Below are 115343 nucleotides of genomic sequence, written 5' to 3' on the forward strand. Positions count from 1 at the left end.
AAGGCATGCACAGCAATGGAGTGCGCTTTTTGGATTGTGCTCCATGTCTATTGGGAGCGAATCTTAAAGGCGGGTATTGAGTTGTCTTTCCAAACTTTCTACGGCGTCATATTGGTAAGCTGGGCCTTCAGCTAAAGGTTCGAAGCTTAATGCTTTTAGTAAAGCTATGTTGGCAATTGGATTCTCTCCAATGCTTTGCGAAAATTGCATTGGGCGCGTTACTGCATGAGGTTGGTGTTGGCTCAACTTATCAGCCGTATCAATCAATGACGGCCCTGGCTGGCTGAATAGGCTCATTAATAAGGCAAAATTGGCATTGCCAGAAACCGGTTGTCCCGCTCGACTACTTTGGGTTACCTGTGTTTCAACAATGTCTCTTATATTCATTTATTTACCTATTAAATTCGCTACGATACGCTATCGGCACGGAGTGATTTTTCTTAAGAAAACAAAGAATTAATTAGAATAACGAAGCGTTTTTCTTTGGCTGATGGTTAATTGGGGTTTTTTATGCTGTTGAGATGGCAAATTTTCTTCAACGTATAGCTCAAATTGTGTAAGCATCGTACTATAATGCATTGCAGATCAATAATGTTTTAGGATCTGCTGCTTTCTATTCAGAGAAGTGGGCCGCTTACTGTTGGTGCGGTGGGGCATAATGCATGCATGATATTAACGAACTGATCGACAATGTTAGACGCAATGAAGAAATTGCACGCAAGTTCTTTGAGATAGAGCGCTGTATTCTTTCGATTGGTCGTTGTGACCAGTTTGTTTCTACCTTAACAAAAGAAGTGCAAAAGCAATTTAATGTGCCCTATGTATGGGTGAACTTAATCAATGAAGCGCCCTTGTCCCATCTCATAGAAAGCCTAGAGAAAATGCCTGATTTACGTGATCGGGTATTGTTTACTAGACGTCGATCTATGATTGATATTATTAAAGCCAGTAATAAAACGGTATTAGTAAATACAAATCTGAGTCGTTGTTGGGAGATCATTCCGACTGTTTATCGTGATATTATTTCTTCTGTGGCAATTTCTCCGCTGACGATTGACGGTGAGTTAGTTGGTCTGTTTTGTCAGGCCGACTCGGACAGCACTCGTTATGATGCGATGACCAAAGACACTTTTTTACTTGACCAGCTTGCCATCAAAATTTCAATCTGTCTCAGTAACGTGACAGCAAGAGAGAAGCTTGAGTATTTAGCTACTCGGGATCCGTTAACCGGCCTATTAAATCGTCGGCAGCTTGAGTTGATGTTGGAGCGTGAGTTTGCTCGGTCTAAGTTACAAGAGCGTGATCTGACGGTTGTATTTATCGATTGCGATGCTTTTAAGTCGATCAATGATACCTTGGGACATAATTGTGGCGATGAGGTGTTAGAATACATTGCCAAGCGGTTGTTAAAATATGTTCATAAGCAAGGGTTGGCGTTTCGTTTTGCTGGCGATGAATTTGTGTTTGTGATGCTTGGTAAAAGTTATGAGCAATCCATTATGGTTGCTGAATCCATTCAGGAATACCTTCAATCTAATCCATTAAGGTATAAATCGAATCTTGTGCCGATTACGATCAGTTATGGTGGCGCCAGTGTAATGTCTGATAGGCCAAATAACTACAAGCACCTGCTAAAAATAGCGGATGAGCGTCTTTATGATTATAAAAATAACCGTAAAAGATTAGTGCCGACTAAGGTATTTAAATTTTTAAACAGACTCAGGTAGAATTGTAATTTTATTACATTCTGGCGACTGTTTTTTCAGGGTTGCGGTATTTTTCCCCTCAATTTTGTTGTAAAATTTCAAAAAAATTAAATAGGGTTCGTCTATGTCCCATGCTTTAATCGCCGATCTTGGTGGAACGAATGCACGTTTTGCTTTGGTTCCTATCCATCAGTATGAGCCTCTTGAAATTAGAGTGCTCCCTTGTAAGAATTATGCCAATTTTTTCGACGCTGCGGCCGATTATATAGAGCATTGTAGTGTTGATATGGAAAATATTGACGCTGTCGTTCTTGCCATTGCAGGTCCTGTCAATCAAGCGGTTATACGCTTTTCTAACAATCCTTGGCATTTTACTCGTGCCGAAGTGCAATCTTATTTTGGTGACGATAAACCCGTTGCCTTGCTCAATGACTTTGATGCTGTGGGTTACAGCTTAGAGGTTTTACCTAAAAGCGATATGGTGGTGTTGGGTGAAAACGCCACAGTGGATCCAAAAGCACCATGCTGGGTAGTAGGAGCGGGAACTGGGTTAGGTATTTCTTGTGTTGTACCTCAAGACAACGGCCCTAATATGGTGTTGCCTGGGGAGGGTGGACATGTGGATTTGTCTGCTTGTAATGACCTCGAAGACGATATTTTGAAATTCTTACGCACTCGTCATAAACGCGTGTCGGCGGAGCGTGTGCTATCGGGAATGGGTCTTGAAAATATATACGAGGCTATGGCGCAGCGACAAGGGATTGAAAAACGTTTAACAGCACCTGAAATTGGTGATGCCTTAAAGGAAGGTAACGACCCTATAGCCAAAGCTGCACTAGAACAGTTCTTTGTGTTTCTTGGGCGAGTGATTGGTGATCTTGTCCTATCGGTTGAGTCCCGTGGTGGTGTTTATATTGCAGGGGGGATTGTGCCACGTTATGTTAATGAAATCCTGAAAAGTGGTTTTCGTGACGCAATGCAAGATAAGGGGCGCATGAAAGAATTTGTCTCACCTATTCCGACGTTTGTCGTAATGTCTGAATACCCAGGGCTGATGGGATGTGCTTGTTATGCGTCTCATCTTGTGTCGAAAGCCTAAATAGTTGGAGAAAGAATATGAAGGCCAGTTTAAAAGCCTGTGATGTTGTAATTTTCGGTGGCGGTGGTGATCTTGCAATGCGTAAGTTATTGCCTGCTTTGTACCATTTGGATATGGATGGTTTGCTTGCTCCAACGACACGTATTATTGGTGCTTCGAGACGAGAAGTAAGTACAGCGGAATACCAGACAAAAATTCGAGCCGCGCTTGATGAGTTTGTGCCTTCCAGTGTTGGTGATGAAAAAACATGGCCGCGTTTTAAAGAGCGTTTGAGTTATGTGTCAGTCGATGCACAAGAAGCGTCGGATTTTTCACGATTAAATGATCACCAAGTGGGTGGTGATAATCGTGATGTTGTTTTTTACCTTGCAACGTCACCAGATTTATTTGGTTCGATTTGTTCTTCGTTAGCGGCCCACGGTTTGAATGCAGAGCGTATGCGTGTTGTTCTAGAAAAGCCGCTTGGTCGAGATTTGGCATCTTCTCGTGCAATTAACGATGAAGTAATGAAGAACTTCAATGAGCAGCAGGCCTTCCGTATCGATCACTATCTTGGCAAAGAGACAGTGCAAAACTTATTAGCGATACGTTTTGGTAACACTCTGTTTGAACCTTTATGGGATAGTGCGCATATTGATAATGTGCAGATTACCGTTTCTGAAACGGTGGGTGTAGAAGGGCGTTGGGGTTATTACGATAATGCCTGTGGCTATGCGTGATATGGTGCAAAATCACCTGATCCAGCTATTGTGCTTGGTTGCGATGGAGCCACCAGGTCGAATGGACGCTGACTCCGTGCGCGATGAAAAAATCAAGGTATTGAAAGCATTGCGTCCTATTGCTGGAGCAAATGCTTATACCAAGACCGTTCGTGGTCAATATGCGAAGGGTATGATCAAAGGCAAAGAGGTAAAAGGGTATTTCGATGAAGAAGGCAGTAATCCTGACTCTCGAACAGAAACCTTTGTTGCTTTGCGTGCGGATATTGATAACTGGCGTTGGGCTGGCGTGCCTTTTTATCTTAGAACGGGTAAACGCTTAGGTCAGCGTTATTCTGAAATTGTTATTCAATACAAAGCGGTGCCACATAGTATCTTTAGTGACGAAAGCAACCGTCAATTGCAACGTAACCAGTTGATCATTCGTCTTCAGCCAGAAGAGAAAATCTCTTTAACTGTAATGAATAAGGTTCCAGGCGTGAGTGAGGGCATGCTTCTTCAGCCTGTTGATTTGAACTTGAGTTTGACTGAAGCTTTTAATGATAAGCGTAGTCCGGAAGCTTACGAGCGATTATTGCTTGATGTTATGCGCAACGATGCGACTTTGTTTATGCGCTACGATGAAGTAGAGGCGGCTTGGAAATGGGTGGACGGTATTATGTCTGCATGGAACCAAACCAGTGAGCGTCCAAAAGAATACGCTTCCGGCTCTTGGGGGCCTGCAGCCTCGATGGCATTGCCGATCAAAGACGGCCGTAATTGGCATGATTATTAAGTCTTAATAAAAGGAAAATAAAATGACTACTTCATATACCGCTGAACAGGTAATGACAGCCACTTCTGTTGTTCCTGTCATCGTTGTTGATAGTGTTGAGCAAGCGGTTGCATTGGGTAAGGCCCTTGTTGCCGGTGGCGTGCCTGTTTTAGAAGTAACCTTGCGTACGCCTGCTGCCCTAGAGGCTATTACGGCACTTCGTAAGGAAGTACCAGAGGCGATTGTTGGAGCAGGGACAGTTTGTTCACGTGCACAATATATTCAAGCCATTGAAGCTGGCTCTCAGTTTATTATTAGCCCAGGGATGACGCCAGATCTATTGGCGGTGGGTAAAGAGTACGATGTACCTTACTTACCAGCCGTAGCGACTATCTCTGATATTTTGCTTGGTATGGAATACGGCTATGACCGTTTTAAATTCTTCCCTGCTGAAGTGAATGGTGGGGTGAAAGCGCTGAAAGCATTTGGTGGTCCATTGCCACAGATTAAGTTTTGCCCGACGGGTGGTATTGGTGCGGATAACTTCCGTGAATATCTAGCTTTACCAAATGTGCTATGTGTGGGTGGTTCTTGGATTGTACCAACTGATTTAGTGCGTGCCGGTAAGTGGGATGAGATTACCGAGTTGGCGAAATCCGTTGCTTAGGTTCTGAGTGATTTAATGCGCTGGTAGCAATATGAAAAGGGGAAGAGCATTTGCTCTTCCCCTTTTTTCGACCTAAAAACTCATAAATTCTCTTCAGCAAATTCGGCAAGTCGGCTTCTTTCTATACCATTGACGTGCATGATGCTGGCGTATTTAAAGGATTTTGTTTTCTCCACTAGGTAAGTTAATCCTGAGGTTAGTGGGGTGATGTACTTGTTATCAATTTGTGCCAAATTGCCTAGCACGATAATTTTTGAGTTGCTGCCGACTCGCGTCACGATGGATTTGAGTTGGAATTGTGTTAGTCCTTGTGCTTCGTCGATGATGATCAAAGCATTATTAAACGATCGGCCACGCATAAAGTTCAAAGATTTAAATTGAATGTTGGCTTTTTGTTTTACGTAGTCAATGCTGCTAAAAGAATGTTCGTCAGCACCATGCAAAATTTCTAAGTTATCGTCAAAGGCTGCCAACCATGGTGCCATTTTTTCTTCTTCTGTGCCTGGTAAGAAACCTATGTCTTCTGCCATGGGGGGCGTGGATCTAGCAACGATAATCTTATTAAAGCGTTTTTCCTCCATGGTGACTTGTAGTCCATAAGCTAGGGCTAATAGTGTTTTACCTGAGCCAGCAGGTCCTGTCATTACCATAAGATCTGAGTTGTCATGGCGCAATAAGTAAAATGCCATGGCTTGCTCTAGATTGCGGGGTAGAATGCCCCAGAAGTTTTGATTCATCAGATGCTGTTTATTGATATCGAGTAGGTAGACGTGTTCTTGGTCAAGGTTGACCACAAAGCCAATGAAGTCTTCATCGTCAATGACAAACATATTGAAATAGATATTGGGTAGATGGCTTTTATTAATCACATGGACCGTGTGGCGGCCATGAGCTTCTGTTTTAACGCTTTCAATGGTGGACCAAAAACTGCCTGAAAACTGAATATAGCCCTTACTCATTAGATCTAGATCGTCAAGAACCTTATCTTTACGATAGTCTTCGACTCGTTCTAGTCCTGAGCCTTTTGCCTTGATGCGCATGTTGATGTCTTTTGTCACAAGGCAAACAGAGGAGCGAGGGTGTGTTGCTTGTAAGCTTAAGCCAACATTGATGATGCGATTATCATTGGCGTGATCATGGTTGCCATTTAAAAATGGGATATTATCGGTTAGGGTGATTTGTTGGTCTGGATAGATGGCCAAAGAGCCTTCGACGCGTTTAGATTGCTCCTGATCTGTTTCATTATTGATAATGCGAATGGGGACGCCAGCTTGTAGGTCTCGAGGGGAGGCATCACCCACTATTTTGTCGATGGTGTTGATAGCTACTCGAGCTTCTCTACTAACGTCTTTGTCTCTCCTATCTTTGATAACATCTAATTCTTCTAGGACGGTCATAGGAATGACGACTTTGTGTTCGGCAAAAGCATAAATTGCCAATGGATCGTGCAATAGCACATTCGTGTCGAGAACGTAGATTTTTTCCATAGAATATTACTCCTGCAATGAACATGAAGCTTGCTTTTGAATAGGGAAGAAACGAACGAAACGCCTAGTGCTTAGATAATAATTGAAGAATTGAGTGTTTGGTTTAGTGAAAAGTAACAGGGTGAACCGTAATTTGGTAAGTGTTGTTTGATTGGCAGTTTGATTCACCAAAGAAGGCTGGAGCATTGTATTGAAATGATGGCGATTATGGTTTTGTGGCAAGTTGAACCTCACTGTCTTTATCCATACTCTAATTAGAGTGTATGACAGTTTTGTTGCTTATGCTTGTTCTAATAGGCTTTTTTAGCAATTTTTAGTTATAAAAAAACCGCTGTTTATGGCAGCGGTTTTTTTGTGCTCGATTTATCAATCGTCTAAGAAGCTTCTTAGGTGCTCTGAGCGACTAGGGTGGCGTAGTTTACGTAGTGCTTTGGCTTCGATTTGACGGATACGTTCACGCGTCACGTCAAATTGCTTACCGACCTCTTCAAGAGTATGGTCTGTATTCATGTCGATACCAAAACGCATGCGCAACACTTTGGCCTCACGTGCTGTTAAACCAGCAAGTACCATAGTGGTTGACTCGCGCAAACCTTCTATTGTTGCTATATCAATAGGGGATTCTGCACCATCGTCCTCAATGAAATCACCTAAGTGAGAGTCTTCATCATCACCGATCGGTGTTTCCATCGAAATCGGTTCTTTAGCGATCTTCAGTACTTTGCGAATTTTGTCTTCTGGCATATCCATGCGAGCTGCCAACTCTTCAGGTGTTGCTTCACGTCCCATTTCTTGTAGCATCTGACGAGAGATACGATTTAATTTATTAATCGTTTCGATCATGTGTACAGGAATACGGATAGTGCGAGCTTGGTCAGCAATCGAGCGAGTGATTGCTTGACGAATCCACCAAGTTGCATAAGTTGAGAACTTATAGCCACGGCGGTATTCGAATTTATCCACTGCTTTCATTAAGCCGATGTTGCCTTCTTGAATAAGATCCAAGAATTGTAAACCACGGTTAGTGTATTTTTTCGCAATAGAAATAACCAGACGCAAGTTGGCCTCAACCATTTCTTTTTTCGCACGGCGAGCACGAGTTTCACCGATTGAAATACGACGGTTAATTTCTTTTAGTTCTGCAATTGTTAAACCTGTTTCTTTAGAAACAGCGCGTAGTTTACGCTGACTGCGCATAAACTCAGCTTCGTTCTCTTCCAGTGCAGCAGCGTAATCGGCACCAGAAGCAATTTGTTCTTTCAGCCAATCAGGATTGGTTTCATTGCTTGGAAAACGCTTTAAAAATTCGGTTCTTGGCATGCCAGATTTGCGCACACACACTTGCATGATAAGGCGTTCTTGGTCACGGATTTTTTCCATGCGTGAACGTACGCGATCAATCAGCTCATCAAACATTTTTGGAACAAGCTTAATAGGAGCAAAACTAATGCTTAGCTCTTCTTGCTTATTTTTTACGTCAGGATCTTGTCTGTCGCGTGTTTCCAATAGCACTTTTAATTCATTGTAAATACGTGTGATATCATTAAAACGTAACGCTGTTTCTTCAGGATCAGGACCGTTATCCGTTTCTTCTTCGCTTGTCTCTGAATCATCATCGTCTTCGTCACTGTCGACAGTATCTTCATCGATTAATGGTTCATCGTTAATAGAGTCTTCGAAAATAGGTTCTTCGCCATCGCCATCGATAAAGCCACTAAAAATATCACTTAGACGGCCTTCTTCTTCCTGTACTTTCGCATAGGCGTCAAGCAGTACATCTACAGCGCCAGGGAAGTAAGAGATAGCAGCCATCACTTCGCGAGTACCTTCTTCGATACGTTTTGCGATGGCAATCTCACCGGCACGAGTCAATAGTTCGACCGTACCCATTTCGCGCATATACATACGGACTGGGTCAGTGGTTCTAGTAATATCACCTTCTACTGCGGCCAAAGCGGCAGCGGCTTCTTCCGCGGCGGCTTCATCGGTCGCATCACCTTCTTCCATGAGAAGGCTATCTTTATCGGGTGCAACTTCGGAAACCGTAATGCCCATGTCGTTGATCATGGCAATGATTTCTTCTACTTGCTCCGGGTCTGAAAGGTCATCAGGGAGGTGGTCATTAACTTCGGCAAAAGTTAAGTAACCTTGTTCTTTACCCTTGGTGATCAGCTCTTTGAGACGTGACTGTTGAGTGTCTGGCATTCGACAACCTATCGTTAGAAATTCATTTGGGAGTTTAGCAAGCCGCGGATTATAACAAAATCAATCGCTTTTATCCACCGAATCCTTTCTTTTGTGAGTGAAAATTAAGCAACATTTATGACTTTTTTTGTCTAATCAAATCCATTAAATTTCGTAATTCCTGCTTACTGCTACTGTCCTTTATGGATTCGTTTCCTTTGCTTTTCAACCGTGCAATGCTGCTATTTAATCCAAGATTTTTCTCTAATGTCACAACCATATCGAGTACTTCTTGCTGTGCATTGGTTATTTTTAGCTTTGTTATCGCATCTTTGTGGTTTAATAATGCGTAAATGGATGATATTGCGAATTTATCTGTTAAATCTCCCAATAGGTGTCCTGTGTTTTTGTGAGGATGTTTTGTGAAATATCTCCATATTTTGCAGAAAACTTGTAGCTCATCATTGGCTTGATTTATCACGGGGTCAGGCAAGTCGATCTCTTTTGCTATGTGAGGATGCAGTAGGAGGCATAGAGAGGCCTGTTTTATCCGACTTAGGCTAGGTGCAGCTGGGGGAAGTGCTGGCTCGTCATTGTAAAACTTCCCTTTAGAAAAAGGTTTTTTCCCAAAAGGTTTTTTAAATGAACCTTGTGTTGTTGGTTGGTTTTTTGGTGTTGTGTAATCGGGCTGATGAAAATCATCATAGTGGTTGTGCGACGGTTCGTAATCGTAGTGGCTTAAGTCTGGTGTGTCGCCATTATAATGGTGTGTTTGTTGTGTATGGTCTGGGTGGGGCTGAGATTGCTCTTCCGTTGGGGTGAACTGGCGTCGAGATTTAAAAACGGTATTGCCCAGTGTTTCGCTGTCGATACCAGATTGATCGCTCAATTGGCGAATTAATACTGAGCGAAAGGTGAGGCTCTTTAGGGATTTGCTTAATCATTTCCATGGCGTTGCGAGCGAATTGTGCTTCGCCTTCTTCATCGCCTAAGGTTACCTGGTTTCTGGCGTGATCAAACAGTACATGTGATAACGAAGACGCATCTTCTAGGCGACGATTAAAGGCGTCTTTGCCTTCTTTTCTGATCAGTGAGTCTGGGTCTTCACCCTCAGGTAAAAATAAAAAGCGTACTTGTTTTTCATCTTGCATAACCGGTAAGGAGGCTTCTAAGCCTCGAATGGCAGCCGCGCGGCCAGCTTTGTCGCCATCAAAGCAAAGTACTATCTTGCTAACCAGTTTAAAGAGTTTGCGTATGTGCTGACTATTGACGGATGTTCCTAGCGTAGCAACGGCGTTGGTAATGCCGTGTTGCGCCAACACTATGACATCCATGTAGCCTTCAACCACAAGAATTTGGTCGAGTACGGGGGTGTTCTGCTTCGCCTCAAATAGTCCGTAGAGCCTCTTGGCTTTTTTGAAAAACAGGGGTCTCTGGCGAGTTGAGATATTTGGGTTTTTCATCGCCAAATGCTCGTCCGCCAAAGGCAATCACACGGCCTCGTGAATCGCGAATGGGAAAAATGATCCGGTCGCGAAAGCGATCATAGTAGTGGCCCGGTTGGTCTTTTTTCTCAATCAGCATGCCGCCTAATAAAAGCTGTTCTTGGCTCTCTGCGCGGGTACCTACTTTCTTAAGAAGATTGTCCCATCCGGCAGGTGCGTAGCCCAAGCCAAATACTTTAGCGATTTGACCAGATAGTCCACGCTCTTTCGACAAGTAGTCTGTGGCTTTTTTCTTGTCAGGGTGTTGAGTGAGTTGTTGCTGATAAAACTGCGAGCTTTCGGATAGGCGTTTAAGTAATTCTGCGTTTTGTTCGTATCTGTCTGGTGCACCTTGTTCTCTTGGCACTTCCATGCCCGCGTCTTTTGCCAGTACTTCAATGGCATCGACAAAGTCTAAATGGTCATGTTCCATGACAAAGGAAATAGCATTACCACCTGCGCCGCAACCAAAACAATAATAGAACTGTTTGTTTGGATTGAGACTAAAGGAAGGGCTTTTTTCGTTATGAAATGGGCACAGTGCACTGTAATTTTGTCCGGTTTTTTTTAGGCTAATGCGAGACGCAACCACATCGGTCAGGTCGGTTCGAGCCAAAAGCTCGTCAATAAACTGATCAGGGATACGTCCCGCCATTATGTTAGCCTAATTGTGCTTTAACTTGTTTGCTGATTTGTGCCATATCGGCACGACCTTGAACTTGTGGTTTTACAATGGCCATAACTGCGCCCATTTGTTGCATGGAAGTTGCGCCCGTTTCTGCAATGGCTGCTTTTACAATCTCACCGACTTCATCGTCGGTCAATGGTGTTGGTAAAAACTCGCTAATGATGGCCATTTCTTCTTGTTCAATCGCAGCAAGGTCTTCGCGACCGCCGTCGATAAACTGTTGGTTTGAGTCTTTGCGTTGCTTGTTCATTTTGTCAAGAACGGCTAATACACGAGCATCATCTAGTTCAATGCGTTCATCTACTTCGATCTTTTTGCATTCGGATAGGATGGTGCGAATGACAGTGACACGTTGCTTTTCTTTGGCGCGCATCGCCTCTTTTAATGTGTCTGAAATGTGTTTTTTTAGGTCTGACATGGGATCCTCTTACTTTCGGTAGATTGCTGTCGAGTAGGCTGATAGGCAAAAAAAACGGCTAGTTGGTTAACTAGCCGTTTTTTATAAGCCTAAAAGTTAGAAACGTCTAGGCAAACATTTGTTTATAGCAAATTGCCAAACGGCAGATTGGCCTAGTACAAACGTTGGAATTTCTTTTGCTCACGAGAAACTTTCTTCGCGTGGCGTTTTACAGCGGCAGCTGCAGCGCGTTTACGAAGCGTTGTTGGTTTTTCGTAGCATTCACGACGACGAACTTCAGCCAAAACGCCTGCTTTTTCACAAGAGCGTTTGAAGCGACGTAGAGCGATGTCAAATGGTTCGTTATCTTTTACTTTTACTGCTGGCATGTTATTACCTTTAATAATATTTTTTTAAAGTTTAAGTATTCACAAAAACGGCGTGAATCATACCCGTATTTAATGGGCTTTCAAAGCGCGCTTTTGTTGAACAGAGTGTGGTCATAAATAGACCGATTTTTCTAGGCTTAGTAAAAGCCTAACCCTGAACAGACTATGATCGCGTCTGTAATGGTATTCATTCTTTTAGAGGGTGCTTGGTTCGCCATTTGCTTACATTTGAAGCTATGTGCCAAGCTAGAAAAATCACCTGCCTTTTATTTTAAACATTTAAAACGCGCGCATTATAATGCTTTTGCCTAGCTGTGTCTAATTTTCATTTGAGGGATCTGTAAAGGAAGTTGCTCTTTGCTCTGCAATGGAACGGGTAGATAAGGTACAATGTGCTTAATTTATTGATGAGATTGCTCTAATGAAAGTATTGGGATTAGAAACCTCTTGCGATGAGACGGGAATCGCCATTTACGATACCGAAAATGGGTTGTTGGCTCACAAGATTTATTCTCAAATCGCACAGCATGCAGAGTATGGCGGTGTGGTACCTGAGTTGGCTTCCCGTGATCATGTCCGTAAAACATTGCCGCTTATCGATGAGGTATTACACGCTGCGGGAATAAAAAAATCGGAACTGGATGCGATTGCTTATACCAGTGGTCCTGGCTTGGTTGGTGCTTTGATGGCTGGCGCGACGATTGGTCATTCTTTGGCGTATGCGCTAGGGATTCCAGCTTTGGGAGTGCATCATATGGAAGGGCACCTTTTAGCACCAATGCTAGAAGAGTCGCAACCTGAGATGCCTTTTATTGCTTTGCTCGTTTCGGGTGGCCACACTCAGTTGGTGCGTGTTGATGCGATCGGTGAATACCGTCTGTTAGGTCAATCTCTTGATGATGCGGCAGGAGAGGCTTTTGATAAAGCCGCTAAGATGATTGGCCTACCTTATCCAGGAGGGCCATACATTGCGGCGTTAGCGAAACGTGGTAATGCGGAATCTGGGTTGATATTCCCGCGCCCGATGACAGATCGTCCTGGTTTGGATTTCAGTTTCAGTGGTTTGAAAACGGCGTTTTTAACGGCGGTGCATGATGCATTAGATCATGATCGCTGTGATGAGCAGTTCAAAGCGGATGCTGCTTTGGCGTTTGAAACCGCTGTAGTCGATACCTTGGTCATAAAGTGTCGTCGAGCGCTGGAAGCAGAAGGTTTGAAACGATTGATTATCGCCGGTGGCGTGAGCGCGAATCAGAGATTACGTGAGCAGCTTGAAAGCCAACTGAAAAAAATCAAAGCCAGTGTGTTTTATGCCAGGCCAGAATTTTGTACCGATAATGGTGCCATGATCGCTTATGCTGGTGCTCAGCGTTTGGTCAATGGTCAATCTTCTGCGCTTAGTTTGTCGATACGCGCCCGTTGGCCTTTATCAGAATTGTCGCCTCTAAAGGAGTCTTAATGTGACCGACCTAGTGTTTATTGAGGGTTTAAAAACGCAAGCTGTGATCGGTGTGTACGATTGGGAAAAAAAGATCCAGCAAGATTTGGTGTTTGACTTGGAAATGGAGCACGACAATCGTGTTCCGGCAGAGACGGATGATCTTGCGAAGACACTGGATTACGAGGCAATCTCCAATTATATTTTAGCGTTTTGTGCCGAACGTCAATTTGAGTTAATTGAAACCTTGGCCGAGCACTTGGTTTCTGAATTGATCGGACAGTTTAAATTAAACGCTATCACGCTAACATTACGAAAGCCTGGAGCGGTGTCAGCAGCTCAAGCCGTAGGTGTGAAAATTCACAGAAAGTCTACGGTCACTTATTGAGACGTTATGTGTTAATTGATTAAAGGGGATAGGGTTTTGTCGAGAGCCTCTGTACGGGCTTTTTTCAACGCTTGACCCAGCTCTGCGCCATTTAAGCCTTGTTTGATGAATGGGGCGGCATTGATGGTCGCTATGGTATTTCGCAATGATTGCCAGTCATGAATGTCGCTGTTCGTCAAATGGCTCAGAACCTCAATCAGTAAAACATAAGGTTGGGGTTTTTTTATGGCATTAACGCAAACTAACCAGTTTTCCCATGCGATGGAATCCATAGGTATGCGTTGATTTTCTATGAATGAGCGTGTTTGCTCTGCCAGTATTTTGAATTGATTTGGGCTGCGGATGCGCTCATGTAATTGGGTGAGATTTGCAAGTGGCGTGTTTTTGCATAACATTGCCCAGCGCTGGGCGGGTGTTATGTCCTTTTGGCTTAGGCCCTCGGTAAGGTTCAGGTCTTCCTCCCATACTAACTCAGGAAAAAGCTTATCTAGAGCGTTTACTTCCTTTAATACCGAGAAAAAAATATTGGCATGGTGGGTATTAAGGGCTTTTTCTAGTTCTTTCCATACCCGTTCTGCACTTAAACTAGCCAGCTCTCCCGAGGCGCTAATGGTTTGCATTAACAAGATAGTTTCGGGGGCAATAGTAAAGCCAAAGTGATGGAAACGTGCGGCAAAGCGAGCAACTCGCAATACTCGAAGCGGGTCTTCAACAAAAGCATCTGAAACGTGACGTAATACGCGATCTTGTAAATCCTGTTGCCCGTGAAAGGGATCAATTAAGGCGCCATCCTTATCTTGTGCTATGGCATTGATGGTAAGATCTCTGCGCTCTAAATCTTCTTCGAGGCTGATATCAGGAGAAAAATCACAAATAAAACCTGTATAGCCTTGCCCTTGTTTTCTTTCTTTGCGAGCAAGGGCGTATTCCTCTTTACTTTTTGGGTGCAAGAAAACAGGGAATTGTTTGCCTACTTGTTGATAGCCTTGTTGCTCAAGTTGCTCTGGGGTGGCGCCCGTGACAACCCAGTCATGATCTATAACTGGCAGTGCTAAAAGTGCGTCTCTAACAGCACCGCCAACGAGATAGACTTGATACTTGGCTGTCATGGTTAGTTAGCTACCTGTTTCGCATTGTTCTGGGAACATGGCGCTCCATTGACTAAAACCACCATTTAGTGAATAGACTTCCTTGAAGCCTTGTGATGCTAGGTATTCTGCAGCGCCTTTACTACTATTGCCGTGGTAGCAGCAGACAATGACAGGTTGATCTTTTGCGGCACGATCAATAAAGTCTTGAACATTATCATTGGTTAAACTGATTGCGTTTGTTATGTGACTGTTATGGAAACTGGTCAGATCGCGAATATCAACAATAGTGGCATTGTTTTCCATAATTGGCAGTGCATCTGAAATATCAATACAATGAAAAGTCATGAATTCTTCCGATTAAGTGTGCAAGGTGTACTAAAGCGCTGTTTATCTTCTAAGCGCAACGCTGTCAGACTTCCGCCCCAGACGCAGCCTGTGTCTAATGCATGGATGCGTTCTAATTGGGTTTTTCCTTCTAAAGCGGCCCAATGACCAAAAACAATATGGCAGTCCTCGGGGACTTTTGAGGGATAATTAAACCAAGGAGCGAAGCCTTTCTCAGCCGTGTTAATGCCTTCTTTAGATTTAAGATCAAGCTTACTGTTTTCATCGCAAAAACGCATGCGAGTTAAGTAGTTGGTGATCGCACGAAGACGATCTAAGCCCGTCAGTTCATCACTCCAAGTGTCTGGAGTATTACCATACATGGTCGCAAAAAAATCATCAACACTGTCTGATTTGAGTTTTTTTTCGACTTCCTTGGCGAGAGATTGAGTTTTTGCTAGATCCCAGCAAGGCGGGATTCCCGCGTGTGTCATAACGGTATTGAGTTGTTCGTCGTAATGAAATAAGGGTTGTTGGCGAAGCCAGTTCATTAAGTCATCACGATCACTAGCCGTCAGAATTTCAGCTAATGTATCACCTCGTTTTAACTTACCATAGCCATGGGAAACCGCTAGCAAATGCAGGTCATGATTACCTAGAACAATGGTGGCGTTGCTGCCCAGTGATTTTATGAAGCGAAGCGTTTCTAGAGATTCTTCACCGCGATTGATCAGATCACCAGCAAACCAGAGCTTGTCTAGTTGTGGCTGGTAGTTAATTTGTTCCAAAAGCTGCACTAGCGGTGTAAGACAGCCTTGTAAATCACCAATAACATAGGTTGCCATAAGTCGCCTCAGTGAACCTGATTGGGTACGGACAGGGTGAAAGGATGAATAGGGGCTTCAAACTCTGTGCCATCATCAGCCAGAAATTGATAACTACCTTGCATGCTACCAACGACCGTGTCCATCACCGTGCCGCTGGTGTAATGAAAAGACTCTCCTGGCGCTAAGTGCGGATATTCTCCAATGACACCGCTGCCTTTCACTTCTTGTACCTGTTCATTGCCATTGGTAATAATCCAGTGGCGGGTCTGAAGCTTGGCTGGCTCTGTTCCGCAGTTTTTGATTGAAATGTGATAGGCAAATACGTAACGGGATTCATTAGGTGTGGATTGGCTTGCGAGATATTCTGTGCGAACAGAAACCGCGACGTCATATTTCTGCATTTACCCTTCCTTTTTGAGGATGTAGTTGGTGATTCGAACGAAGTCTTCTACGTCAAGCCTTTCAGGACGCAAGGTGGGGTCAATATTGAGTGCCGAAAAATCATCGGTGTCTAATACCCCTTTGTAATTGTTGCGTAGGGTTTTGCGGCGTTGTTGAAAGCCTATTCTGACCATGTCTTCTAGCATTTTTATGTCATTAACTGGGTAAGGTAATGATTTGTGTGGCGTCATTCTCACAATCGCAGAATCGACTTTTGGTGCTGGGTCAAATGATTCAGGCCCAACAATAAAGAGTGATTCGACGGAGCAGTAATACTGCGCCATTACGCTTAGGCGTCCATAAAGGCTATCACCAGGGCGCGCGGCTAAACGATCAACCACTTCTTTTTGTAGCATGAAGTGCATGTCTTCAATGGCGTTGGCTTGGCTTAATAAGTGAAAAATAAGCGGCGTTGAAATGTTGTAAGGCAAGTTGCCTACAACACGAATGGCTTGTTCTGGCGTGCTCAGTGAGGCAAAGTCAAATTTCATGGCATCCGCTTCATGAACGGTAAGCTCGGGAAAGCGGAATAAGTTTACCTTCAAAATAGGGATTAGATCACGGTCAAGTTCAACCACATCCATGCGCTCAGTGACACTGATTATGCCTTCCGTTAAGGCGCCTTTGCCCGGCCCAATCTCGACGATGCGCTGACCTTTTTTGGGGCCAATGCATGCCACAATGCGTCGAATTACGCCGTGATCATGAAGGAAGTTTTGGCCGAATCTTTTTCTGGCTTTATGGGGTTGCTGTTTGCTCATTTAGAAAACTTTTTCGCGTTATTTGCCATGTTAATAGCATGTTGAATGGCCACTTTAAGGCTGCCGTTGTTTGCTTTGCCTGTGCCAGCCAAATCAATGGCTGTGCCGTGGTCGACAGATGTTCGAATAATAGGTAAGCCTAATGTGATATTGACGGCATTACCAAAACCTGAATATTTTAACACAGGTAAGCCTTGATCGTGATACATAGCCAAGGCGCAGTCGGCATCATTTAGGTATTTTGGGGTAAACAGGGTGTCTGCTGGAAGAGGACTCACAAGATCTAAGCCTTCTTGGCGCAGTTTATCGAGTGTTGGGATAATTACGTCAATTTCTTCTCTGCCAAGGTGGCCATCTTCACCCGCGTGGGGGTTTAAGCCACAGACTAAGATCTTTGGTTTTGTAATCCCGAATTTCTCTTGCAGGTCTTGATTCAGTGCGTTGATGACAAGACTGATACTTTGCTCTGTAATGGCAGCAGACACATCTTTTAGTGGTAGGTGAGTGGTGACGAGTGCCACTTTCATTGCTTCTGTTGCTAGCATCATCACCACATGTGGTGACTTACACTGAGCCTGAAAGAATTCGGTATGCCCAGAAAAATGCACACCCGTTTCGCATAAGATGCCTTTGTGAACCGGAGGGGTGACAATGGCATCAAATTCTTTTCGTAGACAACCTTCCCCAGCTTGCTTGAGTGTTTCTAAAACATAGGGGGCGTTTTCAATATCAAGCACGCCTGCAATCGTCTGTTTCGCTTGCTGAATTGGCAAGACGCTAATCATGCCTTGTTGATGTGCACTTACTTCATGTGAGTGACTGAGTGTTCGAGTGTCGACAGTTAGACCCAGTGTTGACGCTCTATCTTTCAGCAATTGTGGATCAGCAAGAATAATTAAACGAGCAGGAAATGCCTGCTCGTTTAAGGCGCTTAGAATAATGTCAGGGCCGATTCCTGCCGGTTCACCAGAGGTGATGGCAATAATAGGGAGTGACTCTACCGGATTATTCGCCATGTTTTTCTCTTATTTTTTGATGTCAATAAAGGCATCTGCGCGTAGCTCGTCAAGCCAGTTACTAAGCACGACATCTTGTTTTTGAGCGGTTAAGGCGCGCTCAGCATTACTACGTTTTACTTTGTCGCTGATATCTGCTTCACGACGACCTTCGACTTGCAAAATATGCCAGCCGAATTGTGTGCGGAAAGGTTTGCTGATGTCACCGATGCTAGTTTGATTCATCATATTCTCAAATTCAGGGACCATGGTGCCCGGTGTTACCCAGCCTAAATCACCACCTTGCAAGGTAGAGCCTTGATCTTCGCTGTGTTCTTTCGCAAGTTGCGTGAAATCTGCACCATTTTCTAGCTTATTATAAAGGTCATCGGCTAATGCTTTGGTTTGCTCTATATTGCGAATTTCATTAGCACGGACCAAAATGTGACGTACTTTAGTTTGTTGTTGCAGGGTAACATCAGGGGAACGTTTTTCGATCAGCCAAAGCAAATGAAAGCCCGCATTACTTTGTAATGGTCCAATAAGAGGGCCATTATCGGCCTCTAAGGCACGAACAAATAACGGCGGTAGTTGATTTAGCGGACGCCAACCTAAATCCCCTCCTTCAATAGCAAATTGCCCGTCAGAGTTTTCAACTGCTTGCTGAATGAAATCTTCTTCGGTATTGATTTTTTGTCTAATAGACTGAATTTTGGCTTCTGCTTCTTCTGGGTTACTCGCTCTGATAAGTAAGTGACGCAGACGAACTTGTTCTTTTTCTTTGGTAATGCTGGTATCTGAGCTTAAATAATCGTTAATTTCTTGCTCAGAAATCACAATACGCTTTTTTAAAATTTCTCGTTTGACATTATTGATTAGAATTTCTTGCTCAATTTGCTCGCGATAGCGTGAGTAGTTAATACCCTTGCTAGCGAGTACATCTTTTAAGCCTTGCAAATCTAAGTTCATATTTTGAGCGACTCCAAGTATGGCGTTATCCACATCTGTGCTAGAGACACGCATGCCGATTTTGCGCGCGTAGTTTACCTGCAGAGCTTCGTCAATCATCTGGTTTTGAATTTGACGGTGAATGTTATCTGTCATCACTCCGCCAGGCACTCGGTCTTTGACAATTTGAAAGCGATTTTGAATATCACTTTCTAAAATAGGTTTTGAGTCTACAATGGCTGAAATGCCATCAATCTTCGTCGGTTCAGCATGTAATGTTTGCAACGGTAGCAATGTCACGAACATAAAAGAGAAAAAAGAAAACAACTTCATGATTAATATCCAACTTTTCCTTGGTTCCAATAACTGTCAGCAATGTTAGTTTCGCTATTAGCACGACCCGCACTGCTTAAGCCACGTAAAATAAATTGTAAAAAGACGCCACGATCGTATTGATTGTCATCATTGAGCCAGTGTTGATAGCTCATCGAAACCTTTATACAGCAGTTTTCATAACCTAGTCCTGCGATTTCTTTAGTGCCATCCTCTCTTAAGAAATCATAAGTGTATTGTGTGAACATTGACCAATTTTGGTTGATTGGAAAAATTGTCCCTACGCTTGCTTGTTTGGCATCATCATCTGGATCAGTATTGTTAATTGTATACAAATAACTAAGATTGATTTTGACATCATCAACTGGTGTTAGTGATGCAACGATTTGTGCTAAGTTTACCTTGCTGTTGTCTAGGTTGTAATTCAAATTCCCTGTTAAACTAAAACGATCAGTATTGTAGTTAGTCGAAGTGAGTAAATCGCTGCGCTTTGAGTCATCAATTGCATTGTTTTCATCCGTGTTGCCAGTAATACCAACATAACGATCTTTCAAATAAAAGATCTGACCGGCTTTAAATGCCCATCTTTCATTATTGTTTGCATCATATAGACGACTTTCTAGACCAAATGTTACTTGCTCTGTATCGCCGATTCTATCATTGCCATTGAAGCGATTGTGGCTGAAGGCTTGAGAATAGGTCATCGTTGGTACGCTTGCATCAAAGTCAGGAATAAAATCTTGATCTTTATAAGGCGAGTTTAAATAACTTAATTGTGGTTCCAGTGTTTGTCTCCACGGGCTATTGTCTAGAATTAAGCGGCGTTCAAACACTACAGAAGAGTCTATGTATCCAGTAATGTGACTAATGGACTCTTCGCTGTCAGATGTTGTTGTGTAATTGTGGATGTCATAGTCACGGTACTGTATTAAAAGTCCTGGCGTTAAACTTCCCCATCCATTGCTGATGTTCGCTTTTGTGTCTTGATTCAAAACGATTCGTTTGCCATCAAAATTATTTTCGTCTGGATCGTAAAAATCCGTGTATTGGGCATCAATTCTATAATCTAAATTACTTGTCGATAATCGATAGGAGCTATCAACCCTGGGTAACCATTCGAAAGGTTTATCAACCGTATTATCTGGTGTTTGGTAAGTTAAGTAAGTCACCTTATTTAAGAGGTTGCCATTATTAGCGCTCACATAAACACTTCGTTGGTAATGATCTTTTTCACCAATGGATGTGCTGTTTGCCTCTGGGTATTTGTTTTCTGTTGGATTGTCTTCTAGCAAGAAGCCTGTACTAAAATAGGTGTTTATTTTTTGTGCGGTTGTGAGTTTGAGTAGGGTTTGCTCACCTTCGTCATTATCAAAAAAAGTGGACTGCTCATACATTGTCTCACCATAAGGGCTTAGGTGACGTAACTCTAGATCGAGTCCTTCGCCTTTTTTTTGAATAACCTGTGGTGTGATAGTGGCATCATAGTTCGGTGCAATGTTCCAGTAAAAAGGCGCTGATAGGCTTAGACCATCTGATCCTGAGAACCCAAAGCTAGGAAACAAAAAGCCTGTTTGACGAGTGTTATCAATTGGAAAACGCAACCAAGGGAAATAAAAAATAGGCAGTCCAGCCACACGAATTTGTACATGTTCTGCAGTACCAAAGCCACTTTTCGTATCAATCTTAATGGAGCTTCCATAAAGCTGCCAGCTCTCTTCAGTGGGTTCACAGGTAGTAAAAAAGCCTTCTTTTATAAAAATGACGCCATCTTGACTCCGTGAGAGTAGCTTAGCTTCGCCACGCGTTTTGGACTGATGGCTAAGGAACTTGGCGTCGCTAAATTCTGTTGGAGAGCTGTTATTATTTGTTATGTAGGCGCGTGAACTGCGGATCAGCTGATCGTTACTACGTAGAGTAACATTTCCATTAGCTTGATAATATTCATTTGGTATGCCTTCAATTTTGTCAGCAGACAAAGTGGTTTCTGGCTGGCGTATTTCGGCCTCACCTTGAAGATGAATCACGCCGTTTTCGTCACGGACTATTAGATCTGCGGTGAGGTCGGTTCCTTGAATATCGTTTGCTTGCCAGCTATTGATATAGGATCCTTGACAGTATCGACTGAGTTGAGATTGCTGTTCTTTCGTTAAGGATTCTCTTGGTATCCAATCCCATTGGTCCACTTGTCCGTATGCCATTGGCAATACGAAAAGACTTTGAAAAAATAAGGCGTATGTTCGTAAATGCTTAACCATGCAGGGTATACTTGCTACCAAAAGTTATTGTCCGAAATCGGATACTGCCCATAAGCGGGTCCATGTTGAGAGACAAATGATAATCTAAGCAGGCCCATAGGGGCTACCGATTCTGGAGAAATATCTTTATGTGGAAGATTGTTTGTGCAATTTTGGGTTATATTTTAGCCGGTTTTATCGGGGCTTTACTGGGATTTTGTGTGGGGGGCGTGATAGACAAAGCCCAGACTGGCGGTGCTTTCAGTCGAATTCGTAGTCGAGCCGATGTACGGCTGCAGCAGGAAACTTTTTTTCGCACATTATTTCTTTTAATGGGGCGATTGGCTAAGTCTGATGGTCAAGTAACAGAAGCAGAAATCCAGTTGGCTCAATCTGTTATGCAGCGTTTAAGGTTGTCGCCAGCGGCTCAGGATCAGGCTAAGCGATTGTTTAATGAGGGAAAGTCTGAAAATTTCGACCTCGCTTCAGTACTAAATACCTTCAAGCAGGTGGTTGGCCCTGGTGATTTAACTCGCACACTTTTAGAGGTGTTGCTGGTGTCGGCTTACGCTGATGGCCATTTTAGTTTGGAGGAGAAAGCCTTTGTTTCTCAAGTTTGTTCGTACCTTGGGGTGTCGGTTGCAGAATTTGAAGCGTTGCATATTCAAGTAAAACAGCAAGCTCACTTCAGTCAAGGTTTTCAGTCATCCTCAAATAGCATGGGATCGAAAGATTTATTAAAAGCGGCCTATGAGGCGCTGGGTGTGACGCCTGAGATGACGGATGCCGAGATTAAAAAGGCGTATCGTCGTTTAATGAGCCAGCACCATCCCGACAAATTGAGTTCAAAAGGCCTGCCAGATGAAATGATTGAGCTGGCGAAAGAGCGTACTCAAGAAATTCAAGCGGCATATGAAATGGTTAAGAAAGCGCGCAAATAACACTTTATGAATTATTTTTTTAGTGATCAATTGTTAATAGGGCTTTCGTAAAAGAGCCCTTTTTTTACGCTGGGTAATGTTTTTTGTTGATTTATTTGATCGGTGTTTTGTTTTAAAAAGCCTCGAACTCGCTGTATAAGCAGTTGTTTGCTGTCTTTTCCGGTGACTCTATCTGGTAAAGCATCAAGTTGAATAAAGTCCCCCCGTTTTTCTGCTCTTTGGTTGGCGGCTTGTTTGCGCCACATCGCAAATTGATCACTTCTTGTTGAGCTAACATAATAGTCCAAAATAGGCTGGGGGACTTGGCGAATTTTTTGAGCCATTTCGTAGCTAGATGAGCCTGCTGGTGATTCAATGTCAATGAGAATTAAAGCGTTACCCGCGCCTTGGTTCGCGGCTAAAAAACTCAGTGCGTAACTTGCGCCAGTTCCATAGCCAAGAAAACTAAATTGTTCGATGTTTTGCGTCTTTGCGTAAGCGATAGCGGCGTCTATTCTGCCAAAAACCACAGCTTGGTTAGGCAGCTCAGCGGATGTTGGTTGTGTGTTGTCGGCGATTGATGCATCGTTTGGTGTTGATGTATTGATTTTTATTGGGTCTGCGCGCTTGATAATGTCTGGAACGTCAATGGATAAGGTGCACCAGCTGTATTCAGGTAGGGCATTACGCAATGGCGCTATCGCATCAGGCCAATCGGGATGTTCGTTGTCTGAGTGTAGTAGGAGAATGCAGCCTTGCGTGTCGCTGGTCATTGATCTTCTGTAAAGGGTAAGAAAAGGCTCACTGTTCGCCTCTAATGTTAATATTTGGTGATTTAGTTGCCTCAACATTAAAGACGTTTTTAGCGCATTAAGGCGTGATGCTTGTGGCTGAGGGATAGCATATTCAGCGTTGTTTTGTGTTGAAGTGTTTGGCGCAGGAGTGCTTTCATTTGTCGTGCTTTCTGTTGGCGTGGCAGTTTTTTCTTGTGTGCCATTGGTCGCGGCTTGTGGCTCTTCTGCTAAAACAGGGAGGTTTTTGCTCAAGAAAAGAAGTGTAATGATGGCGTGGCTTAGCGCGTTAAATTTCTTCATTGTTTTCAATACTTCTTTTAAGTGTCTTGGTAAAATGCAGTGTAAATTTTCATTATGAGACCTTTATTGTGTCACTGCTGGAGTCAGATATGAATGATTTTATCATTGCCCCTTCTATCCTTTCTGCCGATTTTGCTCGATTGGGCGAAGAAGTTGACAATGTGTTAGAGGCCGGAGCCGATATCATACACTTTGACGTGATGGACAATCATTACGTTCCCAATTTAACGATTGGCCCTATGGTCTGTAAAGCGTTGCGTAAACATGGTGTGACCGCGGATATTGATGTTCATTTGATGGTGAAACCAGTGGATCGTATGATTGGTGATTTTATTGAAGCTGGGGCTTCCTTTATTACTTTTCATCCAGAAGCCAGCGAGCACATAGATCGATCCTTACAGATGATTCGAGACGGTGGTTGCAAAGCGGGTTTAGTGTTTAACCCTGCTACCCCCTTACATTATTTAAAACATGTCATGGACAAGATCGACATGGTCTTATTGATGTCTGTCAATCCAGGTTTTGGTGGACAGTCTTTTATCCCTGGAACGCTAGACAAGCTTCGTGAAGCACGAGCATTGATAGACGCTAGCGGTTATGACATTCGCCTTGAGGTGGATGGTGGTGTTAGTGAAAAGAACATTGCTGAGATTGCTCGTGCTGGTGCGGATACTTTTGTGGCAGGGTCGGCTATTTTTGGTAAGTCTGACTATAAGTCAGTCATTGATAGCATGCGCAAAGAATTAGCGAGCGTTCGTCAATGAAAACACCTAAGTATTTTTCCGATTGGTTTGAAGGGTGGCCTGAACTGGTGTGTCTGGATTTGGATGGCACCCTAGTTGATAGTGTGCCGGATATCGCCGACGCTGTTGATGCGTTTTTAGCGGAATTGGGTGCCCCTTTAGCGGGCGAGGGTCGCGTACGGGGCTGGGTGGGCTTTGGCTCGGCCAAGTTGATTGAGCAGGCCTTGGATTGGGCTGGTATAGACAAAGCTAAGCACGAAGAAGCGTATCGAGTTTTCTTATTGCATTATCATGCACACCTGACGGATAAAACGACCCTTTATCCTAATGTAAAAGCTTTGTTGAAAGCGCTGAAACATCATAATGTGCCCGTTGCGTTAATTACCAATAAGCCAAGTGTGTTTGTTAAACCTATGTTGGATCATTTTGAGTTAACGGAGCAATTTGGTTGGCTGTTAGGTGGCGACACATTAGAAGAGAAAAAACCCTCCGCTTTGCCTTTGTTGCATTGCAGTGAGTCGATTGAAGCCTTGCCAGAAAATTGCTTGATGATAGGCGATTCCATTACCGATTTTAAAGCTGCGAGCAACGCCGGGTTTAAGTGTGCTTTGGTAACTTATGGTTATCATCAAGGTGAAGATTTGGCTGCGTTAGGTGCGGATGCGATTATTGATGATTTGGCGGAGTTACTGGTCTAGACTCGCTGTGAAACAAAGTACGCATTAAAAAATGCCAAGTTATTTAACTTGGCATTTTTTGTGGCAATCATTTTTCAACTTCGGTTGATAAAGGTTCTGGTGATCCTGATTGTTCAGGCAATAGTGTCATTTTACTGTCTTTTGCCATATGGAGAGTGTGTGTGGGGAACGCAACTTCCGCACCGTGTGCTTCTATGATCTGCATCGCTTGAAATAAAACATCTTGTTTGACGTTGTGGTAGGTTCTCCAATCTACCGTTTTAGTATAGGCGTAAATAAAGAAGTCTAAAGATGAAGGGCCAAACTGATTAAAATTCACCATATAAGTTTGGTTTGTATCTAGATCTTCGTGATTGGCGACCATATTTTTTATGTCAGCCAAAATAGTGGGTAAAAGATGAAAATCGCTATAACGCACGCCAATTGTTTCATTAATACGGCGATGGGTCATACGTGAAGGGTTTTCGACCGAAATAGTTGAAAATGTGGCATTTGGTACATACAGCGGGCGTTTATCAAAGGTACGGATGCGCGTCTGTCGCCAGCCTATGTGTTCGACTGTGCCTTCAATATTCTGATCTGGTGAGCGAATCCAGTCGCCGATAGCAAAAGGACGATCTAAATACACCATTAATCCACCAAAGAAGTTGGCTAGTAAGTCTTTTGCCGCAAAACCCACCGCTATACCACCAATGCCACCAAACGCTAATACACCAGAAATGCTATAGCCTAAGGTTTGCAAGATGACGAGGGCCGAGGTAATAACCACGGAAGCGCGTAATAATTTACTGATAGCGCTGGCGGTGGTGTAGTCAACCTTAGTGGCCACTTTATCTGAGTTAGTAAGGGTTCTTTCACTCTCAGAAACACAGCGTAGAATAAACCAAGTAAGAATAACAATAACGCCAATTTCTCGGATTGACTTAATCAGCGAAGACAACCCAGGATCCATCTCTGAACCAGATATCTCAGCGGCAACGCTTAGGCCTACTAACCATATGAATACTCCGACGGGTTTTTGTGCAGCGTGAATCAGTACGTTATCCCAGGGGGTTTTTGTACGTTCTAGTTGTTTGTCTATACGCGTCAAAATATGATTCGCAACAAAGTTGGCGATGAGTGTGCCAAATACCACAAAAAAGACTCGGACCACCCAGTGCATTTGGGTATCTCCAAGGCCTAAATAAATTTGCATTGTTTCCCAGTTCATTTTTTTCTTAGTCTCTTTGTCGTATGAGTTGTTTAGTGGATTAGAGTAACAGCAAAGTACCCAGCCCTAAGAAGGCGACGAAACCTGCAATATCCGTTACCGTAGTTAAAATAACGGAACCAGATAACGCAGGGTCAATACGTAGTTTGTCTAGCAAAACAGGTATTAGTACACCAGAAAGTGCTGCCATAAGAATATTGACAATAATAGCGAGGCCGATAACGGCACCGAGCATCGGACTTTCGAACCACCAAAGAGTGACCACTCCGATGACAATAGCCCATAATATACCGTTCAGTCCGCCAACTTTTAACTCTTTTGACAGCAATGACTTCAAGTTGCTACGGGTGATTTGTCCAAGTGCTAAGCCTCGTACAATAAGGGTCAGTGTCTGGCTACCGGCGATGCCACCCATTGAGGCAACAACAGGCATCAATACCGCTAGTGCAACTACTTGCTGTAATGTGGCTTCAAACAAACCAATAAAAGCGGAAGCCAAAAAAGCGGTCAGGAGATTAATGCCCAGCCAGATGCCGCGAGTTGCCGCACTGCGTTTGACTGGTGCGAATAGATCAGATTCTTCGTTAAGACCGGCTGTCGACATTTGTTGAGCTTCGTTTTCTAGACGCCATGTTTCCATGGCCAGCCCAGCATGAAAACGGCCTAATAAAATGTGATTGTCGTCCACAACAGGAAGTGCTGACAAGGAGGAGCGCTCTAGTTGTTCTGCGGCTTTGGTTAGCTCTGTATCAGCATGAATAAAGGAGCATTCCTCATCAATAAGTCCGGAGATAGGCTCATGCCCTTGCGCCTTAAATAGCTGGTCAAATTTGACGCACCCTACCCAGCGACCAGTTCGATTCACGAGATACACCATGTCTGTGTAGGCAGGGGTATTCTTTTTCAGTAGTCTTAGTGCTTCTGATACTCGAATGGATTGAGAGGCAATGAGCAGTTCGTGGTCTATCCAGCGGCCAACTACATCGTCATCGTAGACAATACCTTGTTGGTAATATTCTCGTTGCTTATTGTCCATTTGCTTAAGGGCAATATCAACGAGGCGATCAGGAAGGGAGTCTGTTATTTCAAGTAGGTCTTCCGCGTCTACATCGGTGAATAAGGTTTCAATTTCGGTATCGTCTAAGCCTTTTAGGAGTAATTGACGAGATTCTCCGCGCATTTCAACGAGAATATCAAGGCGGTTTGCCTGCTTAATATTTGCCCATGCTTGTTTACGTTGTGCCAGAGGAATAGACTCAAGCGCTAAAGCAACGTCATCGGGGGTTAGTTCGGAAATGGCCTTATTAATTGACTCGGGAGAATGCTCGTCATGAATGAGGGTTTCGATGAGATCGGTGACTTGGCTGTGCACTGGACATCCTTAAAACACAAAATAATTGTGGTAAAGATAACATGCTTTCAGCTTTGTCGCATAACCGTATGCATATGAAGCAAAGCTTTATAAATCAGCGATGGCGTATCGCATCCTTCCTATGGGAGACACGGTGTTCATGACAGTGTAGAATTTGGCGCATTTTACATTACGATATTTTATTATTGCTTTTAGGCGCGTCTCTTCTTTATGTTATTGATGATCGACAATTACGACTCTTTTACTTATAACCTAGTGCAATACTTTCGTGAGTTGGGTGCAGATGTGCAGGTGTTTCGTAATGATGAAATTAGTCTTGAAGATATTGAGCGTCTTGCTCCGTCTCATCTGGTGATTTCACCCGGTCCCTGTACGCCTAACGAAGCGGGTATATCTTTAGCGGCGATTGCGAGGTTCGCAGGCAAGATTCCCATATTGGGTATTTGCTTAGGTCATCAAAGTATTGGTCAAGTCTTTGGTGGCGAAGTGATTCGTGCTAAAAATGTTATGCATGGTAAAACTTCATATATTTATCATCAAAATACGTCGCTATTTAAGGGGTTGCCGAATCCTCAAACAGCCACACGTTATCATTCGTTGGTAATATCTGCAGACTCTTTGCCAGATTGTCTGGAAGTGACGGCGTGGAGTCAAACGGCAGCGGGTGAAAGAGAAGAGATTATGGGTATTCGACACAAAACGCTTGCCGTAGAAGGGGTGCAATTTCATCCTGAGTCGATTTTGACCGAAGCAGGCCATGCTTTATTGGCCAATTTCTTAACACGATAATTTTAATACGATAGGAGAGGCTGGTGGATATTCAAAAGGCGATTGCCGCTGTTGTTGAGCGCCAAGATCTAAATGGTGCTGAGATGCGCATAGTAATGAATGACATCATGACGGGAAAAGCCACGCCAGCACAGATAGGTGGTTTTCTTATAGGCCTAAGAATGAAAGGTGAGTCGGTCGAAGAAATTACGGCGGCAGCACAAGTCATGCGAGAGCTGTCCAGTAAAGTGGAGTTAAATCTTGATGGTGTTGTGGATACCTGTGGTACGGGGGACGGCGGTAATTTATTCAACGTATCGACGGCGTCTGCTTTTGTAGTTGCCGCTGCTGGCGGTAAAGTGGCAAAACACGGAGGTCGATCCGTGTCTTCTAAATCAGGTAGTGCGGACGTGTTGGAACAGGCTGGTATTTACCTTGGCCTAGATGCGGTGCAAGTATGCCGATGTGTTGAAGAAATTGGCTTAGGCTTTATGTTTGCGCCGAATCATCATTCAGCGATGAAGTATGCCGTTGGCCCTCGTAAAGAAATGGCCACTCGTACTATTTTTAATTTACTGGCACCTTTAACCAATCCAGCGAATGCTAAACGTCAAGTGATGGGCGTATTTCATCAAAAATGGGTGCGACCTATCGCGGAAGTATTAAAAGCGTTAGGCAGTGAACATGTGATGGTGGTTCATTCAGAAGATGGCCTAGATGAAATTAGTATTGCGGCGCCCACCTATGTTGCTGAGTTGAAAAATGGGGTGATTTTAGAATACAAAATTTCCCCTGAAGATTTTGGTATTCCTCTGCAGTCTATTGATACCATTCAAGCGGCCGATGCCACAGAAAGCCTTGTTTTGGTGAAGACGGCGTTAGATGGTAAAGGAAAAATTAATCCTGCTCGAGATATTGTTGCTTTAAATGCTCGGGGCAGCGATCTACGTCTCAGGTATTGCAGATACTTTAGCTGAAGGAGTAAACATTGCCGAAGATGTGATTGGTGGTGGTACAGCGAAGGTCAAAATGTCTGAATTGGCTAGTTTTACTCGTTGTTTTATGGTTCTCAATTCACTGTAAATAGAGAGGAGCAGTAATCCATGCAAATAGAAACTCCGACCATTTTAAAGAAAATAGTCGCTCGTAAATACGAAGAAATTCAGGAGCGTAAATCCCACACACCATACGGAAACTTAGAAGTGGCAGCGTCAGTGGCGAATGTCCATAATGCGCCTCGTGGTTTTGCTCATGCCTTAAAGCACCAAATTGCCATTGGTAAGGCCGCTGTTATTGCTGAAGTGAAACAAGCGTCTCCGAGCAAGGGGATCTTACGTAACCCCTTTATTCCTGCCGATATTGCAAAGTCCTATGCAAAAGGCGGTGCAGCTTGTTTGTCAGTTTTAACAGACAGTGATTTTTTTAAAGGCCACGAAGAGTTTTTAGTACAAGCTCGGGCCGCTTGTAAATTGCCTGTTATTCGCAAGGACTTTATTGTTGATGAATATCAAGTTCTTGAAGCTAGGGCGATTGGTGCTGACTGTATTTTACTGATTGCTGCTTGTTTAAGTGGTCAAAAGTTACGTGAATTGGATCAAATGGCGCGTGATTTGGGTATGGATGTTTTGGTTGAGGTGCATAATCGTTCCGAGTTAGATTTGGCGTTAGAGCATACTCAGACGGAATTGCTTGGTATTAATAATCGGGACCTTCATACCTTTGAACTGAGTTTAGATCATACATTTGAGTTAATGCGTGATGTCCCCTCTGATCGACTTATCGTCACTGAGAGTGGTATTCACACTCGTGATGACGTTGCCTTGATGCGTCAAAAAGGGATTCATGCGTTTTTGGTTGGTGAAGCGTTTATGCGTGCTGATGATCCGGGTAAAAAATTAGCTGAGCTGTTTCAATCATAGTGTCGACAGTTTTAGTCATGGCTGAATAATATAAGGTTAAAATATGAAAGCGAATGTGAGTTGGCAAGAAGATGTGCATTTTACTGCCGAAACAGGCTCTGGCTTTAAGGTGGAAATTGACGGTAATCAAGTGGCTGGGCCAAGACCTATGGAGCTGTTGTTGGCAGGGCTTGGTGGTTGCACTTCCTATGATGTGGTGAGTATTTTAAAGAAGTCTCGCCAGGATGTTGTTTCCTGCGTTGCGCAGATTGATGCTGATCGTGCTGATACTGTGCCGGCCGTGTTTACTGAAATTCGAGTGCATTTTGTTGTGACTGGCCGTAATTTGAAAGAAAGCGTAGTTGCCCGTGCGGTTAAACTATCCGCAGAAGAGTATTGTTCTGCTTCTCTTATGCTTGAGAGAGGTGGGGTGAAAATCGTTCATAGTTTTGAAGTGATCGACGTAGAATAAGCCATTATGCCAGACATAAAAAAAGCGCTTATAAGCGCTTTTTTTATGTCTGGCTTTTCTTGGTATATAGAAAAGTGGTGTCCTCACCAGGACTCGAACCTGGAATAGCTGCTTAGGAGGCGGCCGGTATATCCCGTTTACCTATGAGGACGTATTTTTAAGAAGGTTTTATACCTTATTTTTGCCTGAAACACAAATTCGAACCCAGTATAGTATTGATTCGTATGACTTTTTAAGCTCTGCCTAGTGTGTGTTTACTGCTGATAGGGCGAGTTGATCCTCTGGCTGTATAGACTTTGTTCTTACTATTGTGGCCTTGGAGGAGTTCGAAGAGATGTTTATTGCGTTTTTGCAGCGTATTTAAAATACGAGCGTTAGTATTGTTTTTGGTTTTGCATTGTCTTAATAGAGTGTCGCACTCTTGCATGAGAAGGCGAACATTATCCATAGAGCTATCTTGTAAGCTAAGCCACTTTTTAAACGCTTCTTCGGTAGGATTTTTTCGGTCAACAATATCGAATTTAATAAGGACGTTAACTCTTTTTTCATTGAGCTGATTCATTTCATCAAGCAGTGTCTGCTTTTGCTCTGATAAGCTAAGAATGGTTTGGCTGTTTACTTCACCATAAGCGAGGCGTTCATCATCAAGAAGCAAAGAGAGCTTTTCTAATATCTCTTTGCTTCTGACAAATATAGGGGCAATGGGAATCATAAGACAGACCGTTTAAAGACCGTATTAAATATACAGTCTAGAATAGCGAGTCCATAGAAGCCATATTATTCGCTAGCTTCTGCGTATCGATTTTGTATTCACCAGCCGCTATTGCTTTTTTAATCTGTTCTACTTTTGCCATGTCGACGTCTGGTAAATTGTTAATTTTAGATTGTTGATTTTGCAAAGTTTGTGCCGTACCGCTTAGTCTAACGGTATCTTCTGCTAACGTACCACCTTGCACTGTGCTTTGTTTTCCTGTCGCACTACCAGTCGAATCGTCTTTTTGCGATCGCTCACTTTTGTTGATTGTGCTCTGGTTTGATAGACCTGTAAAATGTATTGCCATTGGGTTTTCCGCCCTTTTATGATTTGCCTGTCTATATTGTCGGCTGGGTCTACAGAAACTTTAATGAAAAGCCCAGAAAAAAGCATTTAGTAAGTCGCCGATCATTCTGTACTCAATAGTTTACAAGAACCTCACTGTCAGTTACAACTTTGGCGTATATAATTCGTTCAGAGCTGGTGTTTTTGACACGTATTTGTTGTCCCTTTACGCCATTTTCCAATGCAACGCCATTCATTCTAACTATAATGGTACCACTGCTTGCTGTAATTAGGACAATATCGCCTTTTTTTACCAGTGTTGGTTGGTTGATAAGAGTGTCGGTTATGAAGGTGTTGATACGAAGGTTGCGTGAAGCGATGAGGCCATAGGGTGGGTTCTTTTTGGTAAAAACCTGTCCTCTAAGGGTTGATATATCAACGTCACCGATATCTGTGTTGGATTGGTCAATAACCTGTCCACGGTTAATCGGTGTTGTGGTCTTTATCGCGGGAATTAGAATTTCTTGTGTAACGGGTATGTAGGATTTCCACGTAGGTGAATCACAGCTGATTTCATAGTTCGTGCGTTTGACGGCTTCAGGTCTTTGGTTGCTAATTTGAATTGCGTCATCTTCGCATTCGGATAGATAATTGAGAGCCGCGAGATTATTTAAGGTAATGTTGATCGTCGCTTCAGGGTATATTTGTGATAGCCGAGGAATTTCTACTCGATCTATGAAGTGGTTAATTTGTTCTTCTGTGGATAAGGCGAATACTAGGCCTGTTTGGAAACAAATGAAGGCTACGCTTAGCCTTATTATTCGCATGATTCACTCTCTTTGTTTATGATTAGGTTATAAATAAGATAGTTAGTAAAATAGTAAAAATCACTTTATCATTGGATGATGCATTTTAACAATTTTGAGGTGATACCTCATTATAATGTTTACACATTTTGGAGGCGTTTATGGCTGGAGTTCTGGATACTGTTAACCAACGTACACAGCTTGTAGGAGAAAACCGACTTGAATTGCTGTTGTTTCGCTTAAATGGTAAGCAAATTTATGGCATTAACGTCTTTAAAGTCAAAGAAGTGCTTCAATGCCCTAAGTTAACGACCATGCCTCATAGTTCACCGGTAGTGAGAGGCGTTGCCCATATTCGTGGTGGCACTATACCTATTTTGGATTTAGGGTTAGCGACTGGGGCGGTTCCCAATGGAAAACATTAGTCAGTGTTTTGTGATTATCACCGAGTACAACCGTCGTATTCAAGGTTTTCTAGTGCGTGGTGTAGAGCGTATTGTCAACATGAACTGGAGCGATATTCAGCCGCCACCAAAAGGTTTGTCAAATGACAATTATTTAACCGCCGTTTGTCAGGTTGATAAAGAGATGGTTGAGATTATTGATGTTGAGCAAATCCTTTCCGAAGTGGCGCCTACTCGCCAAGATATCTCTGAAGGTATTGTCAATGCAGGTGTCACAGAAAATGCGCAGAAACATCATATACTCATAGTTGATGATTCTTCTGTGGCACGTAAGCAGATTAAGCGTTGTATGGAGCAAGTCGGTTTTGCAACAACGGTTCTTTGTGATGGGCGAGAAGCGCTTACTTATCTTCAAAACATGGTGGCGGAAGGTAAGGATGTGACGAAAGAGTTTTCTATGGTGATTTCTGATATAGAAATGCCAGAGATGGATGGATACACGTTAACGACTTCAATTCGTAATGATAGCCGTCTACAAGACTTATTTATTCTTCTTCATACATCATTAAGTGGTGTTTTTAACGAATCAATGGTTAAGAAAGTTGGGGCAGATGGTTTCTTGGCGAAATTTCAGCCAGATGAGCTGGCTCGATTAGCAATAGAAACAGTGCAGGTTCAGTCTGAATAATGGTTGGGCTGGACGCTTTGTCTAGCCTTAAATGGAACCTGTAAAATATGGAGTTTTAATGCTCAGTAGTACAAATGCAATTACACCTAATGGCTATATTAGGTTCAGGGACTATCTGCAGAAAGCTTGTGGCATTTCGCTGAGTGATAACAAGCAATATCTGGTTGCCAGTCGTCTGGGAAAAGTGCTGGAGAGAGAAGGCTTTTCTAAGATTGAGCAACTTGTTGATGCCTTGGAAAAATATGGGAGCTCTAAACTAAAAGAAGAAGTCATTAATGCGATGACAACGAACGAAACGCTTTGGTTTAGAGATATTCACCCGTTTACAATTTTAAAAGATAGGGTGTTGCCTGAAATGACATCAGGCCCTCTTAGAATTTGGTCGGCAGCCTCATCAACAGGTCAAGAGCCTTATTCTATCAGTATGGTGATAGACGAATTTAAATCGGCTCGTCCTGGTGTGTTAAAAGCAGGTGAAAAAATAGTAGCGACCGATATTTGTACGAATATCCTTCAGCACGCTAAGCAGGGTGAATACGATAGCTTGGCTATTGCACGTGGTCTTGGGCCGGACTTACAAAGACGCTATTTTGATAAGATAAATGACCTAACATGGAAGATCAAACCGCATTTAAGCGCTCGGGTTGAGTTTAAGTATTTGAATCTTATTGAATCCTTCTCTACTTTGGGTAAGTTTGACGTGATTTTTTGTCGAAATGTGCTGATCTATTTTACTGTTGATCTTAAGTTGGATATTTTGAAGAGAATGCACGCTTGCTTGAAGCCTGGAGGGTATTTGTTTCTTGGTGGTTCAGAAGCACTCAGTGGTCTGTCAGACTATTTTGAAATAGTGCAGTGTCACCCAGTGGATAGTCTACAAGGCCAAATCTTTATAGTATTTCCGTTTACATTTATTTCTATTCTGTATTTAAGAGCCCCATCCGAGTAATCGATGGGCTTTTTTGTTTCTGTATTATGTCTTTTAGTGATTGCCGCTTTTTGCCGTTTGTTTATTTTTATTTTTTAAGTATATGAATTTAAAGGGTTTTTGTTTTTGGCATTATAATTGCTTTATATCGATCAAGTTAATAAATTATTTTTGAGGGTCGAATGGCTATATCTTTTGCAAGTGCATTTGCCGGGCATGATAAAACGCTTGAGTTTCGCAGCGCAAGAGCGGCGGTTCTGGCAAATAACATCGCCAATGCTGATACGCCAAATTATAAAGCCAGAGATATTTCATTCGATTCACTATTTAATGCAGAGAGTAATAAGTTGAAACTGGCTGGTACAAATTCTCGTCACATATCAGGCGAGAGTACTGCTGGAGAGTCGGATGAGTTGCTTTTTCGCAATGCGAGTCAGCCGTCATTAGACGGTAACACAGTTGATATGCAAAGAGAGCAAGCAGAGTATGCGCAAAACTCATTGCAATTCGATACGAGTTTTATGTTCTTGGATAGAAAAATTAGCGGTATGAAAAAAGCGCTTACTGGGAATTAATAGCCATGTCATTGAGTAATATTTTTACTATTTCTGGGTCTGCGATGAGCGCCCAAACGGTTCGTTTGAATACGATTGCAAGTAATATGGCAAACGTAGACAGTGCCGCCAGTTCAGCGGATCAAACATATCGTGCTCGCAAGCCCGTATTTTCAGAAATGATGAATGACAGTATGCGCGAAAACGGCTGGGGCAATGTTAATACCGATAACAGTGGTGCAGGTGTCGGAGTGAAGGTGGACGGCATAGTGGAGTCAAACGCGCCGTTGCAGCCAAGGTATGAACCAGATCACCCGATGGCGAATGAAGAGGGCTATGTTTTTTACCCTAACGTAAATCCGATGGAAGAAATGGCGGATATGATGTCAGCTTCCAGATCCTTTCAGACAAACGTAGAAATTATGAACTCAGCGAAAAGTATGATGCAAAAAATGCTCACGCTTGGTCAGTCATAGGAGCTGATAGATGGCAAATATATCTGATAGCAAAGGTCTTGGTGGGTTAATTTCCCAATATGGCACAGACGCTGCTAAATCCAAGGCTGGCATTGAAAAGCCAGATGTATCAAAAACAGAAGAGGCGGGAGCATTAGCCGATCAAAATGTGTTTTTGAAGCTATACATTGAGCAGCTCAAAGGTCAAGACCCGACGTCTCCGCAAGATGCGAATGACATGGTGGCGCAAATGTCTCAGTTTAGTTCTTTGGAGAGGTTGACGAGTATTTCGGATCAATTAGAAAGCATGGCCACTTCGCTCACCTCCAATCAGGCGCTTAGTGCGTCTACACTGGTGGGTAAGTCTATTCTTATGGACGGAAGTAAAGTGAAAGTAACCGACGGTCTTGAAACGGTTCAGTTAAGAACAGTAATACCAGAGAACTCCAAAGCCGCAACACTGAAAATATACGATGCTGATAATCGTTTAGTTCGCACTGCTGCGCTGGATTCAGGGGAATTTAAATGGGACAAGTTAGGTGATGACGGAAATCCCTTGCCGCCTGGTGAATATCGTTTTGCCGCATCTTCAACGGATGAGAAGGGCGAAGTATCGTCAATGACGACTCAGCTTCCAGCGCGCATCCAGGGTGTCACCATTAATGGCGAGAACGGTACGGTTTTAAACGTGGAAAACCACGGCAAGATCAAACTTACGAATGAATTAGAAATATTAGGGTAATTGGAGAGCATCATGGGATTCAATACTGCACTGTCTGGCATTAAAGCTTCTGCTGATTATTTAAGTGTGACAGGTAATAACATTGCCAACGCCGATACGACAGGCTTTAAAAAGTCACGTATTGAATTTGACGACCTATATAACACGAGTGTTCTTGGTGCTGGGAGTGGTAATACTATTGGCTCCGGTGTCAGTGTGAGTAAGGTTTCTCAAGAGTTTTCCGCTGGCAACATATCTTATACGGATAACAACCTTGACCTTGCCGTTGATGGTAGTGGTTTCTTTATTTTAGATTCCGGTATTGCTCAATCCTACACCCGTGCTGGTAACTTTAAGCTTGATGAAGATGGCTTTTTGGTCACTAATAACGGCAGTAATGTTTTGGGGTTTAATGCGGTTGATGGTGTTGTTGGTGGTAATTTGGAAGACTTAAAGGTACCAACGGATAGGATCCCACCAGAGCCAACCACAGCAATGGAGTTAAAGGTAAATTTAAACTCAGAAAATGATGATGTTCCGGCATTTATTCGAGCTGATTTTGACCCATTGAATCCAGATACCTATAACTTTACGCAAACTCAGGGTATTGCCGATGGGAACGGACAAAGTCATATAGTGACTTACTATTATTCAAAAAGTGAGTTGCCGAACACCTATAAAGTTCATGCGACAGTGGATGGTAATTTGACAGATGAAACAGGTGCAGCGTTCCTAGGTGAAACGTTTGCTACTTTTAACTCTGCAGAAGGCGGTACGGATTATAACGGTGATGGTGTAGAAGAGCAGCCATTTGAGCTTCTATATCTTGGTGCTGCAGCGCCTGGTGAAGCAGAGATCGCTGCGGCAACAAAAACACCTTTAGCCGTTGCTGGCACATTAGGAGGTGTGGCGATTGCTTCAACTCTTGCGCCAGAAGAGGTGCGAGAACCTATCGCGGTGGCCCGAGAAGTGTTTGATCCATTAAGTCCTGAAACGTACAATTATGGTAATACCAGAACGGTTTTTGACTCTTTGGGCGAACCGCACACTATGGGTTATTATTTTATTAAGCAGGGAGAAAATAATACCTACGAACTTCGAGTCACTCTGGATGGAAAGGAAAGTTATGTAGATCCATTTAGTGGTGCAGATACACGCTTTTTAGAGAAAAATACAACCGTCTCTTTTGACCCTGCAGGTAACTTGTTGGGAGTGTATCGTGGGCTTCCACCTTTTGGTGTTCCGCAGCCGATTACATTAGAAGTTATGGGATTGGATCCGACCAATCGTGGTCAAATTACACCATTAGACTTAAAGGGTTCGACGCAGTTTGCTTTAAATAATACAGACAGTTTTGAACAAAATGGTTTTTCAGCTGGTGAGTTGCAAGGTGTGTCATTCGATAGTGATGGCTTTTTGATGGCCAATTATACCAACCAGCAAACGGCAACTCTTGGCCAGATCGCCTTGGCAACATTTGACAGTACTGACGGTCTTATGCCGTCTGGACACACTACTTGGTTGGCAAGCAAGGGTTCTGGCCCTGCTGATATAGGGCGCCCCAATACGGGAACGTTCGGAAAAATTCAAGGGGGGCGTTAGAAGAGTCTAACGTTGATTTAACGTCTGAGCTTGTTGCGCTTATTGAGGCGCAGCGTAATTATCAAGCAAACAGTAAAACATTAGAAACCGAAAATACGGTAACACAGACGATTATTAACCTCCGCTAGTTTTCTGGAGAGAGAAGATTTGGTGCCGGAACGGCTTTGCTGTTCCGGCTTTTTTTTGCCTTTTTTATGTTCTTTATAAGTTGGTACGATTTTTGATAGTAGTTAATCATGTGATGTGAATTTTTGAGGAGTATCGCGGTGGATAAGGCCTTATATTTGGCAATGAGTGGTGGTGTACAAACCATGAACGCTCAAACAATACACGCTAACAACTTGGCAAATGTCAGTACAACAGGTTTTCGTTCTGATTTCGAACAGGCCCGTTCTATGCAGGTCTATGGGGATTATTATCCTAGCCGTGTGTATGCAATGACCGAAAATCCAGCGACACGATATACTCAAGGTGACATGATTCAAACGGGTAGAAATTTAGATGTTGCGGTGGCAGGCGATGGCTTTATTGCTGTATACGATGAGAGTGGTCAGGAAGCCTATACTCGAGCTGGCGACTTGCAAATTAATGCCGCTGGACAATTGGTAACAGGACGAGGTTTGCCTGTTGCCGGTGTGGGTGGTCCTATTTTTTTACCACCGTTTAGCAGTATTAACATTACCGCAGACGGTTCTATTTCTATTGTGCCTCAAGGCGGGGCCGAGAATGAAGTGGCGGTACTTAACCAGATTAAGTTGGTTAATCCAGACCCACAGAACTTACGCAAAGAAGAAGACGGTTTAATACATTCTCGGGATGGGCAAGAATTTGATCCTGATCCAAACGTCCAGTTAGCGAGTGGATTTATTGAAGGTAGTAACGTGAATGCTGTTGAAGAGATGACACACATTATGAACCTTGCGCGACGCTTTGAAATGAATGTGAAAATGATGGATACGATTCGAGATAATGCAGATTCTTCTGCTCGAATTTTACAGCGCTCGGCTTAAGTATCATCAATTTATAACGAATAACGGAATGTAAAAGAGGCAATTATGAATTCAGCATTGTGGGTCAGTAAAACGGGTTTAAGTGCCATGGATAAGCAGTTAAACGTTGTCGCCAACAACTTGGCAAACGTTTCAACGACGGCGTTTAAAAAAGACAGGGCGGTATTTGAAGATCTCATGTACAAAACCGTTCGTGCACCTGGTGGTCTGAGTGCTCAGAATGCGGAATTACCATCAGGCCTGCAATTAGGTACAGGGGTAAAAGTAGGCGCGACCCAAAAAGACTTTTCTAATGGCGATTACAATATGACGGATAGGCAGCTTGATATTGCCATCCAAGGTAAAGGCTTCTTACAAGTATTACAGCCCGATGGTACCATCGCGTATACGCGCGATGGTAGCCTTCAACTTAACAGTCAAGGCCAGCTCGTGTCATCTGGTGGTTTGGTTATTGAGCCAGGGATCCAAATCGATCCAGGTGCAGTTGAAATCATGATTGCCGAAGATGGTATTGTCTCAGTGCGAAACAGTGGTGATGCCGACGCTCAGCAAGTTGGCGCAATTAATATCGCTGGTTTTATCAATCCAACAGGGCTTAACTCTGCTTGGGCAAAATTTATTTACGGAAACCAATGCGAGCGGTCCACCGATCGTTGGTGTTCCTGGTACAGATTCGTTGGGAACGATAGCACAAGGCATGTTAGAAGCATCAAATGTGAATTCCATTGAAGAGCTAGTGAACATGATTACCACCCAGCGAGCTTATGAAATGAATTCGAAAGTGATTGCGTCGGCCGACGGTATGATGAGTTTTGCAATACAGCAATTATAGTAACGTGTGGAATATGATGAAGATTAAATTTGCCTTCTTAGTGTTGTTCAGTGCTTGCTTGTCAGGTTGCCTTTCTTGGGATGTGAATGAGCAAGCTGTTGCCAATGCCGCGGCCGCAGGTGTGGTGGCGGCAGTGACTGATGCCGTCGTTGATGCTGTAACGGATGAGGAAGACCCCCCAGAAGAGCCTGCAGAGGTGCCGCGTAAAGGGTATGTACCGGACCCGAACGATCCTCTGAATGGACCAGAAATCAGTCAATCGATTCAGTCTGATGACCCTTATTATGCGCCAGTTTATCCGAATGGTATGACGCCCTCCCAAGCACCAACAGGCGGTATTTATCAGACAAGTATGGGCGATGTGTTTTTTGGTGATCAAAAGGCCAGCAAGGTTGGTGACATATTAACAATTAATTTGAATGAAACGACAACGTCAACGAAGGCCAATGCGGCTACGGTGTCTAAATCGTCTTCAGCTACAATTGAAAACCCAACAGTATTAGGCCAAGAGCTGAAAGTAGATACCACCTTGCCGCAACAGGGGACGGATTTCACAGGTAATGCTTCTGCTAATCAAAATAACAGCTTAAGTGGGACCATTTCAGTTACTGTTTTTCGAACCTATCCAAACGGTCTTTTGGCAGTACGTGGTGAAAAATGGCTGCGTTTAAATCAAGGGGATGAGTATATTCGTTTCTCAGGTATTGTGCGTCGGCAAGATATTTCCCCAAATAATACCGTGGATTCCGAACGTGTTGCTGATGCAAGAATTACCTATTCCGGTACTGGAGATGTGGCGGCTGGAAGTGAACAAGGTTGGGTAAGTCGTTTGCTTAATTCTAGCGACATGCCTTATTAATTTAATGATTCTAACAGCAGAGAGATTGGTTTCTCTCAATAGGTGATGTGATGAAGTACGCAGCGCTAATTGTCTTATATTTCTTGTCCTTTTCAGTTCAAGCTGATCGGTTGAAAGACATTGCCAGTGTTCAAGGCGTTCGAGAAAACCAATTATTTGGTTATGGCTTGGTTATTGGTCTAAATGGCACGGGTGACAGCACACCGTTTACCAATCAAAGCTTCGCTAGCATGTTGTCACGTTTTGGTGTGACGTTGCCAGAAGGGGTCAGCGCGACGTCGAAAAATGTCGCGGCGGTGTCTTTAACCGCCACATTGCCTGCTTTTTCAAAACCAGGACAAAAAATTGACGTGACAGCATCGTCGATAGGTAACGCCAGTGCGCTACGTGGTGGGACGCTATTATTATCTACCCTAAAAGGGGCTGACGGTGAAGTGTATGCTATTGCTCAAGGTAATCTAATTGTTGGTGGTTTAGGCACAAATGGTACGGATGGCTCTCGAACCTCTGTCAATGTTCCTACGGTGGGTCGTATACCAAACGGTGCGAGTGTAGAGCGCATGGTGCCAAGTAGTTTTAATACGGGTGATACCTTGACGTTTAACTTAAATCGTCCAGACTTTACAACGGCTAAGCATGTTTCAGATAAAATTAATGATCTTCTCGGGCCTGGTGTTGCTACGACTTTAGACGCAACGTCAATACGAGTATCTGCGCCAAGAGATTCGAGTCAGCGTGTGACGTTTTTATCGATTCTGGAAAATCTTGAAGTGGATGTGGCTGAGGAGCGGGCGCGGATTGTAGTGAATTCTCGCACCGGAACCATTATTATTGGACAGCACGTGAAAGTCTCTCCCGCCGCAATTACCCACGGTAGTCTGACTGTGACAATAAGAGAAACGCCACCTGTGGTTGGGCAAGATGGAACGGTAACGGGTGGGGAGACGATTATCTCGCCTCGCGAGGGTATTGAGATTGCTCCTAATAGCGGTCGTATGTTTGTCTTTGACCCTGGTGCTTCATTGAATGATATCGTTCGAGCTGTCAACCAGGTTGGCGCAGCGCCTGGGGATGTGATGGCAATTCTGGAAAGTTTAAAGCAAGCTGGCGCAATTAATGCGGATTTGGTTGTGATATAGGTGATCAGTTTTTATGATGAATTCAGTGCCTCCTAAACAAGATTTTTTTGCTGATTTCTCGACGTTAACCGCGTTAAAAACGAAAGCTCAGCAAGACCCTGATGCCGCACTGGAAGTGGTTGCTCAACAGTTTGAGTCCATCTTTATCAATATGTTACTTAAAAATATGCGCAGCACGAATGAGGCAATTGGCAGCGATCTTTTTTCAAGTGCTCAAACTAAGCAGTATCAAGAGATGATGGATGCCCAGATGTCTCAAAGTTTAGCCAAGTCCGGTGGCATTGGTTTATCGGAAGCGCTTATTCGTCAATACCAAACACAGCAGCAAGGGGGAGTCAGTTCTCCTGGGGCAAAAGAGCGAGGCGATACAGACTTTCTTAATCAGGTGGCTAAGCAAGATCTGGCTAGGATTCAGGCTCTGGCTCATCGTGCTTCCACAGAATTTATTGAATCTGTGCAGCAAGAAGCGAAGCAACAATCACAGAACGTCACTCAAGTTACAGAACGCTCAAATCAACCTTCGCCATCGGCTATTTCCGTTGTATTTGACTCTCCAGATGAATTTGTTGAGCACCTGTGGCCTCATGCTCAGCGTGCGGCACAAAAGTTAGGTGTTAACCCGAAGGCAGTGCTTGCGCAGGCGGCTTTGGAAACGGGGTGGGGGAAATACCCTATTGCCAAAGAGAACGGTACGGCGAGTTTTAATTTGTTCGGCATCAAGGCAGACAGTCGCTGGCAAGGGAGATCGCGCTGTGGTCAATACATTAGAATTTCGTGATGGCGTAGCAAAACGAGAAAAGGCCGCGTTTAGAGCATATGACTCTTTTTCTCAGAGTTTTGAAGATTATGCAGATTTCCTCTCATCAAGTGAGCGGTATAAAGATGCCCTTAAAGCTGGAGATGACGCATCAATGTTTGCCGCTTCTCTGCAAAAAGGTGGTTATGCAACAGATCCTAAGTACTCCGATAAAATAGATAGCATCCTTTCTAGTAAGTGGTTCAAAGGCTTACCGCAATAAAATGACGCAATTATTATCTTTGGTAAAGTTTTTGCATAGATAGCCGATAACACGAAAGGTTATCTTCGACAAACGCACTAGGGGTGTGAGCTATGAAGCTCAAATTTATATTCAATTGGTTTATCTGGACTACAGTCCAGTAATGCCCGTATTAATACGACAGGGCAGAATACGGCCAATGTGGATACTGAGGGCTATAGCCGTCAAAGAACGGATACCGCTAGCTCGCCCCTCGGTGGTGTTGTCATTCGTGATACAGCTCGTCTTGTTGACAATTTTGTGAGTGCACAAGTGCGAGCGGACACATCGGACTTCTCTTATCATGATACTTATCATTCCTTGATGACAATGTCAGATAGCTTGCTTGCCGAAGACAGCGTTTCTTTAACGGGTTATTTGAATAAGACATTCAGCGCACTGCAAAATGCAAACAATGATCCAACCTCGTCATCCCTTAGGGAGCTTGCTTACTCTAGTTTAAACAATCTGGTGAGCCAGTATAAAACCTTGTCAGGTTTGGTAAAAGATCAGGAAAATTTGGTTGACGAACAGTTGTCATCGTCATTGACTGATGTCAATGCCATCACCACTAAAATCTCGGATTTAAACAGTAAAATCTTACGAGAAGAAGGTCTGTCCTCTTCGTCTGCGAATGAACTACGAGATCAACAGGAATTGTTGGCAAAAGATCTCTCTAAATATTTAGACATCAATGCTCAGTTCAATGATAAAGGCTTAATGACGATTCAATTGATGAATGGTCAGCCTTTGGTCATGGATCAAAATCCAACGGAACTGAAAGTGATTCAAAATTCGTTAAATCCCAAAAGAATGGATTTTGTATTGAGTTTTGGTGATTACAATGTTGGTTTAAAAACCGAAAGCTTAGGGGGGAGCGTTGGTGGCATGGTAGATTTTCGCTCCGAGTTTAGCGAATACGCAGATCGTACTTTAGGGCAGCATGCTATCGCGATTGCGGATGCTATGAATACTCAGAATGCGAAGGGATTGGATGCTAATGGTGAATTTGGCCGAGATTTATTTTCTTTGGGTCGGATAGATATATATTCTAGTAAAGACAATATCCAGAAATTACCTAATTTTTCGGTACGAGTCTCTTCTGGAGAAGCGTCCAAAATCACCACAGATACTTATGAGACTCAGTAGAACCGATGATAATCGTTTTGCTATTACAAAATACGATTTAAATGATAAAGCTGTGGGGCAATCGACCGTGTTTGATTTGGCGAATATGACTCCGGATCGTCATGGGTATTACAAAATAGAAGAACTGGGTCTTGATATTCGTGTAGGTGATCTGAATGCTTTTGATCAAGACGATGTGTTTCGTTTTACGCCAACAGCTGGCGCCGCTGCTAATCTGAGTCTGCACGCAAAAAATGGGGATGCACTTGCGTTGAGTGCACCTGTAGGGGCGACGACCAGTTCAGATAACTTATCTGATGCGAGAATATCTGTGTCTTCTGTGTCGAATACAAAGCCAGATTCTTCTGCATTTGCAGCCGATGGTTCGCTTTATCCCAGTGCGCCTCATCAGATTTATTTTACTTCTCCTAGTTCTTATGTGGTTCGTGATGCATCAGGGACTGAGATTGCATCTGTGAATAATGTTTTTCAGTACAGTAATTTACTAGAGCAGGCAGGGCTGGCAAAAGAGGCGGGGTTTGATGTGTCAATTTCATCCATGCCTCAGCAGGGGGATGAGTTTTCTATTAGTACGGAGGATGTGGGGCCATCAGATAATGTCAACGGCTTGGCGTTAATTAATCTACAGAACCAAGCATTAGTCGAAGGTAAAGCCAGCCTAACAAAAGCGTTTGCGGGCTTTATTTCGTATGTTGGAACTAAGACGGCTGAATCCGCTGGGCATGCAAAATCCAGTGAAGTGATTATGAATGATAGTATCAATCGTCGAGACAGATTGTCGGCAGTGAGCCTTGATGAAGAAGCGGTGAATCTTATGAAGTACCAGCAATCTTATTCTGCCTCAGCTCAGGTGGTGACGGCTGCACGTACAACGTTTGAAACGCTATTAGGGATCATGAGGTAGATTTATGCGAGTGACGAATAATCTCATTTATAGTCAGTCCAGCAGAGCGATTGGTCAAGCGAACGAAAAAATTCTGAATGCGCAAGAAAAGATTTCTGCGCAAACCGATATTGTTAGGCCGAGTGATAACCCAGTCGGTGCCAGCCAAATATTGATGTATGAAGGTAGTAACAATAGTCTAAAGATATATGATGAATCGATAAAAATGGCGACTAGTCATCTAGAATATCAAGAAGTGGCTTTAGAAAGTCTGAACGATTCTTTAGACGATGTTCGTACGCTTTTCATGCAGGCACAAAACGATATCAATACTCAAGCGGATGTAGATGCAATAGTACAAGAAATAGCCTTAATTACGGGTTCAATGGCAGAGCTGATGAATTCAAAGAGTGCTGATGGTAACTATATTTTTGCGGGAACTGATACACAAGGTCCACCTTTCATATTAAATAGTGATGGCCGTTATGAGTGGGCAGGGAATGAGGGTCAAAAATTTGCCCAAATCTCGGAAGATATGAAAATTCCCGTTTCAGACTCTGGGAAAAAGTTGTTTCAAGATGTTTGGACCAGTCGAACCTTTTCATCTCAGGTGTCAGCTGGCGATGTGTCCCTTACAGCCAAAGTAAAACACCATGGCGACTTTAATCAATTTGTTGAAGACTATTATGACCCTCAAAACCCTACTGCTAATCAATATCGTTTGACTACGCAGCCAATCCTTGCTGAAGGTGCAGTAGCTGACCCTATAGAAGCCTCTACAGGATCAGACACCAAAGCAGATGAGGATCGTCGTCGAGCGTTTGATGGTACACCTGGTTCTTATAGCATTACCAATAGCCTCGGAGAGGTTGTGTCTTCTGGATCTTATACTGCTGGGAAACCTATTGCCTTTGCTGGTATGACATTTTTGCTAAAGGGGGCACCAGGCGCAGTGGTTGATATCTCTTTGGATAAACCAAGAAGAGACAATGTATTGAACGAAATAAACGATAGTTTGGCGGTATTGAGTGATTTATCGTCTAGTAACGATGAGCGTCAAATGGCTTTTTTTGATGCGACGGTCAGTATTAATAATGCGCAAAGAAAAGTCAGTGAAGGTCGATCTTCTGTAGGCGCTAGATTGAATATTTTGCAAGACAGGACTGGTTTTAGCTCAGCGAATCAGTTATCAAACAATGTTGCGCAAGACCGTATTGGCGGTTTAGATATTGCAGCGGCGGCAACGGAGCTAACCATGAAAGAGTCTGCGCTTAGTGCTTCACAAAAGGTGTTTACTCGCATGAATAACCTTTCCCTTTTTAATAAGATGTAATCACCAAGGTATGATATAAAAATGTCAGCATTTAAAATTGAGTCTTGTTTTGGGGCTGATATTTATGTTGGGTATTTCGACATGGAAGAAATACTGGAAATTTTAGGGATTAAAGATCAAGTTGTTAGCAGTAAGCGGGTTCAAAGCTTAATAAAAATGCATGGAAGAAAAGACCGCATTATCAGTGTTGCGATGCGCCAAGTAACTTTTGATGTGCTGCGTCCTGCGTTAGATTCTGAATATTTACCTTACGATCCATATTTCGCTTATGACAAGTTGCTAAGTACTCGCCGTGAAAGGCTATATGATGCACAAGAGCGATTTCTTCTCCTATGTTTGTCCATTGCTTATGGTCGATCTGTAAAAGGGCTAAAAAAGCTCAATCCCGACTTAAATACTAAAGAGTTACGTATCAAACATACGAAAGGGCAAAGCTTGTTTCGCTATTTTCGACAAGAACTAAACGAACAGACCCGTGAATACATTCTTAGTTATAAAGCGCGTATGGATAACAGTGCTGATGGTTCGGTCAAAGAGAGTAGCAGTGCTACGGTTGAGTTAGAGCCAAAAAATACGCTTTCTGGTAGTAATAAAAAGATTCCCTTCGAACATAAGTTTATTCCCACGTCATTTGATGATGAGACGGTCACAGCGCTTAAGTTGTTTCAAGATGGGTACTCGCTGTTGTCATCGCAAGTTGAGCGTTTTAAGCGTGGCGAGCAATTAGATATGTTGGAGTTAGTGAAATTTTGCCGTCGATTAATACAATCTCATACCCGCAATAATTTCTCTTTAATGGCGATACGTCATATAAAAGACGCCTCTATTTATTTAGAGCAACATGCCATGGGGATGGCTGTTCTGGGCATCCACTTTGCGAAAGCCATGAAATTATCGAGTGCGTATGTCGAGGTTATTTCTCTCGGAGCACTTTTGTTTGATTTAGGACGTTTTCGTTTACCAATGGCCATGGTATCTAAAACAACAAAAATGACGGACGGTGAGTTTGATCTGTTTCGTAAGCATATCCAATTTGGCGAACAAATTTTACAAAAATGTGAAGGTGTTCCTAAAGCCGTTTATCAGATGCTATTAGATCACCATGAAAAAATTGATGGCTCAGGCTATCCTGCTGGTAAGCAGGGGGATGAAATTTCTGTTTACGGTAAAATAGCTGCGATTATAGATGCATATGATGCCATGACATCAGAACAGCCGCACAAGCCCTCGATGGGGCCTATCAAGGCGTGTCAGCAGATGCAAAAGGAATCAGGATTGGCATTTGACAGGCAATTGCTCGCGGTGTTTTTAAAAAGTATCGGTTCTGTTCCTGTCGGTTCCTGTGTGCAATTGTCTAATGGGCGAATAGGATTCGTTCTGACGCTTAATAAATCCTTTCAGCCATCGCTCATCCGACAGGTGTACAGCATAACAAATAGATCTTTTGTGGCTGCTTCAGATATCGAGCTTAATAAGTCTGCTAATCTCAGAACCGAAGTGACAATTGAAAAAGAGGTTGATCCTCAAGCTTTTGGATTGCAGTTTATCAATCATATCTCATAATACCGTTCACCGTTCACCGTTCACCGTTCACCGTTCACCGTTCACCGTTCACCGTTCACCGTTCACCGTTCACCGTTCACCGTTCACCGTTCACCGTTCACCGTTCACCGTTCACCGTTCACCGTTCACTGCTTAAGAAAAAATTAGAGTTCAAATGTTTTCAATCTTCTTTTTTTATGATTGTGCTCTTTTAGCATTATTTTGATGTTTTAGTGCTTTTATTTTTAAAGTTATTTGCTCTGAGTTCGATAACTGTGGGTACTGCTTTTTTTGAGTGTAGAAAATGTAAACAATTCAAAAAAAGTATAAAAAAATATTAAAGATCAGACCTAATGTGTCGATAACCTTAATAAGAGACAAAAACCAAATAACTAATTAAATCAAAAGGTTGTCTCGTTAAAAAAATGTTTTTAGGAGAGAAAAAATGGCTTTATACGTAAATACAAATGTGTCCTCGCTGAATGCTCAGCGTATGCTAACCAACTCTAGTCGAGAACTTGATACCTCTTACGAGCGTTTATCATCAGGTCGTCGAATTAACAGCGCTGCAGACGATGCCGCTGGTCTTCAAATTTCAGATCGTTTGACATCACAGATTAATGGTTTGAATCAATCTGTTCGAAACGCAAACGATGGTATTTCTTTGGCTCAAACTGCTGAAGGTGCGTTGGACGAAACAACGAGTATGTTACAACGTATGCGTACTTTGTCTATCCAAGCGGCCAACGGTTCAAACACAGACAAAGATCGTGTCGCACTACAGCAAGAAATGGCGCAATTATCTGAAGAGATAAACCGTATTGCATCAACCACAACATTCGGTGGTGAAAACTTACTTGACGGTACTTATCAAGGTTTGTTCCAAGTGGGTGCTGATGCTAACCAGACAATCAGTTTTACTCTGGAGTTTGGTGGTGCGAATAATTCCATTGATTATCAAGGAAATAATGGCTTCACCATGTCTGGTTTATCAAGCCAAGCATCATCGCAAGTGAGTGTATCAACCGCTTCTGTCTCTACGGTCGTCAATGCGCAGAGTATGATAGGTATTATTGATACGATGATTTCAGCGGTAGATTTTAAGCGGGCAGAATTAGGTGCGGTACAAAACCGTTTTAGTTCAACTATAACGAACTTAAGCAATATTTCTGAAAACGTGTCCGCAGCACGTGCTCGTGTTCGTGATGCCGATTTCGCTCAAGAGACAGCAAACTTAACCAGTGCGCAAATTCTTCAGCAAGCGAGTAGTACTATCCTTGCTCAGGCTAATCAGCGTCCTCAAGCAGCACTTTCTCTATTAGGTAATTAATTGAAATAAATGGCATTGCGTGAGGCGGCACAAGATTGTCGCTTTTACAAAGTATTCGAGTCTTTTCTCGGATTATGGGCAACTTCTCTCTCCTAGAGGTGCCTTTTAAGCCGAGGTGATTTTTTCACCTGGCTTTTTTTTGCCCAAATAATGCGATGTGTCAGCATTTTGGTGGGTTAGGAGTGCGCAGGCTTATGTCACAGGCAGTTAATGAACAATGTTGCGAAGGGGAAATGATCCCTTTGGGTTCTGGATTGGCTTTGAGATGGGCTTCATTAGCAAAATGAAATTTAGACTATTCGCCCTTTAGTGAGTGTTTTCTAAAGAATTTTACTGTTACGGCAGGACATCAAGATAAATTTTACGTCGTATTTTTATGAGGTGAATGATGGTTTTTACAGAGGGGTTAACTGCTTTTAGGTGGATGGCATTGCTGCGTAAGCGATGATTTGGCTGGGATTCCTCAGAAGTCAGTTAATGCATGAGGTTATGTGGAAAAAATTACGAGACTGAAATGTTAATAACACAGGTGTGGTGCGCTGATTATTCGGTATTTATTGGCCAAGCTGCTCAGATGGTTACTCAAAACTCTGCGAAGTTGAAGTTGGGTTAATGGAAGGTAGTTACTTTGTTCCTCATGTTTTTGCCTCTCCAAGAGGTGGTGTTGGAGTGATGCTGTGGCATAGCCACGTCTTATTTTGAGGTATTTACTGGTGGCGTCGGCTCGGGATCCTCTATGTAAAAACAGCTGTGTCTATTGTTTCGCAAAACGAAGGTGGATCAATTTATGAGGCAAAAAACGCTGAATGAGTTCTTAAATGGATATTAGGTGTTCGTCATTAGGCATTGGGTCTTAGAAATCCCCGCGCTCTAAATATGGCGTTTCGACATACTGGTACGGCACAGCTACGTCTTTTTTTAGCTGAGTATGGGGTGGTGAGCATATAGATATTGGTGGTTCGGATCCGTGGTCACCTTGTTGGCATTCTGGCTGTTATTTGTAAGCCCGTGGGTATAGCGATCCGTTTTCAAAAAGGTGCTAAGGGGGACTGATTATTGGGTCTTTAAATATAAAAAATCAAAATGATGGCATGGCACTACTGCGTCTTTTTTTTGGGGGGGTTGTTGAATGTCCGTTTTGAACATAAATGGTCGCTGTTTTCTACAACGAGGGGAGGGAGGCTGTCGTGCGTAAATCGATAATACGTTCAACGAAAAGCAGAGAAAAAAGGGTCTCACTTGGGCTATTTTTGTGAGCCATTTTTTGTCGGTTTTTATAGGCAGTTTTCGTCGTTTAAAGGCGGGGTTTTGCCACTTTTTGTGTGCTGCTAAATATGATGTATGAGCTGCGAGAGTGTTGTTTCTGCTCGCCTCAAATTTTGTCACGGCAACGTAAGGTTCATGGGCATTTTTAGTGTATTTAATGACCGATTTTGATGAATAACGCTTTTTTTAAAGAAAAAGTGTAAAAAAATTTAATTGTTTTTTAGTGATTTAAAACAATTAGTTAGGCAGTTATTTGCCGCTGTAAGGGAATGTTTTATCCACTATGAGGAGAAAATGTTCCGAATTTGACTAAAGGTTTTCAAAGTCTTGCCGAAAACCTTATACGATCTGCTTTATTTTGCAGGATTTAATAAAACCTAGGAGGCTATAATGGCTCTTTATGTAAATACTAATACTTCATCTTTAAGTGCACAGCGCCAGCTAATGGGCTCTGCTAAATCTTTGGATACATCTTTTGAACGTTTGTCTTCTGGTTTGCGTATCAACAGCGCTTCTGATGATGCGGCAGGTCTACTTATCTCCAACCGTTTAACCTCTCAGGTAAATGGTTTGAATCAGTCTGTTCGTAACGCTAATGACGGTATTTCTTTGGCTCAAACAGCAGAGGGTGCATTGGATGAAACGACGAATATGTTGCAACGTATGCGTACGCTATCTATCCAAGCGTCAAACGGCTCTAACTCAGATAAAGACCGTGCAGCCATTCAACAGGAAGTAAGTCAACTTTCTACTGAAATAAACCGTATCGCTTCCGATACTACTTTTGGTGGTGAGAATTTATTAGATGGTACCTACACTGGTATCTTCCAGGTGGGTGCAGACTCTAACCAAACGATTAGTTTTAACCTAACCGACGGTGGTGTTAATAACACAATCGATTACGCTGGAAATGGTGGTTTCACTATGTCTGGTTTGTCGAGCAGTTCTACTACAGCGCAGGTGAGCGTGTCTACGGCTTCGGTTTCTACTGTAGCGAATGCTCAGAGTATGATTGATACACTAGATACTATGATTGCTGCGGTTGACTCGAAGCGTGCTGAGTTGGGTGCGGTCCAAAACCGTTTTGGTTCAACAATCAGCAACTTGAGTAACATCACAGAAAACGTATCATCTGCACGTGCTCGTGTTCGTGATGCTGACTTTGCGGCAGAAACGGCGGAGCTAACAAGCTCTCAAATTCTTCAGCAAGCAAGTTCATCTATTTTGGCTCAAGCGAACCAACGTCCACAAACGGCTTTGTCTCTTTTAGGCTAAGTTTAGTGGTAGCGGAAAGCTGGGACTTTGTCCGGCTTTTGTCTATTTGGAGGAACTCTGATATGTCTATTAATGCCAGTGATTTTTCTAAGCAGGGTCTCAACTATTCCTTGAAGCCGGATCAGCGTACAGTGGAGGATTTTGCTGCATTGCGCCAAGCAAATGCTAAAGTTGTACAGAATGCGGCCGAGACAAACAAAAGTGATAGAGAAAATAGACATTCTCATTCCTCGAATTTGTCGGCCCCTGTTGAGCCAAGCGATCTGAAGGCAATGAATCAAAAATTGTCTCAATTAAATGTACATTTAACCTTTGAAATGACAGAAGACCGAGCGCAAAATATTGTGAAGGTATTGGATCAGTCAACGGGGGATGTGGTTCGTCAAATTCCAACAGAAGAGTTTCTCAAAATGTCGGAAAGAATTGATGCTATCATGAGCCAGTTAAGTGATATCAAAGGAACCTTGGTAAACAGTGAGGTTTGATTAGATCATAGATAATGCGAAGCGTTAGGAGATGAAGTTATGTCGGTAGGCTCATTAGGTGCAGGGTCTGGTATAGATTTAGAATCCCTTGTAAATCAAATGGTGAGTGCTCAAAAAGACGTCAAGGTTAAACTTTATCAAGATAAAATCAATGATTATGAAGCAGAACTGTCTGCTCTTGGTAAAGTTGGTTCGGCCATTGATAACTTTAAATCTTCCGTTAAGGCGCTGAATGATGATGAGGCTCTTTACTGGTCGAGATGCCAAAATAGACCAAAAAGAAGGAGAAGAAGTTATTGCTATCACCACAGATAGTACGGCTTCTAATGGTTCCTACGCAATTGATGTGAATCAATTGGCGAAAGGCAGTCGCGTGATGTCGGCTCCTGGGGTTTTTTCTTCCGCTGATGATGTGGTCTCTAACGAGGAAGCACAGCTCATTTTTAAAGCTGGCAGCCATGAATTTTCCATAAATGTTGCTGCCGGTACAACTTTATCCGAACTACGCAACCAAATTAATACGTCAGAAGATAACTTTGGCGTGTCGGCTAATCTTGTTGATGATGGTAGTGGTAATTTATTTTTTACCTTAACCTCTTCTATTCAAGGGGCTGGTAACACTCTAAAGATATCCAACACCGCCGTTGCTCGAGATGAAGACGGTAATATCATTAAAGATAACCCTACAATTGAAGAAAGCGATGACACTAGCTCGGAAGATGCGTCGACCGATGAAATCGATGAATTAGACCTAGAAGGTGACGATGTCGATTTCGCCAATGACGGTCCTATTCCTGCAGATGAAGAAAAAAATCGCTTAGCGGCGGATGATGAGTCCAGCCCTGACTCTGACGAGCTTGATAAAGCAGACTCCAATTTATCACCATTTGCTTCCGGTATTACATTAGACAGCGTGTCGACAGAGGGCGCGTTTGCTGGCTTATACACACCTTTGGGTGAAGAAGCGCGTGATGCTGTGATTACCGTTGATGGTATTCAAATCCGAAACGATACCAATACTTTTGATGAAGCCGTTGCCGGATTATCAATAGAGGCGCTAGCGCCAACGAATAAGACCACGAAAGTGGATATCAGTTTTGACCAAAAAACAGTGCAAGAAACGATCGAGCAATTCATTTCTTCCTATAATGAGATGGTCGGTTTGTTAAACGCCAGCTCTCAGAAAGGCGCGGTGCTGAACGGTAACAGTATGATTCGAAACCTCCAGGCGTCTTTGTCGACTCAGTTAATGAGTGGTCATGGTGATTCATCGACCTTTACATCCATTTTTGATTTAGGCGTAAAAATGGACAACCAAGGCCAATTAAGTTTCGATAGTACCAAGTTTAATAATGCTATGAAGCGTGGCTACAGCGAGATAGCGCCGTTGATGTCTGGTGATAATGGTTTGGCTCAGTCATTGGAGAACCTGTTAGATAACTATACAGGACCACGTGGTATGACAAATACATTAAAGGATTCCATAAGTCGGTCGATAGATAGTACAGAAGAGACATTAGAAGCGTATGAAAGTCGTATGGCGAAATACGAAGAGTCGCTTCGTACTAAGTTTACTAGTTTGGATTCTCGCCTAGCGGAGATGAACGCGCAGGGTGGATATCTAAACTCTGTCTTAGCGAAAATGTAAAACGGTTTAAATTGTGTAAGTTAATAAATGGGGTTGTATATGTACAAGAGTAAAGGGATCCAAGCCTACAGAAAGGACTCAATTAAGTCCGATTTAGCGTCGGCTGACCCTCACCGTGTCATTCAGCTCTTAATGCAAGGCGCGCTTGAAAAGCTTGCCTTAGGAAAAGGCTGTATTGAGCGTCGTGACTGGGAAGGAAAGGCGGCAGCATTGACTCGTGCGAGTGAAATTATTAATGCATTAAGAGATGCATTAGATCGCGATGTTAATCCAGAGCTCGTTGATAACCTTGAGTCTCTTTACGAGTACATGATAGTCCGTATTACTGAAGCCAGTATTGCTAAAGATACCAGCATTCTTGATCAGGTAATGGGTCTTCTTCTGCAAATTAAAGGCGCTTGGGATCAAATATCCAACGCTGATAAAGAAGCGGCTTATCATGGTCAAAATGAAGCTAGGGTAGGCGCAGTGTAATGTTTGATATGTCTCACTTAATAACCTTGAGTGCCGCATTAGAACAAAGTATCACCGATAGAGACATAGATCAGATTCAGCAGTTATGCGAAGACAATAATCGTTTTATTCTCACCATAGAGCCGCTTGATGATCCGGCTGCCAATGAAAAAATAAGACACTTTATATTGGTACATCAATCGGCTATTCGGCTCATCCGTGATGTGCGCTCAGAAATGCAAAAACAACTTTATCAAACTCATAAGACCCGTAAGGGTGTAAATAAGTACAAAGGCGTGAAACATGCAGAATGAGGAGAATTTCTCGTCTCTTGGTCAGGCAGAAGCGTTTGTTTCTATGTTTGAAAGGGGTGCGGCTCGCCTCAAAGAGAATGATCAAGAGTTAACAGACCGTTACCTAAGAAACATGAATATGTTTGCTCAGGTCATGCCTCATATCTTTGAATCTTTTCAAAACTATCAGCCCAAAAAACGCCATATCTACATGGAAGAAAGCGGTGAGCTTAACCTTTACCGTGAAGATATTGGTGTACCGCTTTTTTCCAATGTGCCAAGAACTCAAGCGGCAGAAAAAGTAAAACGGGCTTTTTTGAAACCTAACAAAACGCTGTTAAATTTAGAGCGTACGGCGAATCATCCCAGTCGTCACGTATATTACAGCAATAAAATTTTAGATAAGGTTGAACATCAATCAGAAGGGCTAACAGCACAAGAAGGCTGGCCGGAATTCGTCGGTTCGACCATTTTGTTTGGTATAGAGTTCGGCTATCAACTTGAAATATTGCTTGCCGAACGTCAGATCAAACACCTGTATCTTTATGAACACGATTTGGACTTTTTTTACTATTCGTTGTTTGCCATTGAGTGGCGAGATATTTTAGAAGTGTGTAACCAAGATGGCCGCACTATTCATTTCTTCTTAGGCGTCAGCCCTGAAGAGTTTACTGAGAAATATTTGCGTCAGTTGGAAGAAAATGGTTTTTTCATGGCGCCAGAGACCTTCTTGCATGTTGGTTATACTAGCCCTGAAAATGATCAGGCCATCGATCATTTCAAAAAACAGTACGCCCGCCAAGTAATGGGCTGGGGCTTTTTTGATGATGCCTTAATTGGCATTGCGCAAGGTCTAAAATCCTTGCCGAAAACCAAAGTGGCTCATTTCCAAGGCCGCGATGCTTTGCCTAAATGGGTGTCCAATATTCCTGTCTTTATTTTGGGTAATGGGCCTTCCCTTGACCAAGGCATCGAACTGGTTAAAGAAGTGCGAGATCAGGTGTTAGTTATCTGTTGTGGCTCCACCATTAATACCTTGAAAAAATTGGGTGTGACGCCTGATATTCACGTGGATATTGAGCGTCTCAAGCAAACCGTAGACAAGTTCCAATTTTTGGATCAGGACTATCTGGACAAAATCTGGGCGTTGTCCGTCAATGTGATGCACCCAGGCCTGTATGACTGCTTCAAGCGCTCAGGCATGGCGATGAAACCAGGCGAGGCCATCACGTCTTTGATGCTGAACCAAGCGCGCCTGAATGGTGATAACAAAGAATACGTGCAACTTAACTACTGTAACCCTGTGGTGGCTAACCTTGCCTTGTCTTATGTGCATCTGTTTGGTTTTAACAACGTTTACTACTTGGGCGTGGACAACGGCTTTAAAGACAAAGGCAGTCACCATTCTATTCACAGTGGTTACTACAAAGATGGCAAAGAATCTGGCTTCCAAACGTTTCAAGAGGCTAAGTTAGTCGAGCGTGAAGGTAATTTCGGTGGCACTATCTATGCTACAGGTATCATGGACACGTCACGAGTGCAGCTGGAGTCTCTTACTCGGTTGCTGAATAAACGTCGTAACTTTGCCAGCTTCAATTTATCTGATGGCGCGAAAATCGAAGGGGTGACGCCTTTGCCATTAGAAGATGTGTTGATCATGGATCCAAAAATCGACCACGCCAAAGTGATCGACATCCTAGAGCAAACTTTTTTTACAGATCCGCCATCGGCTCTGCTAGATAAAGCCACAGACTCACTGATCTCGGTTGATGATTTCCGTAAGATCAGTCAGAACTTGCAACAGGGCTGGGATGAATCGGTGACCACCCGTCAACAGGTGTGTGATTTACTTTGGTCTCACCATCGTCAAATCTATTTCTTGAAGGGCAGTGTGCATCGTCACATTTACGACTTGCTGATAGGTTCCTTCACTTATTCCGCCTTCCTGATCGTACAGTTCCTGTTTAAATATCAAGATGAAGCGGAAACCGTGGCACGTGCAAAACATCTATTTGCCCCATGGTGCGAGTTCTTAGAAGAAATGCCTAGTATGTTGCAACAGGCCTCAGACTATGTGGACAAAGGCAACGACCACCTGATTACTTACTACAACGGTTAATTATGTTCGAAGCTACGTTTGAAAAAATGCCTTTTATCATTGCTGAGTTATCGGGCAACCATGACCAAAACTTCGAGCTTGCCAAAGCCATGATTCATGCTGCGGCTGAGGCGGGAGTTGATGCCATCAAGTTGCAAACTTATACCCCAGATACCATGACTCTCGATGTGCGTCATGGGGAATTTATGGTGTCAGAGAGCGACAGCTTATGGCGTGGTACCAACCTTTATGATTTGTACCAAAAAGCGTCGACCCCTTGGGAATGGCATAAACCCTTATTTGAACTGGCAGAGTCTTTAGGGCTGGTGGCGTTTAGTTCACCGTTTGACTTGAGTGCGGTGGACTTCTTGGAGTCCCTTGATGTGCCTTTGTACAAGATCGCTTCCTTTGAAATGACCGACATTCCGCTGATTCAAGCAGTAGCACGCACTGGCAAGCCCATCATCATGTCTACTGGCATGGCAAGCGAAGCGGAAATAGCGGAAGCCGTGGCGACCATCCGAGCCATTGGCAATAACCCGTTAACCTTGCTCAAATGCACCAGTACCTACCCTGCAAAAATTGAAGACACCAATTTAGTGACCATGGCGGATTTGGCGGCTAAAACAGGTTGCCCTGTGGGGTTGTCCGATCATACCCGTGGTTTGGGAGCGGCGGTGGCCGCTACGGCCTTGGGTGCGACCGTGATTGAAAAACACTTTGTGTTGGATCGCAGCGCAGGCGGAGTAGACGCAGAGTTCTCTATGGAGCCTGCCGAAATGAAAGCGCTTGTCGATGCCTGTCGCGCAGCCAAAGCCGCCTTGGGCACCGTGACCTATGGCGGTTCAGAAGCCGAGCAAGCGGCGAAGAAATATCGTCGCTCTATCTACGTAGCAACTGACCTGCCAGCGGGTACGGTACTCACTGAAGCTCATCTAAAAATCATACGCCCGTCTTTTGGCTTAGAGCCAAAGTATTGGCCTGACGTGTTGGGTAAAACCCTCGCCAGAGATGCTCAAAAAGGTCAACCACTCGCTTGGGATATGCTGGCGTGAAACTGCTCGTGCGCGCCGATGCGTCTGTCGAAATCGGCATGGGGCATCGAGTGCGCAGTCAAGCGCTGATTCATGCGTTTCACGCTCTCGGTTGGCAATGTCAGTTTGCGGTAGCGCAGCGACATGCTTCGTTTGCCAGCCCAGACGATATACTCATAGAGGATGAAGTGGCTTTTCTTGCCGTGGCTCAGCAAGCGGATTTAGTCATCCTAGACCACTATGGCTATAGTGCAGCAGACATCCGACGTTTGTATCAGCATCAGCCTAATCTGTTGGTGCTGGATGACATGAACGACCGTGGCGACTTTCCTGCCCGATGGCTATTGAATCCCCTTGAGCAAAACTATTCCACTTTGGTAGAGAAGCCGTTAACGGGTAGCCAATACGCCTTGCTGAGGCCAGCCTTTCAACAATCAAGCATCGATCAACCCCGAACTAAACGCGCCGATAAACTCTTAATTACTCTTGGTGGAACCGATCCGCTGGCGCTCACTTTGCCCATTGTGCAGAGCCTATTAACTGCGGGTTTTGCTATCGATAATCTACAAGTCTTATTGGGAGCCAATGCCAAACAGGCCGACCAAGTGGAGGCGTTTTGCGCTGCTCATCAGATTGCGGTTGAGCGAGGTGTCTCAGATGTTACGCCGTTAATGAAACGCGCGAAAATGGCCATTTCTGCCGCAGGTGGAACCCTGTTTGAATTAGCTTGCATGGGCGTGCCGACGGTTTTTGCGCAAGTAGCTGACAACCAAACGCGCTCCCTTGAACAACATATCCCTTTGGGCTGGTGCCGCGCGGTACGCTTTGATAATCAGCCTATTGCTTTGCACTCGGCTTTGGTGGAGCAACTGGTGTCTGAGCTTCGTTCACTCTGGCTGAATGATGCATGGCAAGTCCAAGCTCGTGCTACGGCAAAAAGCTTAGTCGATGGCTTGGGTGCGCAGAGAGTGGCACAAGTCATCACAGATGATCTGTCACGACTCGGCAAGCTTGAGTCGCATGATTTGCGTTAAGCGTTGCCAATCTTCCTCGGTATCTAGATCCTGAATTCGATGTCTTGGTAATAGCAGTGGCTTGGATCGTGGGCCAAATATTACTTCATCAAACCAGTCTTTTGTGCTTGCCCAATAAAACTGTCCAGCATCGTGTATGGCTTCCACTAAATCCTGTGAACGCTTGCCAATGTGTTCGGGGAACATAGGCGCTAGCTCACCATTGGTTTGAATATGCAGAGCGCGCTGAATAGGGAAGGCAAAGGTCGTAGCGGAAAAGCAAAAAGTCGTGTCGGCCTCTGCTAACTTCTGCCAACCTTGTTGTATGTCTTCGACGGTGAGCATTGGGCAAGTGGCGTAAATCAAACAGGCTTGGTCTGGCGCTCTGCCTTCCTCAATAAGATAGTTCAGCGCGTGCTGCATCACAGGGGTTGTGCCCGTCATGTGGTCGGCTAAGTCAGCAGGGCGCATAAAGGGCGTTTCTGCACCATAACGTCGCGCCACGTCAGCTATTTCAGCATCATCGGTCGATACAATGACGCGATCAAACAAGCCAGACGCCAACGCCGTTTCAATGGAATACGCAATCAGCGGCTTGCCTTCCAATGGACGAATGTTTTTCCTTGGAATGCGTTGTGAGCCACCACGAGCGGGAATGACCGCCACTCGATAAGGCCGCTGCTCAGAAAAAGAGTCATCTTTTAACCGCTGTTCGTAAGACATGGTTAGGCTCTCATGACACGATTGGCGATCAAAGCATGTTTTAAAATCAGTGCCACTCGTTCTTGTTGTGCATAAGTGAGGTCGGCAAAAAGCGGCAAACTCAGTGTGCGAGCATAATAATCTTCAGCGATAGGAAAGTCGCCATGTTTAAATCCCAACGCTTGATAATAAGGTTGCGTATGCACAGGAATGTAATGTACCTGAGTCCCAATACCAGCGTGACGTAGCACATCAAAAACGCCTTTCCTAGCGGACTTATTGTGCTCAGGTAATAAAATCGGATACAAGTGCAAGGAGGAATAGTTGTCCTCAGACTGATAGGGCAGAGTAATAGGAAAGTTTTTCAACAGAGTTTTATAGTGTTCAAATTGTTTATGACGACGTTCTATGAAGTCGTCCAAATGAGATAATTGAGCCAACCCGAGTGCAGCTTGCAGCTCTGTCATACGGTAATTAAAGCCTAATGTATGTTGTTCATAATACCAATCGCCAGGTTGTTGATTGAGTTCGTCTGGTGATTTGGTTATGCCTTGCGAAGCATGAGTGCGCATGTGTTTGGCGAGCAGTTCATTATTGGTGACAGCCATGCCACCTTCCGCTGTGGTAATGATTTTTACCGGATGAAAGCTAAAAACACAGATGTCGCTAAATTTTCCATTGCCCACATGATCGCCTTGGTAGGTGGCACCAATGGCATGAGAAGCGTCTTCAATAATGCGAAAACCATACGCTTTAGATAGGGCATAAATGGCCGCCATGTCACAGGATTGTCCAGCAAAATGTACTGGTATAACCACTTTTGGAAGCGTGCCAGTTAACTTCGCTGCCTGAAGTTTTTGGGCCAATTTGTTTGCACACATGTTGTAAGTTCGAGGATCAATATCAACAAAATCCACCAAGGCACCACAATAACGAGCGCAATTGGCCGAAGCGATAAAGGTATTCGGCGAAGTCCACACCCTATCGCCCACACCAACGCCCAACGCCAAACAGGCAAGGTGCAACGCTGAGGTGGCACTGTTTGCCGCCACACCGAAACTTGCTCCCACTTTGGCTGCGATAGCTTGCTCAAATTCACCAACACACGGTACCTGGGTTAAAAAATCAGAGCGCAGCGATTTTACAACAGCCGCAATGTCGTCTTCGCTAATGGATTGGCGACCGTAAGGAATAAAATCAGTGGGCATCATCGAAGGTTAAAATCTCTGCAATACTTAAAAAGTGTGGATTACTACCAGATTGATACTCGTATCCTGGTTCAACTAACTCACCTATTTCTCCTAAACGACTGTGGGCGAAATCCATATCGTCTTGGTAAAACTTAATGCTAGGAGCAATCACGTAATGATTTTTAAACTCATAGGTGTGGTAGGAATCATCACTTGGACACATGACTTCGTGCAGTTTCTCACCAGGGCGAATGCCCACGTCACGGGTGGGAATATTTGGTGCATAAGCTGCCGCCAAATCCAGAATACGCACGGAGGGAATCTTAGGCACAAAAATTTCACCACCATGCATGCGTTGAAAGTTTGTTAGAACGAAATCGACACCCATTGGTAGCGTGATCCAAAATCGTGTCATGTCAGGGTGTGTGATAGGAATAGAATCCGCACCATCGGCTACCAATTTTTGGAAAAAGGGCACCACAGAGCCACGTGAGCCAACCACATTGCCATAGCGAACCACAGAGAAACGTGTACGGCCTTGACCGACCATATTGTTAGCCGCCACGAACAGCTTGTCAGAGGCTAACTTAGTGGCGCCGTAAAGATTGATAGGAGCCGCGGCCTTGTCAGTGGATAACGCGATAACCTTGTCCACATTGTTCGCAATGGCCGCCGCGATAACATTTTCAGCGCCATGAATGTTGGTTTTAATGCATTCCATAGGGTTGTATTCTGCTGCTGGAACCTGCTTGAGGGCCGCCGCATGAATCACATAATCCACATCACGCATGGCTTGAGTCAAACGGTCTTTGTCTCTCACATCTCCAATGAAGTAGCGCATACAAGTGGCATCAAAATCTTGCTGCATTTCGTATTGCTTGAGTTCATCGCGGGAGTAAATAATCAAGCGTTTAGGTTGGTAATTGGCCAGTAACGTTTTGACATACTGACGACCAAATGACCCCGTGCCGCCAGTAATAAGAATGCTTTTGTTGTTAAACATGTATGAGTACCAAACCAAAATGAAAGTTACACAAGCCTAATGAAGATTGATGATGAACCAGTTTCATAGACAAAGAATCTTTTTACCGTATCGACAACTTTAGGCGAAACATTAATGAAATCAAGTGCCTCCTTTGAGGCTATCCCTTTTCAGACCATCGCAAAAACGACAGCTTCTTCGAAGGAGGTAATCTTTTAAGCGTCATTTGCTTTGCGAGCCACACAGTTCGCAATATGGTCATTCACCATGCCGGTAGCCTGCATAAAAGCATAACATGTTGTGGGACCAAGAAACTTAAATCCTCTTTTTTTCAAGTCTTTGGCGAGACGCGTCGACAGCTCTGTTACGGCGGGCACCTCAGCCAGTCCATTAACCCGATTATCAATCACCTTGTGATCACTAAAGCCCCAGTAGTATTGACTGAAAGAGCCAAACTCGTCGGCGATTTTTAAAAAGGCTTGTGCATTATTAATGGTGGCTTCTATTTTGGCTCGGTGACGAACAATCCGTTCGTCCAGTAACAATCTTTCCACATCATCGTTTGTCATTTTAGCGACTTTGCTTGGATCAAATCCATTAAAAACGGCCCGATAGCCTTCTCGTTTGCGTAAAATGGTAATCCAGCTTAGACCTGCTTGGGCGCTTTCGAGTACAATGCACTCAAACAGCGAGGGGTCATCGTATACAGGGATGCCCCATTCGGTATCGTGGTAATGAATGTACTCGGGCGATCCCAAACACCAAGTGCAACGTATATTGTCCATGTAGCGCTCCGTCTTAAGATTATCAATGAAGGAAAATCGATCCTTCTATTTCTCATTTACTGATCTGATCATATCAGAGTCGATTCAACATAGTGTTTTACTCAAAGCGAGACAGCATGAAGTTTAAACCAACATATAGTAAAAATGACGTAGAAGTTATAGCTGACGAATGCCTTTACAAAGGTTTTTTTGAAATGCGTAAACTGACCCTACGACATAAGAAATTTAATGGCGGATGGAGTCAACCCATGAGCCGCGAAATGATGGTGCGTAATGATGCCGTCTGTGTTCTTTTATTTGATCCTGTGGCCGATAAGATTTTGCTGATCGAACAATTTCGACCTACGGTACTTCGCAGCGAATCGCCTTGGTTGCTGGAGCTGGTAGCTGGCATGGTGGAAGAGGGTGAAAGTGATGAAGAAGTCGCGCGTCGTGAATCTTTAGAGGAAGCGGGTGTGACCGTAAAACGTCTCGAATACATGTTTAAATTCGTGCCTTCTCCTGGTGGTTTGGTGGAGTATTTACGCATGTATGCCGGTGAGTTTGACTCGAGCCTTGTTGACACCAGTAAGGTGCACGGTTTAGACGCTGAGAACGAAGATATTAAATTGCATCTCATCTCTGCTGATGACGCCATTGCCTTGCTGAAAGATGATGTGGAAAATGCCAGCACAATAATGGGACTGCAATGGTTTGCGTTAAATAAAAACGATCTTGTTACACGTTGGAGTGCATAAGTCGATGGCAGATGAACATAACATCTCCACAATGTCTATATTAAAACGCATGGTAATACAGCCTATAACGGGTGTGTTTTCTTTCTTTTTTATGTCCGCTAACGCGCTTTTTTGGACACTGCTGGCGCACTTGGTTGCTCCGCTATTGTTGCTGAAAAATACACAATACGAGGCGTTTGCTGAGCGGTGTTTTAATCGTCTCTATGAGGGTTGGGCGGCGGCGAACGAATGGTGGTTTCAGCATGTGCTTGGTATAAACTGGGAATTAGACGACACCATGGAGGTCGATTTCCAGCATTGGCATTTGATCATTGCCAATCATCGTTCTTGGGTGGATGTGTTTGTGATTTTTGCGCAGCTAAGAGGGCGTCGCCCTTTGCCAAGGGTGTTTATGAAGCAGGCCTTGATCTGGATGCCTTTTGTTGGCAGTGCCACGTATATCATGGGGTTTCCTTATATGAAGCGCTACAGTAAAGATACGCTAAAGAAAAAACCGCATTTAATTGGCAAAGATTTAGAGACCACACGCAAGTCCTGCGTTAGGCTATTAAAACGTCCTAACGCCATTATGAGTTTTGTGGAAGGCACACGCTTTACCGACGGCAAACATAAGCAACAAGCGTCGCCTTATGGCTGTCTTCTTAAACCAAGGGCTGGTGGCGTGAGTTTTATTCTGCAAACCATGCCACAGACCATCAAAAGTATCACTGACATCAATGTCTTGTACGAACGACCCAAGGTAACGGGTTGGGATTTGCTGTGTGGACGCATAGGTAAAGTCAGAGTGGTAGTGCGAGACATCGCATTACCAAAGGCAATGTTAACGCCAGAATATAACGCGGCAGGCAAAGACAGAGAGCACTTTTTTGCGTGGTTTAATCTATACTGGCAAGATAAAGACACACGTTTGAGTCGTCAACTCGAGGCATTAAGGCATCCTTCGAATCTCGGTACAGAAGCTGATTTTTCCATAAAAAATGCCCCGTAATGATGGCAAATCTGATAACAAACGATGATAAAGGCAAAATGATAGAGAAAATGTCAAAACAGTACGTACCAGACTTGGTCAGTTTACAGATGTTAGGCGAACTGAATTATCGTCGCTTAGGTAAACTCATGCGTGGCCAAGAGGAAATGGATGCTTGGCACTTTTCGATTCACAGCGTGGGGAACCAAGAAAGCCGCTTGTCTCTCACCTTGGGCAAAGAAAGCCGATTTACCACTGAGATAGGGTTAGAGTTTGGCCCTGAGATTGAAAAAAAGCTGTTATTTGAAGCCAGATTATCCATGACAATACGCCTTTATCATGATGTCGCTATTGCAGAAATCACGGATGGACATAGGCAATATCAAGGGGCTTATCCATACCCTAACGATGCTATGCTGCACCGAGATGAAAAGTTTCGCTTGAATCAACAGTTAGCGGATTTGTTGGAACTGTGCTTGAAGCATGGGCATAGACTGAATAACACTTTGTCTTTTCAGTTCGCCTAATATTGACGTATTTAGGAAATCCTTTGACTAATTTACTCTACATACACGGTTTTAATAGTTCAGAGCGCTCCCATAAAGCCACCGTATTAGTCGATGCGGCTACGGCAATGGGGCGACCAAATGCGGTTATTTCTCCCCGTTTGTCTTGGCAACCCGCGCAAGCAATTAAACAGCTTGAAGCCATTATTGAAGCCAAACAGGACGATGGAATCACGTTAATTGGCAGCTCACTTGGTGGTTTTTACGCGGCTTACTTAGCGGAAAAATATCGTCTTAAAGCAATATTAGTAAATCCAGCAGTACAAGCGCCCCTCTTATTAAAAGATTATCTTGGTCCACAAACCAACCCTTATACCCAAGAAAAATACGAACTGACAGAGGCTCATATGCGAGAACTGGAACAGTTAGTCGTTGCGGAACCCACCGCATCGTTATATTGGCTGATGGTGCAAGAGGGCGATGAAGTATTGGACTACAAAGAAGCACTCAATGTTTTTTCTAAAACAGCACGCTTAACACACGAAGCAAAAGGTGACCACAGCTTTACTGAATTTGAGCGGTTTTCCTCAGAAATTCTGCGGTTTGCACAAATTATAACCGAGTAAACCATGGCTCTTGTTGGACTATTTCACACCACGTAAAACCAGTGATAGACTCTAACGAATCTAATTTACACTCGCACGCGCTCTAGTATTTTGACACTATGGCGCACGATCAACTTGGAAGCAAAAACACGCATGTCTGCAAAAGAATATAACGCCGGATCGATAGAAGTTCTTAGTGGCTTAGAACCTGTTCAAAAACGTCCTGGAATGTACACAGATACCTCGCGGCCGAACCATTTAGGGCAAGAAGTTATCGATAACTCAGTTGACGAAGCCTTGGCTGGTCATGCAGACCGCATTGAAGTGATTTTATACAAAGATGGCTCCTTGAGCGTAGAAGACAATGGCCGAGGTATGCCGGTGGATATTCACCCAGAGGAAGGCATATCCGGTGTTGAATTGATTCTTACCAAACTGCACGCTGGTGGCAAATTCTCGGGTGACAATTACCAATTTTCAGGCGGTTTACACGGAGTTGGTGTCTCTGTGGTGAACGCGTTATCAACCTCTTTAGAGGTGTGGGTAAGACGCAACGGCATTCAGTACCACATAGGTTTTGAAAACGGTTTTAAAACCTCAGAGCTAAAAGAAATTGGCACTGTGGGTAAGAAAAACACCGGAACCAAGGTGAAATTTACCGCGGACAGTAAATACTTTGATAGTCCTAAGTTTTCGGTTTCCCGTTTGAAACATCTTTTAAAAGCCAAAGCCGTATTGTGTTCAGGCTTGCATGTTGTCTTTATTGACCAAAGTGGCGCAGAAGAAGTCCGTGAAGAATGGTTTTATCAAGACGGCTTAAAAGATTATCTTGCACAAGCAAACAACGGTTTTGTCCTATTACCGGATGAGCCTTTCATTGGCGGTGTAACGGAAAAGACACAAGGCGTTGACTGGGCGGTACAATGGTTGCCAGAAGGCGGTGAATTGGTAACAGAAAGCTATGTCAACTTAATTCCAACCGCACAAGGTGGCACACACGTCAATGGTCTTCGAACAGGGCTGTTAGAAGCCATTCGGGAATTCTGTGACTTTCACAACCTCTTGCCTCGTGGTGTTAAGCTTACCGCAGAAGACGTATGGGATCGCTGTAGCTATGTGTTGTCAGCAAAGATTCAAGAGCCGCAGTTTTCTGGTCAAACCAAGGAGAGGTTATCGTCTCGTCAAATCGTTGCCTTTATTTCGGCCACACTCAAAGACGCCTTTAGTCTATGGCTGAATTCGAATGTTGAAGACGGTAAAAAGATTGCCGATATCGTCATCAATAGTGCGCAGAAGCGCCTAAAAGACAGCAAAAAAGTCGTGCGCAAACGAATTACGCAAGGCCCAGCCTTACCGGGTAAATTGGCCGACTGTTCAGGACAAGATTCATCACGAAGTGAGCTTTTTAGTGGAAGGGGATTCAGCGGGCGGTTCTGCCAAACAAGCCCGTGAAAAAGACTTCCAAGCTATTTTGCCACTGCGTGGTAAAATTCTGAACTCATGGGAAGTAGACTCCAATCAGGTACTGGCTTCGCAAGAAATTCACGATATTTCCGTGGCGCTTGGGGTGGACCCAGGCGATGACGATTTGAGTGGCTTACGCTATGGCAAAGTCTGTATTCTTGCCGATGCTGACTCGGACGGTTTACACATCGCCACCTTGATTTGCGCCTTGTTTGTACGACATTTTCCGGCTTTGGTGAACAGTGGACATGTCTTCGTTGCTATGCCGCCCTTGTACCGAATCGACATCGGCAAAGAAGTGTATTACGCCCTAGATGACGAAGAAAAAGACATCACCTTGCACAAAATAGCCGCGGAAAACAAACGTGGTACACCAAACGTACAGCGCTTTAAGGGGTTGGGTGAGATGAACCCAGCACAATTACGTGAAACTACTATGGCGCCAGACACCCGTCGTTTGATCCAACTTACTATGGAAGACAAACCAGATACCGACGAACTACTGGACAAATTGCTATCGAAAAAACGCGCTGGTGATCGCAAAAACTGGCTAGAAACCTATGGTAACTTGGCGATTATTGATTAATGAATCGATAATTTCTTGCTTTGGCCAAGACAAGCTAAAATATATGTATAGCTCAACTAAATGGAAACGAATAAATGTCTGAAGAGATAAACGATGATGTCATCAGCGAAGAAGTTCTGTACGAAAAAATAGACCACTATTTATTGACGTTTGGAACCGATCGTTCGCTGATGTGTGTGTCGGAGTTAGATGGCTTTTTAACTGCGTTGGGTTGTTCTGTACAAGAATTAGAGCCGGATGTCTGGTTGAACGCCATTTGGGGAGCAGATGAAGATCAGCCTGTTTGGGAGTCCACTGAACAGGAAGATGAGTTTCTCAGTCTCGTGTTGATCATGTACATGGAAACGATGAACAGCTTGTTGTTTGGGGATTTTTACCCTGTGTATCTAGAGCAAGAAGTGGATGGTGAATACAGCATCTTGGTTGAAGAATGGTGTGTTGGCTTCATTCGCGGTGCCAAACTGATAGGAATGGGTATCGGCGGCGACAGAGAATTTTTTGATGAAGCGATGGCGCCAGTGCGACTATTTGGTACAGAAGCGGGCTGGGATAAATTGGAAGCCATGGTGGAAGAAGAAGTGACTTTTTGGCGGGATATGTTAGAACCATCCATTTTGCGCTTGGTACAGTATTATCATCCAGATATGCAAGCGGGTAAAAAGAACTCAGAGAATCGCGTAATACACTGATTCAGTTGGTTTTTCGTACAGTATTCTTTTTTGCTAAAAACAAAAAAAGCCGTGATGAATTACATCACGGCTTTTGCTTTTTTTACAGGCGAGGAAAATTAACCCACGACCTTCGCAATGCTTTCACACAAATAATCGATGTTGTTATCACTGACACCCGCAATGCTCATACGGCCAGTATCCGCAATATAAATCGCGTATTCACTGCGCAAGGTACGCACTTGCTCTAGGGTTAAACCAGAATAAGAGAACATACCGCGCTGATCTTTGATGAAGCTAAAGTCTTTACTCGCACCAGAAGCCGCCAATTTTGCGACCAGCTTTTCACGCAAACCGTTAATGCGATCACGCATCGCTGCCACTTCTAGTTCCCATTCTGCTTTCAGCTCAGGATTGCTCATAATGGTATAAACCACTGCCGCACCGTGAGCGGGTGGCATAGAGTAGTTGGCACGAATGGCCTGACCAATGATAGAAAACGCCGCATTGGCTTCATCTGCAGACGCTGCAATCACACTCAAACCACCACAACGCTCGCGGTAAATACCAAAGTTTTTCGAGAAAGAGTTCGCGATCAACATATCTTGAACATTGGCCGCCATATAACGCAAGCCTGCCAAATCTTCATCCAAACCATCACCAAAGCCTTGGTACGCCGCATCAACCAACGCCAATAGACCGCGTTTGTTAACGAACTCCGTTAGGACTTTCCAATGATCGAATTGCAAGTCGATGCCGGTTGGGTTGTGGCAGCACGCATGCAGCAACAACACATCGCCTTCTTTTACTTCGGCTTCTAGGGTGGCCATCATGTCGTCAAAGCGCAAACCGTTTGTTGCTGGATCGTAGTAAGGGTAGTTTTTCACCTCAACGCCAGCAGAGTCAAAAATCGACTTGTGGTTACCCCAAGTTGGGTCACTTACCCAAAGGCGCGCGCCTTTTAAGTTAGCACTGATAAAGTCAGCCGCCACTTTTAATGCGCCAGTGCCACCAGGCGTTTGCGTTGAGCGAACACGACCAGATGCGATCAGTGGATTGCCTTCACCCAAAATCAAATCTTTGATAATGGCTTCAAACTCAGTAGCACCATAAATGCCTAGATAGCTTTTAGAATCTTCTTGTTCAAGCAAAATGGCTTCGGCTTTTTTTACCGTATTAAGAATCGGCGTATGGCCGTTATCGTCTTTATAGACACCCACACCCAAATCGATTTTCTTTGGATTGGTATCTTGCTTATGGGCCATAATAAGGGCTAAAAGAGGGTCGCCAGAAACAGCTTTAAGATGCTTGAACATAATAATTACGGGGTCCTTATATACGTCACAGGGAAATCACTGTGGCTAGAATCATTGCTTAAATAGCCTCTTCATTTTGCCGTTTTTATGACAAAATACAATGCAACAGTGAGGGAAATTTCCCCAATACTGTCAAGAAAAAAAGACACTGAGTTTTCCTCCTGCACCGAGCCTGTTTATGACCTCTTTCCAACGGCGTTTTCAATCTTTAGACACTTGGTTAAAAACGCACCAAGCCCTTTGGCAATTTGATACATTTCACCAATTCAAAACCCCTTGGCGTGATGATTATCCAGCTTTAGCCGATTACCTAGAAAACCATGGACAGCAACCAATCGATGACACCTTTTACGCTGAAGTATTTCGTCTTTGTCCTGAGCTTCAGACGCCATTTGACGAAAAAACACAGGGAAAAAATACCTTACCGACGAAGCGAACACTTACTAACGACTTTCCTGCTTATGTATCCGCGGGGATAAAAGGCCGCAAATGGTCGCAGATCCAAGCCTTTGTTGCACACACGCCGCACGCCAATAACTATCTAGAGTGGTGCGCTGGCAAAGGCCACTTGGGCAAACTCTTGGCTTTTGAAGATCACCACCCAGTCCACAGCCTAGAATGGCAGAAATCACTCTGTGAAGCGGGAGAACAAGAAGCCAAGCGGTTAAAAATTCCACAAACTTTCACTCATGCCGATGTGCTAAAAGGTGAAGGTCAAGAGGCGTTAGCGAACGCTCACTGCGCTGTAGCGCTTCATGCTTGTGGGGATTTGCACCGAGAACTGATCAAACAAGCTGTTGCTGCCCATACTGCTTCGCTGTGTATTTCTCCTTGCTGCTATCACCTAACACAAGACGAGTATTATCAGCCGCTGTCACAGACCGCCCAACAATCCGCACTGACACTACGCCAAGCCGACCTCAAACTCGCCGTCAAAGAAGTCGCCACCGCAGGCGCCCGTGAGCAACGCCTCAAACAGCTCGAACTGACTTACCGACTCGGCTTCGACGCATGGCAACGAACCGCCCGCCAGCAAGACGACTACCTACCGGTTCCTTCCATACAAAAAAACCGCTTAAACCAAGGCTTCCACACTTTTTGCCAGTGGGCCGCCGAGCAAAAAGGGCTAACGGACTTAACCTCTAAAACCTCTTTTGAAAACTTCGAAGCCACCGGCCAATCTCGTTACCAACAAATTCAAAAACTCGAAGCCATTAGCCAACTCTTTCGACCCGCCCTCGAACATTGGCTTGTCCTCGACCGTGCCATGTACCTAGAAGAGCACGGCTACCACGTCGAGATAGGAAAATTCTGCGAGAAAAGCCTCACCCCAAGAAACTGGATGATCAGGGCTACGCAGACGTAAGAGGCTTTTGTGATATAGTGTTTAGCGAGGTGCTTTCTTTTAGAACGGTGCTATATGTACCGTCAACGAACACGCATGGATGCAGATAACATTGACCATTGGGAGAGGGTGTTATGATCAAAAAAACGCAACTTAGCCTACAAGACCAAACCTCAGAATTCTTACTTTATACCGCCCCGAATGGAGACGTAAAAGTAGAAGTATTGCTCAGTGGTGAAACCATTTGGTTAACACAGGAGCGGATAGCAGAGCTGTTTGGGGTACAACGTCCGGCTATCTCTAAGCATTTAAAAAATATTTTTGAAAGCGGTGAGCTGCAAGAGGAACTGGTTATTTCCATTTTGGAACATACCACTGCTCATGGTGCCATGGCGGATAAAACGCAAACTAAACCTGTGAGATATTACAACTTAGATGCCGTGATCTCGGTCGGCTATCGGGTTAACTCAACGCAAGCCACCCAATTTCGTATCTGGGCAACTCAACTCATTAAAGACTACATCATCAAAGGCTTTGCTATGGATGATGAACGTCTTAAAAACGGTCGCTTTTTTGGCAAGGATTACTTTAAAGAATTACTGGAACGAGTTCGCTCCATTCGAGCCAGTGAGCGACGTGTTTATCAGCAGATAACCGATATTTTTGCTGAATGCAGTATTGATTACGACCCACGTTCAGAAACAACGCACTTGTTCTATGCCCATGTGCAAGATAAGTTTCACTTTGCTATTACAGGGCATACGGCGGCAGAAATTATTTCACTGAAAGCCGATGCCAGCCAACCCTTGATGGGCATGATGACGTATAAAAACGCCCCTTCAGGTCGAGTGCTTAAATCCGATACAACCATCGCGAAAAACTACCTAAGTGAAGATGAAATCAAAAAATTAGAGCGCACAGTTTCCGCCTTTTTTGACTACATAGAAGGCATCATTGAGCGCCGCAATACCTTTACCATGGAAGCCTTTGCGGAAAGCGTTAATAAATTTTTAGCCTTCAACGAGTATCAAGTGTTAGAAGGTTACGGCCAAGTATCGCGTCAAGCCGCAGAGCAAAAAGCCCATATTGAGTATGAACAGTTTAATAAACAACAAAAAATAGAATCAGATTTTGACCGTGAAGTGAAGCAATTACTGAGCAATAAAAAAAGGACGTAGATAAATCTGCATAGGCAGGGCGCTAATCAACAAGCAAACACACAGCGACACATTTATTGATCTGACTACAAAAACACCACAATTGTGATTTGGCGATCAAACAAAACTGCGTTACATTGCTAGACCGTCAAATGTAAAGGAATGCTCAGAATGGAAGTGGCGCAACGTTATTGGATGATAGAACTACTGGCTTTTTGGGAAGGGCAGATTAACACCACCCCTTTAATCAAGAGCTTCGGCCTATCGCGGCAAAGTGTCAGCCAGCTTCTTAAACAATATCAGGCCAATTTTCCAAACTCGCTAGACTATGATGCCAAACGAAAAGCCTATCAAATAACAGACCACTTCAAACCGCATTACATTGACCAAACCGTGGATGAATACTTTGATTGGCTAAATTACGGCAAAATCCCCACTTTTTCGAATACCGCCACGCACTCCGCTCAACACAGAATAGAAGCCCTAGCACGCTTCGTTTCGCCACAAGTCATGCGGCCGTTATTAAAAGCCGTCAGAGACAAAACCGCCGTAGATTGCGAATACCTCTCTGTTTCCAGCAGCGACCCACAAGGTCGGCTACTCTATCCCCATAGCTTTGTAAAAACTGCAGGACGCTGGCACGTTCGTGCTTACTGCGACATGCGACAACACTACCTCGACTTCGTCTTGAGCCGCTTTCAACATGTCGACTACGATGGCAAAGCCAGCGAACATACCGAGCAACAAGACACACTGTGGAACACCCCAGTCAGCCTCATTCTAGCCCCTGATTCGCGCCTCACCGACAAACAAAAACGCGTCTTGGAAAACGACTATGGCATGACGGATGGACAGCTCAACGTCACCACCCGCGCCGCTCTTGTTAAATACACCCTAGACGACTTGCAAATCAAAACCAAAATGCTCGAAGCCAACCCCCAAGCCCAACAACTGGTGTGTGTTAACTATACCGACATAAAACAATGGTTATTTGACTGATAAACACCATAAAACGCTGACATAGGGCAAAACCTGTCAAATGACTTTACGTGTGTAAATGAACAGTGTTGTGGGAGGACGGGAAATCAATCAAAGTATTGGAATTGAAGGAAGGAGAACCATAGTGAGTGAGAAAAAATTGGCTATTAAAGAGGCTCTTTCTCTTATTTCGAAGTATTGGGGAAAGGCTCGATCTTCATCCGATGAGGGGGATCCTTATCACTTGCTTCCTTTTCATTGCTTGGATGTGACCGCTGTCGCTGCTTATTGGTGGGATCATAGCTTTGTTATGCGAAACCGATTTGTACAAGGCAATGATTTACCTGAGGAACAAGTTAGAGCCTGGGTGCTATTTTTTATTGCTTTGCATGATCTTGGAAAATTCGATATTCGTTTTCAATGTAAGGCAGATAGTGTGTGGATATTACTAAACCCTGATGATAAACCTGTTCAACGCCCTTCTTATACGGCGTGTAAGGGTTTTGATCATGGACGTGCCGGCTTATATTGGTTTGTTGAAGATTCTCAGCCAACGTCTAGTATGGCGATGGGTAGTTTAGATTTTTTATTAAGTGCTCCTTTAGAGCACCCATATCAAGAGTGGTTTAGTTGGTTAGAAGCCGTGACAGGGCACCATGGCTATATTGTGAGAAGGGAAAACGTCAACAACCTTATGCTTGCTGAATATCCACAGCTTGCAGAGCGAGATAAATTAGCTCGACAGGCATGGTTAAAGGTTTTAGAAGCGCTTTTCTTAGAGCCAGTTGGCTTGTCTCTTGAATATATTCCACCTGCTCCATCGTCTTTACTTGCTGCTTTTTGCTCTATTTCCGATTGGTTAGGGTCTTGGATCTCAGAAGATACATTCCTTTATCGGGCATCGCCTTGCGACAGTTTAGGAGCATTGCGAGACTATTTTCAGGAAAAATATAAACGAGATGCAGCCTTAGTGATAGCACGCAGTGGCTTGATAAAAGAAAGCCGACCCTATGGGGGCGTGGCGAGTTTATTAAAGCAAGGTTATGAACCTAGACAGCTTCAGGTATTGGTGGATCATTTACCCATAGCATCTGGTTTAACTCAGGTTGAAGGTCCGACGGGGTCGGGCAAAACGGAACTTGCTTTAGCCTACGCATGGCGGTTATTAGAGGCTGGACTGGCAGACAGTATTGTTTTTGCTTTACCCACTCAAGCGACAGCAAACGCTATGCTAAGTCGTTTGGGGTCATTGGCAGATAAGCTGTTTGACCAGCCAAATATAATCTTAGCGCACGGTAATTCTCGTTTTAATGAGGAATTTAAAGCGATTAAGCAACGAGGCGGTAATGTTCAACAGCAAGAAGAAGCATGGGCACAGTGTTGTGAATGGTTAACACAAAGCCGTAAACGTGTATTTCTAGGTCAAATCGGGGTATGCACCATAGATCAGGTATTGGTGTCCGTATTACCAGTGAGGCATCGTTTTATTCGTGGATTTGTGGGACGAAGCATTCTTATTGTGGACGAGGTACATGCCTATTCAACTTATATGTATGGCCTGCTAGAAGAAGTGCTTAAACAACAGGCGCGAGCAGGTGGCAGTGCAATATTGCTATCGGCAACCTTACCAAAACATCAAAAGCGCCAGCTAATGGCGACTTATGGCGAGGTGGAGCTAGAAATTCCAGAAGCTTATCCATTAGTGAGCTGGAAAGGGAGTGATAAAGCTCGGTTTTGGGATTTAGAGAAAACGCCAGAGCACCAACCTAATCCTATTTCTCTAACACTTGAGCCTTATTATTCAGAGCAGCTTATACCCACCCATGAGCTATTAGAGCGAATGGTAGATGCTGTCGAGCAAGAAGGTGCTCAAGTGTGCTTAATTTGCAATTTAGTTGATGTTGCACAGCAAGTTTATGAGCAGCTTAAAGCACTGACTCATCATGAGGTCATTCTCTTCCACTCGCGTTTTACATTGATCGACCGGCAGGCAATAGAGGAAAAAGTACTGTCTTACTTTGGGCCTGATGGAAACCGTAGTGTAGGGCGCATTCTGGTATCCACACAGGTTGTAGAACAATCCCTTGATCTTGATTTCGACTGGCAAATTACTCAACTCTGTCCTGTGGACCTACTGTTTCAGAGATTTGGCAGGGTCCATAGACATAAACGAGACAATCGCCCGAAAAGCTTTCCTGAACCTAAAGCCACTGTCTTACTGCCAAAAGAAGAGAGTTATGGTGGCAGTGGCGTAATTTATTCCAATACAGTGGTTATGTGGCGAACTCAGCAACATATCGAAGCGCTTGGGCAATCGTCTTTGCAATTCCCTCCTGCCTACCGTGATTGGATCGAACCTATCTATCAAAAGGAATTAAAGGGTGATGAGCCTGAATGGGTGCGTCTAGGTTATGAAGAATTTAAAAAGAAAGAATTCATTAATAGAGGGTTAGCTCGGCAGATGTTGGAATGGGCGAAAGAGGCAGTGCCACATAAAGATGATGAGGCTAATATTCGTGCAGTTACCCGCGATGGTGACATGAGCTTACCTGTTATTCCTTATATTGAGACAGCACAAGGTAAGCAACTATTAGATGGTAAAGTGCTAGAGCGGATTCCAGAGTTCGAAAAACAAGAAGCTCAAATCTTAAATCGTGTCAATGTTCCCTCCACATGGAAGGATCTGTTTTTACAAAAAGCGGATGAAGAGGGGCTGATTTGGTTGCCGGGTCAGAGATTGGGTGATGTCTTTGAATTTAAAGGTAAAAAAGGTGTGAAATTTGTTTATTCACAGGAGAAAGGATTGGAGAAGCAACAATGAACCTACTTTTAGATAACTGGATTCCCGTTCGGCCTCTAGCCGGAGGCGAGCCGGAAAAAATAACTTTGCAACAGCTTTTCTGTGGGCAAGTAAGGTGGATACTGTGCTTGCCAAGAGATGATATGGAATTGGCTGCATTGCAATTGCTAATTTGCCTAGTGCAGGTCACTTGGCTGCCTAAATATAAGGGCGAATTTTTGGCGCGAGTTAGGGATGTGCTAAATGAGTCAGACTTTCAGCAAGGCGTAGCGCAATGGGGAGAAACTTTCCGCTTAGATCACCCAGAATATCCTTTTATGCAGGTAAAAGGTGTAGCGGCCAAAGAGCCAACGGGTATGGATAAGCTGATGGCGGGGTTAACTGGAGCTACAAACAGCGCTTTTGTTAATGAACCAAATCAGGCGGAAAGCCTATGCGGTGGTTGTGCAGCGATTGCGCTTTTTAACCAAGCCAATAATGCGCCTAGCTTTGGTGGTGGTTTTAAAAGTGGTCTGCGCGGTGGGTCCCCTGTTACAACGTTGATCAAAGGGAGCGACCTGCGCACGACAGTATGGCTCAATGTCTTAACAGAAGAACATTTGGATTCTTCTATGCCTGATTGGCGAGAATTGACTGACCAAGCACCCACTTGGCTACAGCTTATTGTTGCAGGTGAGAAGATACCAGCGATAAAGATTGGGTTGCTGAGAGGTTTGTTTTGGCAACCAGATCATATTGAATTATGTCCACCTGTAGGTGAAGGTCAGTGCTCAACCTGTGGTGCTTATAGCATTCAGCGCTACAGTGGTTTTCTAAAAGCGAAATTTAATTTTACTGTAGACGGTGTTTGGCCCCATCCGCATTCTCCTCGTGTATTGCAGATCAAAAAAGGCCAACAAGAAGAGAAGTTTTTGGCCTTTACTACTTCTGCACCTTCTTGGACTCAGATCAGTCGAATGCTGGTGGCACAGCAGGTAGAGAAAGGGCAAGAAGGTCATAAAACAGCGTCTGTTTTACAACAAATGCAGCAGATTTGGCCAGGACATCGTCTGCATCTGATTGTTGGCGGTTATCGTAATAATCAAGCATCTATTTTAGAACGTCGCCACGAAGTCTTATCTTTTAATCAAGGCTGGGAAAAGCACCCAGATACCATTCTCGCAGTGGTGCAGATAGGTTTGGGTTATAAAACCGCGTTGCGTAAAGCTCTATTCTTATTCGCCGAAGGGGTTAGAAATAGCGAGATAAAAGGCGCGGGTGTTGCCGTACAGGAGGTCGCTGAGCAGCAATTCTATCGTCAGAGTGACCCCGTTATTACAAGTTTGCTGGCTAGCTTAGATTTTGATCAGAGTGAACAAATCCTCGCTTATTTAAGGCTGCAACTGCGTGATATTTGCCTGCAACTTTTTCAGCAGACGACAGCTCCTTATTACCATCATCCTAAACTGGTTGCCTCCATGGCAATCGCCCGTCGTAATTTGCATAAGTCTCTTTCAGAACTTCAACCTCAAGGAGAGAAACATGACCCTCAAGAAGCTTGATGCCATGGCACTCTTTAACGCTTGGCAAACACTGGACTCAGGAGCCAGTGCCCAATTAAGACGTGTCACCAAACCGGATGAGCTACAAGATATTCCGGCGTTTTACCGCTTGGTTCAGCCATTTGGCTGGCAGGAAAAAGACAATCAACGCCAGTTACTGAGCATGGTGTTTTGCTTGAGTTCGGGTAAAAACGTGGTGAAAAATACTGCTGAAAAAGTCAGCTTAGGCAGGGCCTTGGCTAAGACTGGCGCCATTAATGAACGTCGAGTTTTTCAGCTTATCCGAGCAGATTATCCCAATGATTTGGTACAGCTTCGCCGCTTACTGATTCATGCTCAGCCTACTCTAAATTGGGACGATTTTGCTCAACAATTGCAGTACTGGGGCGCGAAGGCTAAGCGCCAGTTACTGGAAGACTTTGTGCTTGCTACACCAAAAAAAGATTAACTCTAGAAGGACTCAATCATGACTAACTTTATTAATTTCCATGTGCTTATTTCCCATAGCCCAGCCTGTTTAAACCGTGATGATATGAATATGCAAAAGGATGCTGTTTTTGGTGGTAAGCGACGTGTACGTATCTCCAGCCAAAGCCTTAAACGCGCTTTTCGTAAAAGTGACTATTACGCAAATCATTTTGGTAGCTCTAGTATTAGAACAAGACAGCTAGCTCTACTTGCAGAAGAGCTAGGATCGAGGCTGGAAATAGAAAATGAAGAGGATAAAGACTGGATACATAAAACTATTAAGGCTTTTACAAGTCAGTCGGCGACATCATCAGCTAATGATGAAAGCAATGAAGAAGAGGAAAGTGTTGTTAGTACAAAAAAAGTAGCTGTGGCTCCATGGTCATTAGAAGAGTTTAAGGAATTAATGTCTTTGGTGAAGACAGCTTACCAAACACCTTTAACAGAAAAAGAAGAAGCCAGCTTGGCTCAAAATATTAATAAAGAGCATGCTCGTAAGCCTACACAGAAGAAACCAAGAAAATCGGATGATGAGATAAAAGATGACTTCTATCTTAAAAAAGTGGCTGGGTTGGTGAAAGATAATATAAAAGTACTTTCTCAAGCATGTGGACAAACATTAGATATTGCCTTATCTGGTCGTATGGCGACGTCTGGTTTAATGACAAACATTGATGGTGCTTTATCATTAGCACATTCTATTACGACTCATACAGTAAATTCCGATATTGACTGGTTTACCGCTGTGGATGATTTGCAGCCACTTGGCTCGGGTCATCTTGACACCCAAGAGTTTTCAGCGGGGGTGTTTTATCGCTATGCCAGTTTAAATATTAGCCAGCTACAAGAAAACCTTGGTAATGCGGATAGGGCAAAAGCACTGGATATTGCGTCCCATTTGGCGCATCTGCTCGCTACAGAAACGCCTAACGCAAAACAGCGCAGCTTTGCAGCCTTTAACCCAGCTGATTTAGTGATGGTTTCCTTCTCTGATTTTCCAATGTCACTAGCCAATGCGTTCGAGCAACCTGTAAAACAAGATTCTCAAGGTGGATATTTATCTCCTTCGATTAAAAGCTTGAATGGCTACTGGGAAAAGGTTGCTAAAGGCTATGGATTAAATGGTGCGACGGCACAGTTCCAAATTTCAGTTAACGACGTGCCAGAAGGGATTACATCACTCGATACTCTTGCATCACTGAAAGAATGGATCCGTAACAATGGCGAGGTGTAATGATGGGGCAATATCTGATATTAAGGCTTTCTGGCCCCATGCAAGCGTGGGGACAGCCAAGTTTTGAAGGAACGCGCCCAAGTGCTGCGTTCCCCACTCGTAGTGGCTTATTGGGTCTTTTAGGTGCTTGTCTTGGGATTCGTCGTAATGATCGTAAAGCCCTGCAAGAACTGAGTAATGGGGTGCGTTTTGCTATACGGTGCGAGCAAAAAAATATCGAAGGGAAGGTGATCAAGGTTACTAAGCTAACGGATTACCATACGGTAAAAGACGCTCGTGAAAGTTACCAAGGTTTAAAAAGCCACGAAACCATACAAACATGGCGAGAATACTTATGTGATGCGACGTTTACTCTTGCAGTGTGGACGGTTGAGTCTTCTACTGTTTCATTAGAGCAATTGGCGCTAGCGGTTAAAAAACCTGTCTTCACACCTTATCTTGGTCGCCGGAGCTGTCCGTTGTCTGAGCCTCTTTATTTATCAGAAGTCGAGGCAGAAAAACCGCTGGATGCATTAAACCTTCATCCTCCCATTGAAGGTATCGTTTATAGCGAAATAGCAAATACAGAATATGATGGGCGAGTTTCAGTTCGAGACGAGCCTATTATTAATTTGCCTAGACAATTCGCAACACGTGAATGGTTTATTGTTCAAGGAGGGATCGGAAATGTATCTAAGTAAAGTCATGGTTAACTGGAAATGGGTCGAGAATCCTTACAAGTTACATAAAGCATTATGGCAACTGTTTCCTGATAGAGATGGTCAAAAGCGTGATTTTCAATTTCGAGTTGAGCAATACCAAAAAGGAATTGGTGCATTGGTTTTGTTGCAATCAGAGCAAGAGCCAATAAATGCTGATGTTGCCATGATTATGGCAAGCAAGTCTTTTAAGCCAAACATCGAAACAGGCTCAATTATACGTTTTAAGTTGCGAGCAAACCCTGTGAAAACGATCAAGGATAAATATGGTCGATTAACAAAAAAAGGGGAGCCAAAAAGTTGTCGAGTTCCTTTACTTAAAGAAGAAGATCAAATCAATTGGTTGCAACGAAAGCTTGAAGGAAAAGCGACTTTGCAATCTATTCAAGTACAAGTAGAAAAGCCTCTGTATTTCTATAAAGAATCTGAAGACCGCCGTGGTCAGATTAAGCCTGTTTGTTTTGAAGGAGTGCTATCTATTGATAATGCCGAGGCATTTTCACAAATGCTTCAAACAGGTATTGGGGCGGCTAAAGGAATGGGGTGCGGGATGCTATCACTGGCCCCTGCGGGATAAATATTCTCCCAATGTCATTGAATCTAATGACATTGGCATTGTTTTAAACCCGTCGAATCCAACGGGTTTAAAAATTTACCTGAGCCTTAATTGGCGAGCCACAAATAGTAATGAGCTAAACCATACAAGGAGCCAAGTATGAGTAGTTTTATTGCACTGAATCCGATTCCGATTAAGAATCGGGTGTCGATGATTTTTCTGCAATACGGTCAGTTGGATGTGAAAGACGGGGCGTTTGTGCTGATTGATGTGAATGGTGTGCGCACCCATATTCCAGTGGGTTCGGTGGCGTGCATTATGCTGGAGCCGGGCACGCGGGTGTCTCATGCGGCGGTGAAGTTGGCAGCAACTGTGGGGACATTACTAGTTTGGGTCGGCGAAGCGGGTGTGCGTTTGTATGCATCAGGGCAACCGGGTGGTGCTCGTTCGGATCGTCTGCTTTATCAAGCTAAGCTTGCCTTAGACGATGACTTACGCCTAAAAGTCGTGCGTAAAATGTTCGAGCTGCGTTTTGGCGAAGCGCCGCCTAGTCGCCGCTCGGTGGAGCAACTACGCGGTATCGAAGGCGCACGAGTCAAAGAAACCTATAAGTTACTTGCTAAGCGTTACGGTGTGGATTGGCAAGGCCGCCGTTATGACCCGAAGGATTGGGAAAAGGGTGATACCGTCAACCAATGCATCAGTGCGGCTACCTCATGTCTATACGGCATTACCGAAGCGGCCATCCTTGCCGCAGGTTACGCACCTGCTATTGGCTTTGTCCATACAGGTAAGCCCCTATCTTTTGTTTATGATATTGCCGACATTATCAAGTTTGATGCAGTGGTTCCTAAAGCCTTTGAAATCGCTGCCAAGGGGACTCATCAGCCTGATAAAGATGTGCGTATTGCCTGCCGAGATATTTTCCGCAGCGCCAAAGTGCTGGATAAGCTGATTCCATTAATTGAAGAGGTCCTTGCAGCAGGCGAGATAGCACCACCCGAACCACCAAAGGATAGCCAACCTCCCGCGATTCCAGAACCAGAGTCCTTGGCTGATAGTGGTCATCGGAGTCATTAGCGGAGAAACATCATGAGCATGTTGGTAGTGGTAACGGAAAACGTACCGGATAGGCTAAGAGGGCGTTTAGCCATCTGGTTATTAGAGATTCGTGCCGGTGTTTATATCGGCGATACCTCACGCAAAATCCGTGAAATGATCTGGGAGCAAATCAATGTTTTAGCGGAACAGGGCAATGTTGTAATGGCTTGGGCGACCAATACCGAATCAGGATTTGAGTTTCAAACTTATGGCGAAAATAGACGGATTCCTGTTGATTTAGATGGATTGAGACTGGTCTCCTTTTTACCAAAAGATAACTAACTTATTGATCTTAAAAAAATTTTGGTGGAACGGTTTGTTCTAAAAAAGAAATAAATAAAAGTTTTTAAAATCAATTGGTTACAGTTCTTTAAAAATTCAAAAAAGAGAAAAACTCTTGGTGGATTTTTTGCTAAAGAATTTTTCTTTGCAAAACAATCGTCTACACTAAGAGCGTTCCCCATGCACATGGGGATTAACCGCCATCAAAGTGGCCGAAGTTTCTCAGATTGAAGCGTTCCCCATGCACATGGGGATTAACCGTTTCAATATCTTGTATTTCTAGATTGCGAGACGCGTTCCCCATGCACATGGGGATTAACCGACAGGGGAAACGGATCAAAATGATGTCAATCAGCGTTCCCCATGCACATGGGGATTAACCGTGGAAATTTGATCGCGTGAAATCTGCGGTAGAGCGTTCCCCATGCACATGGGGATTAACCGGATTAAGAAATGAACTAGAAGGTCAAGATGCAGCGTTCCCCATGCACATGGGGATTAACCGCCATTTATGGCGGAGCTGATTTTGACACAGCTGCGTTCCCCATGCACATGGGGATTAACCGCACGGTTTATGCGGCGGTGGGCGCGGCACTGGGCGTTCCCCATGCACATGGGGATTAACCGCGGATATGGCATTTATTACCATTGCGGGTCAGGCGTTCCCCATGCACATGGGGATTAACCGTATAGCCTCTATAAAAATTGAATCTATTGATTGCGTTCCCCATGCACATGGGGATTAACCGTAAGCCATTTATTTGAGGAGTAACCTTTATTAGCGTTCCCCATGCACATGGGGATTAACCGCCAAAGGCAAGAACAGCACAACCGAAATCGAAGCGTTCCCCATGCACATGGGGATTAACCGACCGCGCTAAATTCGTTTAAAGAATGGATAGAGCGTTCCCCATGCACATGGGGATTAACCGTCAATACAGATGCCGTGGCAGAGCAGTTGTTTGCGTTCCCCATGCACATGGGGATTAACCGCACAAACTTGCCGCCTTGGAGACGCTAGACAAGCGTTCCCCATGCACATGGGGATTAACCAGTATTGTCCCTTCCCAATCGCTCAGCATGAGCGCGTTCCCCATGCACATGGGGATTAACCGCGAAACAGCGCGGGTAACATTCCGCGAGCGTGGCGTTCCCCATGCACATGGGGATTAACCGCCATTAGAAAAAACAATGGCGCAGATGCTAGCGCGTTCCCCATGCACATGGGGATTAACCGCGCAGTATTTCAAACATCAACAGATAAAGTATGCGTTCCCCATGCACATGGGGATTAACCGAGCTGTTGAAAATATTTTGAATAAACCTGCAAGCGTTCCCCATGCACATGGGGATTAACCGTCGGTAACGGGCTGGCTTGATCCTGCCAATCCGCGTTCCCCATGCACATGGGGATTAACCGCGCCAGCTAGTCAAAGACAGCTTTGAATTGAAGCGTTCCCCATGCACATGGGGATTAACCGATGCAGGTTTGTTTTTTGTTGGTTACACAAACGCGTTCCCCATGCACATGGGGATTAACCGAGGTTCGATAGATTGTGAAATAGACATGAAGGCGCGTTCCCCATGCACATGGGGATTAACCGGAAACCGCTATCCGCTCTGGCATGTACAGTTTGCGCGTTCCCCATGCACATGGGGATTAACCGTTCTAAATTAGTTTCGATTGGCAGCATGTTTAGCGTTCCCCATGCACATGGGGATTAACCGATGATGCTTTTTCCGCGCACGATCACCAACTAGCGTTCCCCATGCACATGGGGATTAACCGTATCAGATATTGAGGCAGCCACTGCAACTGGGGCGTTCCCCATGCACATGGGGATTAACCGCGGCGGTGTTTGATTCTGACGGTAATATGATAGCGTTCCCCATGCACATGGGGATTAACCGGCGGATATAATCAGCAACCGCCCCAAGGTGGAGCGTTCCCCATGCACATGGGGATTAACCGTGATGATACCCGCGACAGATTGACGCGCTTAGGCGTTCCCCATGCACATGGGGATTAACCGATTGGCACGATTTAATGCTTGAGCGTAGTTTGGCGTTCCCCATGCACATGGGGATTAACCGCATTTTGTTGAAATCGTGTACTCATTTGTGTAGCGTTCCCCATGCACATGGGGATTAACCGACAGTGTTGGGCTGGTTGAATTGACGCTCTTCGCGTTCCCCATGCACATGGGGATTAACCGAAGAAACAGATATTAATGCAATAGCTAACTCAGCGTTCCCCATGCACATGGGGATTAACCGAATCCGCCACCAAAGTAGAAGGCGATTATCGTGCGTTCCCCATGCACATGGGGATTAACCGTTATAAAGCGGCTTGCCTTGATCGTGTTTGGCGCGTTCCCCATGCACATGGGGATTAACCGCCAACGCTAAAGCAGAAGGCGTCATAACACAAGCGTTCCCCATGCACATGGGGATTAACCGGTCTTAAATCTTCCCCGCAGGGCGAAGCCCTCGCGTTCCCCATGCACATGGGGATTAACCGCACCTAGAAAGCATTTCTCGCAAACTAGATTGGCGTTCCCCATGCACATGGGGATTAACCGCTGTTGCCCAACACTAGGCAGCACATGCAGAGGCGTTCCCCATGCACATGGGGATTAACCAAGCACTGTTATTGTGACAGAGGGTAGAGATGCGCGTTCCCCATGCACATGGGGATTAACCGCTGAAATTGATGCGGCCATGGCTCGTGGGGAAGCGTTCCCCATGCACATGGGGATTAACCGGGCTTTTAGTACTTGCTTTAATTTCACCACTTGCGTTCCCCATGCACATGGGGATTAACCGCCATACCTGCATTAAACAGCCTACTCAAATAAGCGTTCCCCATGCACATGGGGATTAACCGTAGATATAAGGAAAATGCAAAAAAAATAAAGGGCGTTCCCCATGCACATGGGGATTAACCGCTCTATAGCCCATAAGCGGATGATCGCTCTCAGCGTTCCCCATGCACATGGGGATTAACCGTTCCGCCTCGCCCCGAACGATGAAAACTTGTTGCGTTCCCCATGCACATGGGGATTAACCGATCCAGCACCAAACATAATTCTAGTATCTTTAGCGTTCCCCATGCACATGGGGATTAACCGGACTTTGGCCAGCCTTTCGCTCCGTGCCTGTGGCGTTCCCCATGCACATGGGGATTAACCGGTTCTGCGACTTACGCAAAAGGTGGTGATCCGGCGTTCCCCATGCACATGGGGATTAACCGGCTTAGATAAACTAAACCCCTCTTTCGAGGGGGCGTTCCCCATGCACATGGGGATTAACCGTGATACCGCTGGAAACTCGGGTGTTTTTACTGGCGTTCCCCATGCACATGGGGATTAACCGGCGGGACGGTTACGAGCAACAAGGATCTTACTGCGTTCCCCATGCACATGGGGATTAACCGGCGAGGCTGCGAAAATGATTAGAGACAATTCAGCGTTCCCCATGCACATGGGGATTAACCGCCTTGGCTGCAAAGTCAGTTACTAGATATACTGCGTTCCCCATGCACATGGGGATTAACCGCATTCAAATTTAGCTTCTACATTGCCGACACGGCGTTCCCCATGCACATGGGGATTAACCGTGACTATATTCATAGTTATTGTGAACTAACATGCGTTCCCCATGCACATGGGGATTAACCGCCCTCATTGCGAGGGCTTTTGTTACTTAAACCGCGTTCCCCATGCACATGGGGATTAACCGAACTAACGGGAAATATGCGGGAAGCGCAATCGGCGTTCCCCATGCACATGGGGATTAACCGTTGCTACTATTGAACAAATTAAGGCCGTATATGCGTTCCCCATGCACATGGGGATTAACCGCTTTCAGAAAACGCTATCAAACAGATTATCCCGCGTTCCCCATGCACATGGGGATTAACCGACCGTGACATTGTTGAGCTTGATGAGCTTGGAGCGTTCCCCATGCACATGGGGATTAACCGCAAAAAGATAACCGTCAATGCAGATGGTTCCGGCGTTCCCCATGCACATGGGGATTAACCTCAACTAATTCAAAAATGGCCTGAGTGTAAAGAGCGTTCCCCATGCACATGGGGATTAACCGCTGGCCAGCACCATACGCAAGCTCTTGGAATCGCGTTCCCCATGCACATGGGGATTAACCGCGTCAGTAGTTGAACCTTGCTGCAAGAAGTTTGCGTTCCCCATGCACATGGGGATTAACCGGTTGCTTTGATGAACGCTTATGCGCCATTCAAGCGTTCCCCATGCACATGGGGATTAACCGCGTGCTTTAGATACTGGAAAGATAATGGTGAAGCGTTCCCCATGCACATGGGGATTAACCGCGAACCAAAATGACGAATATTACCGCATTCTGGCGTTCCCCATGCACATGGGGATTAACCGGTTGTCTAAAAACTCTTCGGCAATGTCGGGTTGCGTTCCCCATGCACATGGGGATTAACCGGCGAGATAGAACCTTGTCTATCTCGATACGCTGCGTTCCCCATGCACATGGGGATTAACCGCCGAGACGGCGAGCGTTATCAATCAAGAGTTGGCGTTCCCCATGCACATGGGGATTAACCGGTTCGGCGGTGGGTTATATCGTCAAATACATTGCGTTCCCCATGCACATGGGGATTAACCGGTTTCCGCCTTGATAGATGACCCGTGTGTCAGGCGTTCCCCATGCACATGGGGATTAACCGCGTCTGCATTTTTGCGACAAGGTTATTACTGAGCGTTCCCCATGCACATGGGGATTAACCGTATTTAATTGACGGTAAAACGGTCGTCCTAGAGCGTTCCCCATGCACATGGGGATTAACCGCGATCCGAAGCCAGAAACCGGATCAAGCAACGGCGTTCCCCATGCACATGGGGATTAACCGTCATTTTTTGGGTACATACCGAGGAAAATACAGCGTTCCCCATGCACATGGGGATTAACCGATAACATTTCACAATCTGTTAGCTATTTCACAGCGTTCCCCATGCACATGGGGATTAACCGCGCTCATGCTCGTCTCTACCGATCGCATTGCAGCGTTCCCCATGCACATGGGGATTAACCGATTATTAATTTGCGTTTCATGGTCTACCTCTTGCGTTCCCCATGCACATGGGGATTAACCGGCGAGCTTACACGCCTGGCATTTGAAGATCGCGCGTTCCCCATGCACATGGGGATTAACCGCGTTTATTGATCCATTACAGTTATCCCACTGCGCGTTCCCCATGCACATGGGGATTAACCGGCGGCATTGGCGGTTGAGCTGGGTGATAGATCGCGTTCCCCATGCACATGGGGATTAACCGTGAATACGTCATCACCATCATTGTCGGATTTAGCGTTCCCCATGCACATGGGGATTAACCGACGATCTATTCTGGTTGTTGGGTTCGCGCACAGCGTTCCCCATGCACATGGGGATTAACCGGAATATCACCTGGTGCAATTACAGTTAACATGGCGTTCCCCATGCACATGGGGATTAACCGTCCGTTTTATTTGACTTGTGAAATGGCACAACGCGTTCCCCATGCACATGGGGATTAACCGACTAAACAAGACATTGACAGAATGAAAAAACAGCGTTCCCCATGCACATGGGGATTAACCGTATTTGACGGTTGGCTGGGTGCGTACTGTGGCCGCGTTCCCCATGCACATGGGGATTAACCGGTATCGCGTGAAGACGTGGAAGCCGAAAAAGAGCGTTCCCCATGCACATGGGGATTAACCGCCACTATGGTCGTAGTAAGTAACTCTTGGCGTGCGTTCCCCATGCACATGGGGATTAACCGTTGGATGGTGTGGACGATAGTCCTTTATCAGGGCGTTCCCCATGCACATGGGGATTAACCGCCAGCAATCAACGTCAGGCCGCGCCACAACAAGCGTTCCCCATGCACATGGGGATTAACCGGGCGCATTGCCATTGCCGACGGTGCCACTGGTGCGTTCCCCATGCACATGGGGATTAACCGGTTGGTTGTGTTGACATCGGTGCGGCTGAACAGCGTTCCCCATGCACATGGGGATTAACCGCATCTACTATGCAGCGCAATACCTAACAAAGCGCGTTCCCCATGCACATGGGGATTAACCGGATTTAGATAGTTGACGCGACGCGCCAATACTGCGTTCCCCATGCACATGGGGATTAACCGCAAATCTTGCCTAGTGATGCTCTCAGGCTTGTGCGTTCCCCATGCACATGGGGATTAACCGGTACTTTACAATGGTTTCACCGACCTACGAACGCGTTCCCCATGCACATGGGGATTAACCGGTCCAGCATAGATTGTAGAACCACACCGAAAGGCGTTCCCCATGCACATGGGGATTAACCGCTCGAAAAAGAGTCAATGGCATGGGAAAAACAGCGTTCCCCATGCACATGGGGATTAACCGCGGCCGCGCTCACAGGTCGAACGCCAAAAGAAGCGTTCCCCATGCACATGGGGATTAACCGCGGATGGTGGCCAAAAGTTGGGTATTAAACCCGCGTTCCCCATGCACATGGGGATTAACCGCTCAAAAGAGCCGACTCGCCCTCTGTATCCTCGCGTTCCCCATGCACATGGGGATTAACCGCCTAACCAACTTACCTTTAGACGACATTTCAAGCGTTCCCCATGCACATGGGGATTAACCGCGTTAACGCGCCGATGATGTCAGTAGGTGTAGGCGTTCCCCATGCACATGGGGATTAACCGAAAATAAAAAACAGGATAAGAACGAAGAAAAAGCGTTCCCCATGCACATGGGGATTAACCGGCACTCGATTCATTTTCCATTGGTTATAGAGTGCGTTCCCCATGCACATGGGGATTAACCGCGGCTAAGTGCTGAAAAGAAGTAGCAAAATAGGCGTTCCCCATGCACATGGGGATTAACCGACAACATAAAAACCAGTGGCATGTGCTCCTAAGCGTTCCCCATGCACATGGGGATTAACCGTACTGAGTAGTGAAGATTGAGTTTATGACTTCGCGTTCCCCATGCACATGGGGATTAACCGGTAGTTATCATGGCTAGTCGTACAATCATCACGCGTTCCCCATGCACATGGGGATTAACCGGTGTCTATTATGCGTTTTGGTTATGCGCGGGTGCGTTCCCCATGCACATGGGGATTAACCGTATCAATCTCTATATGGTGGCGGATCGAACGGGCGTTCCCCATGCACATGGGGATTAACCGTCTTTGGAAGCCGAGGAAGCCGCCGAAAGCGCGCGTTCCCCATGCACATGGGGATTAACCGGCGATTTGCCTGTTGAGGTTTTGCACCGCCTACGCGTTCCCCATGCACATGGGGATTAACCGACTTAGCAACCTTTATTTGCTATTATTTATCTGCGTTCCCCATGCACATGGGGATTAACCGGCCTTGATAGGCTTTGGCGCGGTGCTAAAGACGCGTTCCCCATGCACATGGGGATTAACCGTCGTATAGATGTTGAGTCCCATGTAACCATTTGCGTTCCCCATGCACATGGGGATTAACCGTTATCTAAAGGTTCGAGTTCGCCATTGTGGTGGCGTTCCCCATGCACATGGGGATTAACCGCGGATATCTAGAAGAGATTGAGTCTGGACGCTGCGTTCCCCATGCACATGGGGATTAACCGCGTTAATTTATATGCCCAAGAGATCAACGATGGCGTTCCCCATGCACATGGGGATTAACCGATTTATTAGGTCTCCGACATCCTCATTTTTAGGCGTTCCCCATGCACATGGGGATTAACCGCAGGGCGCTTGGCTATTGCGCAGTATGTGAAAGCGTTCCCCATGCACATGGGGATTAACCGTGACACTTACGCCATTGGTGAGATTGGGGCGCGCGTTCCCCATGCACATGGGGATTAACCGCAGGGCGCTTGGCTATTGCGCAGTATGTGAAAGCGTTCCCCATGCACATGGGGATTAACCGTGACACTTACGCCATTGGTGAGATTGGGGCGCGCGTTCCCCATGCACATGGGGATTAACCGCAGGGCGCTTGGCTATTGCGCAGTATGTGAAAGCGTTCCCCATGCACATGGGGATTAACCGTGACACTTACGCCATTGGTGAGATTGGGGCGCGCGTTCCCCATGCACATGGGGATTAACCGGTTTTTCCAGACGACACAGAAAGCACCATTAAGCGTTCCCCATGCACATGGGGATTAACCGCCGCCAGCGACTAGAACCAGCTTGTTCATTATGCGTTCCCCATGCACATGGGGATTAACCGGTCTCATAATCACTATATGGGTCAAACAATGCGCGTTCCCCATGCACATGGGGATTAACCGCGTTTCGGATGCTGAAAGAACGCATCGGCTATGCGTTCCCCATGCACATGGGGATTAACCGCCATCTTGTATCGATGGCGCGTAAGCTAACGGGCGTTCCCCATGCACATGGGGATTAACCGCAGCCACATCGCCTTGAAACTCCCACGTCAATGCGTTCCCCATGCACATGGGGATTAACCGTCTAAAGAGGTAGCGTTTTTAGCTTTATCTAGGCGTTCCCCATGCACATGGGGATTAACCGAGCTTGATATGAAGTTGCTTCGACATAGCCTAGCGTTCCCCATGCACATGGGGATTAACCGTATCTCATTGCTATCATATTCCAACCTTCCTAGCGTTCCCCATGCACATGGGGATTAACCGGAATCTTACTTCCTGCACTATCTTCTAAATACGCGTTCCCCATGCACATGGGGATTAACCGAGGTCAGGACAAGTTACTATGCAGCCGCTTAGAGCGTTCCCCATGCACATGGGGATTAACCGCGGTCGAAGTGTCAGCGGGTGCCATGTACCAGGCGTTCCCCATGCACATGGGGATTAACCGCGTTTACGGCTACGCTGGCTGGCAATGTGCTTGCGTTCCCCATGCACATGGGGATTAACCGCAGCAAGCAAAGGTTGGCGGGGTTGTCGGAAGGCGTTCCCCATGCACATGGGGATTAACCGATCTGGTGAATGACCTAATTTGTCAGTCAAATGCGTTCCCCGAGCACACGGGGATAAACCGCGAATGGTAAACATATGCACCAATCGGCCCCGGCGTTCCCCGAGCACATGGGGATTAACCGAATTGTCATTTCCCTGTAAACTCGGCTGGCTGGCGTTCCCCATGCACATGGGGATTAACCGTTGGTTGGACAGGTACACACGCAGCAGACCAAGCGTTCCCCATGCACATGGGGATTAACCGGCCAACTCGGCAGAGCAATGGATCAATGGCGCGCGTTCCCCATGCACATGGGGATTAACCGCAACTCTTCCAACTTCCAGCCGTTTGGGTTGTGCGTTCCCTATGCACATGGGGATTAACCGAAATCGGAACGACTCACCTTGCTTTCGACTACGCGTTCCCCATGCACGTGGGGATTAACCGATAAACGTGTTTGGCTGAGGGAAACGACCAACGCGTTCTCCATGCACGTGGGGATTAACCGTTCTAATTGGTGCGGCTGCTCAAGGTCTAGGTGTGTTCCCCATGAACGTGGGGATTAACCGTGCCGCTTGATATTCTTCTTGCGAGTCAAAACGTGTTCCCCATGAACGTGGGGATTAACCGCTGATGTCAACGGTAATCGGAAATTGACCCAGTAAAGGAGTGGTCTCGCCAGTGGCACTCAAGCTGCCGTGTGGATTGAAGTATTAGTTGGTAGGTGATTAGGCGCTGGGTTGTTGTTCCGCCTTATAAGGTGATGGTTTATGCGTATAGTAACTGATGCTTATTTATTCTTTGTTTCTTGGATTTTAATTATGGCGAGTTCGCCACAGTTAAAATATCAGCAGACTGGGTAATTGTTTTTCAATGATGATAGAGCGGATAAACAGGAATGACGGGAGAATATTTCTGTCGTGGGATTGTGAGTATGAGGAGTTGGATCATCTATTGTTTTAATGTCATCGAATTCAATGATTTAGTTTTGGTCGTTAAGTCTGTTGTTGGCAGATTACGGTCGTGCTCTCCTCATGCTGCCCTACAGTGTGGTTTATGACGGTTGGGTGTGTTTTGGGGCAACAGGCCTCTGTGGCAGATTACTGTCGTTCCTCCCTAACGCTGTCCTACGGTGTGGTTGGATGTTAAAGGGAATGGGTTTTTGCAGTTGTTAGATGATTCGATTATATTGTATGAGTCGAACGATTTATTTGGAGATGATGATGAATACTATTTCTGCCAATGAGGCTAAAACTCATTTTGGTGATTTATTACTAAATGCTCAAAAATCTCCTGTTCAAATCAGTAAAAATGGTAAGCCAGTTGCTGTTGTTATTTCCGTTGATGATTATGAGAGTATCGAAGCGTTAAAATTGCATTTATTGCAAAATAAAGCCGCTCAAGCAATGAAAGATATATCAAAGGGAGATCTGATTGCTGGTGAAGCGTTTTTCAGTGAGCTTGAAGAAGGGCTTTATGATTAATGTCTGTCACTTATTATTTAACACCTGATGCAAAGTCAGACTTAGTTGGAATTCATCGTTTTACGTTAGCAAACTGGGGAATCACTCAGTCTAAACAGTATTTGTTTGGGATTAGGCAAACGATTAGATTGCTTGCCGAATCACCTTCTCTTGGTAAGAGTCGGCCGGAGATCCGAGAAAATGTTTTCAGTTTTCCCTACGGTAGCCACGTTATTTATTATGTTGAAGGTAAAAATCAAATTGTTGTCTTTGCCGTTTTGCATAAAAGTATGGTGCCGTTTATTCATCTTATTGAGAGAAAATTCATCTAAACTCCCCTCCGTTTTATAGGCCGCTGTGGCAGATTACGGTCGTGCCTCCCTCATGCTGCTCTACGATTTTGTGGGTTTTATTTGGTGGGGAGCCCAATTAAGGAAGTGTTTCCTGCGAGCCTAGTACGGTGATTTTGTCAAAGGCACTAATAAAGGTGAGAACGTATTCATTGATAGGTGCTTTGCCAGACTGTTTGGTTTCCTTTATTTATTGATAAGGGTTATCATTATTATTTGTATGTTGGTATCTACCTCCTAATACTTTTCTTTTATTTGGTGTTTTGGGGATCGGTACTTTTTGTACTTAATAAGTGAGTTTTGTTCCTAGAATAGGTAGAGGGTTTGCAGTGTCGATATTGAAGCATGAGCGTATTCAGGTTCCTTTAAAACAGCGTGTTGCGAGGGTCATTAAGTTAGCCGATTTGTCATCCACATTACGGCGAGTGACTCTGCAGGGAGAGGATTTACAAGGATTTGGTTTTCATCCGTTGGCACCAGAAGCTCATGTGAAGCTTTTTTCCTGCTGGGGCTGATGATGTGCTTCGTATGCCTGAGGTATTGGAAGATGGCAATGCGGATTGGCAAGGTGCGGCTGAAGGGCGTTTTTCAGCGTTTCGTGATTATACTATTCGTGCGTTTGATGCCGATTTATTAACCATTGATATAGATTTTGTGTTGCATGACGTCGGAGTGGGTGGGCCTTGGGCGAAGCAGGCAAAAGTGGGAGACTTGTTGGGGATATTTGGGCCAAGATCTGTGAAGTTGCCTCCTCTTGATGCTGTGAAATATGTGTTTTTTGTTGATGAAACAAGCCTTCCAGCCTTAGCTCGTTGGTTAGAAATTTTGCCTGAGTCCGCCAATGTTGATGCTTGGATAGAAGTGGATTCAGTGAACAGTGAGATTTCATTACCGGCACATGCTGGTGCTAATTTGCATTGGCTTCATCGCAATAATGAACAAGAAAGCCATTCATATGGTCGTTTATTGTTGGATGCGTTAGATAATATGCCAAGTGATTGGGCATGTGGAAACTCTTGGGTATGGGCTGCCACGGAAGCACATGCGATTGTTCAGTTGAAACGTAAGCTGATAAATATTGATGCCCTTAATAAGGATCATTTGGATTTGATAGCCTATTGGAAGCATGTTTAAAAAAGAAGGGTGAATCGTGCGATATTGAGAATGCCTCACGATTTATTTTTCATTGTTCATTTTGAGTTTAACCCTGTGAGAATCTACAGGGTTAAACGGTGACGCAATATAACTTCCCCAAGTGTCACACTTTACGTTTAATCAAGCCAGGTCAAACAGTAGGGCTTTGACGCGTTTTTTGCTCAGTCTTTCGAAGTTTATTTCGGTTATGTCTTCGATTTTCGCGCCGTCGCCTGGATGCATGGTGATGCCGTTGCCTAGGGAGAGTTCGCCTTCGATGAGGTGAACGTAGTAGCGACGGTGGTTGTCTGCTTGCCAGGTGGCGGTTTGTTGATCTTCAAGGATCAGTTGGATGAGTTGCATGTTTTGTTTTATGTGCAGCGTGCCATCTTTGCCATCGGGTGTGATGATGGTGGTGAAGCCTTGTGCTTGGCTAAATTCTTTTTGTTGGTAGCCGGGTTGTCCGCCCAGTTGGTTTGGTTGTATCCAAATTTGTAGGAATTTGAGCATGTCTTTTTTGGATGCGTTAAATTCGCTGTGATAAATGCCTTTGCCTGCGGACATCAGTTGGTATTCGCCTGCGGGCAGTTCTTTTACGTTGCCTGCGCTGTCTTTGTGGGCGATGGTTCCTTCCAGTACTAAGCTGAGTATTTCCATGTCTCTATGACCATGCGTTTCAAAGCCGGCGCCGGGTGTGACGGTGTCGTCGTTGATGACGCGTAGGTGCGAAAAGCCCATGTGTTGTGGGTCGTAGTAATTGCCAAAGGAAAAGGTATGGTGGCTGTTCAGCCAGCCGAAGTTGGCGTGTCCACGGTCTTTTGCGTTGCGTAGTGTGATCATTGTTTGTCTCCTGATTTTTTCTCGCAAGTCTTAATGAAGTGCGGTGTATGAAGTGAGTGTAGTGGGTGGTAAAAAGAAAGAAAATTGGAAGGTTTTGAGCTAGTATTTCAAAAAATTTGAATGAAGGTTGGGCTATGGCGTACGCGGTCACGTTGGAAGCATTGCGCGTTTTGGAGGCGATTCATCAGTTGGGCAGTTTTGCCGCGGCGGCGGAGGCGTTGTTCAAGGTACCGTCGGCATTGACCTATACGGTGAAAAAGCTGGAAGAGGATTTGGGGGTGGCGTTGTTTGACCGATCTCGGCAAAAAGCGGTGCTGACGCCGGCGGGGCATTTGGTGTTGGAGCAAGGTCGCGCGATTTTAGAAGCGGCGATGCGTTTAGAAGATTCGATCAAGCAGTTTGAGTCTGGCTGGGAGCCTAAGCTTAGAATTGCCCGTGATACGGTGCTTTTGGAGTCGCCTTTGATGTCGGTGGTGGGGGAGTTTTTGTCGCAGAGTCGGCCTGTTGAGCTGACGTTGTCAGAAGAGGCGGTTGGCGGTGGTTGGGATGCGTTGCAAGACGATCGGGTCGATTTGGTGATTGGGGCGACGGGGGAGTTGCCAAAAGGTAGTGTGCATATTCGTGCTATTGGTGAGATCGAGTTTGTGTTTGCCGTGTCGCCCACGCATCCGTTGGCTCTGACCGACGGGACTATTACGGCAGCCCAGTTGCGTCAATATCCGGCGATTGTGGTGGCGGACAGTTCAAAAATTTTGCCAGCGCGCAGTAGTGGGGTTTTTGAGAGTCGTCAGGTGCTTAGGGTCGATACTATGCGCAGTAAAATTCAGGCGCAATGTTTGGGCTTGGGGGTGGGGTATTTGCCGAAACATCGTATCGTCGATGAACTGAACTCTGGGCGTTTGGTGTTACGTCAATGTGAGTTACCAAGGCCCAATCAGATGGCGTATTTGGCGTGGCGAAAAGACGAACCTGGGCGAGGTTTGTCGTGGTTTGTTGAGCGTTTGGCGATACAGGATTGGCAGCTTTTGCCGGTGTAATTATGGCGGTTATCTGGTGATCGTCTTGTTTGACGATTTAAAGGGGTGTGTGTGTTTTCTCTTTCTCTTTCGGTTCTTCCGGTCTTTTTGTTGTTGGTGGCGGGAGCCGTGTGTCAGCGTTGGCGTTTTCCTATGGAGGGGTTTTGGCAGGGCGTTGATAAGTTGTCTTATTGGGTGCTGTTTCCGGCTTTGTTGTTTCATAAAACCTCGCAGATAGACTTTTCTAATCCTTTGTTGCCTAAGTACGCTTTTATTTTGTTGTTTGCGTTGTTGGTGACCGCGGTATTTGTGTTTGTTAGCACTTGGTTGATGAAGGTGGTGGCGCCGACGGCGTCGTCTATGCTGCAAGCGGGGGTGCGTTTTAACACGTTTGTGATGTTGGCGTTGGCTGGCAGTGTGTATGGCAACGAAGGGTTGGTGTTGGCGGCGTTGGGGGCGTCGGTGTTGATTCCTTCTATCAATGTTTTTTTGGTGGTGTCCATGACGTTAATGCATGGGCCGTCTTCAGCGGATCGTTCGTCGTCAACCTCCTTACCACGTTTGTTAAGTGGTGCTTTGATTCGCAATCCGTTAATCGTCTCTATCGTGTTGGGTAGTGGCCTGAATTTGCTTGGTTTAACGCCCATTATTTTGCTGTCTGATGTGGTGGGGATGGTGTCTCAGGCGGCGCTGCCATTGGTGTTGTTGGCGGTGGGGGCAAGTGTGCGCTTTGAGACCATTCGGTCTGTTGGGATGACGTTTGTGATGTCGTCGGTGGCGCGGTTTGTGGTGTTTCCTCTGGTGATCGGCCTGATGTGCTGGTGGTTGGAAGTGCGAGGGTTGCCGGCTTTGGTGGCGGTGTTGTTTGGTGTGGTGCCCACAGCGACGTCGGCGTATGCGCTTGCTCGTCAGTTGGGGGGCGATGCCGATAGAATGGCGGCTTATATCACCATGCAAACCTTGCTTTCTGTGGTGACTGTGCCAGTTAGTATTTGGTTAAGTCAGTTGTATTTGGCGTAAGGCTTACGAGTAGGAGGAGTAAAAAAGCATCTTGTTACCTTTTTTCATATCAATATTGATATGCAGTTTGCTGTAACTTGCATTTGAAAGCGCAGGAAGTGAGTTATATTCTCAATGGCAGAGTATGGCTTGGTTGGTGTCTCCGCTGGGTTGTTCTCAGTACTGATCACAACAAAAATAAAAGGAATCTAGTATGCAATCTCTTTCTACTCGTCATCCGTTACCTTGGCTTAGTGCGTTTAAACGTAAAGCGGTGGTGACGACCTTCTCTGTGTTGCTTCCGGTGTTGTCCGCTTCGGCGATGGCAGCAGATTTAACTCTTGGTTTTTCGCAAATTGGTTCGGAAAGTGGTTGGCGGACTTCTGAGACGGAGTCGATTAAGGCGGAAGCCGAACGCCGTGGCTACGATCTGAAATTCTCTGATGCGCAACAAAAGCAAGAAAACCAAATCAAGGCGGTGCGTTCTTTTATCGCACAGGGTGTTGATGGTATTTTGCTGGCGCCTGTGGTGGAAACGGGCTGGGATCAAGTGTTAAAAGAAGCACAACGGGCTAACATCCCGGTTGTGTTGATTGACCGTGGTGTGGCGGCAGATCCAAGTTTGTACCTAACCAAAGTGGCATCTGACTTTAAAGAAGAGGGCGCGTTGGCGGCTTCTTGGTTGGCAGCACAGACCAATGGTCGTTGTAATATTGTTGAGCTGCAAGGTTCGGTGGGATCGTCTGCGGCGATCGATCGTAAGACAGGGTTTGACTCTGTTATCAGTAACTTCCCAAATATGACCATTATTCGCTCTCAGTCTGGCAACTTTACTCGCGCTGGCGGTAAAGAGGTTATGGAAAGTTTCTTGAAAGCCGAAGGCGGTGCGAAGAATATTTGTGCCCTGTTTGCTCACAATGACGACATGGCATTGGGTGCAATTTTGGCGATGAAAGAAGCGGGTATCAAGCCAAGTAAAGACATTATTGTCGTGTCTATTGATGCGGTGCCAGATATCTTTAAAGCCATGGCCGATGGCGAGGCGAATGCAACTATCGAGTTAAACCCTCATCTTGGTGGTCCTGCCTTTGATGCGATTCTAGCGCATCAAAAAGGAGAAAATGTCGATAAGTGGATCAAGGCAAATGGCCCACTTTACCTTCCAGACACAGCGGCTGCGGAATACGCGAAGCGTAAATAATATCGTGACGTACCTAGGTACTAAAACCTGATAACTCGTTGAAATTTTACGATTTGTTGGAATAGGTCTAGGTACGTTGTGCTCTTGTTGATTTATGTTAGCGAAAACGGAGACCGCGGATCATGTCACATTTAGTCAAGACAACGTCGGTAGTGGAAGAGGCACAAGGTGCCGCTCGTCCTTTACTTGAAATCAATCATTTATCCAAATCATTTACTGGCGTTCAAGCTCTTAACGGCGTGTCTTTGCAGGTTCAATCGGGTGAGATTCGAGCGTTATTGGGTGAGAACGGCGCAGGTAAATCAACGCTGATCAAGGTGCTGACAGGGGTTTATCCACGAGACAGCGGCGAGATTTTTTTAGATGGCCGTTTAATGAACGCATCGGATAGCGGCCATGCTCAGCGTTTGGGGATCAGTACGGTTTATCAAGAGGTGAATCTCATCCCAACCATGTCGGTGATGGAAAACCTCACGCTGCAACATCAAGAAAAAACCTTTGGTCTGATTAGCTGGAAGAAAGCCGAAATCCGCGCCAGAGCCTTATTAGCTCAAGTGGGTTTAGACATAGATCCATTGCGTCAACTGGATACGTATTCGATTGCCATTCAGCAGTTGGTGGCGATTGCGCGGGCGTTAAGTACGCAAGCCAAAATGTTGATTTTAGATGAACCAACCGCCAGTTTGGACAGCGATGAAATCCAGCAGTTGTTTACTCTGATGAGGCGTCTAAAGGCTGAAGGGTTGGGGATTATCTTTGTTACACATTTCTTGGATCAGGTGTATAGCATTACCGATAGCATCACTGTGTTACGCAATGGCGAGTGTGTGGGTACGTTCCAAACAGCTGAGCTGACGCGTTCCGAGCTGGTCAGTCACATGGTGGGGAAATCGTTAGAAGATCTTACGCCAACGGCCCATGATCACTCGATTCAACGAGAGCGTGCCGATTTATTACAGCTTAAAAATGTCGGCAAACAGCGTTACCTGCAGCCGTTGGATTTGCGTATTGCGGCAGGGGAAATTGTGGGGGTGGCAGGCTTGTTAGGTTCTGGCCGTACTGAGTTATGTGAATTGGCATACGGTTCGGTGAAGGCCGATCAAGGCGATGTGACGCTGGGTAAACATTCGCTGACAAAATCATCTTTACGTCGGGCGATTCAAGTGGGCATGGGTTATTGTCCAGAAGATCGTAAGCAAGACGGTATCGTGGCGGAATTGAGTGTCCGAGAAAACATGATTTTGGCTTTGCAAGCGAGCAGAGGTTGGTGGTCGCCCATTTCTATGGCGGAGCAGCAACATTTGGTTGAAGACATGATCCAGCGTTTGGCGATCAAGACATCGGATATGGATAAGCCTATTGGTGAGTTAAGTGGCGGTAATCAGCAAAAAGTGATTCTGGCTCGCTGGTTGATTACGCATCCTGCGTTGTTGATTTTAGACGAACCAACGCGGGGCATTGATATTGGCGCTCATCACGAGATTATTCAAATTATCAAAGAGCTGTGTGAACAGGGCATGGGGTTGCTGGTGGCGTCTTCCGAACTGGAAGAATTGGTGTTGTTTGCCCATCGTGTGGTGGTGATGAAAGACCACCATAAAATAGCCGAACTTCACGGAGAGGATGTGTCTGAACAGGCCATATTGCGTCAAATCGCCAGTTAATGTGTTGTTGAAAGCGTCTGTTGCGCTGGTTCTATTTGTGTCTCAATCAATCTCTTTATTAGTAAGTATTCAAAGTAGTTGTTCCTATGAAAAAGAATCATTTTCTGCATAAGCATCAAAAAACACTCGCGCCCTTATTGTCGCTGGTGCTGATTATTTTGGTTACGGCGTCGGTTACACCGGGGTTTCTGAGCATTCAGGTTGTGGATGGTCATTTGTTTGGCAGTCTGGTGGATATTTTGCACCGCGGTACGCCCACGGCATTGGTGGCCTTAGGTATGGCGGTGGTCATTGGTACGCGTGGTATTGATCTTTCTGTCGGTGCGGTGATCGCGATTTCTGGCGCGGTGACGGCGGTGTTGACGGTGAATACCGATTGGCCTGTTTGGCTGGTGATTATGTGTGCCTTAGGTGTTGGCATGTTGTGTGGATTGTGGAATGGGATTTTGGTGTCGGTGTTTTCCATTCAGCCCATTGTTGCTACGTTAATTTTAATGGTGGCGGGCCGTGGTATTGCACAGATGATTACCGAAGGGCAAATCGTTACCTTCCATTCCGAGGTGTTGGATGCCATTGGTAATGGTTATTTTTTGGCGTTTCCGATTCGGGTGTGGATTGCGATTGGCATGATTGTGTTGACCTTGGTGGTGATGCGGAAAACCGCACTGGGTTTGTTTATTGAAGCGGTTGGGGCGAATGTCAGAGCCAGTCGTTTGGTGGGAATTGAGGCGCGCTTGCTCGTGATGTCGGCGTATGTTTTTTCTGGTCTGTGTGCGGCCTTGAGCGGCATTATTCTAGCGGCTGATATTCGTGGGGCAGACGCCAATAACGCCGGTCTGTGGTTGGAGCTGGATGCGATTTTGGCGGTGGTATTGGCTGGTGCTTCGTTAGCGGGTGGGCGTATTTATTTATTATTGACGATTGTCGGAGTGTTGATTATTCAAACCTTAACCACCGCCATTCTGACCAGTGGCTTGCCAGCGCAATACAATTTGGTGGTTAAAGCGACCATTATTTTGGCTGTTTTGCTGATTCAGTCACCGAAAACGCGGCAATGGGTTTCTGGTTTTTTCCTGAAAAAACAGAAGGTTGTTAAAGGGAGTACCACACCATGATCAATGAACGTAATTTGCCTATTTTAGCGACTTTGCTGGTGTTCATTCTGTTGTATGGTTATGGCGTGTATGAATACAAGGGGTTTCGTGACACCTTGGTGTTTTCCAATCTACTGACGGATAACGCGTTTTTGATCATTACCGCCATTGGCATGACCTTTGTCATTCTCTCTGGGGGCATTGATTTGTCCGTGGAGCTCAATGATTGCGTTTGTGGGCGTATTGATGGCGTATCTTATTTCCACGGCTGGTATGCATCCTTTATTTGCCATCGCCATCGCATTATTGGTTGGTGTGGCGTTTGGTACGCTGATGGGGATCATTATTGCGTTTTTCGAGATTCAAGCCTTTATCGTGACCTTGGCGGGGATGTTTTTATTTCGTGGTTTGGCGTATTTGATTAACCTAGATGCGGTGCCCATCAGTCATCCGTTTATTACGGGGTTGTCTGATGTCTATTTACCCTTGCCAGGGCGGGGTGGACTGACTTTTATCGCTATGGCTATGTTGGTGTTATTGGTCATCGGTATCCTCATTGCCCGTCGCACGCGTTTTGGTATGAGTGTTTATGCCTTGGGCGGAGACAGCCATTCGGCGGCTTTGTTGGGGGTGCCAGTAAAAAAGACCATTATTAAGATCTACGCCCTAAGTGGTTTTTACAGTGCTATGTCTGGGGTGATTTTTGCGATTTACACCGGTTCTGCGTACCCGTTAGCGGCGGTTGGGGTGGAGCTGGATGCGATCGCGGCGGTGGTGATTGGTGGAACCTTGTTAACGGGTGGTGTGGGTTATGTGTTTGGTACGTTTTTAGGCGGCATGATTCAAGGCATTATTCAGACGCTAATTACTTTTGATGGCTCGCTAAACAGCTGGTGGACAAAACTGGCGGTGGGTGGTTTGTTACTGTTCTTTATCTTGCTGCAAAAAGGCATTGTGATGTGGGTGAAAAAACGCTCAGCAGCCTAGGGTTTGGTTTTGTAGATACTCTGTTTAAGCGCAAGCTTTTTTATGCTCATCACTGAATAATTTTGAGGAGTCATAGGGTGTGTTTAATTTTAAACACGCCCATATCCCTGTTAACATTTTACGCATAACTGCGCACATGGCTTGTATCTTTTTCTTACCTCGTGCGACTAATGCCTCGTAAAACGCTTTTACATTTGGGTCATGACGTACAGCCGACATGGCAGGCATAAAGAGCGCGCTACGCAAATAAGCATTTCCAGCCTTACTGAGTCTACCTGGACGGTTGAGACTGCTACCAGATTGGTTAAGTCGGACATCCAAACCTGCATAGCGACTAACCTGATTGGCCTTAAGTGTTTCAGGTAAAATAATCAGCTCTCCTAGCATCGCAATAGCAGAGACTTCTCCAATGCCCTTAGCCGCTAGAATATTATTAAATTGCTGTGCTATTTCAGTATCGCTTTTAATCATTTCTAGGGCTGCCATTCGCAAGCGTTGAATACGACTTTCTAGGTACGCAATGCCATCTTGCTCATCATGGATGACTAGATCAGAGGTGTCTTCATAAGATTTCATAGCATGTAAGCGGTTCTTCGCTTTGGTGCAATCATCTGTTAAACGATTGATCTGCCTTGATATATCTCGTATTTTTAATTTATTTTTCTGGGGAGGCGTCCACTTTTCAGGTGCCATTCGTTGTGCATATTCAGCCAGTAAGCCAGCATCAATATTATCAGTTTTGCTGTGTTCTAGTTTTATTTGAGCGAAGTGGTTAAAGCTTTTAGGGTTAATCACACTGATAGGTATGTCGGCATCATGAAGCGCGACAGCTAAATCCAAATAATAGATTCCAGTGGCTTCCATAACGACAGATTGCGGCGCATGTTGTTGCAGGAGAGTAAGTATTTCTGTTCGCCCATTTGGCGTCTGCTCAAAGGTTTTTACTAGACTATTTTTATTGTCATGGCGTATGACAAGGTCAACGGTTTTTGCTGCGATATCAATACCTACAAATGTGCTCATAATTTGCGTACTCGCTAATTTGGTTGGATAATAATTATCGGTTCCCGACCTCGCACTTTTTTACCGCTCAACCTTGTAACGCGAAGTCACTTAAGTGTGCTTCTTGATACTCTTCGAGATGAGTAAATGAGGCGGGAGCCACTCTACACGCGAGGTCAGTACACTGCCTCAAGGTCGCCGCGGCCTCCCGATAATGGTTAAATAATACACCTCAATAACCATTAAATTCATCATACAAGGTCGTGGCTTTAGCCCGACAAGACGTCATGTGTTGTGATGAGCTTTTGTCGGCATAAATGCACGACCTACAGTTTGATCTTGTAGGTCGTGGCTTTAGCCCGACAACACTGGTTTTTTATTTCTGCTTTATTTTGGTGCAAAGCGTGTTGTGAGTGACATTACACAGCGGTCGGGTCTTTGTAGATGTTTTGGTAGCAGTAGTTAGTGGCTTCAACAAAGCCGTCTACACTACCGCAGTCAAAACGTTTGCCTTTGAATTTATAAGCTAATACACAGCCTTCTTTTGCCTGTTGTAGTATGGCGTCAGTGATTTGTACTTCGCCGTTACGACCTGGTGGTGTGTTACGAATTTTGTCGAAAATATCGGGGGTAAGAATGTAGCGGCCGATAATGGCAAGATTCGATGGGGCGTCTTCTTTGGCGGGTTTTTCCACCATGTCAGTAACGCGATATAAGCCTTCCATCATAGATTCACCTTGGATTACGCCGTACTTGTGTACTTCGTCTTCAGGGACTTCTTCGATGGCAACGATGGTGCAACGGAATTGGTTATAAAGTTTAACCATTTGTGCCATGACGCCATCGTCTTCGCCGAAACAAAGGTCGTCTGCTAACACGACGCCAAAGGCTTCGTCACCGATCAGTGGTTCGCCGGTAAGGATGGCATGGCCTAGACCTAACATGTTGTTTTGACGAGTAAAAGAGAAGTTGACGTTATCGATCAGGTAACGAATCTCATCCAAATATTTTTCTTTGCTGGTGCCTGCAATTTGGTGCTCAAGCTCATAGCTGATGTCGAAATGGTCCGCAATGGCACGTTTACCACGACCTGTTACAAAGGTGACGTTGTCCAAACCTGCTTTGACTGCTTCTTCTACGCCGTATTGAACCAAGGGTTTGTTCACAATCGGAAGCATTTCTTTTGGCATGGATTTGGTGGCAGGCAAAAAGCGAGTGCCATAGCCAGCGACAGGGAATAGACATTTGCGAATCATAATTTTTCCTTAAAATGTTGTTGTAAAATGGCGGCCCAAAAAATGGCTGTCCAGAAGTAATGCATGCCAGCCTGTTTCGATAGATGCCTGCATTCCTGCATTATAGAGCATCTCGCGTGACAGCTCGTATCACCTTGGTTAACCGATCTAATACAGGTGAATTAAGTTTGTACCAATGCCAGTAAAGTGGCAAGGCCAGTCGCTTGTTTGGCAGCAAGGATACCAGTTTCTTGCTTTTTATTTTCTGTTTAATTTGAATACTAGGTACTAAAGCACAGACTGTGCCACTCATAACCAATTCAACAAAGCCATGGGAAGACGGGTACCAATGGCTGTGGCTAATGTCTGTTGCTACGTTCAAGCATTCGTTTTGATATCGAGTCTCAGAGTTCATCGTATTCGTCATAAATCAGAGAGGGAGATTTTAGAACCGCTGTAGCGCTAAGGTCACCTTTTAAATGCTCTTCAATGAAGCTTGGTGTGGCGACCAGCTCATAATACATATTGCCAAGAAAAATAGAATCCCCACCTGCGACTGGTGTGCCGATTTGACTGACGCAGGCGACCACTTCGCCGGTTTGTAAGAGAGCGCGAGTTTTAGCTTGATCGGCGGCTTTGATGTGCAGTTTGGTTTTATCTGATGCCGAGAATTGGCAGACAACGTCTGTAAACCAGGTTGCGAGTACATCATTGTTTACCGCGATATTGATAGGTTGTGTGGCCTGTTGACCTTGAATGGCTTCTTGCAAGCCTTCTTCGAGCATGGTGACTTTGTTGAAATGCGCCAGCAGCTGTTCACCAAGCGGCGTGGCAACCACAGGTCTGGCACGAATTAATAGTGGCCGTCCGCATTCTTGCTCCAAACGTTTGATGTTCTGAGACACCGCGGACTGAGTAAGGTGAAGGTATTCAGCGGCTTTATCAAAGCTTTGAAACTTTAGGACAGCGTGAAGGCTGGAGAGTGCTTTATAATCCAACATTAATTTTACTAATGTAATTTAAGTTTAATTAATTTTAATTTAGTCTTTGTCATGTTTAATATCAAGCGCTATCGAGAGTACAGGCAGTAGGGTAACGCGATGTTAGCATTTTTGAGTGGGGCAATTACCGGTGGCGGCTTGATCGTCGCGGTAGGCGCGCAGAATAGTTTTTTATTAGAGCAAGCATTGAAGCGGCATTATGCGTTTCCGATTGCGCTGTTGTTTATCGTAAGTGACGCCATTTCCATTGCCCTTGGTGCGTTTGGCTTGGGCTTGATTTTGCAAAGTCACGATTGGCTTTTAACGGTATCTCGTTGGGCTGGCGTGGCATTCCTGGTGTGGTTTGCCTTGGGGAAATGGCGTGCTTCTTTCCAAGAGGAACATTTGATTCTGAAACAGTACAGTATGCGTCTCGCGTTATGGCCTTTGGTGATGATGGGCTTTGCTGTCACTTGGCTGAATCCGCATTTTTATTTAGACACCATGATCTTAATGGGCAGCTTGGCAAATCAATGGCAAGGGGAAAAATGGGAGTTCGTATTGGGTGGGATAGTGGCGTCCGTATTGTGGTTTCTATCTCTGGCCTTTGTTGGCAAGCTTTGCGCTAAGTGGCTCGAGAAAGCGTCATTCTGGCGCTGGTTTAACCGCGTTAATGCGATTTTAATTTGGAGTATCGCATTAAAAATAGCCACACAACCCTTGTCCTAGTTGAACAAGGGTTGCGTATGATAAAAGTATCAAGTCGCTACAGTTTGATTTCCACTTCGTGGCTTTTCTCTTCATGGTTCGATGAAGAATCGGCTTCGGCAAGCATTTCCGCGGTTGCCACAGAAGACACGGTCAAGGCGACAGGGATTTGATCCCCTTGCTCTTCGATGTTCATGGCAGGTTGGTAGTTGATTCGATACAAGGCCACCAATGCAACACTTAGGTTCATTGCGGCAACAAACCAGAACAAAGCATCAAGACGAACCCAATCCATAAATATGGCCGCCAGCAATGGCCCTGTCATACCGCCAACACCGTTTAGTAGGATAATGCCGCTACTGGCTGACAAGATTTGTTCTGGTCGCAGCTGATCGTTAATGTGCGATGAGGCCAAGGAATACATGGGAAAAGTGAAAGCCCCAATGAAAAACATCCCTACCATCATGACGACCTGACTGTTGAGTGTGCTGCCAAGTGGCACAATAAACGCCGCAATCGCACCAACAATGGCCACCCAAAGAATCGTTACACGTCGATCTTGGCGGTCAGATAATCGCCCAATAGGCCATTGTAAGAGCATCCCCCCAACATAACTGGCACCAATGAACAGGGATATTTGCCCCACATTCATACCGCTCGTCTTAGCGTAAAGCGCCCCTAAGCCTAGCAACGCGCCAGAAGTCACCCCTGCAATGGTTACCCCCGTCACCCCCAAGGGCGCCGTTTTGATTAACCCCATAATATTGAGTTTTTCAGGGATGCTAATCGTCGGAGACGGTGTGCGTACTAATAGCAAAGGCACCAAGGCCAATGAAATTAATACCGATGATAAAATAAATAAGCCATAGCCGCTTGGTGAGGCCAAGTTAAGCAACACTTGTCCAAGTGTCTGGCTCGCCCATAGCTCAATAATATAAATCGAAAACAAACGACCACGGGTTTTATTGGTCGCAATGTCGTTTAACCAGCTTTCCGTTACGATAAACAGCGCGGCATAACACAAGCCAGTACACATCCGCATCAACATCCAGAACCAAGGATTGACAATGACTGACTGCATTAAAATGGTAATGGATGCCAAAGAGGCAACCGCAGCAAACACACGGATGTGACCAACATTCTTGATCCAATTCGGCACCAACAACGAACCGATAATGAAACCTAGATAATAAGCCGACATGATTAACCCCGTTGCCGAGGTATTAAAGGATTCGATAGAGGCCCGAATACCAATCAATGAGCTTTGCAAGGCGCTCGCCATGGTCAAAATGGCAATACCGAAGAGCAGGCTCCAGATCGGAAACAGGGTTTGCTTTAACATGCAGTGTCCTTATTGAGCTGAGCGTGTTTTTAATAAAAATATCTTAATAATCGGGGGTGATCATTATTTGCGCCGACTATACCAAGAGAATCTTTGAATGCAATCAATAATGTCCCTAGTAAAAGATAGCAAAGAAAGCGAGCATTTTCAGAACGTATTATGGCATTTGTGTTATTGGAATTATGGAGATCAATTTTTATGCCAATATATTTACTATAGGATAATTTTATGACAATTAAGTATTCGTCATACAGGTTGCCATGCGAGCAGGTTTCAGCGATAACATAATAAGTAACTATTACTTTTCATTTTGTGAGTACGACTTAGTTTATAGAGCGGTTTATTCCCCGTTTATGAGAGGATCTGAATTATGAAAACCTATCAAGAATGGCAAGCGTTACGATCAAACCTTGTTTTGCCGAATCAAGCGTATATCAATGGGGCGTTTGTGGCCGCGCAGAGTGGCGAGACTTTTGATTGCATTAATCCGACCGATGAGTCTTTATTGGCTCAAGTAGCCAGTTGCGATAGCGCAGATGTCGATTTAGCTGTGACGGCAGCGCAAGCCAGTTTTCGATCTGGTGTGTGGTCTGATATGGCACCAGGAAAGCGCAAGCGAGTGTTGCAAAAATGGGCAGATTTGCTTGAGCATCATCAAGATGAATTGGCGCTGATAGATACTCTAGATATGGGAAAGTCCATCAGTGAGATGGTGAATATTGATGTGCCTGATTCGTTAGACTGTTTACGTTGGTCTGCCGAGTGCATTGATAAATTGTACGGTGAAATTGCCCCCACGAATTCACAAAATCTTGCACTCATCAGTCGTGAGCCATTGGGGGTTGTGGCGATTATTACGCCTTGGAACTATCCTCTAATGATGGTGATGTGGAAAATTGCACCAGCGTTGGCGGCGGGTAACAGTATTATTTTAAAGCCGTCTGAGAAGTCGCCATTAAGTGCATTAAGAATTGCGCAGTTAGCCACGCAGGCTGGTGTACCTGATGGGGTGTTTAATGTGTTACCCGGTTTTGGACATACCGCAGGTAAGGCACTGGCGTTGCATCATGGAGTAGGCACTTTAGCGTTTACCGGTTCTAGTCGTGTGGCGGGCATGTTAATGCAGTACGCGGGTCAATCGAATATGAAACGTGTTTGGTTGGAGGCAGGAGGGAAATCCCCCTGTTTGGTGTTTGATGACTGTAATGACATTAAAGCCGCTGCAAAAGGCGCAGCCACGGCCATTTTTACCAATCAGGGCGAAGTGTGTATCGCCTGTTCGCGTTTGTATGTTCATAGCCGTATTAAAGACGTTTTTATGGCAGAGCTTTTGAATGCGGCCCGTGAGTATGTGCCTGGAGATCCATTAAATCCGAGCACCAAAATGGGGCCGTTGGTAGACAAAAACCAATTTGAAACCGTGTCTCAGTTTATTCAGAGTGCGATAGACGAGGGGGCTAAGCTTGAATTAGGCGGTGTGCCTGAATATCAAACTGGCCAAGGGTTCTTTATGCCACCAACGATTTTTTCACAGGCGAATCACCAGATGCGCTTTGTGCAAGAGGAAATTTTTGGCCCAGTCCTTGCTGTAATGAGCTTTGATACAGAAGAAGAAGCCATTGCATTAGCGAATGATTCTAAATATGGCTTGGGGGCAGCTCTTTGGACGAATGACTTATCGCGGGCGCATCGTGTGAGTAGACGCTTAGAAGCTGGTATGGTGTGGGTCAATACTTGGGGCGATGGCGATACAACGGTGCCTTTTGGTGGTGTCAAAGCCTCTGGAAATGGCCGAGATAAATCGTGGCATGCGTTAGAGAAATATACCGAGATTAAGAATACTTGGATTCGTCTTTGATGTTTAAAGGAGTACTTCATTTATGTCCGCGCCTACTCATGTGAACTCGTATTACGCTGATTCTGCCAACGATAAAGTGCTGCGCCCGAAACTGAGTGGTGAGCAACGTTTTGATGTGTGTGTTATCGGTGCTGGATTTACCGGTATTTCCACGGCTTTGAGCCTCGCCGAAAAAGGTAAAAAGGTGGTGGTTTTGGAAGGTAGCCGTATCGGTTTTGGCGCTTCGGGCCGCAATGGCGGTCAAATTGTGAATAGCTTTAACCGTGATATCGATTACATCACTCAGCATTATGGTGAGGATATTGGTCAAAAAATGGCTGCGATGGCGTTTTCTGGGCAAGCTTTGATTCGTCAGCGTGTTGAGCGATACGGTATCGATTGTGACCTCAAGCCTGGCAATATCTTCGCGGCCTGCAACGCTAAGCAATTTGAGGCGCTAAAAGCTAAAAAAGCACTGTGGGAAGCGAATGGCCATGAGGGATTGACGTTATTATCGGCAACAGGCATTCAAGACCACATCGGTTCAGAACGTTATGTTGGTGGTCTGTTGGACAAACACGGTGGTCATATTCAGCCGTTGAATTTGGTGCTAGGACAAGCGAAAGCGTTTGAATCGTTAGGTGGTGTTATTTATGAAGATTCGAAGGTGGTTCGAATTGAGCACGGAAAGCCGATTAAAGCCATTACCGCAGACGGTGTCGTTATCGCCAATACGCTTGTGGTAGCGGGTAATGCCTATGTGTTTGGTTTGCTTCCTGACGTGGAGAAGAAAGCCATGCCTTGTGGTACTCAAGTGATTGCGACGGAACCGCTCTCTGAGGCATTACAAAAACAACTTTTACCGACAGATCACTGTGTCGAAGATGGTAATTATTTATTGGATTATTACCGTTTGTCCGCAGATGGACGTTTGATTTATGGTGGTGGCACGACCTATGGTGCCCGTGAACCTGCAAAAATAGAAGCCATTATCGGTCGTAAAATGCTCAAAACTTATCCCATGCTCAAGGATGTGAAAATTGAGTTTGCTTGGACGGGGAATTTTTTGTTGACCATGATGCGTATGCCACAAGTTGGGCTGATTGGCGACAATCTTTATTACGCTCAAGGTTACTCTGGCCATGGGGTAACGAACTCGCATTTGATGGGGGAAATTCTGGCGGATGCGATAGAAGGCGATACATCACGTTTTGATGTGTTTGCCAGCATGCCACAATACCCTTTCCCAGGGGGGCGTTTTTTACGCGTCCCTTATACCGCCATGGGGGCCATGTATTACAGCCTGAGAGACAAATTAGGTATCTAACATTTTTTCAGCAACTGGTTTTTTTGAATTCTCCCGTTATTTAAAGCGTATTTTTTAGAAGAGTATGTTGTATGTCGGAAATGTATGAAGGGAATAAAGAGTTTGATTTATTTATTGCAGATTTAAACGGCAATCTTCGAGGTAAACGAATCCCGGCAAGTGGGCTTGAAAGTGTCATGACCCAAGGTGTTAAATTGCCTCAATCGGTGATCGGTTTTGACAATTGGGGAGACGATGTTTTAGGTAATGGTTTGGTTTTTGAAACAGGCGATACGGATGGTATTTGTTTACCAGTATACGATGAGCCAACATCTGTGCCTTGGGCTGAGTCGCCCCGTGGACAAGTATTGGCGATGATGCACAATATGGACGGTTCGCCTTTTTATCCTGATCCGCGTCAGACATTGTTGCGTATCGTTGAGCGCTATAAAGCACTAGGGTTAACGCCTGTTGTAGCGACTGAGTTGGAGTTTTATTTGCTGGATGGCGAGTCAGAATTTAAACGTCGCCCAGAGGGTCTCATTATCAACGAGGGTAATGGTCGTCGTTTGAGTGAAATTGACTGTTATTCCATTGATGAAATGGATGGCTTAGAAGGTTTTTTTACCGAGGTGCGTGAGGCGTGTGAGGCCCAAGATATTCCTGCTGATACCATTGTGTCTGAATTAGGGCCTGGACAGTTCGAAATTAATATGCAACACACCAATGACGCAGTATTATCCGCCGATCATGCGATACTCTTTAAACGCCTGATTAAAGGCGTAGCCAGACGCAACGATTTAGGGGCGACTTTTATGGCAAAGCCTTATGCCAATAAGAGCGGCAGTGGGATGCATGTCCACTTTAGTTTATTGGATGAGGCCGGTAATAACGTATTTGATAGTGGTGATGAAGACGGTTCGTTGATGATGCGCTATGCGGTCGCAGGTTTATTGAACCATATGTCTGAGTCCATGCTGATATTTGCACCACATATGAATTCTTATCGTCGTTTTCAGAATGGGGGTCCATGCGCCAACTTTCGCCAGTTGGGGTTATGAAAATAGGACGGTGGCGGTGCGCATTCCAGACAGTGAATGCGAAGCTCGCCGTATTGAGCATCGAGTGGCTGGAGCGGATGCGAATCCGTATCTTGTGCTCGCGGCGATATTGGGAGCAGCATTACATGGTATTGAGACCAAGATGCTGCCACCTCAGCCGATAGAGGGAGACGCTTATTCGCTCTCTGAGCGTTATGAAGCACTTCCTAATCGTTGGGAAATGGCAACGGAAGCCTTTCAGGACAGCGCATTTATGCGGGAGTATCTTGGAGAAACCTTTGTCAGAGTGTTTACTGCGGTAAAGGAACAAGAGCAGGAAAAAATTTATGGACGTATTTCTGATGTGGAATACGAAGCATATCTATAAAAAGGTTGTAATAGGCTTCGGCCAATTTTATTAGCTGATTGGGAGATCCCTCAATGAAAAAGAAGACACTTGGTTTAATGCTCGCATGCGCAGCTGGTTCTGCAACGGTTTCTGCAGAGCAGGTGGTTAATATATACAACTGGTCTGATTACATGGCGCCAGGTACGTTAGAGCAATTCACTGCCGAGACCGGCATTAAGGTGAATTATGATGTGTATGATAGTAACGAAGCATTAGAAGCCAAAATGATGGCAGGTGGTTCTGGTTACGATGTGGTAATGCCATCGAATTCTTTTTTTGAGCGCCAAGTGAAAGCAGGTGTTTACCAGACGATAGACAAGAGTAAGTTGAGTAATGTGGGCAACCTAGATGAGACTTTACTTAAGCAAATCGAAAAACATGATGCGGGTAATCAGCACAATATTCCTTACGCATGGGGAACCATTGGTATTGGCTACAATACGAAAATGATTGAAGAGCGATTAGGCACCACGGAGTTGGATTCTTGGGATGTACTGTTTAACCCAGCTATTGCGGCAAAGCTGAAAGATTGTGGTATTGCTGTATTGGATTCGCCGGCCGAAATTATGTCTATTGTGCATAATTACCGTGGTGTGGATCCTAACTCAGAGGATGGGGATGAATTAACGGCGTCTGCGAAATTAATGTCTGAAGCGCGCCAAAACATCAAATACTTCCACTCTAGTACCTATATTTCCGATTTAGCCAACGGCGAAATCTGTGTGGCGGTAGGTTACAACGGTGACATTCTGCAATCACAAGGGCGTGCAGAAGAAGCCGGTCAAGGTATCGAGATCAATTATTCGATCCCGAAAGAAGGAACCTTGGTATGGTTTGATTTGATGGCTGTGCCAGCAGATGCTCCACACCCAGAAGCCGCGTTGGCGTTTATTGATTATATTTTACGCCCTGAAGTAGCTGCGTCTATCTCTAACTATGTGTATTATGCCGTGCCAAATAAAGCCGCTGAGCCACTGTTAGATGAAGCGATTCTATCAAATAAGGGCATCTATCCTACCCAAGCGGTGAAGGATAAGCTTTATGTGCAAGTGGCTCATACAGCGCGTTTTGATCGTTCTTTAACGCGTGCATGGACTAACATTAAAACAGGTCGTTAATCGACATATCGGCGGAGCTTTCTGGCTCCGCTATTTTTTCGCTCATTTTGATAGGTCGTAGGTTATGTCTGCTTTTCCCAATCCCTCTGTTGTACAGACGAAATCTGTGCCGACGTGGCGTCAACAAGACGCAAAACCTTTTGTGCAAATTGAACAAATTACCAAACAATTTGGTCAGTTTACCGCGGTGAATTCTGTGTCTTTGGATATTTATCGAAATGAGCTATTTTGCTTATTGGGCGGTTCTGGTTCAGGGAAAAGTACCTTATTGCGTATGCTGGCTGGGTTTGAAGAGCCAACATCGGGCCGTATTTTAATCGACGGCGTCGATATGACGGGCATTCCACCTTGGGAGCGTCCAGTCAATATGATGTTCCAGTCTTATGCCTTGTTTCCGCATCTATCGGTCGAAGCCAATGTGGCATTTGGCTTAAAACGTGAGGGTATAAAAAGCCCAGAAGTGAATAGACGGGTGGGCGAAATTTTGGAGATGGTACAACTAGGCCATTTGGCCAAGCGCAAACCTCATATGTTGTCCGGTGGTCAGCGTCAACGTGTGGCTTTGGCTCGAGCCTTGGTAAAACGCCCAAAGTTGTTGCTATTGGATGAACCGTTGGGCGCGCTGGATAAGAAGTTGCGAGAAGAAACGCAGTTCGAATTGATGCGTTTACAAGATGAATTAGGCATTACCTTTGTGGTGGTGACCCATGACCAAGAAGAAGCGATGACCTTGGCAACGCGTATTGGTGTCATGAACAATGGCGAAATAGTTCAGACCGCTGAGCCTCATGAAGTCTATGAATACCCTAAGAGTCGTTTTGTTGCGGAATTTATCGGTAATGTGAATCTTTTTGACGGCGTTGTCGTGGAAGATGAGCGAGACAGTGTGTCGATTCAAAGTCCAGATTTAGACGCCTTGTTGCAAGTGGATCACGGTATTAGCTGTGCGCCCAATCAAGAGGTCAGTGTGGCGATCCGGCCAGAAAAAATTCATATTAGTCGTGAGCCAATGGACATCGAGTTAAACGGTGCGACAGGCATTATTTCTGATGTGGCCTACATGGGAAGCCAATCTGTTTTCAAGGTGCGTCTTGCTTCTGGTAAAGAACTGCGTATCACTCAGCCTAACGTTTCTCGTGAGATGGGTAGCCGTTTAACTTGGGAAGACAATGTGTATCTTTCCTGGGACCCAGATAGCTGCGTGGTATTGATGTCATGATGAGTGAGACAACAATAGACAAGAAAAAACACCGTTTGACTTGGCGCTTGTCTGAGCTTCGCCTCGGACGTGCGGCGGTTATTTTGGTTCCTATGTTGTGGTTGGCGGCGTTTTTCTTTATCCCCTTCTTGGTGGTATTTAAAATATCACTCGCAGAAGCGGTCATTGCCATTCCACCGTATTCGCCGTTATTACAATGGGACTCGAGCAGTGCGTATCTTACTTTTAAGATTAATTTTGGTAATTATCTGTACCTATTCGAGTCGCGTTTCTATTTAGATGCGTATTTAAGTTCGTTAAAAATTGCCGCCATCTCGACGTTTTTTGCTTTGTTGATTGGTTTTCCGATTGCCTATTTGATTGCGCGTAGCGGCCCCACGATGCGGATTACATTACTGGCTCTGGTCATTTTGCCGTTTTGGACGTCCTTCTTATTGCGTGTTTATGCTTGGATGGTACTGCTTAGAAAAGATGGCTTGGTGAATGATGTCTTGATGGTGATAGGTATCATTGATCAACCTTTGCAAATATTGCAGACCGATTTTGCGGTGTATTTGGGTATTGTCTATACCTATTTGCCTTTTATGATTTTGCCTCTTTATACCTCGTTAGAAAAGATGGACCTGAATCTAATCGATGCGGCTCAGGATTTGGGGGCGAAACCGTACCAATCCTTTTTCTTGGTCACTTTGCCGTTGGCGAAGACGGGGATTATTGCGGGTTGTTTACTGGTGTTTATTCCTGCGGTTGGTGAATATGTGATTCCTGCTTTGTTGGGCGGGTCAGATACCCTGATGATTGGCCGTGTGTTATGGGATGAATTCTTCCAAAATCGTGATTGGCCTATGGCGTCGGCTGTTGCCGTGATGATGCTGATTGTCTTGGTGGGACCGATTATGTTTATTCGTAATAGCAATAAGGAGGCCGAATGAAACAGGGCAATTCTTTGACCTTGAAAGTCATGTCTGGTGCGGGCTTTGTGTTTTTGTATGCGCCAATTATTGCCTTGATTGTGTACAGCTTTAATGAGTCTAAATTGGTGACAGTTTGGGGTGGATGGTCATTAAAGTGGTACGTGGAGCTGTTTCGTAATGAACAGATCATGAGCGCGGCGTGGGCCAGTTTAAAAATTGCCTTTATCAGTGCCACACTGGCGTCTGTATTGGGTACTTTAGCGGGCTTTGTTTTGAGTCGAATGCGCAAGTTTGTTGGTAAAGCCATGCTAACGGGTTGGGTGACTGCGCCTCTGGTGATGCCTGAAGTCATTACAGGTTTGTCTCTGTTGCTGTTGTTTGTATCATTGGAAAACATGTTTGGTTGGCCTGCAGGACGTGGCGTCATGACCATAGTGATTGCTCACACGACTTTTTGTTTGGCCTATGTGGCCGTGGTGGTGCAATCTCGCCTGGCAACGTTAGATGAAACCCTAGAAGAAGCGGCCATGGATTTAGGAGCGAAACCGACATCGTTGTTTTTCCTGATCACGTTGCCTTTGATTGCGCCAGCGATAATTTCTGGTTGGTTGCTGTCTTTTACCCTGTCACTGGATGATCTGGTCATTGCCAGCTTTGTGTCGGGTCCGGGTAACAGTACCTTGCCGATGGTGATTTTTTCAAAAGTACGTCTAGGTGTGACACCCGAGGTGAACGCATTGGCAACATTAATGATTGTCGCTGTGTCGATCGCGGTGATTGCTGCGATAGTGATTTTGCACAGACAGAGTCGTTATAACGAGGTCAATAAGTAGTATGCAGCTTTGTATTGAGAAATCGTTGTTTAAGGACAAATAAATGAAAATAGGTATTCTTGCGGCAGGTATCACCCCAGATTCTTTATTGGGTGAATTTCCCTCTTATGCGAATATGTTTGCTGAGCAGATCGGGAAAAAGCAAAGGGATTTCGACTTTGTCACTTACGATGTGCGCCTAGGTGTCTTTCCTCACGGTGCACAAGAATGTGATGCTTGGCTGATTACCGGGTCTAAAGCCGATGCGTACGCAGATGACCCTTGGATTCTGCGTTTATGTGATCTTATCCAAGACATTGATCAGTTGCAGCGACCTCTAGTGGGTATTTGCTTTGGTCATCAAGTTATTGCTCGGGCATTGGGTGGTCGTGTTGAGAAGTATCAAGGCGGTTGGGGAGTGGGTGTGCATCACTATACTGTCTGTGAGCCTTTACCTGTGTTGCCTGAGGCAGAAGAATTGGCTTTGTGCGCGTTTCATCAAGATCAGGTGGTGGAAAAGCCTGCGCGAGCGCGGGTCATTTTGCGTTCTGATTTTTGTGAAAACGCAGGCCTGCTATATGATCAGCATATTTTGACGTTCCAGGGCCATCCCGAATTTTCTAAGGTGTA

The 115343-nt window shown here is 44.9% G+C and carries 106 protein-coding genes, 1 tRNA gene, 5 pseudogenes and 1 CRISPR repeat array (2 of these 113 running past the window's edge); of the genes and pseudogenes, 78 read left to right on the plus strand and 34 right to left on the minus strand.

Features of this window, described 5'->3' with window-relative positions:
• On the plus strand, nt 1–67 hold the 3' end of the coding sequence (locus tag ONZ52_RS09570) for a DUF3080 domain-containing protein (protein ID WP_265218385.1). 965 nt of this gene lie to the left of the window's left edge; 67 of the gene's 1032 nt are visible here — the last part of the coding sequence; its start codon lies off the left edge, out of view; its stop codon occupies nt 65–67.
• Here ONZ52_RS09570 and ONZ52_RS09575 read toward each other — a convergent pair.
• A complete protein-coding gene (locus tag ONZ52_RS09575; protein WP_265218386.1) occupies nt 64–387 on the minus strand; it encodes a hypothetical protein in 324 nt (107 codons plus the stop codon). The genes ONZ52_RS09570 and ONZ52_RS09575 overlap by 4 nt on opposite strands.
• A 275-nt stretch (nt 388–662) precedes the next feature.
• On the opposite strand from ONZ52_RS09575, the gene ONZ52_RS09580 reads away from it, so the two are divergent.
• The 4 genes and pseudogenes from ONZ52_RS09580 to ONZ52_RS09595 all read left to right on the plus strand — a co-directional run bounded on the left by ONZ52_RS09580 (nt 663) and on the right by ONZ52_RS09595 (nt 4945).
• On the plus strand, nt 663–1727 hold the full coding sequence (locus ONZ52_RS09580) for a GGDEF domain-containing protein (RefSeq protein ID WP_265218387.1): 1065 nt from the start codon (nt 663–665) through the stop codon (nt 1725–1727).
• A 103-nt stretch (nt 1728–1830) separates the two neighbouring features.
• Nucleotides 1831–2805 (plus strand): glucokinase, encoded by a 975-nt coding sequence (gene glk / locus ONZ52_RS09585; protein ID WP_265218388.1) that lies wholly within the window; start codon nt 1831–1833, stop codon nt 2803–2805.
• Nucleotides 2806–2822: 17 nt separating this feature from the next.
• Nucleotides 2823–4299: pseudogene (gene zwf / locus ONZ52_RS09590) on the plus strand (glucose-6-phosphate dehydrogenase).
• Between the two features lie 22 nt (nt 4300–4321).
• Nucleotides 4322–4945: a bifunctional 4-hydroxy-2-oxoglutarate aldolase/2-dehydro-3-deoxy-phosphogluconate aldolase gene (locus ONZ52_RS09595; protein WP_265218389.1), complete on the plus strand. Its 624-nt coding sequence runs from the start codon at nt 4322–4324 to the stop codon at nt 4943–4945.
• Nucleotides 4946–5025: 80 nt separating this feature from the next.
• Here the strand turns inward: ONZ52_RS09595 and ONZ52_RS09600 are convergent, their stop codons facing one another.
• From ONZ52_RS09600 to rpsU, 7 genes are all read right to left on the minus strand, one after another.
• Nucleotides 5026–6432, minus strand: coding sequence for a PhoH family protein (locus tag ONZ52_RS09600; RefSeq protein WP_265218390.1), 1407 nt, complete (start codon nt 6430–6432; stop codon nt 5026–5028).
• Between the two features lie 366 nt (nt 6433–6798).
• Entirely contained in the window at nt 6799–8637 is a 1839-nt protein-coding gene (gene rpoD / locus ONZ52_RS09605) for an RNA polymerase sigma factor RpoD (protein ID WP_265218391.1), read from the minus strand.
• A 115-nt stretch (nt 8638–8752) separates the two neighbouring features.
• Entirely contained in the window at nt 8753–9505 is a 753-nt protein-coding gene (locus tag ONZ52_RS09610) for a hypothetical protein (protein ID WP_265218392.1), read from the minus strand.
• A complete protein-coding gene (locus ONZ52_RS09615; RefSeq protein ID WP_265218393.1) occupies nt 9453–10079 on the minus strand; it encodes a toprim domain-containing protein in 627 nt (208 codons plus the stop codon). The genes ONZ52_RS09610 and ONZ52_RS09615 overlap by 53 nt, the downstream gene beginning before the upstream one ends.
• Nucleotides 10003–10755 carry a DNA primase gene (gene dnaG, locus ONZ52_RS09620; protein WP_265218394.1) on the minus strand — a complete coding sequence of 251 codons (753 nt, stop codon included), beginning with the start codon at nt 10753–10755 and terminating at the stop codon, nt 10003–10005. Before dnaG ends, ONZ52_RS09615 begins: the two co-directional genes overlap by 77 nt.
• Nucleotides 10756–10759: 4 nt before the next feature.
• Nucleotides 10760–11206 (minus strand): GatB/YqeY domain-containing protein, encoded by a 447-nt coding sequence (locus ONZ52_RS09625; protein WP_265218395.1) that lies wholly within the window; start codon nt 11204–11206, stop codon nt 10760–10762.
• 152 nt (nt 11207–11358) lie between these two features.
• Nucleotides 11359–11574, minus strand: coding sequence for a 30S ribosomal protein S21 (gene rpsU, locus ONZ52_RS09630; protein ID WP_009835737.1), 216 nt, complete (start codon nt 11572–11574; stop codon nt 11359–11361).
• A 421-nt stretch (nt 11575–11995) separates the two neighbouring features.
• Between rpsU and tsaD the strand changes: the two genes are divergently transcribed.
• Together tsaD and folB are read left to right on the plus strand one after the other, a co-directional pair.
• Nucleotides 11996–13033, plus strand: a complete 1038-nt coding sequence (tsaD, locus tag ONZ52_RS09635; protein WP_265218396.1) for a tRNA (adenosine(37)-N6)-threonylcarbamoyltransferase complex transferase subunit TsaD — start codon at nt 11996–11998, stop codon at nt 13031–13033.
• Between the two features lies 1 nt (nt 13034).
• On the plus strand, nt 13035–13400 hold the full coding sequence (gene folB / locus ONZ52_RS09640) for a dihydroneopterin aldolase (RefSeq protein WP_265218397.1): 366 nt from the start codon (nt 13035–13037) through the stop codon (nt 13398–13400).
• A gap of 11 nt (nt 13401–13411) precedes the next feature.
• Here the strand turns inward: folB and ONZ52_RS09645 are convergent, their stop codons facing one another.
• From ONZ52_RS09645 to ONZ52_RS09680, 8 genes are read right to left on the minus strand one after another with little or no spacing between them, the layout of a single operon-like run.
• Nucleotides 13412–14509: a tRNA nucleotidyltransferase/poly(A) polymerase-related protein gene (locus ONZ52_RS09645; protein ID WP_265218398.1), complete on the minus strand. Its 1098-nt coding sequence runs from the start codon at nt 14507–14509 to the stop codon at nt 13412–13414.
• 6 nt (nt 14510–14515) lie between these two features.
• Nucleotides 14516–14836: a thiosulfate sulfurtransferase GlpE gene (gene glpE / locus ONZ52_RS09650; RefSeq protein WP_265218399.1), complete on the minus strand. Its 321-nt coding sequence runs from the start codon at nt 14834–14836 to the stop codon at nt 14516–14518.
• Nucleotides 14833–15660 (minus strand): symmetrical bis(5'-nucleosyl)-tetraphosphatase, encoded by an 828-nt coding sequence (locus ONZ52_RS09655; RefSeq protein WP_265218400.1) that lies wholly within the window; start codon nt 15658–15660, stop codon nt 14833–14835. Before ONZ52_RS09655 ends, glpE begins: the two co-directional genes overlap by 4 nt.
• Before the next feature lie 8 nt (nt 15661–15668).
• Entirely contained in the window at nt 15669–16043 is a 375-nt protein-coding gene (gene apaG, locus ONZ52_RS09660; protein ID WP_265218401.1) for a Co2+/Mg2+ efflux protein ApaG, read from the minus strand.
• Nucleotides 16044–16844, minus strand: a complete 801-nt coding sequence (gene rsmA, locus ONZ52_RS09665) for a 16S rRNA (adenine(1518)-N(6)/adenine(1519)-N(6))-dimethyltransferase RsmA (RefSeq protein WP_265218402.1) — start codon at nt 16842–16844, stop codon at nt 16044–16046.
• Nucleotides 16841–17860, minus strand: a complete 1020-nt coding sequence (gene pdxA, locus ONZ52_RS09670) for a 4-hydroxythreonine-4-phosphate dehydrogenase PdxA (RefSeq protein WP_265218403.1) — start codon at nt 17858–17860, stop codon at nt 16841–16843. The genes rsmA and pdxA overlap by 4 nt, the downstream gene beginning before the upstream one ends.
• A gap of 9 nt (nt 17861–17869) precedes the next feature.
• Nucleotides 17870–19120, minus strand: a complete 1251-nt coding sequence (locus tag ONZ52_RS09675) for a peptidylprolyl isomerase (RefSeq protein WP_265218404.1) — start codon at nt 19118–19120, stop codon at nt 17870–17872.
• Nucleotides 19121–19122: 2 nt separating this feature from the next.
• A complete protein-coding gene (locus tag ONZ52_RS09680) occupies nt 19123–21318 on the minus strand; it encodes an LPS-assembly protein LptD (protein ID WP_265218405.1) in 2196 nt (731 codons plus the stop codon).
• A 185-nt stretch (nt 21319–21503) separates the two neighbouring features.
• Between ONZ52_RS09680 and djlA the strand changes: the two genes are divergently transcribed.
• Nucleotides 21504–22295 (plus strand): co-chaperone DjlA, encoded by a 792-nt coding sequence (gene djlA, locus ONZ52_RS09685; protein WP_265218406.1) that lies wholly within the window; start codon nt 21504–21506, stop codon nt 22293–22295.
• A gap of 26 nt (nt 22296–22321) precedes the next feature.
• Here the strand turns inward: djlA and ONZ52_RS09690 are convergent, their stop codons facing one another.
• Nucleotides 22322–23368, minus strand: coding sequence for an alpha/beta hydrolase family protein (locus ONZ52_RS09690; protein ID WP_265218407.1), 1047 nt, complete (start codon nt 23366–23368; stop codon nt 22322–22324).
• A gap of 89 nt (nt 23369–23457) precedes the next feature.
• Here ONZ52_RS09690 and rpe point away from each other — a divergent pair, with 89 nt between their 5' ends.
• Together rpe and ONZ52_RS09700 are read left to right on the plus strand one after the other, a co-directional pair.
• Nucleotides 23458–24132: a ribulose-phosphate 3-epimerase gene (rpe, locus tag ONZ52_RS09695; RefSeq protein ID WP_265218408.1), complete on the plus strand. Its 675-nt coding sequence runs from the start codon at nt 23458–23460 to the stop codon at nt 24130–24132.
• A complete protein-coding gene (locus ONZ52_RS09700; RefSeq protein ID WP_265218409.1) occupies nt 24129–24809 on the plus strand; it encodes a phosphoglycolate phosphatase in 681 nt (226 codons plus the stop codon). Before rpe ends, ONZ52_RS09700 begins: the two co-directional genes overlap by 4 nt.
• A 67-nt stretch (nt 24810–24876) precedes the next feature.
• On the opposite strand, the gene ONZ52_RS09705 is transcribed toward ONZ52_RS09700, so the two are convergent.
• Together ONZ52_RS09705 and ONZ52_RS09710 are read right to left on the minus strand one after the other, a co-directional pair.
• Nucleotides 24877–26019: a mechanosensitive ion channel family protein gene (locus tag ONZ52_RS09705; protein WP_265218410.1), complete on the minus strand. Its 1143-nt coding sequence runs from the start codon at nt 26017–26019 to the stop codon at nt 24877–24879.
• Nucleotides 26020–26059: 40 nt separating this feature from the next.
• Nucleotides 26060–27391 (minus strand): magnesium transporter, encoded by a 1332-nt coding sequence (locus tag ONZ52_RS09710; protein WP_265218411.1) that lies wholly within the window; start codon nt 27389–27391, stop codon nt 26060–26062.
• A 210-nt stretch (nt 27392–27601) separates the two neighbouring features.
• Between ONZ52_RS09710 and ONZ52_RS09715 the strand changes: the two genes are divergently transcribed.
• From ONZ52_RS09715 to ONZ52_RS09730, 4 genes and pseudogenes are all read left to right on the plus strand, one after another.
• Nucleotides 27602–28180, plus strand: a complete 579-nt coding sequence (locus ONZ52_RS09715) for an anthranilate synthase component II (protein WP_265218412.1) — start codon at nt 27602–27604, stop codon at nt 28178–28180.
• Nucleotides 28181–28203: 23 nt separating this feature from the next.
• Nucleotides 28204–29242, plus strand: a pseudogene (gene trpD, locus ONZ52_RS09720) (anthranilate phosphoribosyltransferase).
• Nucleotides 29243–29262: 20 nt separating this feature from the next.
• The gene (trpC, locus tag ONZ52_RS09725) at nt 29263–30078 is read left to right on the plus strand and encodes an indole-3-glycerol phosphate synthase TrpC (protein ID WP_265218413.1); all 816 of its coding nucleotides are present in this window, start codon (nt 29263–29265) and stop codon (nt 30076–30078) included.
• Nucleotides 30079–30121: 43 nt separating this feature from the next.
• Nucleotides 30122–30529 carry an OsmC family protein gene (locus tag ONZ52_RS09730; RefSeq protein WP_265218414.1) on the plus strand — a complete coding sequence of 136 codons (408 nt, stop codon included), beginning with the start codon at nt 30122–30124 and terminating at the stop codon, nt 30527–30529.
• A 75-nt stretch (nt 30530–30604) separates the two neighbouring features.
• Here ONZ52_RS09730 and ONZ52_RS09735 read toward each other — a convergent pair.
• The 4 genes from ONZ52_RS09735 to flgA form a co-directional block, all read right to left on the minus strand.
• A tRNA-Arg gene (locus ONZ52_RS09735) sits at nt 30605–30680 on the minus strand.
• 81 nt (nt 30681–30761) lie between these two features.
• Nucleotides 30762–31241 (minus strand): flagella synthesis protein FlgN, encoded by a 480-nt coding sequence (locus tag ONZ52_RS09740; protein ID WP_265218415.1) that lies wholly within the window; start codon nt 31239–31241, stop codon nt 30762–30764.
• Nucleotides 31242–31278: 37 nt separating this feature from the next.
• Nucleotides 31279–31590, minus strand: a complete 312-nt coding sequence (gene flgM, locus ONZ52_RS09745; protein WP_265218416.1) for a flagellar biosynthesis anti-sigma factor FlgM — start codon at nt 31588–31590, stop codon at nt 31279–31281.
• Nucleotides 31591–31702: 112 nt separating this feature from the next.
• Nucleotides 31703–32395 (minus strand): flagellar basal body P-ring formation chaperone FlgA, encoded by a 693-nt coding sequence (gene flgA, locus ONZ52_RS09750; RefSeq protein ID WP_265218417.1) that lies wholly within the window; start codon nt 32393–32395, stop codon nt 31703–31705.
• Nucleotides 32396–32535: 140 nt separating this feature from the next.
• Here flgA and ONZ52_RS09755 point away from each other — a divergent pair.
• From ONZ52_RS09755 to pseG, 27 genes and pseudogenes are all read left to right on the plus strand, one after another.
• A pseudogene (locus ONZ52_RS09755) lies at nt 32536–33466 on the plus strand (chemotaxis protein CheV).
• Between the two features lie 58 nt (nt 33467–33524).
• Nucleotides 33525–34415: a CheR family methyltransferase gene (locus ONZ52_RS09760; RefSeq protein ID WP_265218418.1), complete on the plus strand. Its 891-nt coding sequence runs from the start codon at nt 33525–33527 to the stop codon at nt 34413–34415.
• A gap of 161 nt (nt 34416–34576) precedes the next feature.
• Entirely contained in the window at nt 34577–34969 is a 393-nt protein-coding gene (flgB, locus tag ONZ52_RS09765) for a flagellar basal body rod protein FlgB (RefSeq protein ID WP_265218419.1), read from the plus strand.
• 5 nt (nt 34970–34974) lie between these two features.
• A complete protein-coding gene (gene flgC, locus ONZ52_RS09770) occupies nt 34975–35424 on the plus strand; it encodes a flagellar basal body rod protein FlgC (protein WP_265218420.1) in 450 nt (149 codons plus the stop codon).
• 10 nt (nt 35425–35434) lie between these two features.
• On the plus strand, nt 35435–36145 hold the full coding sequence (locus tag ONZ52_RS09775) for a flagellar hook assembly protein FlgD (protein ID WP_265218421.1): 711 nt from the start codon (nt 35435–35437) through the stop codon (nt 36143–36145).
• A 12-nt stretch (nt 36146–36157) separates the two neighbouring features.
• Complete coding sequence (locus ONZ52_RS09780) at nt 36158–37726, plus strand: flagellar hook-basal body complex protein (protein WP_265218422.1); 1569 nt, start codon at nt 36158–36160, stop codon at nt 37724–37726.
• Between the two features lie 41 nt (nt 37727–37767).
• Complete coding sequence (locus ONZ52_RS09785) at nt 37768–37854, plus strand: flagellar basal body rod C-terminal domain-containing protein (RefSeq protein WP_265219383.1); 87 nt, start codon at nt 37768–37770, stop codon at nt 37852–37854.
• Between the two features lie 138 nt (nt 37855–37992).
• Nucleotides 37993–38736, plus strand: a complete 744-nt coding sequence (gene flgF, locus ONZ52_RS09790; RefSeq protein WP_265218423.1) for a flagellar basal-body rod protein FlgF — start codon at nt 37993–37995, stop codon at nt 38734–38736.
• A 45-nt stretch (nt 38737–38781) separates the two neighbouring features.
• Nucleotides 38782–39568, plus strand: a pseudogene (gene flgG / locus ONZ52_RS09795) (flagellar basal-body rod protein FlgG).
• Nucleotides 39569–39581: 13 nt separating this feature from the next.
• Entirely contained in the window at nt 39582–40427 is an 846-nt protein-coding gene (locus ONZ52_RS09800) for a flagellar basal body L-ring protein FlgH (RefSeq protein WP_265218424.1), read from the plus strand.
• 50 nt (nt 40428–40477) lie between these two features.
• Nucleotides 40478–41566 (plus strand): flagellar basal body P-ring protein FlgI, encoded by a 1089-nt coding sequence (locus ONZ52_RS09805; protein ID WP_265218425.1) that lies wholly within the window; start codon nt 40478–40480, stop codon nt 41564–41566.
• A gap of 13 nt (nt 41567–41579) precedes the next feature.
• Complete coding sequence (gene flgJ / locus ONZ52_RS09810; RefSeq protein ID WP_265218426.1) at nt 41580–42344, plus strand: flagellar assembly peptidoglycan hydrolase FlgJ; 765 nt, start codon at nt 41580–41582, stop codon at nt 42342–42344.
• Nucleotides 42319–42585: a glucosaminidase domain-containing protein gene (locus ONZ52_RS09815; protein ID WP_265218427.1), complete on the plus strand. Its 267-nt coding sequence runs from the start codon at nt 42319–42321 to the stop codon at nt 42583–42585. The genes flgJ and ONZ52_RS09815 overlap by 26 nt, the downstream gene beginning before the upstream one ends.
• A gap of 150 nt (nt 42586–42735) precedes the next feature.
• The gene (flgK, locus tag ONZ52_RS09820; RefSeq protein ID WP_265219384.1) at nt 42736–43752 is read left to right on the plus strand and encodes a flagellar hook-associated protein FlgK; all 1017 of its coding nucleotides are present in this window, start codon (nt 42736–42738) and stop codon (nt 43750–43752) included.
• Nucleotides 43739–44656, plus strand: coding sequence for a flagellar basal body rod C-terminal domain-containing protein (locus ONZ52_RS09825; protein ID WP_265218428.1), 918 nt, complete (start codon nt 43739–43741; stop codon nt 44654–44656). Before flgK ends, ONZ52_RS09825 begins: the two co-directional genes overlap by 14 nt.
• A 4-nt stretch (nt 44657–44660) precedes the next feature.
• Nucleotides 44661–45968, plus strand: a complete 1308-nt coding sequence (flgL, locus tag ONZ52_RS09830) for a flagellar hook-associated protein FlgL (RefSeq protein ID WP_265218429.1) — start codon at nt 44661–44663, stop codon at nt 45966–45968.
• A 21-nt stretch (nt 45969–45989) separates the two neighbouring features.
• The gene (locus tag ONZ52_RS09835; RefSeq protein ID WP_265218430.1) at nt 45990–47531 is read left to right on the plus strand and encodes an HD-GYP domain-containing protein; all 1542 of its coding nucleotides are present in this window, start codon (nt 45990–45992) and stop codon (nt 47529–47531) included.
• A gap of 424 nt (nt 47532–47955) precedes the next feature.
• Nucleotides 47956–48840 carry a flagellin N-terminal helical domain-containing protein gene (locus tag ONZ52_RS09840; RefSeq protein ID WP_265218431.1) on the plus strand — a complete coding sequence of 295 codons (885 nt, stop codon included), beginning with the start codon at nt 47956–47958 and terminating at the stop codon, nt 48838–48840.
• 1656 nt (nt 48841–50496) lie between these two features.
• Nucleotides 50497–51381, plus strand: a complete 885-nt coding sequence (locus ONZ52_RS09845) for a flagellin N-terminal helical domain-containing protein (protein ID WP_265218432.1) — start codon at nt 50497–50499, stop codon at nt 51379–51381.
• Between the two features lie 62 nt (nt 51382–51443).
• Entirely contained in the window at nt 51444–51866 is a 423-nt protein-coding gene (locus tag ONZ52_RS09850) for a flagellar protein FlaG (protein ID WP_265218433.1), read from the plus strand.
• A gap of 39 nt (nt 51867–51905) precedes the next feature.
• Entirely contained in the window at nt 51906–52181 is a 276-nt protein-coding gene (locus ONZ52_RS09855) for a flagellar cap protein FliD N-terminal domain-containing protein (protein WP_265218434.1), read from the plus strand.
• A complete protein-coding gene (gene fliD / locus ONZ52_RS09860) occupies nt 52099–53514 on the plus strand; it encodes a flagellar filament capping protein FliD (RefSeq protein WP_265218435.1) in 1416 nt (471 codons plus the stop codon). The genes ONZ52_RS09855 and fliD overlap by 83 nt, the downstream gene beginning before the upstream one ends.
• Before the next feature lie 39 nt (nt 53515–53553).
• Nucleotides 53554–53988, plus strand: a complete 435-nt coding sequence (fliS, locus tag ONZ52_RS09865; RefSeq protein WP_265218436.1) for a flagellar export chaperone FliS — start codon at nt 53554–53556, stop codon at nt 53986–53988.
• Nucleotides 53988–54281: a hypothetical protein gene (locus ONZ52_RS09870; protein WP_265218437.1), complete on the plus strand. Its 294-nt coding sequence runs from the start codon at nt 53988–53990 to the stop codon at nt 54279–54281. Before fliS ends, ONZ52_RS09870 begins: the two co-directional genes overlap by 1 nt.
• Entirely contained in the window at nt 54271–56379 is a 2109-nt protein-coding gene (locus ONZ52_RS09875) for a motility associated factor glycosyltransferase family protein (RefSeq protein ID WP_265218438.1), read from the plus strand. The genes ONZ52_RS09870 and ONZ52_RS09875 overlap by 11 nt, the downstream gene beginning before the upstream one ends.
• Nucleotides 56380–56381: 2 nt before the next feature.
• Nucleotides 56382–57413, plus strand: a complete 1032-nt coding sequence (pseI, locus tag ONZ52_RS09880; protein ID WP_265218439.1) for a pseudaminic acid synthase — start codon at nt 56382–56384, stop codon at nt 57411–57413.
• On the plus strand, nt 57410–58426 hold the full coding sequence (pseG, locus tag ONZ52_RS09885; protein WP_265218440.1) for a UDP-2,4-diacetamido-2,4,6-trideoxy-beta-L-altropyranose hydrolase: 1017 nt from the start codon (nt 57410–57412) through the stop codon (nt 58424–58426). Before pseI ends, pseG begins: the two co-directional genes overlap by 4 nt.
• On the opposite strand, the gene pseF is transcribed toward pseG, so the two are convergent.
• The 4 genes from pseF to ONZ52_RS09905 form a co-directional block, all read right to left on the minus strand.
• Nucleotides 58388–59128 (minus strand): pseudaminic acid cytidylyltransferase, encoded by a 741-nt coding sequence (gene pseF / locus ONZ52_RS09890; protein ID WP_265218441.1) that lies wholly within the window; start codon nt 59126–59128, stop codon nt 58388–58390. The genes pseG and pseF overlap by 39 nt on opposite strands.
• A gap of 2 nt (nt 59129–59130) precedes the next feature.
• Entirely contained in the window at nt 59131–60318 is a 1188-nt protein-coding gene (gene pseC / locus ONZ52_RS09895; RefSeq protein WP_265218442.1) for a UDP-4-amino-4,6-dideoxy-N-acetyl-beta-L-altrosamine transaminase, read from the minus strand.
• Nucleotides 60305–61300, minus strand: coding sequence for a UDP-N-acetylglucosamine 4,6-dehydratase (inverting) (gene pseB, locus ONZ52_RS09900; protein WP_265218443.1), 996 nt, complete (start codon nt 61298–61300; stop codon nt 60305–60307). Before pseB ends, pseC begins: the two co-directional genes overlap by 14 nt.
• 194 nt (nt 61301–61494) lie before the next feature.
• Nucleotides 61495–62064: a DNA-3-methyladenine glycosylase I gene (locus ONZ52_RS09905; protein WP_265218444.1), complete on the minus strand. Its 570-nt coding sequence runs from the start codon at nt 62062–62064 to the stop codon at nt 61495–61497.
• Nucleotides 62065–62180: 116 nt separating this feature from the next.
• Here ONZ52_RS09905 and ONZ52_RS09910 point away from each other — a divergent pair, with 116 nt between their 5' ends.
• The 6 genes and pseudogenes from ONZ52_RS09910 (at nt 62181) to ONZ52_RS09935 (ending at nt 67618) form a co-directional block, all read left to right on the plus strand.
• Nucleotides 62181–62801, plus strand: coding sequence for an NUDIX domain-containing protein (locus ONZ52_RS09910; protein WP_265218445.1), 621 nt, complete (start codon nt 62181–62183; stop codon nt 62799–62801).
• Nucleotides 62802–62805: 4 nt separating this feature from the next.
• Nucleotides 62806–63789: a 1-acylglycerol-3-phosphate O-acyltransferase, YihG family gene (yihG, locus tag ONZ52_RS09915; protein WP_265218446.1), complete on the plus strand. Its 984-nt coding sequence runs from the start codon at nt 62806–62808 to the stop codon at nt 63787–63789.
• A gap of 50 nt (nt 63790–63839) precedes the next feature.
• Nucleotides 63840–64295 (plus strand): DUF1249 domain-containing protein, encoded by a 456-nt coding sequence (locus ONZ52_RS09920; RefSeq protein ID WP_265218447.1) that lies wholly within the window; start codon nt 63840–63842, stop codon nt 64293–64295.
• 23 nt (nt 64296–64318) lie between these two features.
• Nucleotides 64319–64900 (plus strand): YqiA/YcfP family alpha/beta fold hydrolase, encoded by a 582-nt coding sequence (locus ONZ52_RS09925; RefSeq protein WP_265218448.1) that lies wholly within the window; start codon nt 64319–64321, stop codon nt 64898–64900.
• Nucleotides 64901–65032: 132 nt separating this feature from the next.
• Nucleotides 65033–66929 (plus strand): annotated as a pseudogene (gene parE, locus ONZ52_RS09930) (DNA topoisomerase IV subunit B).
• Nucleotides 66930–67003: 74 nt separating this feature from the next.
• Nucleotides 67004–67618, plus strand: coding sequence for a UPF0149 family protein (locus ONZ52_RS09935; protein ID WP_265218449.1), 615 nt, complete (start codon nt 67004–67006; stop codon nt 67616–67618).
• A gap of 98 nt (nt 67619–67716) precedes the next feature.
• On the opposite strand, the gene ONZ52_RS09940 is transcribed toward ONZ52_RS09935, so the two are convergent.
• Nucleotides 67717–68913 carry an amino acid aminotransferase gene (locus ONZ52_RS09940; RefSeq protein ID WP_265218450.1) on the minus strand — a complete coding sequence of 399 codons (1197 nt, stop codon included), beginning with the start codon at nt 68911–68913 and terminating at the stop codon, nt 67717–67719.
• Nucleotides 68914–69091: 178 nt separating this feature from the next.
• Between ONZ52_RS09940 and ONZ52_RS09945 the strand changes: the two genes are divergently transcribed.
• The 15 genes from ONZ52_RS09945 (at nt 69092) to ONZ52_RS10015 (ending at nt 92990) form a co-directional block, all read left to right on the plus strand.
• On the plus strand, nt 69092–70279 hold the full coding sequence (locus ONZ52_RS09945; RefSeq protein ID WP_265218451.1) for an SAM-dependent methyltransferase: 1188 nt from the start codon (nt 69092–69094) through the stop codon (nt 70277–70279).
• Nucleotides 70280–70392: 113 nt separating this feature from the next.
• Complete coding sequence (locus ONZ52_RS09950) at nt 70393–71436, plus strand: virulence RhuM family protein (RefSeq protein WP_265218452.1); 1044 nt, start codon at nt 70393–70395, stop codon at nt 71434–71436.
• A 150-nt stretch (nt 71437–71586) separates the two neighbouring features.
• Entirely contained in the window at nt 71587–72414 is an 828-nt protein-coding gene (locus ONZ52_RS09955; protein WP_265218453.1) for a BrxR family helix-turn-helix transcriptional regulator, read from the plus strand.
• Between the two features lie 124 nt (nt 72415–72538).
• Nucleotides 72539–75214 carry a CRISPR-associated helicase/endonuclease Cas3 gene (cas3, locus tag ONZ52_RS09960; RefSeq protein ID WP_265218454.1) on the plus strand — a complete coding sequence of 892 codons (2676 nt, stop codon included), beginning with the start codon at nt 72539–72541 and terminating at the stop codon, nt 75212–75214.
• Entirely contained in the window at nt 75211–76734 is a 1524-nt protein-coding gene (gene casA / locus ONZ52_RS09965; RefSeq protein ID WP_265218455.1) for a type I-E CRISPR-associated protein Cse1/CasA, read from the plus strand. The genes cas3 and casA overlap by 4 nt, the downstream gene beginning before the upstream one ends.
• Nucleotides 76715–77182: a type I-E CRISPR-associated protein Cse2/CasB gene (gene casB, locus ONZ52_RS09970; RefSeq protein ID WP_265218456.1), complete on the plus strand. Its 468-nt coding sequence runs from the start codon at nt 76715–76717 to the stop codon at nt 77180–77182. Before casA ends, casB begins: the two co-directional genes overlap by 20 nt.
• 18 nt (nt 77183–77200) lie before the next feature.
• The gene (cas7e, locus tag ONZ52_RS09975) at nt 77201–78436 is read left to right on the plus strand and encodes a type I-E CRISPR-associated protein Cas7/Cse4/CasC (protein ID WP_265218457.1); all 1236 of its coding nucleotides are present in this window, start codon (nt 77201–77203) and stop codon (nt 78434–78436) included.
• Complete coding sequence (cas5e, locus tag ONZ52_RS09980; RefSeq protein ID WP_265218458.1) at nt 78436–79116, plus strand: type I-E CRISPR-associated protein Cas5/CasD; 681 nt, start codon at nt 78436–78438, stop codon at nt 79114–79116. Before cas7e ends, cas5e begins: the two co-directional genes overlap by 1 nt.
• The gene (cas6e, locus tag ONZ52_RS09985) at nt 79103–79711 is read left to right on the plus strand and encodes a type I-E CRISPR-associated protein Cas6/Cse3/CasE (RefSeq protein WP_265218459.1); all 609 of its coding nucleotides are present in this window, start codon (nt 79103–79105) and stop codon (nt 79709–79711) included. Before cas5e ends, cas6e begins: the two co-directional genes overlap by 14 nt.
• A 138-nt stretch (nt 79712–79849) precedes the next feature.
• Nucleotides 79850–80770: a type I-E CRISPR-associated endonuclease Cas1e gene (gene cas1e / locus ONZ52_RS09990; protein ID WP_265218460.1), complete on the plus strand. Its 921-nt coding sequence runs from the start codon at nt 79850–79852 to the stop codon at nt 80768–80770.
• A 12-nt stretch (nt 80771–80782) separates the two neighbouring features.
• Nucleotides 80783–81073, plus strand: coding sequence for a type I-E CRISPR-associated endoribonuclease Cas2e (cas2e, locus tag ONZ52_RS09995; RefSeq protein ID WP_265218461.1), 291 nt, complete (start codon nt 80783–80785; stop codon nt 81071–81073).
• A 171-nt stretch (nt 81074–81244) separates the two neighbouring features.
• A CRISPR array of direct repeats spans nt 81245–90673; the repeat unit is 29 nt; unit sequence GCGTTCCCCATGCACATGGGGATTAACCG.
• 593 nt (nt 90674–91266) lie between these two features.
• Nucleotides 91267–91527, plus strand: a complete 261-nt coding sequence (locus ONZ52_RS10000; RefSeq protein WP_111605481.1) for a type II toxin-antitoxin system Phd/YefM family antitoxin — start codon at nt 91267–91269, stop codon at nt 91525–91527.
• Entirely contained in the window at nt 91527–91838 is a 312-nt protein-coding gene (locus tag ONZ52_RS10005) for a type II toxin-antitoxin system RelE/ParE family toxin (protein WP_265218462.1), read from the plus strand. The genes ONZ52_RS10000 and ONZ52_RS10005 overlap by 1 nt, the downstream gene beginning before the upstream one ends.
• A 347-nt stretch (nt 91839–92185) precedes the next feature.
• The gene (locus tag ONZ52_RS10010; RefSeq protein ID WP_265218463.1) at nt 92186–92371 is read left to right on the plus strand and encodes an SIP domain-containing protein; all 186 of its coding nucleotides are present in this window, start codon (nt 92186–92188) and stop codon (nt 92369–92371) included.
• Between the two features lie 13 nt (nt 92372–92384).
• On the plus strand, nt 92385–92990 hold the full coding sequence (locus tag ONZ52_RS10015; protein WP_265218464.1) for a siderophore-interacting protein: 606 nt from the start codon (nt 92385–92387) through the stop codon (nt 92988–92990).
• Nucleotides 92991–93131: 141 nt separating this feature from the next.
• On the opposite strand, the gene ONZ52_RS10020 is transcribed toward ONZ52_RS10015, so the two are convergent.
• Complete coding sequence (locus tag ONZ52_RS10020) at nt 93132–93830, minus strand: pirin family protein (protein WP_265218465.1); 699 nt, start codon at nt 93828–93830, stop codon at nt 93132–93134.
• 134 nt (nt 93831–93964) lie between these two features.
• On the opposite strand from ONZ52_RS10020, the gene ONZ52_RS10025 reads away from it, so the two are divergent.
• From ONZ52_RS10025 to ONZ52_RS10050, 6 genes are all read left to right on the plus strand, one after another.
• On the plus strand, nt 93965–94867 hold the full coding sequence (locus tag ONZ52_RS10025) for a LysR substrate-binding domain-containing protein (RefSeq protein ID WP_265218466.1): 903 nt from the start codon (nt 93965–93967) through the stop codon (nt 94865–94867).
• A 51-nt stretch (nt 94868–94918) separates the two neighbouring features.
• Nucleotides 94919–95866: an AEC family transporter gene (locus tag ONZ52_RS10030; RefSeq protein ID WP_111605477.1), complete on the plus strand. Its 948-nt coding sequence runs from the start codon at nt 94919–94921 to the stop codon at nt 95864–95866.
• A 193-nt stretch (nt 95867–96059) separates the two neighbouring features.
• A complete protein-coding gene (locus ONZ52_RS10035; RefSeq protein ID WP_321160296.1) occupies nt 96060–97046 on the plus strand; it encodes an ABC transporter substrate-binding protein in 987 nt (328 codons plus the stop codon).
• A gap of 122 nt (nt 97047–97168) precedes the next feature.
• A complete protein-coding gene (locus tag ONZ52_RS10040; protein WP_265218467.1) occupies nt 97169–98710 on the plus strand; it encodes a sugar ABC transporter ATP-binding protein in 1542 nt (513 codons plus the stop codon).
• Between the two features lie 86 nt (nt 98711–98796).
• Entirely contained in the window at nt 98797–99825 is a 1029-nt protein-coding gene (locus ONZ52_RS10045) for an ABC transporter permease (RefSeq protein ID WP_265218468.1), read from the plus strand.
• A gap of 252 nt (nt 99826–100077) precedes the next feature.
• Nucleotides 100078–100791: an ABC transporter permease subunit gene (locus ONZ52_RS10050; protein WP_265218469.1), complete on the plus strand. Its 714-nt coding sequence runs from the start codon at nt 100078–100080 to the stop codon at nt 100789–100791.
• Between the two features lie 24 nt (nt 100792–100815).
• Here ONZ52_RS10050 and ONZ52_RS10055 read toward each other — a convergent pair whose 3' ends face one another.
• The 4 genes from ONZ52_RS10055 to ONZ52_RS10070 form a co-directional block, all read right to left on the minus strand.
• Nucleotides 100816–101814 (minus strand): IS110 family RNA-guided transposase, encoded by a 999-nt coding sequence (locus ONZ52_RS10055; RefSeq protein ID WP_265218470.1) that lies wholly within the window; start codon nt 101812–101814, stop codon nt 100816–100818.
• Nucleotides 101815–102212: 398 nt separating this feature from the next.
• Complete coding sequence (galU, locus tag ONZ52_RS10060; protein ID WP_265218471.1) at nt 102213–103049, minus strand: UTP--glucose-1-phosphate uridylyltransferase GalU; 837 nt, start codon at nt 103047–103049, stop codon at nt 102213–102215.
• 100 nt (nt 103050–103149) lie between these two features.
• Nucleotides 103150–103443, minus strand: a complete 294-nt coding sequence (locus ONZ52_RS10065; RefSeq protein WP_265218472.1) for an ArgP/LysG family DNA-binding transcriptional regulator — start codon at nt 103441–103443, stop codon at nt 103150–103152.
• A complete protein-coding gene (locus ONZ52_RS10070; protein WP_265218473.1) occupies nt 103433–104029 on the minus strand; it encodes an ArgP/LysG family DNA-binding transcriptional regulator in 597 nt (198 codons plus the stop codon). The genes ONZ52_RS10065 and ONZ52_RS10070 overlap by 11 nt, the downstream gene beginning before the upstream one ends.
• A 99-nt stretch (nt 104030–104128) precedes the next feature.
• Here ONZ52_RS10070 and ONZ52_RS10075 point away from each other — a divergent pair, with 99 nt between their 5' ends.
• The gene (locus ONZ52_RS10075; RefSeq protein ID WP_265218474.1) at nt 104129–104737 is read left to right on the plus strand and encodes a LysE/ArgO family amino acid transporter; all 609 of its coding nucleotides are present in this window, start codon (nt 104129–104131) and stop codon (nt 104735–104737) included.
• A gap of 37 nt (nt 104738–104774) precedes the next feature.
• Here ONZ52_RS10075 and ONZ52_RS10080 read toward each other — a convergent pair whose 3' ends face one another.
• Nucleotides 104775–106058 carry an MFS transporter gene (locus ONZ52_RS10080; RefSeq protein ID WP_265218475.1) on the minus strand — a complete coding sequence of 428 codons (1284 nt, stop codon included), beginning with the start codon at nt 106056–106058 and terminating at the stop codon, nt 104775–104777.
• Nucleotides 106059–106428: 370 nt separating this feature from the next.
• Here ONZ52_RS10080 and ONZ52_RS10085 point away from each other — a divergent pair, with 370 nt between their 5' ends.
• The 9 genes from ONZ52_RS10085 to ONZ52_RS10120 all read left to right on the plus strand — a co-directional run.
• The gene (locus tag ONZ52_RS10085) at nt 106429–107916 is read left to right on the plus strand and encodes an aldehyde dehydrogenase (RefSeq protein WP_265218476.1); all 1488 of its coding nucleotides are present in this window, start codon (nt 106429–106431) and stop codon (nt 107914–107916) included.
• 22 nt (nt 107917–107938) lie between these two features.
• Nucleotides 107939–109222 (plus strand): NAD(P)/FAD-dependent oxidoreductase, encoded by a 1284-nt coding sequence (locus ONZ52_RS10090; RefSeq protein ID WP_265218477.1) that lies wholly within the window; start codon nt 107939–107941, stop codon nt 109220–109222.
• A 71-nt stretch (nt 109223–109293) separates the two neighbouring features.
• Nucleotides 109294–110262 carry a glutamine synthetase family protein gene (locus tag ONZ52_RS10095; RefSeq protein ID WP_321160297.1) on the plus strand — a complete coding sequence of 323 codons (969 nt, stop codon included), beginning with the start codon at nt 109294–109296 and terminating at the stop codon, nt 110260–110262.
• A 16-nt stretch (nt 110263–110278) separates the two neighbouring features.
• A complete protein-coding gene (locus ONZ52_RS24690; RefSeq protein ID WP_321160298.1) occupies nt 110279–110629 on the plus strand; it encodes a type I glutamate--ammonia ligase in 351 nt (116 codons plus the stop codon).
• 53 nt (nt 110630–110682) lie between these two features.
• Nucleotides 110683–111768, plus strand: a complete 1086-nt coding sequence (locus ONZ52_RS10100; protein WP_265218478.1) for a polyamine ABC transporter substrate-binding protein — start codon at nt 110683–110685, stop codon at nt 111766–111768.
• A gap of 64 nt (nt 111769–111832) precedes the next feature.
• Nucleotides 111833–112987: an ABC transporter ATP-binding protein gene (locus ONZ52_RS10105; protein WP_265218479.1), complete on the plus strand. Its 1155-nt coding sequence runs from the start codon at nt 111833–111835 to the stop codon at nt 112985–112987.
• Nucleotides 112984–113919 carry an ABC transporter permease subunit gene (locus ONZ52_RS10110; protein ID WP_346433234.1) on the plus strand — a complete coding sequence of 312 codons (936 nt, stop codon included), beginning with the start codon at nt 112984–112986 and terminating at the stop codon, nt 113917–113919. The genes ONZ52_RS10105 and ONZ52_RS10110 overlap by 4 nt, the downstream gene beginning before the upstream one ends.
• Entirely contained in the window at nt 113916–114734 is an 819-nt protein-coding gene (locus ONZ52_RS10115; RefSeq protein WP_265218480.1) for an ABC transporter permease subunit, read from the plus strand. Before ONZ52_RS10110 ends, ONZ52_RS10115 begins: the two co-directional genes overlap by 4 nt.
• A 43-nt stretch (nt 114735–114777) precedes the next feature.
• Nucleotides 114778–115343 carry the 5' portion of a glutamine amidotransferase-related protein gene (locus tag ONZ52_RS10120; RefSeq protein ID WP_265218481.1) on the plus strand. Its footprint extends 139 nt past the window's final position, so the window shows 566 of its 705 coding nt (coding positions 1–566); its start codon is at nt 114778–114780; its stop codon lies off the right edge, out of view.

Origin of the sequence: Marinomonas rhodophyticola (assembly GCF_026113935.1) — a bacterium.
In the GTDB taxonomy this organism is placed as follows: Bacteria; Pseudomonadota; Gammaproteobacteria; order Pseudomonadales; family Marinomonadaceae; genus Marinomonas; species Marinomonas rhodophyticola.

Coding starts and splice junctions, on each gene's coding strand:
- ONZ52_RS09575 (WP_265218386.1), bottom strand. CDS start 387: ATGAATATAAGAGACATTGTTGAAACACAGGTAACCCAAAGTAGTCGA.
- ONZ52_RS09580 (WP_265218387.1), top strand. CDS start 663: ATGCATGATATTAACGAACTGATCGACAATGTTAGACGCAATGAAGAA.
- glk (WP_265218388.1), top strand. CDS start 1,831: ATGTCCCATGCTTTAATCGCCGATCTTGGTGGAACGAATGCACGTTTT.
- ONZ52_RS09595 (WP_265218389.1), top strand. CDS start 4,322: ATGACTACTTCATATACCGCTGAACAGGTAATGACAGCCACTTCTGTT.
- ONZ52_RS09600 (WP_265218390.1), bottom strand. CDS start 6,432: ATGGAAAAAATCTACGTTCTCGACACGAATGTGCTATTGCACGATCCA.
- rpoD (WP_265218391.1), bottom strand. CDS start 8,637: ATGCCAGACACTCAACAGTCACGTCTCAAAGAGCTGATCACCAAGGGT.
- ONZ52_RS09615 (WP_265218393.1), bottom strand. CDS start 10,079: ATGAAAAACCCAAATATCTCAACTCGCCAGAGACCCCTGTTTTTCAAA.
- dnaG (WP_265218394.1), bottom strand. CDS start 10,755: ATGGCGGGACGTATCCCTGATCAGTTTATTGACGAGCTTTTGGCTCGA.
- ONZ52_RS09625 (WP_265218395.1), bottom strand. CDS start 11,206: ATGTCAGACCTAAAAAAACACATTTCAGACACATTAAAAGAGGCGATG.
- rpsU (WP_009835737.1), bottom strand. CDS start 11,574: ATGCCAGCAGTAAAAGTAAAAGATAACGAACCATTTGACATCGCTCTA.
- tsaD (WP_265218396.1), top strand. CDS start 11,996: ATGAAAGTATTGGGATTAGAAACCTCTTGCGATGAGACGGGAATCGCC.
- ONZ52_RS09645 (WP_265218398.1), bottom strand. CDS start 14,509: ATGACAGCCAAGTATCAAGTCTATCTCGTTGGCGGTGCTGTTAGAGAC.
- glpE (WP_265218399.1), bottom strand. CDS start 14,836: ATGACTTTTCATTGTATTGATATTTCAGATGCACTGCCAATTATGGAA.
- ONZ52_RS09655 (WP_265218400.1), bottom strand. CDS start 15,660: ATGGCAACCTATGTTATTGGTGATTTACAAGGCTGTCTTACACCGCTA.
- apaG (WP_265218401.1), bottom strand. CDS start 16,043: ATGCAGAAATATGACGTCGCGGTTTCTGTTCGCACAGAATATCTCGCA.
- rsmA (WP_265218402.1), bottom strand. CDS start 16,844: ATGAGCAAACAGCAACCCCATAAAGCCAGAAAAAGATTCGGCCAAAAC.
- pdxA (WP_265218403.1), bottom strand. CDS start 17,860: ATGGCGAATAATCCGGTAGAGTCACTCCCTATTATTGCCATCACCTCT.
- ONZ52_RS09675 (WP_265218404.1), bottom strand. CDS start 19,120: ATGAAGTTGTTTTCTTTTTTCTCTTTTATGTTCGTGACATTGCTACCG.
- ONZ52_RS09680 (WP_265218405.1), bottom strand. CDS start 21,318: ATGGCATACGGACAAGTGGACCAATGGGATTGGATACCAAGAGAATCC.
- djlA (WP_265218406.1), top strand. CDS start 21,504: ATGTGGAAGATTGTTTGTGCAATTTTGGGTTATATTTTAGCCGGTTTT.
- ONZ52_RS09690 (WP_265218407.1), bottom strand. CDS start 23,368: ATGAAGAAATTTAACGCGCTAAGCCACGCCATCATTACACTTCTTTTC.
- rpe (WP_265218408.1), top strand. CDS start 23,458: ATGAATGATTTTATCATTGCCCCTTCTATCCTTTCTGCCGATTTTGCT.
- ONZ52_RS09700 (WP_265218409.1), top strand. CDS start 24,129: ATGAAAACACCTAAGTATTTTTCCGATTGGTTTGAAGGGTGGCCTGAA.
- ONZ52_RS09705 (WP_265218410.1), bottom strand. CDS start 26,019: ATGAACTGGGAAACAATGCAAATTTATTTAGGCCTTGGAGATACCCAA.
- ONZ52_RS09715 (WP_265218412.1), top strand. CDS start 27,602: ATGTTATTGATGATCGACAATTACGACTCTTTTACTTATAACCTAGTG.
- trpC (WP_265218413.1), top strand. CDS start 29,263: ATGCAAATAGAAACTCCGACCATTTTAAAGAAAATAGTCGCTCGTAAA.
- ONZ52_RS09730 (WP_265218414.1), top strand. CDS start 30,122: ATGAAAGCGAATGTGAGTTGGCAAGAAGATGTGCATTTTACTGCCGAA.
- ONZ52_RS09740 (WP_265218415.1), bottom strand. CDS start 31,241: ATGATTCCCATTGCCCCTATATTTGTCAGAAGCAAAGAGATATTAGAA.
- flgM (WP_265218416.1), bottom strand. CDS start 31,590: ATGGCAATACATTTTACAGGTCTATCAAACCAGAGCACAATCAACAAA.
- flgA (WP_265218417.1), bottom strand. CDS start 32,395: ATGCGAATAATAAGGCTAAGCGTAGCCTTCATTTGTTTCCAAACAGGC.
- ONZ52_RS09760 (WP_265218418.1), top strand. CDS start 33,525: ATGCTCAGTAGTACAAATGCAATTACACCTAATGGCTATATTAGGTTC.
- flgB (WP_265218419.1), top strand. CDS start 34,577: ATGGCTATATCTTTTGCAAGTGCATTTGCCGGGCATGATAAAACGCTT.
- flgC (WP_265218420.1), top strand. CDS start 34,975: ATGTCATTGAGTAATATTTTTACTATTTCTGGGTCTGCGATGAGCGCC.
- ONZ52_RS09775 (WP_265218421.1), top strand. CDS start 35,435: ATGGCAAATATATCTGATAGCAAAGGTCTTGGTGGGTTAATTTCCCAA.
- ONZ52_RS09780 (WP_265218422.1), top strand. CDS start 36,158: ATGGGATTCAATACTGCACTGTCTGGCATTAAAGCTTCTGCTGATTAT.
- ONZ52_RS09800 (WP_265218424.1), top strand. CDS start 39,582: ATGATGAAGATTAAATTTGCCTTCTTAGTGTTGTTCAGTGCTTGCTTG.
- ONZ52_RS09805 (WP_265218425.1), top strand. CDS start 40,478: ATGAAGTACGCAGCGCTAATTGTCTTATATTTCTTGTCCTTTTCAGTT.
- flgJ (WP_265218426.1), top strand. CDS start 41,580: ATGATGAATTCAGTGCCTCCTAAACAAGATTTTTTTGCTGATTTCTCG.
- ONZ52_RS09825 (WP_265218428.1), top strand. CDS start 43,739: ATGAGACTCAGTAGAACCGATGATAATCGTTTTGCTATTACAAAATAC.
- flgL (WP_265218429.1), top strand. CDS start 44,661: ATGCGAGTGACGAATAATCTCATTTATAGTCAGTCCAGCAGAGCGATT.
- ONZ52_RS09835 (WP_265218430.1), top strand. CDS start 45,990: ATGTCAGCATTTAAAATTGAGTCTTGTTTTGGGGCTGATATTTATGTT.
- ONZ52_RS09840 (WP_265218431.1), top strand. CDS start 47,956: ATGGCTTTATACGTAAATACAAATGTGTCCTCGCTGAATGCTCAGCGT.
- ONZ52_RS09845 (WP_265218432.1), top strand. CDS start 50,497: ATGGCTCTTTATGTAAATACTAATACTTCATCTTTAAGTGCACAGCGC.
- ONZ52_RS09850 (WP_265218433.1), top strand. CDS start 51,444: ATGTCTATTAATGCCAGTGATTTTTCTAAGCAGGGTCTCAACTATTCC.
- ONZ52_RS09855 (WP_265218434.1), top strand. CDS start 51,906: ATGTCGGTAGGCTCATTAGGTGCAGGGTCTGGTATAGATTTAGAATCC.
- fliD (WP_265218435.1), top strand. CDS start 52,099: ATGATGATGAGGCTCTTTACTGGTCGAGATGCCAAAATAGACCAAAAA.
- fliS (WP_265218436.1), top strand. CDS start 53,554: ATGTACAAGAGTAAAGGGATCCAAGCCTACAGAAAGGACTCAATTAAG.
- ONZ52_RS09870 (WP_265218437.1), top strand. CDS start 53,988: ATGTTTGATATGTCTCACTTAATAACCTTGAGTGCCGCATTAGAACAA.
- ONZ52_RS09875 (WP_265218438.1), top strand. CDS start 54,271: ATGCAGAATGAGGAGAATTTCTCGTCTCTTGGTCAGGCAGAAGCGTTT.
- pseI (WP_265218439.1), top strand. CDS start 56,382: ATGTTCGAAGCTACGTTTGAAAAAATGCCTTTTATCATTGCTGAGTTA.
- pseF (WP_265218441.1), bottom strand. CDS start 59,128: ATGTCTTACGAACAGCGGTTAAAAGATGACTCTTTTTCTGAGCAGCGG.
- pseC (WP_265218442.1), bottom strand. CDS start 60,318: ATGATGCCCACTGATTTTATTCCTTACGGTCGCCAATCCATTAGCGAA.
- pseB (WP_265218443.1), bottom strand. CDS start 61,300: ATGTTTAACAACAAAAGCATTCTTATTACTGGCGGCACGGGGTCATTT.
- ONZ52_RS09905 (WP_265218444.1), bottom strand. CDS start 62,064: ATGGACAATATACGTTGCACTTGGTGTTTGGGATCGCCCGAGTACATT.
- ONZ52_RS09910 (WP_265218445.1), top strand. CDS start 62,181: ATGAAGTTTAAACCAACATATAGTAAAAATGACGTAGAAGTTATAGCT.
- yihG (WP_265218446.1), top strand. CDS start 62,806: ATGGCAGATGAACATAACATCTCCACAATGTCTATATTAAAACGCATG.
- ONZ52_RS09920 (WP_265218447.1), top strand. CDS start 63,840: ATGTCAAAACAGTACGTACCAGACTTGGTCAGTTTACAGATGTTAGGC.
- ONZ52_RS09935 (WP_265218449.1), top strand. CDS start 67,004: ATGTCTGAAGAGATAAACGATGATGTCATCAGCGAAGAAGTTCTGTAC.
- ONZ52_RS09940 (WP_265218450.1), bottom strand. CDS start 68,913: ATGTTCAAGCATCTTAAAGCTGTTTCTGGCGACCCTCTTTTAGCCCTT.
- ONZ52_RS09945 (WP_265218451.1), top strand. CDS start 69,092: ATGACCTCTTTCCAACGGCGTTTTCAATCTTTAGACACTTGGTTAAAA.
- ONZ52_RS09950 (WP_265218452.1), top strand. CDS start 70,393: ATGATCAAAAAAACGCAACTTAGCCTACAAGACCAAACCTCAGAATTC.
- ONZ52_RS09955 (WP_265218453.1), top strand. CDS start 71,587: ATGGAAGTGGCGCAACGTTATTGGATGATAGAACTACTGGCTTTTTGG.
- casA (WP_265218455.1), top strand. CDS start 75,211: ATGAACCTACTTTTAGATAACTGGATTCCCGTTCGGCCTCTAGCCGGA.
- casB (WP_265218456.1), top strand. CDS start 76,715: ATGACCCTCAAGAAGCTTGATGCCATGGCACTCTTTAACGCTTGGCAA.
- cas7e (WP_265218457.1), top strand. CDS start 77,201: ATGACTAACTTTATTAATTTCCATGTGCTTATTTCCCATAGCCCAGCC.
- cas5e (WP_265218458.1), top strand. CDS start 78,436: ATGATGGGGCAATATCTGATATTAAGGCTTTCTGGCCCCATGCAAGCG.
- cas6e (WP_265218459.1), top strand. CDS start 79,103: ATGTATCTAAGTAAAGTCATGGTTAACTGGAAATGGGTCGAGAATCCT.
- cas1e (WP_265218460.1), top strand. CDS start 79,850: ATGAGTAGTTTTATTGCACTGAATCCGATTCCGATTAAGAATCGGGTG.
- cas2e (WP_265218461.1), top strand. CDS start 80,783: ATGAGCATGTTGGTAGTGGTAACGGAAAACGTACCGGATAGGCTAAGA.
- ONZ52_RS10000 (WP_111605481.1), top strand. CDS start 91,267: ATGAATACTATTTCTGCCAATGAGGCTAAAACTCATTTTGGTGATTTA.
- ONZ52_RS10005 (WP_265218462.1), top strand. CDS start 91,527: ATGTCTGTCACTTATTATTTAACACCTGATGCAAAGTCAGACTTAGTT.
- ONZ52_RS10015 (WP_265218464.1), top strand. CDS start 92,385: ATGCCTGAGGTATTGGAAGATGGCAATGCGGATTGGCAAGGTGCGGCT.
- ONZ52_RS10020 (WP_265218465.1), bottom strand. CDS start 93,830: ATGATCACACTACGCAACGCAAAAGACCGTGGACACGCCAACTTCGGC.
- ONZ52_RS10025 (WP_265218466.1), top strand. CDS start 93,965: ATGGCGTACGCGGTCACGTTGGAAGCATTGCGCGTTTTGGAGGCGATT.
- ONZ52_RS10035 (WP_321160296.1), top strand. CDS start 96,060: ATGCAATCTCTTTCTACTCGTCATCCGTTACCTTGGCTTAGTGCGTTT.
- ONZ52_RS10040 (WP_265218467.1), top strand. CDS start 97,169: ATGTCACATTTAGTCAAGACAACGTCGGTAGTGGAAGAGGCACAAGGT.
- ONZ52_RS10045 (WP_265218468.1), top strand. CDS start 98,797: ATGAAAAAGAATCATTTTCTGCATAAGCATCAAAAAACACTCGCGCCC.
- ONZ52_RS10050 (WP_265218469.1), top strand. CDS start 100,078: ATGCATCCTTTATTTGCCATCGCCATCGCATTATTGGTTGGTGTGGCG.
- ONZ52_RS10055 (WP_265218470.1), bottom strand. CDS start 101,814: ATGAGCACATTTGTAGGTATTGATATCGCAGCAAAAACCGTTGACCTT.
- galU (WP_265218471.1), bottom strand. CDS start 103,049: ATGATTCGCAAATGTCTATTCCCTGTCGCTGGCTATGGCACTCGCTTT.
- ONZ52_RS10065 (WP_265218472.1), bottom strand. CDS start 103,443: ATGAACTCTGAGACTCGATATCAAAACGAATGCTTGAACGTAGCAACA.
- ONZ52_RS10070 (WP_265218473.1), bottom strand. CDS start 104,029: ATGTTGGATTATAAAGCACTCTCCAGCCTTCACGCTGTCCTAAAGTTT.
- ONZ52_RS10075 (WP_265218474.1), top strand. CDS start 104,129: ATGTTAGCATTTTTGAGTGGGGCAATTACCGGTGGCGGCTTGATCGTC.
- ONZ52_RS10080 (WP_265218475.1), bottom strand. CDS start 106,058: ATGTTAAAGCAAACCCTGTTTCCGATCTGGAGCCTGCTCTTCGGTATT.
- ONZ52_RS10085 (WP_265218476.1), top strand. CDS start 106,429: ATGAAAACCTATCAAGAATGGCAAGCGTTACGATCAAACCTTGTTTTG.
- ONZ52_RS10090 (WP_265218477.1), top strand. CDS start 107,939: ATGTCCGCGCCTACTCATGTGAACTCGTATTACGCTGATTCTGCCAAC.
- ONZ52_RS10095 (WP_321160297.1), top strand. CDS start 109,294: ATGTCGGAAATGTATGAAGGGAATAAAGAGTTTGATTTATTTATTGCA.
- ONZ52_RS10100 (WP_265218478.1), top strand. CDS start 110,683: ATGAAAAAGAAGACACTTGGTTTAATGCTCGCATGCGCAGCTGGTTCT.
- ONZ52_RS10105 (WP_265218479.1), top strand. CDS start 111,833: ATGTCTGCTTTTCCCAATCCCTCTGTTGTACAGACGAAATCTGTGCCG.
- ONZ52_RS10110 (WP_346433234.1), top strand. CDS start 112,984: ATGATGAGTGAGACAACAATAGACAAGAAAAAACACCGTTTGACTTGG.
- ONZ52_RS10115 (WP_265218480.1), top strand. CDS start 113,916: ATGAAACAGGGCAATTCTTTGACCTTGAAAGTCATGTCTGGTGCGGGC.